Below are 114,105 nucleotides of genomic sequence, written 5' to 3'. Positions count from 1 at the left end.
CTTCTATCTGTTCCCCCGCATTGACATGCTCTCCGAAAAGCTGCGGCTAGGAGAGGAGAATGCGCTCGCGCTCGATGCCTACCGCTTCGACGACCTTGAGCTTCTCTATGACATCGCCGCGCCTGTTCCTCTTGGGGAGGCCGCCTGATGCCTGCTGTTCGACCGAACAAGATCGAAATGATCCCTATCTCCCGGATCACGGTTCTGAACCCTCGCGCACGCAACAAGCGCCAGCATCGGGAGATCGTGAACAACATCGAAGCCATCGGCTTGAAGAGGCCGATCACGGTGAGCCGCCGCGATGGCGCAGGCGGGCCGAGATATGATCTCGTCTGTGGTGAGGGCCGGTTGGAAGCCTTCCAGATGCTTGGTCAGACCGAGATTCCGGCCGTGGTGATCGAGGCCAGCGAAAGCGAGTGCCTCGTCATGAGCCTGGTCGAGAATATCGCCCGGCGCACGCCGCGGCCCATCGACCTCATGAAGGAGATCGGCGCGCTACGATCCCGTGGCTTCAACGATGCTGCCATCGCGGAGAAGATCGGTGTCGGGGCATCCTGGGTGAACATGATTGCGTCGCTACTCGAGCGTGGCGAGGAACGGCTGGTGTCCGCCGTCGAAACCGGGCTCATTCCGATCACCTTGGCAATGGAGATTTCCAAAGCCGAAACGGAAGAGGCTCAGAACCTGCTCCTCGACGCCTATGAGACCGGCAAGCTTCGGGGCAAGAAACTCGCCGCGGTTCGTCGTCTGCTGGAAATGCGGATGCGCAGCCAGCGCAAGGGTGGATTGCCTGTCGGGCGGTTGGGCCGAAAGGGCACCGGCGTCCGTCGGATGACGGCCGCCGATCTCATGCAGGTCTATCAGCGGGAGGCGGAAAAGCAGCGTCTGCTGGTCAAGAAGTCGGACTTCACCCAGACCCGGCTGCTGTTCGTCGTCGAGGCGCTGAAGGATCTGCTCGGCAATGACGGTTTCATCAATCTGTTGAGGGCGGAGGGGCTGGCGACCATGCCACGCGCGCTCAAGGTCCGTGTGTCGGGAGACGATCATGACTGAAGAACCGAAGGATCGGGATGACGGCCGTATCCATTTTGGCTTCGACCGCGATTTTCTGACGATCCCCGTTGCGGCGATCGTTCCGCTGAAGACGTTGCCGGCCGGCGCCAGGGAGAGCCGATCCTATTCGCAGGTGCTGAGTTCGATCAAAGCGATCGGCCTGATCGAAGCGCCCGTCGTCATGGCAGACGAAAAGAATGCCGGAACCTGGTTTCTCCTCGATGGTCATCTGCGGCTTGAGGCGCTGAAGGAACTCGGCATCTCCGAGGTCGAGTGCCTGCTTGCGGCTGACGACGACACCTACACCTACAACAAGCGCGTCAATCGCATCCCGCCGATCCAGGAGCATCGGATGATCGTGCGGGCAATGGACCGCGGCGTGTCATCGACCGACATTGCCACCGCATTGAACCTTCAGGTTGAGTCCGTGCTGCGGCGTTTCCGGCTCCTGGAAGGGATCAGCCCCGAGGCGGCCGAGATGCTGAAGGATACGCCCTGTTCGATGAAGGTGTTCGACATCCTGCGCCAGATGACGTCGGTCAGGCAGATCGAAGCCGCAGACCTGATGATCGGTCAGAACAACTTCACGGTCATGTTTGCGCGCGCGCTGCGTGCGGCGACGTCCGAGAACCAACTCGCCGCCACCCGCAAAGGAAAAGGGGGAGGCAAGCCAACGCCCTCGGGCCAGCAGATCGCCCGCATGGAACGCGAGTTGGCGGCGCTCCAGACCCAGGTGAAGTCGGTCGAGGAAACCTACGGCATCGACAATCTGCATCTGACCGTCGCCCGCGGCTATGTCGCCAAGCTGCTGGCGAACAACCGCGTGGTTCGCTGGCTGGCGACCCATCAACAGGACTATCTCAGCGAGTTTCAGAAGATCGCCGAGATCGACACGCTCGGCCCGATCGCGGAAACGCCGGGCGCCTGAGTCAGATATGGGGACCCGGACCCGATAAGCGCGGGGACCATGGGAGAAGCCGCACCGTGGGGCGGATCAAGCATGGTGGTGGGAATGGCGGCGAACCCGCATGAAGCCCACCAGGCTGGTCCACATATAGCCAGCCGCATGAGGGGGCGCTTGCCCCGCATGAGCAGGACGTGCGTGCCGGACGCGCCGGCCGGCACGCACGTTATTCATCGCGGTGCTTCTGTCGTGAGAATGCCGACAGATTGAGGGTCAATGCTTGCAGCGACCGCGTCGTTTCCACGTCGTGATGGGTCAGGAGATCGACAAGATCCTCCTGGTCTGGCTGCCCCAAAGCAAGGCGATAGAGCAGCCTCTGCGTCCTCAACTTTGCGAATCGATCAATATCGCGACTTTGGGGAAGCGCGAACAAATGTCGCTTCAGTTCCGCACCTTCCATCGCCCACCAAGGGCTGAGGCCGGTTTTGTCGTCCGCGAACGCCTTGTCGGCGTCGCGTGCGATGATGTCCCACGGCGACGATGCTTGGCCGCGTGCCTGCGCCAACGCTTGTTCACCCAGTTTTCGGGCGAGCGGTTGTCGGACAGTCAGTCCGCCGAAGCGCTGGACGCGGCCTTCTCGTTGCTCCAGGTCAACCGGGCTGGAACAAAGATCCCAGTGGCCCAGCCGATCGCACCAGCTATGGAAGTCGAGACCTTCCTGTCCGACAGAGGTCGTTGCCAGGACATGGGGCCAGAACGGCGTATTGAACGCGCTGCGGATTTCCTCAGAGCGCGCCGGTGGCGGTTCATTGACATCATGATCCTGCCGATGCGTCTCTGTCTCAGTGCCCCCAAACGGCACCGCAGCGTGACAGCGGATACGGATTTTGTCCTTTTTCTTCGCGCCCTTGAACCCGAAAGTGCCTACGTTCGCTGCCAGCGCCGCCGACAGATCCTCGATCAGTCCATCAGGATTGACCTTGGATTTGCGCAGCCAGAAATGTTCGTCGAGGACGGCTTCCAGGCAGCCATCAACGCACGCAGTCTGATATTTCTGTGTGGCGTCCTCACCGGGCAAGATCGACCAGAAAACGGGGCGATCCAGATAGGTGCGCAGCCTCGTCCAGCAGAAGCGCACAAGCCGCGCGAAATGCTGCTCCTGGTAATCGAAAAGCTCAGGAAGGTGGCGATAGAGTGCTCGGCCCGTCACGACGCCAGGGGCGCCGAGAGCCATATCCACCAGAGCGTCCAGCTCCCACCGGCTTAGCCAGGTGATCGCCTCGGCCTCTTGGCGCTGCTTGAGCAAGGTTTGAAGTGTTGCATCCTTCGGGGCGACCCGACCCCAGTTCTTCTGGACCGCCGCGAACTCCCGAGCCAGCGGCGCCTTTTGCGCGTGCTCAATGGCCGCGAGGATCGCCCACGCCGGTTTGCGCCGTCGGTTGCTTCGCGCATTCGGAGCCTCCGGCGCGATGGACGGGGGCAGCGCCTGAATGATTTGCTGCCGCGCCCTGGCCCGGATCTGCTTGATCGCAGCCTTGCCCTTCATATCTAGGGGATCGACAGCGCGGATCAGGAAAGGGCTCGGGTGAAACAGGGCGAGCGTGGGGCCTTGGTTCGGCTTCGGGTTCAGGTGGCGTTTCTTCCACGCGGCAGCGTAGGGAAGATTGCTTTTCGCCACGCATTTGCGCTCGACCTCAAGGCTGACAAGGGCTGCCAGGCTTTGCGGTGTGGCCCTGAACCGGCTGAAGATCAGCATCTTGGGCGATTGCGTTACCTTTGCCCATGGGCCGGAAGGCGCCCACCAAGTCAGCGACGGCAACACCCACGGGAGGGCAAGGGCCTCCGTTGGCACAAGGCCGTTGAGGGCACGGAGCTTGGCGCTTCCCCAACCCTCTTTGGGCGGCTTGAAGCAATTGGTGACTCCGAGCCGGGGGACGCTGCGCGTAGCCGGAAAATCTATGTCGCGAGAAATCTGGTATCGGTCCCCCAACGCTTGCGCAGGGAGTGGCACTGACAGCCAGTAGGCGATCGCGCTGCCTGCGAGCTTGGGCGACACATGGTCGGTGAAATGGCGATAGACGTCGAGATCGTGGGGCTCGATCCTTACGGACGGTGGCGCAGGCTCTCCGGCATGGTCGGAAACCGGACGCTCGGTCCGCGACATGAGTGGTGTGAGAAGCGCCTCGAGATGGTGCTTGAGCGCTTGCGCCTCTTCAATCGCCGCCGTGCGGCTATCGGGCGGCAGGTGGCCGATCAAATGCAACAGATCGCCAAAACGACGAAATTGGGATTCGGCTTCGGCGCGTACAGCCGACCCGCCCAGAAATTCGATAATCTCGAAAAATTCGACATGGGGGGCAGCCCCAGAGCCGCTTTCCCAGCGCTCGGCATAGAAACGGTAGGGTGTGGCGGACAGGAGGAGGATCGGCGGGGGCGTCCCGGCATCTGTTCCTGCCAGCAGTTGACGCGCCAGGGGATTATCGGCGCCTGCATTGAGCAGTTCGCGATAGCATTGGAACTCGTCGAAAATTACGAGATCGGGCGGGGCGGAATCTAGAGCGGCTTGAGCGAGCGCCTTCCGCATCCGGCCCAAGCTCTGACCATGTTTGCTCGTATCGATCGCGTGCAGAATGTTTTCGCGGGCCGGCTTGCCAAATTCCGCGCGCAACGCTCGGCCATAGGCCGCCTTGAAGAGGGCGGAGACATTGTCGAATTTGCCCTGAGCCTCTTCGCACGCCCATCGCCAGCCGGACGTTGCGCCATATTCGACATAGCCTTCAGGAAAGGCGGCGGTCAGGCCGGGGTATAGTTCGTCCAACAGGAGCTTGATGAACGCGCGCTCGACTGCCTTTCCGCCGTAGAGGCGCTGCGAGCTGGAGAATGATGTGGTCGGTGTAAAGGCATAAAGCCGCAGCTTTCCCTTGCGCTTTTCCTCGAACGGAATGAGACCGACGCGGTCGATGATGGAGAGTGCGTCCTTGGCTTCGTCCTTCTCGAGGAAGCGCAGCAGTTCGACCTTGTTCTGGTCCGCGACTTTGAGCCCGCTCGTAATATAATAGACGGTAAACTTGCGCGCTTTGCTCGCCAGCGCCGCAAGCGTGTCTCGGGCGACGACGGTTTTCCCGAGGCCGACTTCGTCCGCGACAAGGAACCGGCGCAGTGGGTTGCCTCCCGACAGGGCGACAGTTGCAGCCTTGACCGTCGCGGCCTGGAAGGGTTTCGATCTTGCGCTCATGAGGCAAGCCGGGTGCGCGCGATGGCCCAGATCTGAGCGAGTTCGTTCAAGTCAGCTCTCTCCGCTTCGCTCAGATTTTCGCCGTGGGCGAGAAGCGCATCCACATAGGGCGCAAAATGGCGATCGACCCGGCCGAAGGCTTTTCGGTCGCGTGCCCAAGCCGTGAGAATATCCTCCAATGTGAGGCGGTCATAACCCAGGCTTTGGGGGTGGTTGCCCCGCGATCCGACATCTTCATCCCATGCACCGCCACCGACCGGAAGCATGTCGCCGCCGAGCATCGCACGCATCCAGTCATGAAACGCGCGAAGTCCCATGTGGCTGGCCAGCGCGGCTAGATCCCGCTGCTCTTCGAGAGGCGGATCGACGGTGACGCGCTGCATCCATCGTAAAGCGCCGTCTGGGCCGCTTATCCGGACCTGAATGAAGGCAGACTGGAGTGACAACGGGATCGATCCAAGACCGAGGCTGAAGGCATCGGTCGGCCAAGGCAGCAGGTCGCCATTTGCAGATCCGGCGTGCAGCACATGGTCGGGGTAGGCGAGCGAAGGAACCGCCCGCGCGTCGAGAGAGAAGCATTCCCCGTCGCGGCGTAGAACCGGGTCCCAGGAGGCCATGAGCACCTTGCGCGACTCTTCCAGAGCATCGGCTGCACTTGTGCTGCGCAGGTCCGTGGCGGCGAGTTCCTCTATGGTGACAGGCGTCGCTTTACCGACCAGGAACGCCAGGCCGGAAGCGAACGCTTCGTCCGCCTCGAGTTCGACCATGATTTCCGAGTTGCGCCCCGACCACGCCCTTTCGGTCGCATTGGCGCTCCCGACCCTCAAGATGGTCTTCTCGCCTGAGTGGAAGCAGAAGATCTTCGCATGGAGCGCAAGGGGCGCCGGCTCCACATCATCTTCGGCCACAGGTTCGGTGCCGGGCAGAGCGAGCGTGGACTCGTCAGCAAGCACGTCGGGCGCCGCATAGGCCAGGATTTTCGAGAAACCCGTCAGCGAGGTTCTGGATCGGCTGGCTATTTCGGCAAGAGCCGGCATCGACGAAATCAGCGTCCTGGAACCAGCCGCCCCCCAGTTGCCCGCCTTTTTCAGAAAGTCGGGCGACAGGAACGGGCTGATGATCGTTATGCCATCGACCGCGCCGGATGGCGGCCCCGCTGGCAAGGGAACACCTTCATCCAGCCCATTGAGGAGGCCGCGTAGGCGAAAACCGTCTGGCGCATCCCACCAGATCGCCTCCAGTTGCTCCGAGATGTCATCGGCATCCTCGCGCGATGCGCAGCGTGCGAGAGTGCTCCCGAGAGCACCGACACCAGGGAGCCGAACCCGTCCCTTCGCGCGCTTTTCGCTGCCGTCCAGCAAAATGCCGGCGTCGAGATCCTGAGATCGCGTGAGGTTCCGGCTGCCAATCCAGAGCTTCCAGTGGGTTTTCCCTTTGGGGCAGTTATAGGCAACCAAAGCAATCTTCGGATGCCAGCTACGCTCGTGTTCATCGTAGGGTTGCTCAACGATGAACTGATCGAGGATGCCCGCGATCCGGGGGAGAGCAACCGGGCGCGCGATCCGCCCGCACTGGATGATGATCTTGACGTGATCGCGCAGCCTGTCGATCGCTTCGGCAAAATCGACGGCCGTTCCACTGCCCTTGTCATTGTTACGACCAATCAGGGCGAGCAACGCTGCGGCGACCGCAGACAGGTCGACCGAGTAGGTCGCGAACAACGCGAGCTTGACCGTCTCCAATCGCCCGGGCCGCAGTTCGTCGAGGTAGGGTTGGCCGTGCCAAGCTTGCCGATCGCTCATGCGGCAGCTTCCAGATCACGCAGGAGCCGTTTCACATTCCCCCAGCGATAATGGAGCGGCTCGGCGCGACCATGGCGCTCGCCTTGCCATTCCATGCGCCGATCGACGCCGAATTGGTTGCTGGCGAGACGCGCGCGATCATCCTTCCTGCTGACCTCCGCCCGCGCATACACGTCGAGCAGCGGCATCGGATCCTTGCTATTTGCCCGAACCCAGGCCGAAGTTTCTTGCAAAACGCCCTCAACCGCAGGCGGGAGGTGCCCGATTTCGGCGAGAAACAGGTCCATATCCAGCCGGGCGGCCATCCCGCCCCATTGCTCGACTGCGTCTTTCAGCGCGGCGCGGTGCAAATTTGGCTGTGGTCGCTTGTCGCGTGTTTCCTTGAGTGTCTCGACCTGAGCCGCATAAATTGCCCTTCCAATCGCGGACAGCGCCGCCGCCTGGCCGGCCCGCTTCAGCATGGCGGCCTCCTTACCGGCAAGTGCGAGAATTTCGCTGTCCCAGCAGTGATCGGCCTCGCCGAGAGGCTTTCCGACCAGCTTCGACAAGAGCGATGGCTCGCCCGGATCAGTCGGCGAGCGAACGGCGCGCAGCTTGGTTGCGAGAAAGATCTGCTCCGACGGCAAAAGGTCGAGTGTAAGCTTTCCTCCGCCATCCCAGTCGCCGGGGGCATCGATCAACCCCGAGATTGGCCAGGCCACTGTCTCGAAGGGCTTCCCGTCATCGTCATGCAGGGCGCGTTTGCCGGAGGCTGCCAGGAGCTTCGCCATATCCGGGCGGCTCCACGGCCGGCCATCGGGGCGGGCGCCGATCAGTCCCCATTTAGCGAGAGCCGTCCAATAGACATAGGCTGGCGGCTGGCTGATCACTCGGGGGAAGACTTCGCCTCCGATCACGCCATCTTTCTCACCGCCCACCCCATCGACATATTTGAGACGGCCGGTCAGCTCATGTTCGAGATCGGAGAAGGCTTGGCCAAAGTCCTTGGGGACAGGGCGCTTCGTCCGAAGGCTTTGGTAAAGCCAGGGGATGAGAAGCGCGTAGCGCAGCCGTGTGTGCAGAACCGACGTGCCGGGGAAGAAGTGGTCGGCATAGCGCTGGTGGACGATGAGGAATCCGACCTCATCGCGCACCCCCGCTGTGCCGCCGAACATCATCTGCTCAGCCTGGCCCAGCGCCTTGCGCGACAAAAAGGTAAACCCAAAAGATGACACGAAGCCTGCCCCCACAGCGTGATAAAAACTTACATCTCAAGAATATTGCCGATGCCCTACGGCATCATTCACTACCAATAATTTTCAACCTCATGGCGCGGGTTTCGAGCAAATAGGTCTCGACTCCGGCAAGCAGGTGCAAGCCTTCTTCACCGATTGCTTGCCGGGATAGTCCAGGTTGCACGATGCGGACGTCGAACTCGAAGCGGTGATCTTGCCACCCGACCTTGAGTTTCTTGATCGCGGCGGCTGAGCCTTGTTCAATCCGAGAGCTGAGAGCACGGTCCCGGCGCATCTTTTCGCGCCTCAACATGTGTTGAAGCATGCGGCCTGGCCGGTCGCGCCACCGAACAGACTTCTGAGCCTGGCCGCAAACCTCGTAGAGGTCACTGAGCCGCGCGCCTGGTGTATCCGCGCCCGAATACTTGCAGTGATACAGGGTCACGGAAACGACGCTGTCGGTTATTCGCAGCGCCACGACATCAGCGATCTCGCCTTTGCCATCATCGTCGAAGATCACATCATAGGGATCGGGGTCCGCCAACAGCGTGTCGATGACGAGACGTTGGACTGAGTCTGGGCGCTTGCTCGTGCCTTGCGACTCGACGCGGATATTGGCCTTCGACCAATCCCAGGCTTCGATCTTGTCGGACGGGTATGGCTCGATCGTTTCGCCTTCGGGCAGGGTGTAGAGATGGCTGTAGATGAGCAGCGAGCCATCGCCGAAGTCGATCTGTGGCGAATCCTCGCCGAAGGATTCCGAAAGCGTCTGCACCTTGCTGCCGATCTTGATCGTCGCCTTGGGGCCGGCGCGCTGGGGGTAGCGGGCATGCCCGTCGCTGAAGACGATCTCGAACTCGGCCGCGTGCTCATCGCTCCGCACGGCGAAGCGCAGCGGTCCCGAACGAGCGTTATCGAGCAACTCGATATCGCATTCCGCGAAGGTTACGGGCTCATCGCCGAACGAGATCTCGATCCGCTCCTCGAACTGCGTGATCAAAGATTCAGGCCAATGGATCGCCACGGGCGGAACAGCCGGGCGCTGGCTGATCTGGTGGGGGCGCATCGCGCTCTTGAAGACGCCGTCGGTCGTGATGCTGGGATCGTTCACCGTGCGGCCGACATCCTGACACCAGTCCACCCAGTCGGTCAGGTCATGGACCTTGGCGCTGGACCAGAACTTGCCCTTCGCCGAGCAGCCGCGTGAGGCCGGCACGCCGTCGAGAAAGCCGGTGGCGAAGATGTTGTTCTTGATCCGCGACTGGGATTTTGCGCTGTCGAGGCCGTCGGCGACGTCCACGCCCATATACATTGAATAGCGGACGCCGCGCCCCTGATGGTGGGTGAGGCCGAGGTTGCGCAGGATGAGCCGCTTGAAACCGTGGAGGCTGCGGAACACTTCCTCGCCTTCCACGCGGCGCGTCGTATCGCCGCAAACCGCCTTTGCCAGGCGGTCGAACGGTCCCTTGGCGGAACTGCTGATATAGAGCAGGCCACTGGCCTGATCCCAGTGGAGCATGTGCAGATCCCAGGTGACGTTCACTGCCTGCTGCGCCGAGGTCCAGCGCGCCTGTTCCTCCGCCCGAGTCACGAAGATCGCGACCCGTTGATGCGGGTTCAGTTTCATGCCGAGATAGACGCCGGGATTGTAGAGTTCCTCCGCGCGGAACGGATCCCAGGCGTCACAGGACGTTCGGTAGAGGACCGCGTTCATTTTCGGCTCGAGGGTCTGGAGCGGAATGTCGCTTAGATCCCCCGAAAAGCCTTTGAACATCTCGGCGCGGCGAACCTGCCGTTCGATCTTTGCCGAACTGAGCGCCTCCACCAGCGCGTTCCAGTCGGCGTCCTCGGCGTAGAGCTTGGCCAGCGCGCGATCGACATCGTCGATGCCGGTATTGGCGATCACCGTCGCATCACCCAGGGTCGGATCCTGGCGGGTGAAGCGGCCGACGAACTGGATCGTCACCGCCGCGCTCTTGTGATGATCGTGCAATGCAGCGATCTTCAGCTCGGGCAGGTCGAAGCCCTCGCCGAGCATATCGACGCATACGATGATCCGGCTCTCAAAGCGGCGTAACGCTGCCAGATTTTCGCGCCGCTCCTTCAGCGATTGCTGGCTGTGGACGATGACAGGCCGGTAGTCCGGATAGGCCGCCGCATAGAGGCTATGCAGGTGTTTGGCGCGTTCGATGGTGCTGCAACGGGCCATCGCCAGATGGTTGAGGCCGGCGTCGAGGTCTGAGGCGAGCACTTCGCCGAGCTTGTCGATGATCGCCTTGTCGGCGTCGGCTTGATCCAGCCCGAATACGGCCTCGAAGCGGATCGGCTTGAAATAGCCTTCCTGCTGCGCCTTCTTCAGCGGGTAGGTGTAGATGAACTCCCCATCGACGCGGCCACCATCCTCACGAAACGGAGTGGCGGTGAACTGGATCACCGGAATGGGCGGCTCGTGCTCGGCGAAGAGCCCGCGAAAGGACTTCCACGTCCGTGCCCCTATGTGATGCGCCTCGTCGATAAAAAGTGCGGAGGCACGGGCCGCCATCCGTTCCTGCACCGGCGCTTCGGCGCGGCCCGCGATCTGCATCGTGGTAACGACGACATTGGCGCTGTCGAAGATTTCATCGACTTCGGCTTCGCTCGCCGGAATGTGCGAGAGCCGCATGACCAACGGAAAGGCTGCGGTCTCATCGAGACATTTCTGCTGCTTCAGGACGCCGAAGGTCTCGAACTTGCCCGCGATCTGCTCGCGTAGAGCATCGGTGGGGACCACCACCAGCAGGCGCTCGAACCGCCGGTTGGCGTTGAGCGCCAGCATAGTCTCGGTCTTGCCCGTACCCGTCGGCATGACGATGGTGGCCGGGTCCGTCGATCGCGTCGCATGGGCAAGAGCGGCATGAAGCGCGCCGATCTGGGGCCGCCGCAAGCCAGGCTGCGCCGGCACACCATCGGCCGCAGCCCGTCCTTCGCGCAAATGAATGGCGTCGATCCAGGAGGCAGAAACCGCCTGGAGCCGCTCGACGCGCGCGGAACGATCCAGCGTGTCGATGCCGATCGGCAAAGCATTCATCCACCGGCCTGCACCCAGTTCGAGTGCTTCGACGATCTGTTCCGGCTCCGTTGCCCCGGACACGAGCAGAATGAGATCGGCCTCCAGCGGCGTGGCCGTCTTTGCGCTGATGACCTTCAGAATTTCGCCGGATTCCAGGGTCGTCTCGTAACCATTGACGCGGCGGATGGCGAAGGGACGGAGCCGGCAACGCACCCGGCGCGCAGGAACGGCCAACTGACGAACCGGGCTCCCCAGCACCTTGCCATCGATGGCAAGCCGAGCCGGCAAGAGCAGTTCGACCTCGGGATTGAAAAGGTCGTCCTGGTTGGGGCCGTTGGAGCGCGTGCGGGAGGCCATCGGGTCGCCTTCCGTCAGGCCGACACGGTCTGCGGCGAAGGCGAGACGGCAATCACCGTTCCTCGCGTCATCAGCACGATCAGTCCGCGCTCCGCGCCCGTCATGTTCAGATAGGCGCGCACCTGCGCATGATAGTGATCGAGCGTCTGAGCGTCGGGGTTCACGTCGCTTTTCCAGTCGACCACCACGACTGGCTGGCCATCTTCTCCAACTGTGAGCGCGTCGGCGATCCCGGCCGTCGCGGTTTCCAAGCCGTCATTCGCCTGGGCGGCATAGACGGGGAATTCGGCCAGGAGACCGGGTCGCAAGGCCGCGATGTCAGGCAGGGCCAGAGTGCGAGCGACACAGGCCGCCAGTTCGTCGGCCGACAGTCCTGTGGCTGGATCGGAGACAGGCGATCGTCCCATCGAGCGGATGAGATCGGCCGCCCGCTCAATCAGTGCCGCCTCGGCTTCCGGGGTTTCCCCGGTCAGCACCTCTTCTATGAGCTTGTGGAGGATCAGCCCGCGCTCCCTGCCTCCTTGCACCGGGGCGACGACTTCCAGTTCGGGGGGCTGGTCGTCAGCCGAGCCGGTCCAGAGGGACGCCTCCTCTTCCCGGAGCACGGCCCCGGCGGCGTTTTCATCGCGGCTGGGTGCAAGCCAGGTCAGCCGCGTCTGGGCAGCAGCGATGATTTCAGCTTCGGCGGCGAAGATCGCGCGTGTCTGGGCGTTGTCCACTCCCGCGCGCGCGGCCGTGAGGCTGGCGGGCAGATGCGCGACATCGAGGCCGGGAAGGTCGCCGAGCGATAGATCGACGAGACCGATCCATGCCGATTTCGACGGCGTGGTGTCGAGACGGGGGAGGACGAGAAGCTCGCGGGCGCGGGTGGCCGCGACATACCAGAGCCGGATGCGTTCGCGGTCCAGCTCTTCCTTTTCCGCCTGGCGCGCCTCGTCATAGCCTTCGGGCGGGACGCCCAGGACCGGGCAATAGAAGGTCTCGGTCTGGCGATCGAGGACGGCGCTTTCGGGCGCCATCACGCCGGTCATGGTGTTGATCGGAATGACGATTGGCCATTCCAGCCCCTTGGCCGCGTGCATGGTGAAGAGCGCAACCGCTTCCTCCTGTGCATCGGGTCGTCCCTCGACGGCGCGGGCCTCGTCGGACCACGCCGTCGCCATGGCCTCGGCAAAGGCACGCAGACCGCGCACGGCGTAGCCGGTCGACAGGCTGAGATAGAGATCGACGTTAGCGAGCGCGCGCTCGGCCTGGCCACGATGCCGTTCGAGGAGAAGCGGACGGATGCGCATCACGTCCACCGCCTGCGAAAGTAATTCGTGCGGGGTCGTGCTGTTGCCGCGCCGGGAGAGCGATTGCAGCCGTTCGATGACCTCGCGCGCGAGCGGGTGTGCGATGACGGCCGGGTCGATGCCGAGATCTAGGCGTGGAATTCGGTCAGGCTGGTCTTCCGAGCGGGGAAGCCCCCAGATGATGTCGAGCAGCTCTTCCTCGGACAGGCCGACCAGAGGCCCGCGCAGCAACGCGCCGAGCGCGAGCGTGTCTCGGCGATCGGCCAGGACGCGGGTCAGCGCGATCAGGTCCTGGACTTCCTGGCGGCGGAACAACCCCTTGCCGGCCTGGGTCGCCACGGGAATGCCGCGCCGCTCCAGAGCTTCCTCATAGCGCCACAGCTCCGCGCCGGTCGGCGCCAGCAAGGCGATGACACCTGGCTGGCAGGGGCGCTCCGCGCCGCTGCGGCGGTCGATGATGGGCTGGCTTTCGATCAGCCGGGCGCAAAGCTCGGCGATGGCGTCGGCTTCGGCGTCGCGTTGCTGTTCGGCGCTGGCCTTGCCGTTTTCGTCGGCCACCGCGATGTCGAGGGCGGCTACGCAAACGTCGCCCCGGTCATCGTGGAACGGGTCGAGCGCGGCGAAACCCGGCTGTCCATCGGCCGAAAGGACTGCCTCGAAGCGCTCGTTGACGAAGGTGAGGATCGAGGCGCAGGAGCGGAAATTGGTCGAGATCGATAGAAGGCTGTCGGCGTCCTGGGCGCGGAAGGCGTCGCGCGCCTGGACATAGGCTCCGACATCGGCGCCTCGAAAGCGATAGATCGCCTGCTTGGGATCGCCCACCAGGAAGAGCGCACCGGGCCGGATTTGGAACCGCGTCCAATCGTCATCGCCATCGACCGGCTCGCCGCACAGACGCCAGAAAATCTCGGTTTGCAGGGGATCTGTGTCCTGGAACTCATCAACGAGGACATGGGCGAAACGCTTTCCCAGCGCCCGGCGCACGGCATCGTGATCGCGCAGCAAGGCGCGCGCGGCGAAAATCAGATCGTCGAAATCGAGCTGGGCGCTGGCGCGCTTGTGGTCGCGATAGCGTTGCAGGATGGGATGCGCCTCGTCGATCAGCGCTGAGAGGGCATGGCCGGCGGCGGCCTGCACAAGCGCGGCCCAGGCATCGCAGCAGGTGGTGTAGTGGATCTCGGCCGCGTCGTTCAGCCGATCGCCGTCGGCCTTGGAAAGACCGGCCTGTTTGGCGGTTGCGGCCCATTTTCCCTTCTTGCGATAGGAAGCGAAGGTGCCGGATTTGGTACAAAGGTCCGGGTGGGGCCGCGAGGTCAGGAGCTGGACTAGGCCCGCAGGCGTCGCCGCGTCGGGCGCGGTCGCCAGGGCTGCGGCCATTCCGGCCAGCCGCTCGACGATCGCCACCGTTTCCGGCTCTGCCGCCGCCGTGCCATCCATGAAGCTGGCAAAATCCGCCGCAGCCTGCCGGAACGCTGTCAGGTGGCCGTCAAGCGGAGAGACGGCCGGGGCCGCCAGCGTGGGACGGCGGCGCAGGTTCTCCGCGATCTTATGGATCAGCGCCACCGTCTCGCCGGGGCTATGCAGCACCATCTCGGCCAGGATGCCGCCTTGTCCGCCAGACAGGCGCTCGCGCAACCAGCCATCGACAATCTCAAGGAAAGTGAGATCGGCCTGGTTGCGATCCATCACGCCGGCGCCGGGGTCGATGTCCGCCTCCGCCGGATAGGGCTTGATGAGGCGCTGGCAAAACCCGTGGATGGTCGAGCAGGTGATTTCGTCGATCGCAGCACTGGCGGCGGTGAGATTGCGGCGATGGGCCTCCGACAGGCCATTGGGCAGCGCCACGCGCAGTTCAGTCGCGATGACGCCGGCCGAAAGGTCGGCGACGAACTCGCGGACACGCGAGAGCAATTCGCTTGCGGCGAGTTCGGTGAAGGTGACGGCGGCGATGGCGCGCGGGGAGACGCCTTCGGCGAGCATGGCGGCGATGCGCCCGGCCATGACGGCAGTCTTGCCTGAACCCGCGCCGGCCTCGACCAGGATGGAGCGATCATGAAGGCTGATCGCATGGCGACGCGCACCGTCGTCGTTCAGCACTTTGGACAGGTTGCTCATCATTCCGCCTCCCAGACCTGAGTGACTTCTCCGAACCGCTCCGCGGCGGCCGGCATCTTGCGTTTGCAGTAGGTGGCGCTGGCGTTGGCCGGCAGGGCGAAGGCGAGGTCGTCGTAGTCGCCGCCGGTATCCGGTCCAGGCAGGGCCGCGCCGCTGGCGAGACTTGCTCGCGCCGCGCGCAGATAGCCGGTGATCTCCGTGAGCACGGCCTCGGGATCGTCGAGCTGGAGATCGACGGGATCGCGCGGATAGAGCAGCGAGGCGCTGATCGTGACGTCATCACCGAGCAGCGCCTTGACCGCGAACGCATAGAGGCAGCGCTGAAGCTCGCGTCCGCCGTTCAATCGGATGTCGCCGCGCGGCGGGCGTCCAGTCTTATAGTCGCGCACGAGGGCGCGTTTGCCATCGCCCGCGATGTCGAGCCGGTCGATGTAGCCGGCGATATTGAAGCCGGCATCGGGAATCGTGACCGGCGCGCTCGCATCCCAGGGCGTTTCCGCATCGGATTTCGGAGGCGAGCCGCCGAAGGGAACCTCGCCGTAGGAACGCGCGCCTGGCAGAAGGTCATCGCCATAGGACAGAGCCCGGCTGGCCAGCGCGCGGGCGTCGTCGAGGGTGCGGCCCCAGATGACCGCTGGCGGAACCGGGCGCTCGCTCTCCCAGTCGGCGGCGACGGCTTGCGCGGCCCGCGCCACGGCGGCTTCGATGGTCTGTGCGTCGGCTGCGGCGAGGCTGCCTCCGGTTTCGAGGTCGCGCAGGGCTTGGTCGAGCACGAGGTGGACAAGATCGCCGATCCCGAGCGCGTCGAGCACGAGCGGTTCGGCGCTGCTCTGGGGTTCGCGCCATCCGAACGCATAGACCCACACGAAGCTGAGAGGATTGCGCAGCAATCGGCGCAGCGAACTCGCGGACTGGGTCCGACCGAGAATGGCGAGGACGAGCGGGTGGTCCGCCCGGATTAGGCCATCGTGGGAGGTGATCTCCACCTGCCGCCAGTCACACCAGCAGCCTTGCGCGCTGACGGCTTGCGGATCGGCGACGAATTCCTCGGGTCGGGCCATCAGGCGGTCGGTCTCGCTGAAGGCGTGCGCTGGCGTCGCGTTGCGGCGCAGATAGGTCTCCTCGCCATGTCCGGCGAGCAGAGGGCTGCGACCCAGGAGGCGCCCGTCGCTGTCGCGCCGTGCGCGCGAGAGGACGACGGTGCCGCCTGTCGTGGTGAGGATCGTCTCGAAATCGCGCCGGTCGGCGAGATTGACCGGCAGCGGATCAAGCACCTGTGTCGGGATGATATGGTCGGGGATCAGCCGGTCTTCGGCGATCCCGCGCGGCCAGCGGGACGAATTGAGGCCAAGCAGCCGAACGAAGCGGCGTGGCGACGCCGCCAGCGCACTGGCCGGCATCCAGGCGATGCACACGCAGGCTTCCAGTCCATCGTCCTGTTTCAGGGTCTCGAGCGTCGCATCGACCGAGGCGGCGGGGCCGGCGAGCAGCGCCTTGCGCCAGATCGCGAGGGCTCGGCCCTTGAGGAAGGCTTCTCCGATCTCGCCGGCGGCCTCTGGTCCTTTCGCCAGCGTCTCGACCGCCAGGCGCAAAGCCGGGGTATGGTCGGCGCCATCGGGCCAGTCCTCTGTCGCCAACCGGCCAAGCAGGCGGTTCCAGGCGCTGGGCGTCGAGAGCGGTGCATCGCTTGGCAGGACACGCAGCCAGCCTTCGGGCAGCGATGCGAAAGGTCCGCTGTCCCGGCAGAGCGCCGCGAGCCGCCGCAACCGCGACTGTGACAGACCGCGGACCACGATGTCGGCCAGCGCCGCCGCAGCCTGACCGTCGCGGGTGCTGACGGTGCGGACGCCGTGGACGAAGTGCAGGTCGATATTGGCGTCAGCGCGCAAAGCCAGGAAATGATCGTCATAGTCGGCTGGCGAGGCGGTCGCGATGGCGATCTCCGAGGGGGCAACGCCCGAAGCGAGCAGGCCTCGCGCCCAGCGCATCGCCTCAATGGCCTCGTGATAGGCCGTCGCCGCGCTGACGGCGTTGATCCCCGGCGCTTGCGCCGGTGCGCGTGAGATCGTGACGCCCGTATCGTCCAGCCATGCGGGAACGCTCCTCGGGCCGGCCGTCCACTGCACGGGGATATGGGCGGTGAGCGCCTGAAGCAGCGGCCGCCAGCACGGCGAGAGTTCGGTGAGCCCGACGATCTCCATCGGACCAAGGACCGCTGGTGCATGGGTGAGGCGCTCAATCGCGGCGGCGGCGATGTCGAGTGGCCGCAGCATACCGGACGGAAGCAGGTCGAGGACGGCCGCCTCCAGTCGTGCGATGGCGGCGAGGCGTGGATGGTCATCGGCCGCACGTGCGGCAAGGTCGATACCTGCGCGCCAGGCTTTGTGCAGCGTGTCAGCCGCTGCATCGATCATGCCGGGCAGCGTCTTGATGCTCTCCAGTTCGCCCATCGGCGTGGCGGACAGGGCCGTCTGGATGGCCGAACGCAGACTCTCGTCATCGATCGGGCGGGCAAAACCGCCGGCCAGCCGGACGGCGGCCTGTTCGAAGGACATGATCTGGAGGCCGTGCCGGCCAGCGCGCCCCGCCGCGAGGCGGCTCTCCCGCATGGCGAGGCGGCCGTGAACGACCAAGGTGGATCGATGCGCGATGGTCATGGCCGTCCTCCTTCCGGGTTTTGCTTGGGGTTGCGCGCCGCGCCAGAGGTCCGATCCATCAAGCTGTGCCGCTGCACGCTTTGCACCGATGGTTGTGACCGATAGACCATTGACGAATCCCCCTTATGGGAATAATAATTACACGGACTACGATGTGTTGTCCATATAGTTTTTATCCTCATTATGGCGAGGCAAGGCACATGGCGGAAGCCGCGACGGCGCTGAAGTGGGGGGTGGGACGCCGACTCGAGTTCATCGAGTTTCGGCTATTCTGGGAGGGCTCGATCAACCGGGCCGACCTTGTCGAGGTGTTCGGCGTGTCGGTTCCGCAGGCCTCCAAGGATTTGACGCTCTATCAGGAGCGGGCCCCCGGCAACATGGAGTACGACACCCGCGCCAAGCGCTACGTTGCCGCCGAAAAATTCGTGCTGCGGTTCCTTGAGCCGGACCCCTACATCTATCTGTCGCAGCTACGCTCGGTTGCCGAGGGGGCTGTGCCCGCGAGCGACTCGTGGATCGCGGCGCTCCCTAGCGCCGATGTGGCGCTGACCCCCAGGCGGGACATCGACATCAAGGTTCTGCGGAAGATTCTCGACGCGAGCCGGGAGGGCGCCTCAGTCGACGTCTTCTACCAGTCGATGAACAAGTTGCGGCCTGAACCCACTTGGCGGCGGATCACGCCGCATGCCTTCGGGTACGATGGTTTCCGCTGGCACGCGCGGGCCTATTGCCACCTTGAACACAAGTTCAAGGATTTCCTGCTGCCGCGCATCCTCGACGTCGGTGTGAAGGGCGAGCCCGGCGAGGCCGGTGATCGGGATTGGCTCTGGAACAATTATTTCGATGTCATCATCGGCCCCCATCCGGGGCTTACGGCGAGCCAGAAGAAGGTCGTCGCCAAGGATTATGGGCTGGACCAGGGAAATGGCGTGCTCTCGGTGCGCTACGCCATGCTCTTTTACGTTTTGAAGCGCCTGGGTTTGCTTGGTGACGCTGCGAAACAGAGCGCCCATACACAGCATATCGTAACAATAAATCGCAAGGAAACTGAAGCGGCGCTTGAGAAGGCGGAGCTTCAGCTATGAAGGACTGGGGGGAGCCGAGCAATGGCGGCAAGGCTTGAGGAGGTAAAGAACGGCGCGTCCGTGCGCGGTGTCGCTTCGGCGCAGCCTGTGCATGTGATTTCGGTCGACTGGATCGGCGACCAGGCGATCAACGTCGTTTTCCGCGATCATAACGGCGCTGTGGCCGAGGCTGTTCTCTACCGCGACGATGAGCACCGTCTCGAGGTCGAGCAGAACGGCCGACCGTGGTCGTTCGATGCCGACGGCGCGTTGCTGCGCCTGGTGACGGAAGCCAACCGCATCAAGCTGGCGCATTATTTCGACCCGTATCTGGCGATTCACACGAGTCTGGTCGATCCGCTGCCGCACCAGATCTCGGCGGTTTATGGCGAGATGCTGCCGCGCCAGCCGCTGCGCTTCCTCCTTGCCGATGATCCCGGCGCCGGCAAGACCATCATGGCCGGGTTGCTGATGAAGGAACTGATCGCCCGCAGCGATCTGGAACGCTGCCTCGTCGTTGCGCCGGGCAGCCTGGTTGAGCAGTGGCAGGACGAACTCGGCCAGAAGTTCAATCTCGAGTTCGACATCCTTTCCCGCGACATGATCGAGAACTCGCGGTCGGGCAATCCATTCAGCGATCGGGATCGGCTTATCGTGCGTCTCGACGTGTTGGCGCGCAACGAGGAGCTTCAGGAGAAGCTCATGAGCGCGCGCGAATGGGACCTGATTATCTGCGACGAAGCCCACCGCATGTCGGCCACCTATTTCGGCGGGGAGGTCAAATATACGCGGCGCTATCAGGTTGGCCAGAAGCTGGGCCAGGTTTGCCGCCATCTGCTGTTGATGTCGGCGACGCCGCACAACGGCAAGGAAGAGGATTTCCAGCTCTTCATGGCGCTCCTCGATGGCGATCGGTTCGAGGGCCGGTTCCGCGACGGTGTCCACTATGCCGACACCGAAGACATGATGCGGCGGTTGACCAAGGAGGAACTGCTCAAGTTCGATGGTCGGCCGCTATTCCCCGAGCGGCGGGCGCGCACGGTCAAGTATCAGCTCTCGGAAGGGGAGGCCGCGCTCTATACCGCTGTCACCGAGTATGTGCGCACCGAGATGAACCGCGTGCAGCGCTTCGCCGAGGGCGATGGGAAGAAGCGCAATAATGTCGGTTTCGCCTTGCAGATCCTTCAGCGGCGTCTCGCCTCGTCGCCGGCCGCCATCTATCAGTCCCTCAAGCGCCGCCGGGAACGGCTGGAAAACGAGCTGGGCGAAGCGCGCCTTGCCGCCAAGGGCCGCAGGGCCGGCGCATCGGAACCCGCGATCAATGCCGACATGCTGCGGAACATCGAGGAGTATGGCCAGGAGGAGATCGACGAGCTTGAGGATCTGATCTCGACGGGCGCGACGACGGCCGAGACGGTCGAGCAACTCGCCCTGGAAGTCGAGACCCTGAAGGGGCTGGAGACGATGGCGCTCGGCGTGCTGCGCTCGGGCGTGGACACGAAATGGAGCCAGCTAAATCGTATTCTCGACGACGATTTGATGATCGACGCGGCCGGCAATCGCCGCAAGCTGATCATCTTCACCGAGCCCAAGGACACGCTGCACTACCTGCTCGACAAGGTGCGGGCGCGGCTCGGCAACCCCGAGGCCGTCGAGGTGATCCACGGCGGCGTGTCGCGCGAAGAGCGGCGAAAGGTCGTCGAGCGCTTCATGCAGGACAAGGACATGCTGGTCCTGATCGCCAACGACGCGGCAGGCGAAGGCGTGAACCTCCAGCGCGGCCATCTCATGGTCAATTACGACCTGCCGTGGAACCCGAACAAGATCGAGCAGCGGTTCGGCCGCATCCACCGCATCGGCCAGATGGAGGTCTGCCACCTCTGGAATCTCGTCGCGGCCGATACGCGCGAAGGCGAGGTTTACGCGCGGCTGCTGGAGAAACTGGAAGCTGCGCGCGAGGCGCTGGGCGGCCGTGTCTATGACGTGCTCGGCGAATTGTTCGACGGCGTGGCGCTGAAGGATCTGTTGTTCGAGGCGATCCAGTATGGCGAGCAGGAGGACGTGAAAGCGCGTCTTTTCCAGCAGGTCGATGGTGCGGTCGATCAGGCGCACTTGCTCGAGCTGCTGCGCCGCCGCGCCCTGACCAACGACACCATGCCGGAAGCGAGGGTCGAGGAATTGCGGCTCGAAATGGAGCGCGCCGAGGCGCTGCGCCTACAGCCCCACCACATCCAGAGCTTCTTCGTCGAAGCGTTCCAGCATCTGGGTGGCAAGATCAAACGCCGGGAGGAAGGGCGTTGGGAGGTCACGCATGTTCCTGTGCGCATCCGCGAGCGGGAACGCCAGATCGGAACCGGTGCCCCCCTCCAGACGCAGTATGAGCGCATCTGCTTCGAGAAGGACAAGATCAACCAGCAGCCGGTCGCCGCCTTCGTTTGTCCCGGCCATCCGCTGCTCGAAGCCGTGATCAGCATGATCCGCGAGCAATATGAGCAGATCATGCGGCAGGGCGCGATCCTGGTCGACGACACGGATGCCGGTGATGCGCTGTCGGCGATTTTCCTGCTGGAACATGTTGTCCAGGACGGCCGCGTCACCAGCGCAGGCAAGCCGCATGTGATCTCGCAGCGGCTCCAGTTCGCTGCGATCGACAAGGCGGGAAACACCGTCAACGCCGGCATCGCGCCGCATTTGAATCTGCGGCCGGCAACGCCGGAAGAGGTCGCCAGCGTGCGGGACCTTCTGGACGAGAGTTGGCTGACCACTGATCTGGAGAAGGCCGCGATCCGGTTTGCGACAGTCGAACTGGCCCAAGGCCATGTCGCCGAGGTCAAGGCGCGGCGTCTGCCCGAGATCGAAAAGGTTGAGCAGGAGGTACGCGCACGCCTCAAGAAGGAGATCAATTACTGGGACTCGCGCGCCTTCGAGCTGAAGGAGGAGGAGCGCGCCGGCAAGAAGACGCGGGTGAACTGGCAGAACGCGCAGCGCCGCGCCGAAGACCTGGCGGATCGGCAAAAGCGACGCATGGACCAGCTTGAGCGGGAGCGTTTCATCTCGTCGCAGCCCCCGCGTGTGCGGGGCGGCATGGTCGTCATCCCCCGGGGGCTACTGCAAAAGCGCCAGGCGCCGAGCATTCCGAACCATTTTGCAGAAGATCCGGCCGCGCGCCGCGAGATCGAGCTTGCGGCGATGACCGCTGTCATGGCGGCCGAACGCGCGCTGGGCAACGAGCCGGCCGACGTCTCCGCCCAGAAGATTGGCTACGACATCGCGTCCCACGATCCGAGGTCGGGGCATCTGCGCTTCATCGAGGTCAAGGGGCGCATCGACGGCGCGGACAGCGTGATGGTCACGCGCCAGGAGGTCATTACTTCGCTGCACGAGCCGGAGAAGTTCATTCTGGCGATCGTCTCCGTCAACGCAGGCTTCGCTCACGCGCCGCGCTATGTGCGCGGCCCGCTCGTGGAACGGGAACCGTCGTTCCTTGAGACTGCGATCCAGTTTGACCTCCGACGCCTGCTGGAGCGGGCGCAAGAGCCGGCATAGGAGGTGACATGACCGGCATCGCGGATTTTTCCATCCTGGCCCCCGTGCCGCTGGAGCACCTTCAATCGGGGGGCGCTATCGCCGACGCCACGGGTTTCGTCGCCTTCGGGTCGCGCAAATGGGAGCTGTTTCGCAAGGTTGATGAACTGCGAGGCGGCGCGCGGGTGCCGGTCCTGATCTATCCGTCACATGAGGATGTGCCCGCCAAGCTGAGCTTCGTCGTGTCCTGGCTGGGATGGTATGCCGGCTGCGAGGAAAGCGGTAACGGCAAGCATTCAAAGGGAATGGTGCATCGGCCGCCGACGACAGGCCAATATGCCGCCGACAATCAGGGCCACTGGGCGGTATTCTGGCATGTTTGCGATCTGCACGAGCTGCCCGCCGGGCAGCGGCTGCCGATCTCCGCGATCCAGACCATCAAGGGCGGCTGGCGCAAGACGGCGCCGCCGCGGGGACCGGAATTGGTCGCTACGCCGTCGACGGTGGAGCTTTCGCTATGAGCGTGAGCCACCAGATCGAAACCGTTGCTGCCGATCCACCCGACTATTTCCGGTCGATCCAGGAGCGTGCGACCAAGCGCTGGGATCAGCTTGAGGCAGACCCGGAGCTGGCTGGCCCTTGGCACCAGCTCTTCAAGCAGGTCCAGAGCCCGCGGCACATCCTGTCCGAGTTGCTCCAGAACGCCGACGACGCCGGCGCCAGCGAAGCGCGGGTGTCAATCGAAGACGACCGCTTTGTGTTCGAGCACAATGGCGAGGACTTCATCGAGGCCCATTTCGCCTCGATTTGCCGCTTCGGCTATTCCAACAAGCGCGCCCTGCACACGATCGGCTTCCGAGGGATCGGATTCAAGAGCACGTTCAGCCTAGGCGATCGGGTTGAACTGTTTACGCCGACGCTGGCGGTGGCCTTCGAGCGCGTGCGGTTCACCCAGCCGCATTGGATCGACAGCCGTCATCCGACAACGGGAACCACGCGCGTCGAAGTGGCGATCGCTAACCCGCTGCTGCGCCGAGAAGTCGAGAAGAACCTCGACGAGTGGCTGAAGAGCCCCGTGTCGTTGCTGTTCTTCAAGAAGATCCGGCGCCTTCAGATCGGCGATAGTGAGGTGCATTGGCAGAGTCTCGGACCCGGCCCCATCGCGGAGAGCGAATGGATGGCCTTGGATCAGAAAGCCGAAGATCCCTTGCTCCTCGTGCGTTCGGGAGAGGAATCCTTTCCGTCGGAAGCGCTCGGCGAGATCCGCCAGGAGCGGATGCTGGGGGCCGAGGATGGTGGTGATTTCCCGCCCTGCCGGGTGGAGATCGTGCTGGGCGCGAAGGGCCGCCTCTATGTCGTGCTGCCGACCGGCGTCGAAACGGCGCTACCTTTTGCCTGCAATGCGCCCTTCATCCAGGATCCGGCACGTCTCAAGATCAAGGATCCGGAGACCTCGCCAACCAATCGCTGGCTCCTGAACCGCGCTGGAGAGTTAGCCGCCAGTGCCATGATGGAGTGGCTGGAGCAGACGAAGACCGGCCCGCAGGACCGGGCGGATGCCTATGGACTGCTGCCGGATGTTGATCGGGAGGCCGCTACGCTCGAAGGGGCATGTGGCGCGATCGTCGAATTAGCGTTCGACGGCGCCGTAGAAGGCAAATCGATCCTCCTGACCGAGGAGGGGAGCCTGGTCGAGGCGAAGGCCGCGATCACCGTCCCACGGCCGATCTTTGACATCTGGCCGGCGGACCAAGCGATGGCGCTGCTCGATACCAAGTCCCGGCCGGCGCTTTGCCAACATGTCTCAGCCAAGAACCGGACCAAGCTCGTCCACTGGGGGTTGATCGAGGAGTTCTCGAAGTCGGACTTGCTTGAGCGTCTGCGCAGCAAGCATCTGCCGAAACCTGCGACCTGGCGCCATCTTCTGAACCTGTGGACCTATATCGCGCCAGAGGTGACGGGCTGGCAGTGCCATGATGCCGACGCCCTGCGGATCGTGCCCGTGCAGGGCAAGGAAGTGCTCTACGCGGCGTCGGAGATCGTCCGGCTCGGTGAAAAGAAGTTACTTCAATCGGAGGAAGATTGGGAGTTCCTTGCCAGCCATCTGATCGTCCTCAACCAGAACTGGACTCGATTCCTCGCCGATCAGCGCCGGGACAAGGCGGAGGGAGGAAGCCGTAACGATCCCGTCGAGGCGGCCTTCGCGGTGCTGGAGGAGATCGGTCTCGACGGGACGAGCGACGTCAACGCGGTGATCGAGCGGGTCGCCGCCGACTATTTCGGTTCCGGTCAGGCGAAACTCGTCGAGTGCGTCCAGCTTGCCCAGATCGCGGCCAAGCTTGGTGTCACGATTGGCGACTCTTTCCGATATGCCTGCGCTGACCGAACACTGCGGGCGATCAGTAACAGCGTGTTGTTCGACGAGAATGGCGCGCTGGAGGAGCTGCTGCCGGAGGCCGTCCGAAAGGCGCAGCTCCTGCATGGTGACTATGTCGCGAGTTTCAAATCCTGCACGCGGGAGGATTGGTTGCGCTGGGTGTCGTCTGGCCGTTCGGGGCTTCAGACGATGGCGCCCCTGGTCCAGAAGCGGCAGAGCCTTTACGGGCGACAGCAACTCACCTCGGAGGCACAGGCGCGCGGCGCCCGCAGCACGCTCTATTATCCCTATGTCACCAACCAGTTCGTCATTGAGGACTGGGATTTCCCTGCGGACTATTGGCGGCATTGGGAGGTGCTGGCGAAGACGGACGCAGGCATCTGGACGAAGATCGTCGGCAAGATCCTGGATCAGCGCGACACGTATTGGTCGCGGGCCGTCAGCGCTCGGCTGTTGCAGGTAGCGACCACCGGGTCCACGCGATCGATTTCATCAGAGCGCCTGCTGACCGACTGGCTGCTGAAGCTGCGGGCCAAGCCCTGCCTTCCGGATACCCGCAACATGGTCCAGCTTCCGGCGGATCTCGTGCGCAGGACGCCGGAAACGGAGGCGTTGATCGATGTGGAGCCTTTCGTGCATGGGCTGCTCGATCGCGAAACCACCCGCCCGCTGCTCGACCTTCTCGGCGTCCGCAGCACGCCGAGCGGTCCCGGGCGTCTGCTCGACCGGCTGCGCGCCCTGGCCAAATCCGACAAGGCTCCGGCCCATGAGGTCGAGAAATGGTATCGCCGCCTCGATCAGATGCTCGACGGATGCTCGACCGCCGACGCACAGAACATCAGAACCGCCTTCAAGACGGAGAAGCTGATCCTCGCCCAGGACGGGACGTGGGTGACGTCCGGCGGTGTCTTCCTAGCGGGGGACGAGGAGGATGTTCCCGGCGCTGCGGTCGTGCGCGCGTCGGTGCTCGATCTCAGCCTGTGGCATCGTGTCGGTGTCGCCGATCGCCCATCGGCGGACCTGGCGCTGCAATGGCTCGGGACACTGGCCTCGGGAAAGGGGCTGTCGGCCGACGACGCCCGGCGGGTTCGCACCCTGCTGGTCCGTTACCCCACGCGCATCTGGGAGGAGTGCGGACACTGGTTGAACCTCGTGGGCGAGTGGGCGCCGGTCGAGACGCTCGCCTATGGCCTGAGCATGCAGACCCTGTTCCGGTGGAGTCACCTGCACGAATGGGTCAAGCGCAAGACTGCCGATTTTCAGCGGCTATCAGGAGAAGTCGTGCAGGCGCCGCCATTCTCGGCATTGCCGGCGCTCTCGGACCTTGTCGAGGAACACTTCAATCAGCCGTCGCTGCTCGCCGGCATGGAAGATCGCCGCGCCTGGCTCACGGCGTTCGGAAATCAACTCGGACGGATTGAGCTTGCCGACGCCGGCGAGACCGAACGTGTGCGGGCGCTGGCGGAGGCGATCGCTGCGACGAGCTGGGTCCAGACCCCCAAGTTGGAGGTCGTTCCCTATCTTGATGGCGTCCCGGCCGGCACCGCGCGGCTTACCGACATCCTATGGCTTGAGCGTAAGCTGTTCGTCAGCCCGCTGTCCAAGGCCAAGCTCGCCAAGCGGGTGCCGGAAGAGATCGGCAGGAACCTGAGTTCGGATATTCGCGCGGCGATGGCCTATGCGTTCGAGCGCTCGCCGGAGGACATCAGGGAATATCTCGAAGAGAATTTCACGCTTAGTCCAGAACACATTGTCGTCGCATCGACGGTGGCGACGCAGCCCGTTGCCGAACCCGGCGATGACGACGGCGTCGATCAGGTTGCCGAAGACGCGCAGAGCGATGCCGAGCTGACAGACGCGGCTGATCTGCTCACGGCGGAAGATGAAGCCACGCCGCAGCCTGTACCCACGCTGCCCACGGGGGAGCCCGACCGTGAACTGATCGAAACGGAGCTGGCGACCAGGCCCCGCGCCGCGCCCAAACCGCCCCGCCCTAGCGTCATGGCGAGATTTGCGGCGACCCAGGGCTATAAGGCCGATGGCGAGGATCGTTTCTTCCATGCGGACGGAAGCTGGATAGGCCGCGCCAATGGCGCGCGCTTTCCATGGGAGCGTCGCTCGGCCGGTGGCGAGATCCTGCGGCATTATTACCCCAAGGACCATTGCCTGGAGCACGAACCGCTCCAGCTCGAAGCCGACGTCTGGGGCCTGTTGGACCAGAAGCCGGAACTCTACTCATTCATTCTCATCAACCCGGAGGGTGGTCCCGTCGAGATGACGGGCGCTCGCCTGCGCACACTGCGCGACGGCGGCGAACTGACCATTCATCCCGCAACCTACAGGCTTGTTTATGACCTCGACGACTAACGCCAAGAAGAAATTGATCGAGGTTGCGATCCCGCTCGAAGCGATCAACGCCGCCTCCGCACGCGAAAAATCGATCCGGCATGGACACCCGTCCACGCTGCATCTGTGGTGGGCGCGACGGCCGCTGGCGGCGTGCCGGGCCGTGTTGTTCGCTCAGCTTGTCGATGATCCATCGAGCGACCTTGAAAGGTTCCCGACGCCCGAGGCGCAGGAGGCCGAGCGCAAGCGGTTGTTCGCCATCATCGAGGACCTGGTGAAGTGGGAGAACTCGACCAACGAGGAGGTGCTGGAACGCGCCCGGGCCGAAATCCGCAAGAGCTGCGGCGGCAAATTGCCGCCGGTCTATGATCCGTTCTCGGGCGGCGGGTCGATCCCGCTGGAAGCGCAACGCCTTGGTCTGCCCGCTTATGGATCAGACCTGAACCCGGTCGCGGTGATGATCGGCAAGGCGATGATCGAGATCCCGCCCAAGTTCAAGGACAAGGAGCCTATCCATCCGGGCGCGAAGGACCGGCAGTTCTATCGCAACGCCGAGGGCCTAGCGGAAGACGTCAAATATTATGGCGAGTGGATGCGCGAGAAGGCGTGGGAGCGCATCGGGCATCTCTATCCGCAGGTGGATCTGTCGAAGGAATATGGGGGCGGAAAGGCGACGGTCATTGCCTGGATCTGGGCGCGCACGGTTCCCAGCCCCGATCCTGCCTTTTCCGGTATCCAGGTTCCGATCGCGTCGAGCTTCCTGCTCAGCACCAAGACCGGCAAGGAGGCTTGGGTGGAGCCGATTGTCGATAAGCAGGCGAAGACCATTTCCTATCGGATCAGGCATGGCGGCACGAAGGCCGAGATCGCGGCTGCCAAAGAAGGAACCAAGGCAGGCCGCGGCGCGAACTTCCGCTGCCTTATGTCCGATACGGCGATCACCCCCGACTATGTGAAAACCAACGGGCGTTCCGGCAAAATGGGTCGGACGCTGATCGCCATCGTCGCCGAGGGCAATCGCAGCCGAGCCTACGTCGCACCCACGGAGGCGCATGAAAGGCTGGCGCTGTCGGCAATGCCGGAGCAGAAGCCTGAAACCAGTCTCCCGAATGATCCCCGCAATTTCTGGACGGTGGACTACGGCCTGACCACCTTCGGCGACTTATTCACCGACCGGCAGTTGGTTGCCCTGAATACTTTTAGCGATCTGGTCCATGAGGCGCGAACACAGATCGAGGCGGACGCATTGAGCGAAGGTCGGGTCGCCGACGGGACCCCGCTGCGTGATGGGGGGGAGGGAGCAAAAGCCTATGCAGAAGCAGTTAGCGTCTATTTAGGCTTTGCGATTGGAAAACTGACGGACATTGCCTCGACGATTTGTACCTGGCACTCGGGTGCGGAGCATCAAAAGATCAGGCAGACATTTGGCCGTCAATCTATTCCAATGACATGGGATTATGCGGAAGGAAACGTGTTCTCTGATTCATCGGGGAATTTCTTGAAGCAAATTGAATTGATTAGTCGTGTGGTTGGCCTGAATTTTGTTCCTGCCGCTTCTGGTGTTGAGGTTCAGCACGATGCTCAGTCGGTGCGCTTCCCAGCCGGCGCCGTAATTTCCAGCGATCCGCCCTACTACGACAACATCGGTTACGCGGATCTCTCTGATTTCTTCTTCTGTTGGCTCAAGCCAGCCATCCGCCCAGTTTACCCAGAATTATTCGGGGTATTGGCAACTCCTAAGACAGAGGAGCTGGTTGCGACGCCGTATCGCCACGGAGGAAAGGATGCGGCCGAGCTGTTCTTCCTTGATGGGATGAGCCGCGCGATTGCCAACATGGCAATGCAATCATCTGATCAGTTTCCTGCCGCAATTTACTATGCCTTCAAGCAAAGTGAGGTCGCGCAGGACGGGATCAGTTCAACGGGGTGGGCAACCTTCCTACAGGCAGTTGTTCAAGCCGGTTATGCCGTTGTCGGTACTTGGCCTCTGCGCACCGAGATGGCTAACCGCATGATCGCGTCTGGAACCAATGCCCTTGCCAACTCGGTCGTTCTCGTTTGTCGGAAGAAGGAAGCCACTGCCGAAACCATTACTCGTGCTGAGTTCATCCGCGCGTTGAAGCGCGAGCTACCGCCATCCATCTCCGAGCTTCAGGCCGCCAACATCGCGCCGGCTGACATGCCGCAATCAGCTATCGGCCCCGGTATGGGTGTGTTCTCGCGCTATAAGGCTGTGCTGGAATCAGACGACAATCCGATGAGCGTGAAGACCGCACTTCAGCTCATCAACAAAGAACTCGACGAGTACCTTGGTGGCATCCAGGGTGAATTCGATGCGGACACGCGGTTCGCCATCACCTGGTTCGAGCAGCACGGGAACGGTAAGGGGGACTATGGTGTCGCCGACAATCTCGCCCGCGCCCGCGGCATCTCGGTCGATAGCGTCAAGCATGCCGGGATCGTCGATAGTGCTGCCGGCAAGGTCCGCATCCTCACGCGCGATGAACTCGATGAGGATTGGGACCCGGAAGACGACCGCCACCTGACGGTCTGGGAGTGCCTCCAGCATCTGGTCCGGCAGCATGAGAGGGATGGTATTTCCCACGACACCGCTGTTCTGCTGAAGAAGATCAGCGCCCAGGCCGAGGCCGTGAAGGATCTCGCTTACTGCCTCTACGACATCAGCTTCAACAAGCGGAAGGATGCGAAGGAAGCCACGGCCTACAACGCCCTGATCGCCGATTGGACCGAGCTGACAAAGGCCGCGGCAGGCATCCACGACACAAGCGGCGATCGTCAGATCCGGCTGGATATTTAAGGGGGAACGGACGTGGCAAAAAGTACGCGCCAGTATGTGTTTGAGGGTATGGAGCTGCTGCCAGCGGCGCTGATCCCCTTCGTCGAAAAGCGGCTCGAAACCTCGCTCAAGGGGCATTGGCAGGTCCAGGTTCTGGAGAAGCTGCCAAGCCTGCGTCCCAACAGCAGCGGCGAAGTTGGCTGGGACCAAGCCGCGTTGTTCAACGCGATGGATCGCTTCTGGAGCGAGGCGTTCAAGGCGGTGCTTGGCCGCGCCGAACGCTCGCTGGTCAATGAGTTGGGCGATGTCCGCAACAAGCTCTCGCACAACGAGACCTTTACCTACGACGACGCCGAACGCGCGCTCGATTCCATGCGGCGTCTGATGGAGGCAATCAGCGCCGGCGAGACAGCCGAGCAGCTCGGCAAGATGCGCGACACCATCCTGCGCACGAAGTTTACCGAGCTTCAGCGCAACGAAGAGCGGCGGAAAACCCAGCGTCTTGAGATTTCGGTCGAGACCGTGGCGGGACTTCTGCCGTGGCGTGAAATCGTCGAGCCACACCAGGATGTCGCCACCGGCGAGTTCCAGCAGGCGGAGTTCGCGGCCGACCTCGCCAAGGTGCATTCGGGGAGCGCGCCGCCGGAATACCGCGATCCGCGTCAGTTCTACAGCCGTACCTATCTGACTGAGGGCTTGAGCACCCTGCTGGTCGGAGCTGCGAAGCGGCTGTCCGGCAGCGGCGGCGATCCCGTGGTCGAACTGCAAACCAACTTTGGTGGCGGCAAGACGCACTCGATGCTGGCCCTCTATCACATGGCGGGGCCGACCCCGGTCCAGGACCTCTCCGGCCTCGATCAACTGCTGGAGAAGCAGGGGCTCAGCGTGCCGAATGCCATCAACCGCGCCGTGCTCGTCGGCACGTCGCGCGGGCCGCAGGACGTCCTCCATGCCGAGGGCGATCGGAAGATTCGCACGACATGGGGCGAACTCGCCTGGCAGCTCGGCGGCGCCGATGCCTACGCGATGGTGGCGGAAAATGACGCCAGCGGCATCGCGCCGGGCTCGAACCTGCTGGAGGCGCTCTTCAAGAAATATGCGCCTTGCCTGATCCTGATCGACGAATGGGTCGCTTACCTGCGTCAGATCTACAAGGTCGAGGGGCTGCCCTCGGGGTCGTTCGATGCCAACCTGTCCTTCGTCCAGTCGCTGACCGAGGCGGTCAAGGCCAGCCCCGGCACACTGCTGGTCGCATCTTTGCCGGCCTCGCAGATCGAGGTTGGTGGAGAAGGCGGTCAGGAAGCGCTGGCGCGTCTCAAGCAGACCTTCAGCCGCGTGGAGTCCTCGTGGCGGCCAGCGAGCCAGGAGGAGAGCTATGAGATCGTCAGGCGGCGGCTGTTCAAGGACATCCCTGGCGACAAGTTCCATCACCGTGACAACACGCTGAAGCAGTTCGCCAAGCTCTACCGCGAGAACGCCAACGATTTCCCGCAAGGCTGCGCGGACGAGGATTACCGGCGCAAGCTGGAGAAGGCGTATCCGATCCACCCCGAGCTGTTCGACCAGCTCTATACGAGCTGGGGTTCGCTCGAAAAGTTCCAGCGCACGCGCGGCGTGCTGCGCCTGATGGCACAGGCCATTCACGAGCTTTGGATGAATGCCGATCCCTCGGTCATGATCATGCCCGGCAGCGTGGCGGTAAGTTCGCCGCGCGTGGAGCCGGAACTGCTCCATTATCTTGACGTGAGTTGGCAGGCGATCATCGCCGGCGATGTCGATGGCACGACGTCCACGCCCTACAAGGTCGATCAGTCGGCGCCCAACCTGAACCGCTATTCGGCGACGCGGCGCGTCGCGCGCGCGATCTTCATGGGCACCGCGCCCACGGCGCAGCAACAGAACACCGGCCTCGACGACAAGCAGATCAACCTCGGCGTCGTACAGCCTGGCGAACGCCCGACGATCTTCGGCGATGCGCTCAGGCGGCTGACCAACCAGGCCAAGTTCATGCACGCCGATCTTGGCCGGTACTGGTACTCGATGTCGGCGAGCCTCAATCGTATCGCGGCAGATAAGGCCGCACAGATCGAGGCAGCGCTGGTCGATGTGACGATCGATGCGGAACTCGGAAAATATGTGAACGGCCTTGCCGATCGCGGGCATTTCGATGCCGTGCAGGTCGCGCCAGCCTCGTCGGCCGAAGTTCCCGATGAAGCCGGCGGTGTTCGCGTCGTCGTGCTGGGTGTCAAATATCCCCACAACGGCCGCGATGGCTCCGACGCGCTGGTCGAGGCCAAGGACATTCTCACGCAGCGCGGCAGCACGCCGCGCGTCTATCGCAACATGCTGGTGTTCATTGCCGCGGAAAGCCGTCAGCTCGATCATCTGAAAGACGCTGTTCGAGCTTCGCTGGCGTGGGGGGAGATCGTCCGCGATACCGAGCGGTTGAACCTTACCCAGAGCGATAGCGCGTTGGCCAAGACGAAACTGGCCGAAGCGAACGAGACGATGAAGACCCGCCTGAAAGAGGCGTGGTGCTATCTCCATTATCCGGCCCAGGAGAGCGCCCAGGCCGATTGGGAGTGGGTGTCGGGCAAGATCCCGGCGCAGGACGGATTGTTGGCGCGGGCCAGCAAGAAGTTGGTGGCCGAGGAGGGCCTGCTCACGGAATTGGGGCCGTCGCGCCTCGACCGTGACCTCCAGAAATATATCTGGAACGACAAGCCGTGGTTGTCGCTGAAAGATCTGCGGGAATATCTCAACCGCTACATCTATCTGCCGCGCATCAAGGATCAGGGTGTCCTGATCAAGGCTGTGCAGGCCGCCGTGAATGGCATGTTGCCTGGCCCCTTCGCCTATGCAGAGCGATGGGACGAGAAGTCGGACACCTATCTGGGGCTGGCGATCGAGCGGGCGGTAAGCGCCGTGGTCGTGATCGACGGCGATAGCGTCATTGTAAGGCCAGAGGTGGCCGAGGCGCATCGTCCGGCCCCCGTGCAGCCTGGGTCCGGCGACGCTGCCCCAGGAACCGGCGACGGCACGCCGGCGCCCGATGGGCAGCCTGCGGATGACGTGCCCTCGGCTCCGCAACCGGAAAAGAAGCCGACGCGCTTCTCCGGCGCCGTGATGATCTCACCGGAGCGTCCGGCCCGAGACATCCATCAGATCGTCGAAGCAATCGTCGAGCAACTCACCACGTTGCCGGGCAGCCAGGTGAAGATCCGGCTCGAGATTGACGCCGAAGTGCCGGACGGTCTCGATCGCGCCAAGGTTCGGACGCTGGTCGAGAATGCCAATACACTTGGATTCATAGAGAAATCCGTAGAGTGATAGCCGGTCGGCGCTCTCTGGTATGGCCGGGGAGCGCCGACGAATTTTGTCGCCACGCTGGGAAATCGCTTTGACAAGCCTCGCAGCGTCTTTGTCAGGCATTCGGGATAAGGGGGCTCCCCGGACGATTTCCAGGTGTGAGTATGAATTTTCGACATCTGCGGTATTTCGTGGCGGCTTCCGAGCATGGGAGTTTCCGCAAGGCGGGCGTAGCGTTGGGCGTACAGGAGTCCACGATCAGCCGCCGGATACGCGACCTGGAAGACGGGCTCGGCTCGGCGCTGTTTCACCGTCACAGCGGCGGTGTATGCCTGACCGTTGCCGGACAGCGGCTTTTGTTGAAAGCCCAAAAGGTTCTTCGATACATCAATGAAGGCGCGGAGATCGTGGACGCGGTGGGGCGCGGCACAGAAGGTCAATTGCGCGTGGGCATCTTCTCGTCCCTGGCCTCGGGGTTCCTGCAAGATCTTCTCCGGACCTTCGCCGCAGAGCACCCTGGCGTGCATGTCGAGGTTGTCGACGGCAATCCCGCGGAGCATGTCGCCGCGATCCGGCAGTTCCGGCTCGACATCGCCTTTCTGACAGGGACGTTGGAGTGGCCTCAATGCGAGACCACCTATCTCTGGTCGGAACGTGTTTTCGTGGTGTTGCCGGAAGCACATGCCCTTGCCCGGAAAGAGGAGGTGAAGTGGCATGATCTGGCGCACGAGACCTTCATCGTCAGCGATGTACCGCCGGGCCAGGAAGTCCATGACTATCTGGTCCAGCGGGTCGCCGATCTCGGCCATCACCCGAAGATTCAGGCGCAGTTTGTCGGGCGCGACAATCTGCTGACGCTCGTCGCGATCGGCAGCGGGCTTACGGTCATGAGCGAGGCGGCGACAGCAGCCCATGTGCCGGGTATCTGCTATCGGCCGATTATCGGCGAAGTCCTTCCCTTCAACGGCGTGTGGTCGCCAAAGAACGACAATCCGGCGCTCAGGCGCTTTGTCAGCATGGCGAAGATGATGGCGCGTCGTCAGGGCGTGGATTTATGAATTGGCATCGCCCGCGGGCTTCGCGCGCCGGGCCTTGGCGAACCCGCGATCGGTGGCGATAAAGCGCTCCAGCATCGGTACAATCAACTGGACGGGATCGCGCACAGGCTGACCGGTCTGCCTTCCCAGCAATTCGGCATATGCCGCGAGATCCCGGTGAAGCGAAGCGGGCAGTTCCAGCGTCGCCTTCACCGGCTTTTCCTCGGTGATCGGGCCGAGCTTCAATTTCGTCATGTCAGCCTCCGTAAGGTTCGAGGACGAGATCGCGGGTGACGATCACGCGGACAGGGAAGCCTGGCCGGATCGTCAGCGTCGGCGCGACGTTGAGCTGGCGCCGAACGATCTGCTGACCAGCATCATTGATCGTGTCCTGGCCGCCATTGCGGATGGCGCGCAGGAGCCGGTCCTGGTCATCAATGGCAAGCTCGGACCCGACTGACAGAAGCGTCGAGAGCCCCGCCGCTTTGGCGAGATCCCACCAATGGTAATCGACGCCGTCTTCCAGACCGGCATAACCCTGGGTATCGGCGCCGGGCTGGCGTTCGAGCACAATGGATCGGCCGTTCGGGAGAATGAGCCTGTTCCAGACGAGAAGCACGCGGCTCTGCCCGTATTGGACGCTATTGTCGTACTGGCCGATGATCCGGGCGCCCTGTGGGATGACGAGGATGCGGCCGGTCGGGCTATCGTAGATGTTCTCCGTCACCTGCGCGGTGACTTGTCCAGGAAGATCGGAGCGGATGCCGGTGATGAGGGCGGCCGAGATGACCGCGCCCGCCTGGAGGACATAGGGCGATGCTGGCGCCATGATGCGGTCGGCCGCAGTGGTGCGGCGGTCGACGGGAGCACTGAGGAATGCGAGTTGTCGATCTTGAGCCGTCTCGGCACCTGGTTGTGTGCCAGCTCCCACGCCGGTAAATCCCGGGACATTCGGGCCAGCGGCCGCCGACGTTGCGGCCGGACCGGCTTGGAAAAACACGCGGCTGGTGCGGGCGGCCTCCAATTCGGCGAGGCGACGTTGCTCCTCTGGATCAGGCCCCGTCGCCGCCATGGCGGGCGGCACGACAGGATGCCCCTGATTTTGCGCGCTGACGATCGGGCGGCCGAGGTCTCCAGGCAGCGCCGGGCCGAGGACCGGGCCGGTGTAATCGCGTGGCAGGCCAGCCAGGCCGTCGGCCGTGGTGCGGTTGTCGGTTGAATAGAGTTCGTCGGCGTTCTTGCCGGGATCGCGGGTCTGGAGCGCGTAGATGAGAGAGCCGCCGATGCCGACGAGGGCAACTGCGGCGACGCCGGCGAGCACTTTGCGCGACAGCCGGGTGACACGCGGAGGTTCCGCCCGCAGACGCATGGATGATGACGTATCGACGGCGGGAGTCGATTGATCTAGCGGTTCGGCATTGTCGTGGTCGGTGTCGCTCATGATGCAGATTTCCCATCAGTTCGCACGATCCTGACGGTCTGCTGCTGCTTGCCGCTGCCGAGGCGCAGTTCGGCGGCTCCGAAGATGCGGTCAACGATCAGGATGTTTTGGTAGATGCGGCTGTTGACGAGCTGCGGCTCGCCGTCGGTGCCGAGGACGAAGATCGGCGGCATCTCGCCTTGAGCGATGCCGCGTGGAAATTCGACATACACACGCCTGCCGTCGTCATAGACGGCGACCGGCCGCCAGGGCGGCGTGTCGCCGGTGAGGCCGTAGCGGTAGTGACGCGCGGCGGCAGCGGGAATGATAGGCGTCGCAGGGACCGTTCCGCGCTGCGATGCCGGTAGCGCGGGATAAGCCCATGCAACGGCCGGCATATAGGGTTTCGCCTCCGCCCTCAGCTCAAGCATGTAGATGCGGCGGTCGGTCGTGATGACCAGGTTCGTGGTGATGTCGGGGCGCGTCGGTTTGACGAGGATGTGGACGCGGCGCGAGAGGCCGGAACCGCTTTCGGTATCACCGATGATCCAGCGGGCGGTGTCACCGGCGGCGATTGGACCTGCGCCGGTCAGGCTTTCGCCCGGCTCGAGCGCGATGTTGGTGATCTGGCCGGGCGCGGCATAGACTTGGTAAAGCGCGCCTTCGCTCCAGGGATAGATCTGGATGGCGTTATAATAGCCCTCGCGTCGCGGTTCGACACGCGCCGCAGCATTGGCGTTTTCCACGCGGCCGCTCGGCGTATTCGCGGCGGTTCCACCATGCGCGACCGTCCAGGCAGGAGGCGTGTGCAGCGGACGCGGCGGCTGTTCCGTGACCGGCGCTGGCACGGCTGGGAGCGGCGGCACGTCACTGTCGTAGCTGATGGTGGGTGGTTTGAAGGTCGCGCAGCCCGCCAGCATCGTTGCCGAGAGCAGCATCATCGCCAAGGCGGACTTACGGAAAGCCGCAGAGCCGGACATGCGCAGAGATGTGCTCATTGGGACATCTCCCGCGACCAGTTGATGGCGTTGATGTAGATGCCGAGCGGATTGGCGCGCAGCCGGTCTGCGTCGCGCGGCGTCTGGATGACGATGGTGAGGATGGCGGTCCATCGCTCTGTGCCCGCGATCTGGCCATTCTCGTAACGCTTCTCGGTCCAGGCCACGCGGAAGGAATCCGCCGATGCGCGGATGACGCTCGAAACTTCGACGGCGATTTGCTGTTTGCCGACCTTGGTGAAGGGATCGTTGGTGCGGGCATAGTCGTTGAGCGCACCGGCGCCGCGATCCGTGGTCCAGTCATAGGCGCGCAGCCAGTTCTGGCGCACGATGATCGGATCGGCCGGGATGCTTCTGACCTGCTCGATGAAGCGGGCAAGATGCCAGGCCACTTGCGGATCGGTCGGCCGGTAGTCGGCCGACGCCGGTGCAACGGACTGCGCCTGGCCGAGTCGATCGACCTGCACGACCCAAGGAACGACGGTGCCGCGCGCCGACTGCCAGACCAGCGCGGCGGCGAAGCCGGCTGACAGGAGCAGCGAGCCGAAGGCCATGATGCGCCAGTTCCTGGCCTGGACGCGGGCCGAACCGATGCGATCGTCCCAGACCTGCGCTGCGCGCTGATAGGGTGTTTCGGGTTCGGGCGATTTCCCATAGTGGGTGGCGGGTCGTTTGAAGAGGCTCATGAGCGGTTACTTTCGGAGAGATTGACGGAAGAGCCGCCGCCATGGCTGTCGCCGGATTTGACGGCGTGCGCTGCGAGGGTGGCTCCGTGGCTGAGGGACTGATGGCGCTTCATGCGCTTGGCCCAGTCGGGCGGACCGTCGCGGGGCGCTGCGGCGGCGGCTTCGCCTGCGGAGCCTGAGCCGGGTATCGTGCTCATGGTCGAGGAGCCGCCCGTCGCCCCGAAGCCTGCCTTCGTACCTTCGGAGAAGCTGGACTTGACGCCTTCGGCGGCGCGCGCCGTCGCGCGTTTCAGGGGCGACACGGCGGCTACTCCGGCCGCGCGGGCGACACCGCCGAGACCAGAGGCGACACCGGCTGCACCGGACTGGCCGAGCGAGCCGACGCTGTAGGCCGCGGCGGCTCCGCCTGCCGCTGCCGCCCCGCCCCGCACGGCGGCCGCACCGCCGGACATCGCAGCCGCTCCTCCCTTCAGGGCAAGGCCTGCCGCGCCACCAGCTGCGAGCGCCGCACCCCCGACGGCAAGCCCGGTGCCAACCGCCGCACCGGCGCCGAGTTGTGGTCCGCCGCTGACAAGACCGGCAGCAATGCCCGGACCGAAGATGCCAAGCCCGAGCAGCGATAGCGCGGCAAGGACAATCGCCATGGCGTCGTCGATTGTGGGCGTTGCGCCGCCGAAGCCTGCCGTAAACTGGCTGAACAGCGTTGAGCCGATGCCGATGATGACGGCGAGCACCAGCACCTTGATGCCGGATGAGACGACATTGCCCAGCACGCGCTCGGCCATGAAGGCGGTTTTGCCGAACAGGCCGAACGGGATGAGGACGAAGCCCGCCAGCGTCGTCAGTTTGAATTCGATCAGGGTAACGAAGAGCTGGATCGCGAGGATGAAGAAGGCGAGCAGCACCAGCGCCCAGGCGAACAGCAGGCAGGCGATCTGGATGAAGTTCTCGAAGAACGCGATCCAGCCCATCAGGTCGGAGATGGATTCGAGCAAGGGGCGCGCGGCGTCGAGCCCTGTCTGCGCGACCTTGCCGGGTCGCATCAGATCCTGTGCGGTGAAGCTGGTGCCGGAAGCCTTGAGGCCGAGGCCCGCGAACGAGTCGAAGACGATCTTGGCGAGGTTGTTCCAGTTGCCGATGAGATAGGCGAAGACGCCGACGAAGAGCGTCTTTTTCACCAGCCGGGCGATGATGTCGTCTTCCGCGCCCCAGCTCCAGAACAGGGCGGCAAGCGTCACATCGATGACGATCAGCGTTGTGGCGATGAACGCGACCTCGCCGCCGAGCAGTCCGAACCCGCTGTTGATGTAGGAGGTGAAGACCCCGAGGAAATTGTCGATGACACCTGCGCCGCCCATGGTTCACCGTCCTTCTGTTGTCGGGACGGCAGGCGCCGGGGGGCGGCCGAGGAAGCGATCGCGGCTCTCGGCCCAGATGCGCATGCAGTCGGTATCGCTCGCCGCTGCCTGGCCAAGTTGCTGGCACCGGCGCTGCCCTTCGCGGAGCGCATCGCGCTTGGGTTCGACAGCGTGGACGCGCCCCATTTCAGGGGCCGCGTCCTTCCGGGTCATCTCGATCGCCGTCGCCGTGATGGCGAGCGATACGAAAACGATGGCGCCCAACCGGGCCAGCATCTTGCCGTCCATGACCGCGATCTCAGTTGCCGTTGCCGAACATCTGCGCGTTGCCGGGCTGATAGCCCGCCCCCGGCGTGAGGAAGCGGCGGCGCTGCTCCCGGCCTTGATCGGCCGCCGCCGCGCGCTCCGCGTCAGTCAGCGCCGTGGCCCGGCCGTTGGCGGAGATCAGCGCGATCAGGTCGGAGAGCTGCTGCGATTGCAGCGCGAGAAGCTGATTGCCGGCCTGTGTCGCCTGCAACGCACCCTGCGCGCCTTGACTCTGGCTGACGAGGTTCGACATCTGCGTGCGATTGCTGTCGATATTGCCGACGACGCCGGCCTGAATGCGCATGGCGTCCTGCAAACCGCCAACGGTGTTCTGCCAGCGCGAGCGAGCGTCGGTGATGAGCTTGGCGTCCGACGACGACAGTGAGACGCTGCCATATTGCTGCTGGAACATCCGATCGACGTTCTGGACGTCGAAGGCGATGTTCTGCGCCTGGCCGAGGAGTTGCTGGGTGCGCTGGACGTTCTGTTGAATCTGCTGGAGCGCCGAGTACGGCAGGTTCGCCAGATTCTTGGCTTGGTTGATGAGGCTCTGCGCCTCGTTCTGAAGCGAGCGGATCTGGTTGTTGATCTGCTCGAGGGAACGCGCCGCCGTCAGGACATTCTGGGCGTAGTTAGTAGGGTCATAGACGATACCGCCGAAGCCGAATTGCGCGTGCGCTGGCGCGGTCAGCACCGGCGATGCGGCGAGCGGTATCGCCAGGATGAAGGCCGCGAGCGACAGCGCGCGCGGGCGTGAACGAAGCGTATTCATGGTCATTACTCCTTCTCGGACTGCTGGGGGGTGAGGTTCGTGAGGTCAGGGATGAGGTCTGCGGCCCACTCGGCGCCGCGCAGGCGCAGCCAGGCGGCGAGAAAGCCCTCGCGGCCATGCTCGGCGACGGTGCGCGCGATCTCGGACTGGTCGGTCTTGGAGGAGGTGGCGGCGAGCGCGAGGCCGACTTCGGAAAGGCCCAGCTCGAACAGGCGATTGCCGCGCCGCGACTGGCAGTAATAGTCGCGCTTGGGCGTGGCCCGCGCGAGGATTTCGATCTGGCGGTCGTTGAGACCGAAGCGCCGATAGATCTCCGTGATCTGCGGCTCGATCGCGCGTTCGTTCGGCAGGAGGAGCCTTGTCGGGCAGCTCTCGATGATGGCCGGGGCGATGTTGCTGTTGTCGATGTCGGACAGCGACTGCGTGGCGAAGATGACGCTGGCGTTTTTCTTGCGCAGCGTCTTCAGCCACTCGCGCAATTGCCCGGAGAAGGCATCGTCGTCGAGTGCGAGCCAGCCCTCGTCGATGATGAGCAGCGTCGGCGAGCCGTCGAGACGGTCGCCGATGCGATGGAAGAGATAGGCGAGGACGGCGGGTGCCGCGCCAGTCCCGACCAGTCCCTCGATCTCGAACGCCTGCACCGATGCCGAGCCGAGATGTTCGGCCTCGGCGTCGAGTAGCCGCCCATAGGGGCCACCCACGCAATACGGTCGCAGCGCCAGCTTCAGGTCGTTCGATTGGAGCAACACCGTGAGGCCGGTGATCGTGCGCTCCTCGACCGGCGCCGATGCCAGCGAGGTTAGCGCCGACCAAAGGTGCTCCTTCACCTCGGGGGTGATCGCGATGCCCTCGCGGATCAGGATGGCGACGATCCAGTCGGCCGCCCAGGCGCGTTCGGGCGTGTCGTGAATGCGCGCGAGCGGTTGCAGCGAGACCGAGGAGTCCACGCCCTCGGTGAGATCGCCGCCGAGATCGTGCCAATCACCACCCATGGCGAGCGCGGCGGCGCGGATTGAACCGCCGAAGTCGAAGGCGAAGACCTGGGCACCAGCGTAGCGCCGGAACTGCAAGGCCATGACGGCGAGGAGCACCGATTTGCCGGCGCCGGTCGGGCCGACGACGAGCGTGTGACCGACATCGCCGACATGGAGAGAAAACCGGAACGGGGTCGAGCCCTCGGTCTTGCCGAACAGCAAGGGGGGCGCTCCGAAATGCTCGTCCCGTTCCGGCCCCGCCCACACCGCCGAGAGCGGGATCATGTGGGCGAGATTCAGCGTCGAGATCGGGGGCTGGCGCACGTTGGCGTAAACATGTCCCGGCAATGAGCCCAGCCAGGCATCGACGGCATTGATCGTTTCAGTCATGGCCGTGAAGTCGCGGCCCTGGATGACTTTCTCGGCGAGGCGAAGCTTCTCGTCGGCAATTCGGGGATCGTTGTCCCATACCGCGATCGTCGCGGTGACATAGGATTGGCCGGCGTAGTCAGCGCCGAGTTCCTGGAGGGCGAGATCGGCGTCCGCCGCTTTGTTCGAGGCGTCGGTATCGACCAGCGCGGACGCCTCGTTGGTCAGCACCTCTTTCAGGATCGCGGCGATGCTTTTGCGCTTGGCGAACCATTGGCGGCGGATTTTGGTCAGCAGCTTGGTCGCGTCGGTCTTGTCGAGCAGGATGGCGCGCGTCGACCAGCGATAGGGAAAGGCGAGCCGATTGAGATCGTCGAGGATGCCGGGTGTGGTTGCGGTCGGGAAACCGACAATGGTGAGAACGCGCAGATGCGCCGTTCCGAGACGCGGCTCCAGGCCGCCGGTGAGCGGTTGGTCGGCGAGCAGCGCGTCGAGATAGACCGGCGTTTCGGGCACACGGACGCGGTGCCGTTTGGTCGAGACGGTCGAATGGAGATAGGTCAGCGTCTCGCTGCTATCGAGCCACTGGCATTCCGGCATAAAGCCGTCGAGCAGCGCCAGCACGCGATCGGTGCGGTCGACAAAGGTGTTCAGGATTTCCTTCGGATCGATGCCAGCGCGTTCGCGGCCTTCATAGAGCCAGGCTTCGGTGCGCGCGGCGTCCTCGGCCGGCGGCAGATAGGTGATGGTGAGATAGTAGCCGGAGACGTAATGCGCGCCGGCCTCCTCGAAATCGGCTTTGCGCTCGGCATCGAGGAGCGCCGCGGCTGCGTCGGGAAACAGGTCTGCCGGATAGATCGACGCCTCGTGCCGTTGCGCTTCGACGAAGATGGCCCAACCTGATCCGAGACGGCGGAAAGCGTTGTTGAGCCGCCCGGCGACGGCGACCAGCTCGGCGGCGACCGCGGAGTCCAGATCAGGGCCGCGGAAGCGGGCTGTGCGCTGAAAGCTGCCATCCTTGTTGAGCACGACGCCCTCGGCGACGAGCGCGACCCAGGGCAGATAGTCAGCGAGGCGGGTTGCGGTGCGGCGATATTCGGCAAGATTCATCATGGCGATGCGCCTCCTCAGACGGACAGATGAGCGGGGATGCGCAGGTGGCGGCGGCCGACCTCGACGAAGAGCGGATCGCGCTTTGCAGCCCACACGGCTGCGATATGGCCAACGGCCCAGATCAGCAGACCCACGAGCCAGAGGCGCAGGCCGAGGCCCACGGCTCCGGCCAGCGTGCCGTTCAGGATGGCGAGCGCGCGCGGTGCGCCGCCGAGCAGAATGTGCTCGGTCAGCGCCCGGTGAACCGGGACGGTGAAACGCGGCACCGCGTCGAGTTGTTCGAACGCCGCCGCCATCAGACGAGCGCCCCGCCGCCGAATGAGAAGAACGACAGGAAGAAGCTCGACGCCGCAAACGCGATGCTGAGGCCGAAGACGATCTGGATCAGCTTCCGGAAGCCGCCGGAGGTGTCACCGAACGCCAGCGCCAGGCCAGTGGCGATGATGATGATGACAGCGACGATCTTGGCCACCGGCCCCTCGATGGATTCGAGGATTTTCTGGAGCGGTGCTTCCCACGGCATGGACGAGCCGGAGGCATGGGCGGCGGGAACCAGGACGAGATTGATGTAGGTGAAGGTGGCGGCCGTCGCGGCATAGCGGCGAACGCGCATGGTGGTGCGGATCATGTTGGCGCTCCTGTGCGGTCAAGGGTTGCGGGGGTGATGGCGTAGTCGCCGTCCGGGCCGAGCCCTTCGACACGGGCGAGTTCGGCGAGCCGGCGCGCGGAGCCGCGACCGGAGAGGACAGCAACGAGATCGATGGTCTCGGCGATCAGGGCGCGCGGGACCGTGACGACGGCCTCCTGGATGAGTTGTTCAAGGCGACGCAGCGCGCCGATGCCGCTCCCGGCGTGGATCGTGCCGATGCCGCCGGGGTGGCCGGTTCCCCATGCCTTGAGGAGATCGAGAGCCTCGGAGCCGCGCACCTCGCCGATGGGAATGCGATCGGGGCGCAGGCGCAGGGAGGATCGGACCAACTCGGAAAGCGTCGCGACGCCATCCTTGGTTCGCATAGCGACGAGGTTGGGCGCGGCGCATTGCAGTTCGCGCGTGTCCTCGATGATGACGACGCGATCGGATGATTTCGCGACCTCGACGAGCAGCGCATTGGTGAGCGTGGTCTTGCCGGTCGAGGTGCCGCCCGCGACGAGAATGTTGGCGCGCGAGTCGACTGCGGCGCGCAGCGTCGCGGCTTGGTCGGCATTCATGATTCCGGCCGCCACATAGTCATCGAGCGTGAAGACCGCGACGGCGGGCTTTCGGATGGCGAAGGCCGGCGCGGCGACGACGGGCGGCAACAGGCCCTCGAACCGCTCGCCGGTCTCGGGTAATTCGGCCGAGACACGTGGACTGCGTGGATGGACTTCGGCGCCGACATGGTGTGCGACGAGGCGGACGATGCGTTCGCCATCGGCGGCGGACAGCCGCTCCCCCGTATCGGCGAGGCCCTCCGACAACCGATCTACCCACAGGCGACCGTCCGGATTCAACATCACCTCGACGACGGAAGGGTCTTCGAGCAGATGGGTGATGGTCGAACCGAGCGCCGTGCGCAGCATCCGCGCGCCACGCGCGAACGCCTCCGGCTTCTGGCTGGTTGTGGTCATTTCTGCCCCGCTTCCTGACGGGGCAAAACAGACGCTCCCCGGATCGGGGTGATTAAAGGAACCCGGAATCGGGCCGGTTCAACAAGTATCGGTCGTCGTAGTAGCGTAGCGTGCAAATACAGGAGAACGGCGGGGGCACGAGATCTCGGCTCAGTACCATCTTAGCCGAGTGATAAGATTCAGCTCTGAATGAGCACCTGCTCGTATCCAGCTTTGATAGATGCTCAATGACAGGGATTGGTGGGAAGGGGACTGGCAGGTTTTGAACCAAATGATGACAAAGCTGACTTTACAGTTTTTCTATATCGTAGACGACGAGATTTAAGCGCCGCTGCTCGTCCTGCGTCCAGCCATGCTAGGCGCTATCGCTTCTAACGCTGCCGAAAGTGTCGAACTCCACGCGATCATGGATGCCGGGATCGGCATCTGAGTTGCAAAGCTCGAAAGCGATGTCGGCATAAAAACCCGTTCCATAACGACGGAAGCAAATATGCCAGCGATGACGGAAAGCCTGATCCATTTTGAATTCAAAATGCCGATCGCTTACGCCTGAAATCAGACCGACAGATCCTCTATTTATACGGTGCATGAGATCCCTGTCATCGAGAAGCACACGCATCTCATTGATGAGGTCGTCGGCTAATGGCACCTCAGTCATGGCCGAAAATTCGGGCCAAAGCTGGCGATAACCAGCCGACACCGTGTTCAGCTTCATGCCGTCCATATCCATCAAGGCGCGAATGGACGATTGTCGCTCGATGAGCAGTCGCTCCAGCGCATATTCGTCGCGCAATGTTCCTGCCATCAGATCAATAATCTGAGACATGCGTTCCTGCGAGGGCACATCCAGCCCCTGCTCCCAGCGCGCTATGGTGGGCTGGGACACGCCAAGCAGAGACGCCAGGCCTGCTTGCTTCATATTGTTCATCCGCCGCCAGCTTCGCAGTTGCCCTCCCAGGGCGTTTGCAGCTGGCCCGACTTGATCTTGATGGGCCTCGGTCAAATAATAATCCTACCCATAGGCAGCAACGAACTACGAAGTGGCATCATTCGGCGTGTCATCTTGAACACAAGGACGGCAGGTGTGTGTTAATTTCCAATGAAACTGCGCCACTTTTATTGCGTATTTTATATACCTAGAGGTATTCGCTCTCCTTTCCTAGCGTTGCGCTGATCGCTGCCAAACGACCCCTGCAAATTCCGGCCGCTATCGCATTCGCGCTCTTGCGCGCGTTACGAAAGGAAAGCTCGCCTTGAAAACCCAAATCCTCACATCCCTTCGGGCTGTCTCGGTTGCTCTTGCATTGTCTGTGGGCGTGACGTCGCTCTGTGTGGCCACCGCGCATGCTCAACAGGCAATCCAGAGCCTGCCTCTGGCCGGCCTCGAATTTGAACTTTTCGACACATGGAGCGTCGAAAAACTCAATTCGATCCTGTCGCAGGATTTCCCAAAATTCGCTGGGATCGACGTTGCCTATACGCCCGCCCAGAATGCGGTTCGCCTCTATCGCGTCAGCTATGACTCGGTCGTGCCTGAACAGGGCAACCGACCCATCCGAACCTCCGGCCTGATTGCTATTCCCGACGTGGCAGCGACAACGCTGCCGCTAGTGTCCTATCAGCACGGCACCGTGTACGGCAAAGAAGAGGTGCCCTCGACCCCCGAGCACTCTCCCGAAACCCAGTTGATGATCGCCCAGTTCGCCGCGCAGGGCTATATCGTTATCGGTGCCGACTATTTCGGCATGGGCACTTCAAGCGAGCCAGAAGGCTACATGGTCAAGGCCAGCCACCAGCAGGCAACCGTTGACATGCTTTTTGCCGCGCAGCCGATCATCAAAGAGCTTGGCTTTGCCACGGATGATCTTTTTCTTGCTGGCTGGTCGCAGGGTGGTTTTGTCACCACGGCCTTGCTTGAAAAGCTTGAGGAAATTGGCGTTCCGGTGGCCGCTGCCGCCACAGCTTCCGCGCCAATCGATCTCGCTGCCGAGATGAACGGCATTCTCTATTTTCCGCGAGAAATCGACGCGGCCTGGATTGGCACAACCTTCATCCTCTCCTCATTCGCCTTCGAGAACTATTATAATGTCCCGGGTCTCGCTGCCTCGCTGATCAAGCCGGAGCATTATGAGGTTGCCCGCGCAGCCTATATGCGAGAGCCTTTCGATGTCGCCGATGTTCCGACAACGCTTGAGGACTTGCTGCGTCCAGAATATTTCGAGCCGAACTACTTCAAAAGCTCGACTTATGGTCGACTGATGGCCGACACACAGGCCTATCGTCGCGTCATCACGGTTCCAATGCGCAACTATTATGGCGATACCGATGAGGCAATCCCGGTCGGCGTTGCACGTCTGGCGATGACCTATCAGCAGAGCCTGGGCTCCGGTAACAACATTGTCGAAGCAATCTCGACAGGCGAAACCGATCATCGCGGCACTTATGCCAAGGCGGTGCCGGAGTGGAAAATCTGGTTCGATACGCTGTCCGAATAGGAACGTCCTGCGCTCATCGCCTCAAAGGTGGTGAGCGCAGAAACTTTCTTCGTAGAAAGTGCCACAAAATTTAAGCGGCTGTGGCTGCTTTTTGGAGTTCAAGGTTCACGTCGGCAGGTCCGAAATGGGGTCGAACCGTGCCTTCGTCCCACCGCCCTTCTAATCAACAGCCCTCAATAGGGCCCAACGATTGTCGGACGTGCGAGGCCAAGCCCACCCAGCTACCATCATCAACCGGGACCTAATCGCGCTTCAATCGTCCGTGCGCGTGGCCTGAAAATTCGCACGCGCATCGAGGATGGCAAGATGATGGTCATCGGCCCAGTCCATCAGGGTCTTGAGCGGGGTCAGGAAAGATTGTCCCATTGCGCTCAGCGCATAGTCTACGCGGGGTGGTGTGGAGGCGTGGACGGTTCTGGTTACGAGTCCGTCCTCCTCAAGTTTCCGTAGTGTACGTGACAGTACTTGTTTTGAAATATCGCCGATGGCGCGGTGCAGGGCGTTGAACCGCATCGACTGTTCTCCAAGATGGGCAAGAACTAACAAACTCCATTGATCGCCGACGCGGTCGAGTACATCGCGCACGACACAAGGCTGGCTGAAATTGGCGCCGCCGGGCGGCAGGATTCCCAAACGAGTGTTCATCGCCGGTATCTACCAATGGTCATTTTCAAGTGACCTGATCATAAAAACATTCCTTCTTGCGAACTGTTTGGTCCGCGCCTAGCTATCGGTAACAAATATAGACCATATCCGCAAATCATACCTAAGCTCCGCATTATGGTCGCAACAGGAAGGATCTTTCAATGACGACAACAAACACCAAAAACATCACCATCATCGGCGGCACTGGCTATGCCGGTTCGGCCATCGCGCGGGAAGCAGTGGCACGTGGACATAAGGTCACCGTGGTCAGCCGCAATGGCACTGCGGAGCCAATCGCAAACGTAAATTATGTCGCTTCGCCGGTTGCGCAGGCGGGCGCTTCTGTTGCCGGTGCCGATGTGGTGGTGGGCGCTCTTTCCCCACGTGCCGAAAATGCTGGCACATTGCGGGCCGCTTATGGCCAACTGGCACGTCAATCGGCCGATGCAGGTGCGCGCCTTGTGCTTGTCGGCGGGTTCTCGTGCCTGCGTCGCACGGCAGGTGGTCCTCGCATTCTCGATAGCGAAGGACTGCCAAGCGAAGTGCCTGCCGAGGTCGTAGCGGAAGCACAGGAAAATCTCGATGTGCTGAACGATTTGCTGGCCGATACTTCCGGTCTCGATTGGCTGTTTGTTTCTCCTGGCCTCGAATTTTCGGCCTGGTCGCCGGGCGAAGACCTCGGGCGCTACCGCATAGGAGATGATGTCGCGCTGTTTGACGAAAGCGGCAAATCGGCGATCAGCGGCGTTGATTATGCGCGTGCCGTGGTCGATGAGATCGAGAACCCCACCCGACATCGTGCCCAGATCGGCGTTGCCTATTGATCAGCGCAGCAGGATAATTGCCCACGCAACGGAGCGATTCCAGCAAACGTGCCCTACATTTGCTGGAATCGCGACCAATCAGAGGCATGAACCTTTCCAACGAACGCACCCGGCGCAACTACATTTTCAGATGTGGCAGTGGGGTAGTGCGCCGACCCGATACGCGAACGCCGTAGGATGGGTGCTTCAAAGGCGAACGGCCGCTTTCAGGTTTTAGCGAACCGGTAACGAACGTCTTCGATGGGGTCGAAAACCGCCTCTCGGGCAATCGGCCAATTTGTGTGCGCGGTGTGATTTATGAATCGCTCATTGCCTCTCTGCCCGGCGACTCGCCGACATCTTCAACGATCTCCTGCCGAAGTTTCGGTCCCTGGGCCAAGCGCCGTCCAAGGGCCGCGATGAACGCCTCGTAGCGCTTCCCGACCATGGCGCGCGCTGCCTGGGCTGCGGGCTCGGGCAGCGCCGGCGTCGTGTTGAGCCAGAACCGGATGAATACGGCCATGGTTTCGACGGAGATCCCGATGTCGCGCTCCATGCGGTTGAGACGGCGATCGATCTGGTCGAGGCGTTTGGCGACCACGGCTTCACGCCGCTCCGCGTCGTCCGGCGACAGGAAGGACGCGATGGCGGCCTCTGCGATCAGGGAGAGCGGTTGTTCGCGTCGGCCTGCATAGTCCGATAGCGTCGCCATGATGTCGGGGGCGAGATAGACGGAAATCGGCACCTTCCTCTTGCGTCCGGGCATGGTGCTACAGCTCCATGCCGTCATTGGGATCGAGCGAGACCTGGCGGGCAACGCCGCGCATGACGCGGGTCAGCCGCTGGTTGCGCGCGGCGTCGTCCTCTGTGTCGTCAGGCAAATCGATCTCAAACTCATTGTCGATCGGCGCCTTCTTTTCGATGGGCTTCACCCGGTTGAGTTCGGGCTGATGCCGACGTTCGGACTCGGTGGAATCCTCTTCACCGTCACCGCTGGTCGTTGGCGCAGCGTTTTCGGTCATGTCCGGGCGCGCGGGGATCGGCAGCTTGCTCCAATCGTCGGGCCGACCTTCAGCAGGCCGCGCCAGCCCCGGCGGTGACATGATGCGTTCCTTGAAGCGGGCATCTTCATAGTAGCGCGCCTTCTTCGCCCGGATCGGCGGCGTCCCGGCGACCATGACGATCTCGTCGGTCGGCGGGAGCTGCATGATCTCGCCTGGTGTCAGGAGCTGTCGCGCGGTCTCCGAGCGCGACACCATCAAATGGCCGAGCCAGGGCGAGAGCCGATGCCCGGCGTAGTTCTTCATCGCCTTCATCTCGGTCGCGGTTCCGAGCGCGTCGCTGACCCGCTTCGCGGTCCTTTCGTCGTTCGTCGCAAAGGAAACGCGCACATGGCAGTTGTCGAGGATCGAGTTGTTCGGGCCGTAAGCCTTCTCGATCTGGTTCAGCGATTGAGCGATCAGAAAGCTCTTGAGGCCGTAGCCCGCCATGAAGGCCAGCGCGGACTCGAAGAAATCGAGGCGGCCGAGGGCGGGAAACTCGTCGAGCATGAGCAGCAGGCGATGCCGCCCGGCCTTCGCTTGCAGATCCTCGGTGAGACGGCGGCCGACCTGATTGAGGATCAGGCGTATCAACGGCTTGGTGCGGTTGATGTCGGACGGCGGCACGACGAGGTAGAGCGTGGTCGGGAGCTTGCCGCCCACCATGTCGCTGATCCGCCAGTCGCAGCGCCGTGTCACCTCGGCGACGACAGGGTCACGGTAGAGGCCGAGAAACGACATGGCGGTGGAGAGCACGCCCGAGCGTTCGTTGTCCGATTTGTTGAGCAGCTCGCGCGCGGCGCTGGCGATGACGGGGTGCGGCCCTGCCTCGCCGAGGTGGCTGGTCTTCATCATCGCGGCAAGCGTCGACTCGATCGGGCGCTTTGGATCTGACAGGAAAGCGGCGACGCCGGCCAATGTCTTGTCGTCTTCGGCGTAGAGGACATGCAGGATGGCGCCGACCAGCAGGGCATGACTGGTCTTCTCCCAATGGTTCCGCTTTTCGAGCGAGCCTTCGGGATCGACCAGGATGTCGGCGATGTTCTGGACGTCGCGGACTTCCCATTCGCCGCGGCGCACCTCGAGCAGCGGATTGTAGGCCGACGATTTGGGGTTGGTCGGGTCGAACAGCAGAACGCGGCCATGCCGGGCGCGAAAACCGGCGGTGAGCTGCCAGTTTTCCCCTTTGATGTCGTGGACGATGGCCGAGCCCGGCCAGGTCAACAGGGAGGGCACGACCAAGCCGACGCCCTTGCCCGATCGGGTCGGGGCGAAGCAAAGCACATGCTCGGGGCCGTCGTGACGGAGATAGTCGCGATCATAGCGGCCAAGCACGACACCGTCGGGACTGAGCAGGCCCGCGGCTTTCACCTCGTCCTTTCCGGCCCAGCGGGCGGAGCCGTAGGTCGCCGCGCTTTTTGCTTCGCGGGCGCGCCAGACCGACATGCCGATGGCGACGGCTATGGCGATGAAGCCGCCCGACGCCGAGATCATCCCGCCCTTGGCGAAGACCTCCGGCGCGTAGGCGTCGTAGAAATACCACCACCAGAAGAACGCCGGCGGATAGTAGATCGGTAGGCCGAACAGGGAGAACCAGGGCGCGCCGAGCTGCGCCTGAAAGCCGAGGCTCCATGCGACATATTGCGTCGCCGCCCAGGTGGTGAGTAGTACGATGAGGAAGACGACGGCGATCTGGCCCCACAGGATTTTGGTCGCGGACATTGCTGCGGTCCTTTCTTCTTAGGTGATTAGAGGCCGAGCCCCCGCTTGCGGCCGAAGCTCCAGTCGACACCGCCGTCGCCGCGGGCGACCCCGGAGACGTGCTTGCCGAGCTGGCTCTCGAGGGACGGCGACCAGGGCACGAGCTGGAAGCCGAGGCCGTCATCGATCATCGCGAAGCGGCCGGATGCGAGCGTCATGCGCTGGCGATAGGTGCCGGCGACATATTCGCCATTGCCGGCCGCTTTGAACGGCTGGCCTGTCTCCTTCGCCAGCCGGTCGGCAACAGCGCCCACCTCGCGGCGGCGAAGCGTCTCGATCAGGTTGCGGCTGAAGATGACGCGGCGGCCTTGCTGCTCGGCGAGACCTTCGTGGACCAGCTGCTCCGCCCGTTGTCGCATCGCGTGCCGCACCTCGGCGCCGAAGCCGCCCTCCGACATGGCGACGGGTTCGCGGGCGATGGACTGCCGGTCGAGCCAGGTCGCGCCCGAGGCGTTCACCTGATGCTGGAGATCGAGATCGGAGCGGACGGCAAGTGCGACGCGGCGTTCGCCGCGAGCATCTTCGAACGTGCGCAGCTCGACGATCGACCCCGGCGCGCTGTCCCCCGCCGCATCGAGATGCGGCAAGCGGATGTGGTGGGTCCGGCCATCGACGCCGTCGACCACGGCGTAGGCCGTTCCCTTCAGCTCGTCATCGAGGCCGCGCTCGACCAGACGGCCGATGACCGGCACATCGAGGCTTTCCCCTGCCAGGACGTAGTTGCCCGAGCCGCGGTCGATACCGCGTTCGGTGAGTGCGCGGTGCATGCGCTTGATGATGTCGCCGCGTTCGCCGAGCTGGCGCAGCGTCACCTCAGCCTGATCGTCGATCATCCACTGGCCAGGTCCGACTTCACTGGCGAGGCCGAGGGCTGCGAGTTTGCGCAAGCGGCCCACCTTCTCGACGGCGTAGGCGTCGGGCTGGCGGCCGACCTCCGGGGCGACATCGATGACGCCGGTCTTTCCAGCGTCGCGGACAAGCTGCCGATCAAGCTGCGTCCAGCGCTCCGCCTCGATCTGGCGTTCGAGCGTGCGGCGAATATCGAGATCCGTACGCGGGCCAAGCTCTTGTGTGATGAGGTCACGCGCGCGATCGCGCATACCCTCCTTGATGTAGTCGCGCGAGATCACGAGGTCCTGGCCGTCGTCGCGGACGCCGCGCACGATCAGATGGACGTGAGGATGCTCGGTGTTCCAGTGATCGACCGCGACCCAATCGAGCCGCGTGTCCAGGTCCCTTTCCATCTGGCCGACAAGATCGCGGGTGAAGGACTTGAGGTCCGACATCTCCACGGCGTCGTCCGGTGAGACGATGAAGCGGAAATGATGGCGATCATCCTCGCATCGCCCGGCGAAGGCGCGGTCATCAGCTTCCTCCGTTCTCGGCCCGAACAGTCGGGCCTTTTCTCCATCACGGGTCACGCCATCGCGGCGGAGATAATCGAGATGCGTGCCGAGCGGCGCGGTGCGGCCGGAGTGCCGCACGACGCGGGCCTTGATGACTGCGCCGCGCGTGCGCGCGGTGATGAAGCGGTTCGCCTGGATGCTGGCGCGCTGGCCTCGGCCGAAGCGCGAGCGATTAGCGGCAACGACGCGCCCGGAGCGCGAGACGCCGCCGCCCGCCTTCTTCGCGGCGGCCAGCGCCTGCGCGACGAAAGGCCGAGCCGACTGTGCGCGGGTCGATCGGATGCGCCCAGGCCGAACACGAAACTCGTGGTCATCGGCCATGACGCGAGACCGCAATGTGCGAAAAATCGCGCTGATACAGGCAATTGGGCGTCAGGCGCACATTGCCGATGAGCACGGCAATGTGCGGAGCGCGCCAAAATATCCTGCAAAAACAACCGCCCGACCGCCGCGCAATGTGCGGCCTTTTATCCTGCCATCGTGCGGTTGTTGTGCCTGCCTCTCCCCCTTGTGCCCTCCATGTCACGCCGGAATGCGACAGAGTGCGAAGGATACTTCCGCAGCTCATCGGGGCGTCCCCCCGTCAGAGCGAGCGACCACGGTCGGGGCGTTCGAGTCTTCGGCGGTATCGGGAGCGCGCCCCGCGACGGAGGAGCGGCTGTCGTTCGACCGCGCGTTTTCCGATGGCGATGTTGCCGAACGATCGTCGGCGGAACGCACGACGAAGAGCGGCGCTTCCCGCCAATCCGGCGGCGGTGGCGGCGCAACCGATGGCGCGCTCGCCGGCGATGTCGCGCCTAGCTGCGGAGCCAGCAGCGCGATGTAGGCGCGCGTTTCGGCGGGCAGGGCGCGGCCGGTCTGGACGTATTCGTCGTAGCGGCCAGGCCCCGCATTGTAGGCGCCGAGCATTGCGGGGATCGTGCGATAGCGGTCGAACATTTCACGCAGGTAGGCAGCGCCTGCGAGGATGTTGTCGCGCGGGTCGTAGGGATCACGCCCGAGCCCATAGCGAACGCGAAGCGCGGCCCAAGTATCGGGCATGACCTGCATCAACCCCAGCGCGCCGGCCGACGATACCGCGCGCACATCGCCGGCGCTTTCGGCGCGTTTGACGGCGACGATCCAGTGTTCGGGAATGCCGAACCGCTGCGAGGCTTCGGTGACGAAGGCCGCGTGCGGATCGCCAGCGACCGTGCGCGCTGCCGACACGGACTGGGCAAGAGCGGCGTCCGTTGCGCCCGCTGCGAGGGCCAGGCCGGAAAGGAGAAGGAAGGCCATGCGCCGGACGGCGTAATGCCGCCCGCGCGCATCCCGATGGCTCATCGTTGGACGGGGACCGGACATCGGTCAGTCCTTCCCGGCGCGGTCGCGCGGGCGCGACCAGTGCAGCGACCAGGCGTTCCCGGCGTCATCGTCGCGGAACAGATTGGCGCGGATCGGCTGCGGCAGCGCAGGATCGTCGATCAGTACGGCAACGTATTCGCCCGCGCGCTCGCCGGTGCGTTTCCAGCCCGCCCCGATTTCGGGGCCGGCTTCGGCTTTGCCATCGTCGCTGGCGTGAACGCGGTAATCGGGCGCGTTCTCGGCATCGGAGGGCTCTGCCGGCACGATGACGACGTCGCGGAAGAGCGTGAACGTCTCCAGCTTGCCGGCGAAGCCCGTGTCCTGGCGCGTGAATTGACCAATCTGAGGCATGATGACTTCCTTTGCGGCGGCGTTGGGAAAGCCATCGGTGGGCGCCGCCCCCGCCGATAGCGAGGTGTTCATCGCGTCGCTGCGCGCCATTCGAAGCGGCCCGTTCCGTCCTCGTCTGTCCACAGGGGGACGGCGCGGCCGATGATCCGGTCAGTGGAGGTCAGGCCGAAATAGCGACCGTCCAGGCTGTCGCGGACCTGCCAGTTCATGAGGAAGACTTCGCCGGTCGGGATACGGCGGCAGCCCTGCCAGACCGGCAGGTCGCGCCCGGCGCGATCACGCGGCAGCGCATCGCCCATGTCGACGCCGTCGATCGTGATGGAGAGGTTCGAGCGGCAAACGGTCTGCCCCGCAACGCCGAGAATGCGCTTCAGCAGCGGGACGCCTTTGGGAAGATAGCCGCGTTCGGCCATGAAGGTCGCGAGCGGCTCGGGCGCATCGACGGCAACGAGATCGGTGACGTCGAACGGGCCATCGACGTCGATCGTGTAGAAGCCGATGGGGGTGCTCGCCGATGCGTTCCACAGGAGCTTGATCGGCATCGGGGTGAGCGCCGGATAGCTGATGCCCGTGGTCGCGAGAGCCATGACGAGGAAGAGACCGGCGCGGGTCACGACCGCGTCCTCCTGCGCAGGAGGAAGGCGCGATGCTGGTCGAGCGTATAGGGGCGCGGCTGATGTCCAGCCGCCATCCGGTTGTGGACGTGCCGCCAGTGTTCTGGCGAAACGGCGTCCGCCTCGATGCCGATCGCTTCGATGGCATCGACGTGGCGCAGCACGTCTTCGACCTTCGGCCATCCGTCGATCCTGAGCAGGATTTCACCGCCCGGCCGGACGAAAGGCAGCGTCTGGTAGGGCTCTCCGGGCTCGACCGCGCGCACGATGTCGATGCGCGAGATGATCGTGCCGAAGTCGTTGGCTGCCCATCGCACGAACGCGAATACGGTGTTCGGACGGAAGGAGATGACACGCCGGCGGCGGTCGAGGATCTGTTCATGCGCCTCACGGCCGAACCTGATCCAGTATTCGATCTTCTTCTCGATCCACGTCAGTTCGACGTGGGTCATGCTGTCATGGGGGAGCGCTGACGGCAGCGGGCCGCCGCGCATGCGGGGAGCCGCAGTGCCGGTCATGTGGGGTCTCCTGGTGTCGAGGGGAATTCACTCGCGAGCAGCTCGCGCAGCATGTCGGCGACGGTGACGCCGCGCCCGAAGGCGGCGATCTTGATCCGTCCGCGCAGTTCAGGCGTCACATCGATGGTGAGCCTGGCGGTGAACGCAGCGACGTCAGCGGCGCGTGGTGCGTTGTCCGCAGCCTTGATCCATTGGTCGGGATCGGCGGGGCGCGAGGCGAAGCCACGACGCGGGGATCGTTCGTTCATTGTGCGCCCCCGTCGATCTGCAGATGCAAGAGTTCGTCGGCGAACGCCGCGATCTCGCGGGTGGCCGATGTCGCATCGGCGAGTTCGGCGACCAGGCGGCCGGTCTGCGCGGCGGCGGCGAAGGCGATACGTTGGCCGATGGTGGTGGCGAGCAACGGTGGATCGTGATCGGCCAGGGTCTCGGCGGTCTCGCGGGCCAGGACGGTGCGCGCACCGCAGCGATTGAGCACGAAGCGGGCGACCAGTTCCGGGCGATAGACGCGGGCTTCGCGGAGCAGCGCCAGCATCTCGGCCGATGCCCAGCCGTCGAGCGGCGACGGCTGCGCCGGGATCAGAACGAGGTCGGCGGCGAGCAGCGCCGAGCGCATGAGGGCTGCGACACGCGGCGGGCCGTCGATGACGACGTGGTCGACATCGCGGGCCAGTTCCGGCGCTTCGCGGTGGAGCGTGTCGCGCGCCAGGCCGACGACGCCGAACCGGCGCGGCAGGCCCTCATGGCTGCGCTGCTCAGACCAGTCGAGGGCCGAGCCCTGTGGGTCCGCGTCGATCAGCGTGACGTGCTGACCGCGCCCGGCGAGTTCGCCGGCAAGGTTGAGCGCCAGCGTCGTCTTGCCGACACCGCCTTTCTGGTTGAGGAACGCGACGATCATCGCGCACCTCCAGGCGGATCGAGGAGCGGAAGCTGATCGGGGGAAGCCGGTTCGCTCTCTTTCCGGCTCGTCTGAGCTGCTGGAGCACCCTTGAGCGGTGATTTGCCGGCGGCGCGGAGGCTCGCTGCGGCGGTGCGGATGAGGTTTTCCACATCACGCGCGCGCTCTTCAAAGTTAGATTCTTGGTTAGATTCTAAGTTAAGGGCGCGAAGCCGCCCACGATTTCCAGACGTTAAGGCCGGACTGGGTTCCTGATGGCACGAGCCTCGGGTTCCCGATGGCACGATAGGTCGGGTTCCCGATAGCACGAGGCCGCCCACAGGTTTTCCACAGGCGGCCAGTGGCTCGAAAGCCAGCAGCGTGCGCCCGCCGATTTCCACCTCGAGCGACAGGACGTAGCCGGGCAGTGGTTGGCGCCGCACGATGTCGCGCAGTTCGAAAGCGAAGCGCTTGAACGGCGACAGGCTGCCGGATTTGACGTGGAGGTGGCGTAGGTCGAAGCGCCAGCCGCCGCGCTGACGGCCGCCGTGTTTGCGCACGATGCGGTAGAGCCAGCGATCAAGGCCGCCGGTGAGATCGAAATAAGCCGGGTCGATGGTGAGGATGAGCGCGTCATCGAGGACGGCCTTGTAGAACCAGTCGGGGACGATCAGCTCGATGCCATCAGGCCGTCCCTGGCGATCCGTGCGCTCCTGCCACTCGTTTATCCACGAGAAGCGGTGACGGCGGCCTTCGGCGGGCTGGCGGATCGACGTCGAGATGGTGGTCGATTGCAGCCGGTCGAGCGCGGCCTTGAGGCGCTGATAGTCGCGCATGGATGTGCCGCGACCAACATAGGTGAGGATCTCATAGGGGGTCGCCGCCATCAGACGCGAGGTGCGCAGGCCCGCGTCGCGGGCCTCGACGATCTGGCTGGCGGCCCAGATCAGGATGTCGGCGTCCCAGATCGTGGCCATGCCATGATCGGGAACGGCCTCTACCCGGATGGAGACGCCGCCCGCCGAAAAGTCGATCGGCGCTATGCGGTGCGATTTCGAGAGGGAGAAGAAGGGATAGGCCATGAGATCCTGCGCGTCTCGTGGCGCGAAGTCGCCGGGAAGCGCGCGAAACAGGTCGAGCTGCCCACGCTCCGAAGGGTCACGACGACGCACCACCATGAAAGGGACCAGCCACGATCAGCGTGCGTATCGGCCGGCGATCTGGCCGGTCGGTAGCGTCTGGCGCTTTGCGGGAAGCACGGAGCCGCGCGGATCGGACGTCGAGGTCACGGCGCCGCGCTCGGCCCAGGTCTCCAGATCGTCGACCGAATAGACGACGCGCCCGCCGAGTTTGTGATAGGCCGGACCAGTGCCGTAGGTGCGATGCTTTTCCAGGGTGCGCGCGGACAGGCTGAGAAATTCAGCGGCTTCCTTGGTCCGCAGGTAGCGTGGCGGGAGCGCGGCGGTATCGGGTCGCATGGGGCGGGCCTCCGTGGGGTTGCTGGGGGCCGCTGGCGATCAGCGGCTGACAGCGACAACGGTGGCGGAGAACCTCTGGCGGGATGGATGGGGGACTTGGGATGGCTAAATTCCCCACCCCTGTTGTTGGCGTAGGCTAGGTGCGCCGACGATGCCGAAGCAGGTGCAGATAGCCGCCATCGATGAGGGCCAATCCGGCTTCGGCGAAGGCGATCACGGCGTCCCGCAGCGGCGAGGTCTTCCAAGGGTCGGTATCGATCCGCGCCGCGCCATAGATTGCGATGGCGATGTCGCGATAGGTCGCGCCGTTCATGCGGCCGTCAGCAGCACGAAGTTTGAGGCGAAAGCGGCGGCGCTGCTCGGCGGTCATGCGCGTGTCGCGCAATGGCGGACGTTGGAGCCAGGCGCGCGCGAGGCGTGTCAGCGCATCAATGCGATCGAGGATGTCGTCATCAATGGGGACGACCGCCGCAAGCTGGTCGTGTGCGGATATGCCGGGTAGGAAGAGTAGCTGGAGGTCGTGCTTGGGAAGGCCGGCATAGGCCTCCTTCAGGGCCATCACGTCCCGCAGCGAACCTGTCGGCGAGGCTGTTTGAGCTGGACGGCAGAAAGGTCGGCCGTGCTGTCAGAAGGAGGACGGCGGGATCGCTCTGCGGCGACCACACCACCTGTTGCTGTAGGGCAGAACGACCTGGTCTTGCAGGGAAATCGCAACCCCCAGCGCTGCTGCCTGTCGTCAGGCAGCGGCTGAGCCTCGGCGCCAGCATCGACCAGACTGGCGTAATCGTCCTGATAAGGGCGGTATCTGCGAAGGCATTCCCAGGCGAGACCTTCGATCGGCAGTGTATCGAAGAAATCGTAGCTGCGGTCGTCTCGCCAGTTCGATGTATCGGGCCTCATCGCATCAACTCTCCCGCGTGCTGCGCGTAAGTCGAGCGTGTGATTTTTCGCGGCGCGACGAGGGTGTTGGAAGCCCGGAGGAGGGCATTGCGTGATGTCGAAAGGGCATCACACAGGTTCGCAAGCCTCTCAGCGGTGAGCCGGTCGCAGGAGGTGCCGATAGCCGGTGTGTGTCATCCAGCGGGCGCGTTCGAGATGGCTGTCATGGATGCGGCGGCAGCGTTCGGGTTCACGGGCGGGATCGAGGTCGAACAGCACCCGCACGGCTTCCTCCCAATGCGCGCCGTCAGCGGCCGCATCCAGCAAGCGCATGTATAGTTTGGCGTGCGACTTGTCGTAATCGGTGAGATCTTGCCCCGATGGCGCGAGGTCCTGGAATGGTGCGGTCATGGTGCAGACTCGGCGAATATGCGGTGCCTGTCTATTATCCATGTTTGATCCGAAATGGAGGCAGTGCGAATGATGAGGAATCTGGCTGCCCACAGGTCAGCGTAAGCCTGTAGATCGGTTCGGCTTGTTTCCGCGATCATCGACAAGCAGCACTCCTTGCCCTCGGTCGGTCGACAGGAAGACGATGCCGGCAGCTTCCAAGGCCCTGCGTGCCTGATCGCGCGTCGTCTCGTACACATCGAGCCCGCTTTCGGATTCGAGGCGCTTGAGCGCGGTCAGCGATAGGCGGGCCTTGTCAGCGAGCGTCTCCTGTGTCCAACCCAGCAACGCGCGTGCGGCCCGTGATTGTCGGGCGGTGATCATGCATGATCACCTCCCATCGCAACCGGCGCGCGCTCCAGAACTACGGCTATTTTAGTCGTATTGGCCCGTTTCTGCCAGCTCAAAGAGGTTGCCGAAGGGCCGTGTCGTGCTGGCGTCGATTTGCTGATTCGGGCAATCGAGGCGTTGTCGTCAGTGAAGCGAAGGTTCTGCGGGCTGGCTTTTGCAGTAAAGCTGGAGGGCCGCCTTCGGTGTGACCCGACTATTTGGGGCACTCATCTGCGATCGGGTGCGATTTGAGCAGGAAGGCGGCCCCGACCTTTCGGCCGGGGCCTTGTGACGCCGCCTCAGTCTGCGCGGCGGCCGTTGGGGCGGGACCAGATCAGCGAGTAACCTTCACCGTCCTCGTCATCGAAGAGGTTGGCGTAGATCGGAGCGTTGAAGCTCGGATCGTCGAGCTTGAGGCCCAGATAGTCGCGGCCCTCGTTGGAGCGCTTGGACCAGGCGGCGCCGATCTCGGCGCGGCCGACCAGGACCCGGTGGCTGGGGGCGTTCTCGCCGCTGGCGCGCAGGTCGGGGACGATGCGCACGCCCTTGGCCTGGACGCTGAGGGTGACGATTTCGCCGCCGAATTCGTTCGAGCCGGTCTTCTTGAAGGTGCCGATAGTCGCCATTGTAAGTCTCCGTTTTCCGTTTCGAGCCCGCACCATTGCGGCCTCGATGGCGATCGACCGGACGGAGGCGAGCGACGACACATCGCTTGCGACCGCAGCAAAGCGGAGGATGGCGCAGGCGCGACTTTGTTGTTTCGCGAGGAATGACGGCGTAGCCGGCAGGGGAAGAAAGTCGGGGCCAGCCGTTGTGGCTTAGGCGCTCGAGGCAAAGCCGTCCTTCTGCCAGATCAGGCCATTGAAGAGGCCGTTTTGGCGCGGGTGCTGGACGGATCGACGGCGGAGACGGCGGCGACCTTCGCATTGGCCCGGGAAGTCCGATCGGCGATCACAGGCGTAGACCTCCCTCGAACAGGCCTGCGCTGCGTATTTCGCCATTCCGCCAGCTCTGACGAAACGCCTCGACGCTGAGGGTCTGCCGGCCACGGTGTCGTTGCCGCCCCGACGCGCTCCATCGTTCCGGGACAGGTGGGCGCAGCCGATGCTTCGCGATGCCGCTTCCCCATCGGGCGACCAGATGGCGTGGGGGACAAAGGCATGTGCCGCTGGATCCCGCCGTGATGGGCGCTGCGGGTTTAGGCGTGGGACACATGCCCGGCAGACGGGTCGGAGGCCGCCATTCCAGTGATGCGCACGAAGGCGACGATGCCGACCGCGATCGCTCCGATGACAGAGAACACGGTCTGCCATGTCTCCGATGGCATGGTGTGTTTCACGATGCCATGGGTGGCATGGAATCCGGCGACGACGGCCGGGGCGACGAAGGCTGCGGCGATGAGCAGGCGTGCCCACGTCGGACGGACGGTGGCGAGCAGGAATTGGCCGATGCCGAAGGTCAGGCCGGCGGCGACAAAGCCGACGACAATCGCGCCGAGCCAGCCCGCGCCGGTGCCATAGGCCCATGTGCCGGCAGTCACGCCCGCGAAGAACGGAAGAGCGAACACCGCAAGCGTGAAGAGGAGCCAGCAGAGGAAACCGATGGCGGCGATGCTGAGGAGAATGCCGATGAAGATCATGGTGGTGTCTTTCGTCAAATGTCAGACGGACGCGCCTCCACCACCACCACGGCGCACATGCGAGATTAGCAGAATTCGAGCCGCGGGGGAGCAGAAGCGTGAAGCGTCCGCCGACTTCGCGACCCGGTTCGCCTCATGAGGCGAAGGGGTCGATTTCGCCGACGATGGCGTTTTCATCGCCATCATATTCCGACGTCGGGGTGACGGAGAGCGTGCCGTCTCCGGCACGATAGATGACGATGGCCGCCATCAGGGTGGTAGCGAGGCTGAAGGCGAAAGCGTGAGCGGTTTGGAAGGACATCGACCTGGCTCCTGTTTGAGCGGAGGTCCATCCCCCGCTGACAGGCGCCCGAAGAGTTCGGCCGGTGGCCGCAATCACCGTGCAGGCGAAGCCGGAGCGGCGGCACGCTATGCGTAGTCCGACCCTTTACGGGTTGATGGCGTCAGGCCATCGGCTGAACCCAAGGATCAGCGTCTTGAAGCGGGGGTGATCGTCCGATCAGGAGACCGGGTTGTCTGCTTGCCGCGAGGGCTGTTGCCGCCGGCTCGGCTGGCCTCACCTGCGCTGCCGGTGGCCGGATGTCAGCGCCCGGCCTTCCAGGGATCAATGACCGTGACATTCGCGGCCTCGAATGCGCTGTTGTCGCGCGTGGCGACGGCAAAGCCTTTGGCGGCTGCGATCGCCGCGATATAGCCGTCGGGAGTAGGGAAGCCTTTCCCGGCCGTTCGGGCTTTGACGGCGAGATCCGCATAGCGGCGCGCAGCATCGACATCGAACGGGAGGACGCGGTCTGCGAACAGTTCCATCACCCCATCCAGGGCTTCGGTGAGACGCTCCTTGCGCTTGCCCTCGGGGAGCGCGCCGATGCCGAACATCAGCTCGGCGATGGTGACGCTGGAGAGAAAGAGCGTTTCCGCCGCCTGCTCGTCGAGCCATGCGCGCACGGCCTCGTCGGGAGCGGGCTTCATCGCCTCCGATACGACATTGGTGTCGAGGAGGATCATTCGAAGCTCATCGGCTTGGCGGGCGTCTTGTCACGAGCCTGGTCGAGGGCGTCCACATCTTCATTGGTCAAGCCGAGACGGCGGCTGCGTTCCGCGAGCGCCGTGCCGAGCCGGAGGCGCGTATCGGGGCGGACAGCCATTTCGAGGATGTCGCGCATTTCCGCTTCGGCGCTGCGGCCGTGCTGCGCCGCCCGCACCTTGAGGGCGCGGTGCGTCGCGTCGGACAGATTCCTGATCGTAACTGCGGGCATGATAGCGCCTCCTGCAAGTTTGATAGCGGTGATAGCACAATATAAGAATTGCTATCATTTTTCAAGGCGGCTGGTCCCGGCGGCGCTTACGCGCCGCTCGAGCCGAACCGATAGACCGGGATACCCATCTTGCGCGCCTTGTCGGCCAGGTTGTCCTGAATGCCGGTGCCGGGGAAGATCACGACCCCGATCGGCACGATGCCGAGCATCTGGTCATTGCGTTTGAAGGGTGCCGCCTTGGCGTGCTTCGTCCAGTCCGGCTTGAAGGCGACCTGCGGCACCTTGCGGCTGTCGGCCCAGCGGGAAGCGATCTTTTCGGCGCCTTTCGGCGAGCCGCCATGCAGCAGCACCATGTCGGGGTGCTTGGTATGGATCTGATCGAGCTTGGCCCAGATCTGCTTGTGGTCGGCGGTGTCGCCGCCCGAGAAGGCGATCTTCGGGCCGGCGGGTACGAGTACCTCGGTATCCGCGCGCCTCCTGGCGGCGAGGAAATCCCGGCTGTCAATCAGCGACGCGGTGAGGTGGCGATGGTTGACCCGTGATCCGGTGCGTTGCGACCAGGGTGAGCCGGTAGCGACGAGGTAGCGTCCAGCGGCGGCTTCGCGGAAGGTTTCCATGCCGTCGCGGCGGTCGATCAGGTTCATGCCGATGTCGATGAGGCGCTCGAGCTGGAGGGACTTCACCTCGGAGCCATCCTGTTCGCGCTGAAGCTGCCTTTGCGCCTGCTCGTTGTCGTCGAGCTTCTGTTCGATGCGGTCCACGGCACGGTGGAACATATTGACGGTCGACCAGAGGAGATCGGGGAGATCGAAGTCGAGGCTGGTGTCGGTGATCGTGGCGACCAGGGCGTCGAAGATGTCGGCGACGGCGCCTTCGATGATGCGGTCTTCCGGTGGCGGGCGCTGGTCCAACTCGTCTTCGGAGGGGCGATAGCCGTGGAGCTGCAAGTCCTGGATCAGATGATCGGTCGGGGATGACTCGTGGTGTGGTTCGTAGTCGTCGTGCTCGCTCATGGGATGCTCCGTCGGCAAGGACCGCGACCGTCGCGGCCTTCATGGCGACGAAGCCGTCGGGCGGGACGGACCTGCACCCGGAGCGAAGCGTAGGGCCGAAGCGCCAGCGGAGGATGGCGAAGGCCGGCGATTTTGTTTCGCGATGGAAAGGCGCGGGTTCGGGGTCCCCGCGCGGCCTGCCGCGTGGGGTGGACATGCGCCGCCGGAAAATCGTCGGCCGCAGCCATTGCCTTGTCCGGCCCGGCTGATGGCCGATCGCCCTCTCGAAGGCCGAGGCGCGGTCCTTTTGCCGTCACTGGCGCATCGTTGCGGGCATGGCGGCTGTAGCCGCTCCCCAATCCTTTCCGGCTAAGCGGCCAGGTTCATGAAGCGTGCGACGTCGTCTGAAGCGAGCTGCCCTCGAACGCCTCCCCGAAGCGCATCGATACCGAGCCGCCGCAGATCCTCGTTGAAGTCCCCGAATGCCGGCGACAATGGGATGGCCTCGATTCCCTCGGCGTTCGCCCGTTCGATCAGTATGTCCCGCGCGCCGTCACCGGCCGGATCGTCGTCTCGGACGATATAGAGCCGCCGCAAAGTCGCCGGGAACAGGATGGCGGCCAGATGTGCTGCCGAGAGCGCCGGCGCCATCGCCATGTCGGGCAGGACCTGCCGGAGCGACAGCATGGTCTCGATACCTTCGCCTGCCGCCATCACGCTGCCGGGCGCACCGATGCGGACGGCATTGCCGAGGAGATCGCCCATCGCCTTGCGCGGTGTGTCGATGGGGGCTTTGTCGGAGCCGTCAGGCGCAAGCCAGGTGCGGTGCGCGCCGGTGATCTTGCCAGCGAGGTCGGTGACGGCGGCGATCATGGCGGGCCAGGTCTCGGTCGGGCCATCGTCGGGCTTGTAGTAGCAGCGGGGGTGGAAGCGCAGGTTTGCGGTTCCGTGCAAAAGCGTAATGCCGCGTCCGCGCAGATAGGTCTGCACAATGGTCCCGGTGATCGGTTGCGTCATGGCGATGAGACGGCGTGCCGCCTCGGGCGACCCCGATGGCGCTGGCGCCAGTCTGCGGCGTGATGCCGGTTCGGGTTCGGGATGCGGCAGGCTGAGGAAGGTACGCGCCTCTTGAGCAACGTCTGCGAAGTCGATGAGGTCGAGCGATTCCCGGATGATGTCGAGAAGGTCGCCATGTTCGCCGGTGGCGGCGTCGGTCCATTTGCCCGCTGGTCCCTTCGGTGTGTCACGCAGGCGCACGAACATGGAGCGGCCTGCGGCATTACGAGCATCGCCAACCTGCCAGTAATTGCCCTGCCGGTGGCCGTTGGAGAGATAGTGGCGGCAGACCGCCTCGGCCTGTCGGCCGAGACGGTGTGCCAGTTCAGAAGCGTCCCGCCGAGCCATCACGCTGCCTCACGCTCGCTGATCCGCTCGACCGGATAGGTGGCGAGCAGCTTGCCGATGATGGCGGGACCAGAGGCATCGACCGGAACGAAGAAGCGCAGCTTCCACGAGATGATCTCGCTGAAGAGGCCATAGGCGCGCAGGCGATCCCGCATGGTGTCGGTGAAGCCGGACAGTTCGATTCGGTTCGCGCCCATGACGCGCGCGCGGCGAAGCTGGAGCCCGCTGGCCAGGTCGAGGATGGTGCGACCATCCACCAGAGCGGCATAGGCATCATCGCTGCTGAGATTGGCCGTTCCCGTCGAGGCGGCATTCATGGCCCAGGCGGGCGAAACCCGCCGCCCGATGATGCGTTCGCCATCATCGGTCTGGAGCCGATAAACGCGCGTCGACTCGTTCGGCAGGCGCTTCCACACCGGCAGGAGCAAACCGCTGACCATGTGGATGGCGCCATCGGTATAGGCCGGCACTTCGGCGACTTCACGTTGCCAGACCGCTGCAAAGCTGTCGCGAGTGGCTTCCTGCCAATGGCTGTCTTCCATCATGGCGAGGCTTGCGTGGTGCTGTTCCATCGGCCGGATCAGGCGGACACGGCGCTCGATCTCGCCATCGTCGAGCATGATGGACGGCGCCGGCACCTGGACAGCAGCGCGTCCCGACCGCGCGTTGATGAGCAGCCGGGCATGCGGATCGTCGAGCCAGTCGAGCGCCATATCGAGCGTGGTTGGCTGGTTTCGACGACGCTCGGTGATGGTGAGCAGCCGCGTCTGTGCGCCCGTTGCCGGATGGGTGTAGATGGTCGTGCGCTCAGCGACGATGAAACTCTCCGCCGTCAGCGTTTCCAGCCCGACATCATAAACGCCGCTGGCGATGGCTCCGGCCACCTTGGCGTCGAGCAATTGCTCGAAGGCGGTGAAGAGGATGCCCTGAAGCTCGATGGTCAGCGCCAGCAGGCGGTTGAGGAACGTGGTGATCGGCGGCAACTCGTCCTTGATGCCGTTGTCATCGGTCAATTTCAGGCCGGTCGCGGACTCGAAGCGACCCAGCGAGCAACCCTCGACCTTGCCGCGAACGATCAGGAGATAGAGCTGCCGCAGCGCATCGCGGGCGTAGCTCGATTCCAGATTGTCCTCGGGCCGGAACAGACCCTGGCCTCCGGTCTGGCGCTGACCGCGCGTGATCGCGCCCAGCGTATCGAGCCGACGTGCGATCGTGGACAGGAAGCGTTTCTCGGCTTTGACGTTCGTGGCGATCGGGCGGAACAGCGGCGGTTGCGCCTGGTTGGTGCGATTGGTGCGGCCCAGACCCTGGATGGCGGCGTCGGCCTTCCATCCGGGTTCGAGCAGATAATGCACGCGCAGACGCTGGTTCTTTGCTGACAGTTCGGCGTGATAGCTGCGGCCGGTCCCGCCGGCGTCGCTGAACACGAGAATGCGCTTCAGGTCGTCCATGAACGCAGCCGTCTCGGCAAGGTTGGCGGATGGCGCGCGGTTTTCGACGGCGAAGCGTTCGCCTTTGCGGACGATGCGCCGGGAGCGGCCCGTCACCTCGGAGACCATATCTGTGCCGAAGCGCTGCACGATCTGGTCGAGCGCCCCCGGAACGGGCGGCAAAGACGCAAGACGTTCGATCAGCTCGTCACGGCGCAGGGCAGCTTCGCGGCTCTCGACGGGGTGGCCGTCGCGATAGACCGGGCGCGAGGACAGATTGCCCTCGCCATCTGTGAACGGCTCGTAGAGCTGGACCGGAAAGGAATGGGCCAGATAGTCCAGAACATATTCGCGCGGCGTGATGTCGACGCGAATATCGTTCCATTCCTCTGTCGGGACTTCCGCCAGCCGGCGCTCCATCAGCGCTTCGCCGGTCGATACGATCTGGACGACAGCGGCGTGGCCATCATTCAGGTCACGTTCGATGGACCGGATGAGCGTGGGCGTTTTCATCGACGTGAGCAGATGGCCGAAGAAACGCTGCTTGGCGGACTCGAAGGCCGAGCGGGCGGCGGATTTGGCCTGCCGGTTCAGTGTGGCTCCCCCGCTATCTGGGCTGCCGGTGATGTTGGCCGCCTGCATCGCGGCGTCGAGATGATTGTGGATTACGGCGAAGGCGCTGGCGTAGGCATCGTAGATACGTCGCTGCTCGTCGGTCAGGGCGTGCTCGATCAGCTCATATTCGACGCCATCGTAGGAGAGCGAGCGGGCGGTATAGAGGCCCAGCGCACGCAGATCGCGGGCGAGCACTTCCATGGCCGCGACACCGCCGTCTTCGATCGCCTCGACAAATTCGGCACGGGTGGCGAAGGGGAAATCCTCACCGCCCCACAGGCCGAGCCGCTGGGCATAGGCGAGATTGTGAACGGTGGTCGCGCCGGTAGCCGACACATAGACGACGCGCGCGTTGGCCAGGGCGTGCTGAAGCCGAAGGCCCGCGCGTCCCTGCTGCGAGGCGGCAACGTCGCCGCGTTCTCCCTTGCCGCCGGCGGCATTGGCCATGGCGTGGCTCTCGTCGAAAATGATCACTCCATCGAAATCGGAGCCCAACCATTCGACGATCTGCCGGACGCGGGAAACCTTCTCACCACGGTCGTCGGACCGTAGCGTGGCATAGGTTGCAAACAGGACGCCTTCCGACAGCGTGATCGGCCGCCCTTGCGGGAAGCGCGACAGCGGCGTGACCAGCAGGCGCTCCATGCCGAGCGCGGACCAATCGCGCTGCGCGTCCTCGATCAGCTTGTCGGATTTGGAGATCCAGACTGCCTTGCGGCGACCGCGCAGCCAGTTGTCGAGGATGATGCCGGCAGATTGACGACCTTTGCCGGCCCCGGTGCCGTCGCCGAGCATGAAGCCGCGCCGAAAGCGCACGGCGTTTTCGGCATCGGGCTTGGCCGCCTGCACGAGATCGCAGGTCGCATCGACGGTCCAGGAGCCAGCGAGGAAGTCCGAATGGGCTTCGCCGGCATAGATGACGGTTTCGAGCTGGGCGTCCGACAGGAGATCGGTGATGTTCGCGGGCAGCATCGGCCGATAGGCGGGCTTGGGCGGTGCAACGCTCGCCATGGCCGCCGACTGCACGAGCTTGGTGGGGTGCGCCTGAGAACTGGCAATACGGATCGACTGCAATCCGTATTCTTCATAGATCGCATCCGTGAGGTGGGCGCCTTCCGGCGGCGTCCAGTCCATCGTGTCGTAGGTGAGTTCAACGCCCTGCGGGTCCATGGTGGAGCGTGCGGCCGGACGCTCCGTGGCGGTGCGCGCGAGATTACCCCGCACGGTGCGGGGCGCCGAACCCGACACGGGCGGCGCGATGTCGGGCAGAGCGACCGGCAGGCGCGGTGGAATCTGCGCTTCGATCCATGCGAGCAGTGTGGCGACGTCGGGCGCGAGGCCAGCGGACAGGGGAAACGCGGCCGGGTCTTCGGCCGGCAGCTTGTCGATGACGGTGAGCCGCGTTTCGATGCTCGTGCCATGCTTGGCATAGACCGAGCCGTGGATCGCCGCGGTGAAGACGACGCGGCCACGCTCCTGAAGCCGAACGAAGGTGTCGCGCCAGGCCGGTTGCTCGGGGCCGAAGTTCGCGCCGGTGATCGTCACCAGACGCCCGCCATCGGCAAGCCGCGCCAGGGCCGAAGCAACATGACGCGCAGCGGCGTCGGCGACCCGACCGGAGACGTTCGCCATCACCGAGAAGGGCGGGTTCATCACGATTACGGAAGGAACGGCGCACGCCGGAAGGTGGTCGTCGATCTGGGCGGCGTCACACCGCGTGACGGCAAGGGCTGGAAAGAGCTGGCCAAGTAGATCGGCGCGGGTTTCCGCCAGTTCGTTGAGGAGCAGCGAGCCGCCGCTGATCTCGGCGAGGATGGCGAGAAGACCCGTGCCTGCCGACGGCTCCAGCACAATGTCGTGCGGTGTGATCGCGGCGGCCGCGATAGCGGCGAGGCCGAGCGGGACCGGCGTCGAGAATTGCTGAAGCGCCTGGGCTTCCTCGGAGCGACGGGTGTGCGTCGGCAGAAGGCCGGTGATTTTCGACAGGGCGGAAAGCCGTGCAGCCGGAGTGCCGGCTTTACGGAAAAGCGCCCGTCCGTATTTGCGCAGGAACAGGACGGTCGCGCCTTCACAGGCTTCGTAGGCCGTCTTCCAGTCCCAGGCGCCGCTCGTGTCGGAAGCGTCGAAGGCCGTTTCCATGGCGATGCGGAGATCGGCGTTGTCGATCCGCTGGCCGCGTTCGAGCAGGGTGAGGAGTTGATGGGCGGCGACGATGATGGCGGACGCGCGGGCTACGGGCGCAGCCGGAATGGCCACGGGCGACATGATGTTCATGGATCGGAACCTCGGGAGAGCGGGAACGGGAAGCCCGGACGGCGCTCTCTCTCGACCGCACGGACTCAAACCCGTCCCGGCGGCCCTCTCACTCTCGAACACGTCGCTGCCGACATGAAAGAAGCGCCTCGGCCGAGCGGCAGAGGCGCTTTGAGGGGTCAGGCCCAGTGTCCATCGGTGATCTCGCGGGCGACGAGCCTGCGCGCCTTGCGGATCAGGTCATCGCCGCTGGTGTCGATGTGCCCGAAGAACCGGGCGCGCGCGCCGTTCGCGGTCCAATCGGCATAGGCGCAATATTCGCGAGCCTCGGCCCGGAAGGCCCGCATGTCGCTGGCCCAATGGGGCTTGGGTTCCACGACGACGGTGACGCCGTCTCTGGTTTCCAGCCAGGGGAGAGACCGCTCGGCGGGCGGACGCTCGTAATCGGCGGCGAAGATGGCGTCGACGTCCATCATGACGCTTCTCCGGGCGTGCCCGGATGCATGAAGCCGCCAGGATCGCCGGGGTCGGGCGGCAGATAGGCGTCATAGGGATCGCCGTCGGCGAGGTGGCCGAAAGGCGTGAAGACGAAATCACCACCGTCTCGTCCCACCGCGCAGATGACGTAACGCGGAGAGCCGGTCACGGCATCGAGGCATTCCATGAGCGCAAGGTTGCCGTCACCGGCAGCGCGCAGCAGCGTCTGAAAATTGCTCTGGGCATAGGAAGGGATGCTCATAGCGGGCCTCCCTCGTTGGAGAGGGTCTGGTCGAGCCAGCCATCGGTGTAGATCCAGCCCACGGTCTCTCCGGTGGCGAGATCGAGAACATGCGCACCGCCGCCGAAGCCATCGAGCCGGCGCTTCGAGCAGGTGTTGGCATATTGGAAACCCCAGCGACCGGTCAGACCGAACTCTGCGGCGCAGCGCTTCACGAACTGGATCAGGCGCTCGGGATCGCTGGTGACGTCGTCGTGCATCCAGAGCTGCGTGCCGCCATGCTCGGGCTGGATCGAGAGGAGGAAGCCCTCGGAAGGCGGTTCTTCCGATGCGCCGGCCTCGGAGAGGCAGTTGTAGAGGTCGAGCGCGCGGGCGGCGTTCTCGGGCGTGCCGACATCGAGCAGGCACGAGAAATGGGTGAAATAGTCGGCCATGACAGGCTCCTGAGACGAGAATGCCCGGCCCGCGCGGTACAGCCGCGCAGGCTGTCGAGCGTGGGACCGGGCAGTGTGGAAGATCGGGGTGAGATGCGCGGGACGAACGGCGCCGCCCCGCGCGATCCGCGCTATTCGGCGGCGACGGCGTGCTGGACTTCATCCTCGTCGGTGTCTTCGTCCTCGCCGTCCTCGGTGAGGAAGTCCGGCAAGGCGGTGTCTGCCTCGGTATCGGCCTGATCGTCGGGACCAGACTGATCGCCATTGATGGACGCGAGGCGCAGCGGCTCGGGCAGCCAGCCGCTGTCGGCCAGAAGGCGCTCGGCTTCCTTGGCCATGTCGCCCTTCTTCATGTGGTCGATGAGCTGCGCAGCCCGCTCGCCGGCGCCTTCGCGGACGGCCTCGAGAATGCGGGGCTTGGTCACGCGGCCGAGATAGTTGCTGACCGTGGGCTTCCAGCCTGCGGCCACCATGTCCATGCCCGTAGCCCGTGCGAGCCGGTCGGCCTGCGCCAGACGCACGTCGAGGCCATGCTGGCTGACGCCCGAGCCGGAATAGGGGTTCGGACGTTCGAATAGCGCATTGACGCCGTAGCTGACGCAAAGCGCCAGAAGCTCCAGGCGCGTGCCGTCATCGAGATCTGTCAGCCATGCCCAGAGCGCCTGATCGTCAGCGGGGATGTGGTCCCCCCAGCGTTCGTGGCGATCGTTGACCGCCTGCGCCGATGGGCTGTCCTTCAATTCCTCGGACTGCGCCGAGAAGAAGATGTGGCGGACATTGGCCTCGAGGCAACCGGACGCGTTGGTGTGGATGAAGGTGTCGCTCAGAAGCTTGTGCAGCAACATGGTCATGGCGACGTGCGGATGTTCCGCCAGCGTGTTACGCAGCGCCAGGGTGCGATGGGCGGTCAGCTCGATCACGAGACGCTCGGGCAAGGGCTTGATGCCGTCCTCCTCATCGTCTCCGGGCTCGGCGGGCTTGCCACCGATGGTGATGACCGCGCGTTGGACGGCCGGCGTATCGGGCTGGTCGCCCCCGGACGCCTCGCCATCGGGCTCGGCCTGGGGCTCATCCTCAGCGCGGACATAGCCGCGGTCGATCGACAGCGAGCCGTCGGCGTCGAGGCTGACGAAGGCGCCGGCGATTGCGATGTCGGCCTGATTGTAGCTGACCGAACGGTTCTCGAAGGCCTCAAGGGCCTGCTCGATCTCGCCGAGACGTTGATCGATCGCGTCGGGCAGCTCGTCGGCCTCGGAATATTCCGCTTCGATCCGGTCATATTCCTCGCGCAGCGCTTCGCGGGTCGCACGCTCCTCGTCGGTCAGATCGACCGCAATGGCGGAGAGTTCACGCAGGCCGTGGTCGTGGCCATAGGGGAAGCTCACCGCGACCTCGATCCACTTCCAGCCTTCCTCGGCGATCTGATCGGCGGTGGTTTTCAGCTTTTCGGCCACTAGGCGGTCGAGCAGGGTCGGGTCTTGCAGCCAACCGCCGTCGTCGGACTGGAACAGATCGCGCAGCACGACGCCGCCTGCGGCCTCATAAGCCTCGATGCCGATGAAGACGGCCCGTTTGTCCGAGGCGCGTATCGCGGTCTCGGTCAGCATCCGCCGGATCTGATAGGGCTCCTTCTGCCAGCTATCCTTGATCGCGTCCCAGACCTGCTCCTGACGGGCATGGTCGGGGCTGACGGTGAAGGCCATGAGCTGTTCGAGCGTCATGCCGTCATCGGCATAGATTTCGAGCAGGGTCGGCGAGACGGAGGTGAGGCGCAGGCGCTGCTTCACCACGGTGACGCTGACGAAGAAGGCGGCGGCGATGGCCTCCTCGGTCATGCCCTTGTCGCGCATCGCCTGAAAAGCGCGGAACTGGTCGAGCGGATGGAGCGGTGCGCGTTCCATGTTCTCGACCAGCGACACTTCGTCGACGAGGATGTCGCTGTTGGCGTCGCCGATGACGCAGGGCACCGTCGCCGTCTTGGCCAAACGCTTCTGCTTCACGAGCAGTTCGAGTGCGCGATAGCGGCGACCGCCGGCAGGCACTTCGAACATTCCGGTCTCCGCGCCATCGGCGTCGAGGACGGGACGGACATGGAGGCTCTGGATGAGGCCGCGCCGGGCGATGGACTCGGCCATTTCCTCGATCGAGACGCCGGCCTTGACGCGGCGGACGTTGGACTGGCTCAGCACCAGCTTGTTGAAGGGGATGTCGCGCGCCGACGACAGGGTGATCTTCTGGATGGCACTCGCCATGTTCGTTACTCCGCGACGGGCGGCCGGGAGACTCTCTCTCGACCTCCAACCCGTCACGAAGCGAAGCGCCGCCCTCTCGCTCTAAGAAGGGCAGCGCCGCAGAAGCGGAAAGGCGTGAAGCCGGAGACCTGCTTTCCCGCCTTTCCGGTATTCATATTCGATCACGCCGCCTGCCGTTCGTCGCCGGCCATGGTGTCGTCCTGGCCGAGATCGGCGTCGGGCAGGAAGCCGAGCAGCCAATCGGCCGCCTTGCTCGCCTGGGAGGCGGCGCGGACGATGGCGCGATTGTCCTCGCGCAGCACCTCCAGCCAGGCGCCGATATAGTCGGCATGGCGGACGGTGGGCACGATGCCGAGAGACGCGCAGCAGAAGGCCGCGTTGATCTCGGCCACCAGCTCCTCGAAGGCGTATTTCTTCGTGCCGAAACCGCCGGTCAGGTCGCGACCGAGCCGGGAGGCATGGCCGCTGGCGTGCCCGAGTTCGTGCAGGGCCGTGCGGTGCCAGTTGATCGGCTCGAAATAGGCCTGCGGCGGCGGCACCTGCACATAGTCGTGCGCCGGCACATAGAAGGCGCGATCGCCGCCGATGCGGAAATCGATGCCCGTCGCTTCGATCAGAGCCTCGACGCGCGGCTCGATGAGGCCAGGCGGCGGCGGTGGAGCGATGGCGGCGATGTTGTCCGGCAGGCCGTCGCATTGCGCGGCGTTGAAGACGGTGAAGCGCTTGAGGAAGGGAATCGCGGCGGCGTCCTCGCCGGTCTCGTGGGCTCGGCGCTTCTCGTCCTCCGGCGTGAAGCGGTCGGCATAGACGACGGTCGTGCCGTGCTCGCCCTTGCGGACATTGCCGCCCAGCGACAGCGCCTGGCGGAAGGTGAGCCAACTCTGGCCGGGGAAGCCGTGCTGGATCACCGCCCCCCAGAGGATGAGCACGTTGATGCCGGAATAGTGCCGTCCGGTCGCAGCGTTGCGGGGCATGGCGAGCGGCGCCTTGGCCGCGGCCGATCCCCATGGCTGGACCCAGGGCGCGCGGCCCGCCTCAAGCTCAGCGATGATCTTGTCGGTGATGTCGTCATAGAGGCTCGCTCGGCCTGAACTGGCGCGGGCGCCGTGGTTTTTCCTGAACATCGCGGTTCTCCGCGACGGGCGCCGGAGACCTCTTCTCCAGCCCTCAACCCGTCACGGGAAACCCCGTCCGCACTCTCACTCTATGGGGGGCGTTGCGGGGATCTCCCCGCAGAAGGGGTCGGGCGAGACCCAAGGCTCGACCGCAGGGGAAGGCTTTCCCCCTTGTCCCAGCTTTCCGTCCCGGACGTGTTTCCTTGAAAACTGTCAGAAAACTGCGTATGTTCCTGACAGGAGAAAGACGATGACACGGCTGACCGAACAGATTCTGTCGCATATGGCGGGTTTGCCCGAGGGCGCTTCTGTGTCCGCTAAGGGGCTGCTCCATCTCGGCAATCGCGCCGCGGTGGACCAGGCCTTGTCGCGTCTGGCCGAGCGCGAACAACTCATCCGGGCTGGGCGCGGTGTCTATCTCCGCCCCGTCGCCAGTCGATTTGGGACGCGCGCGCCGTCGGTGGAACAGGCTGTGGAAGCCCTTGCCAGCCAGCGTGGCGAGACCATCGTCTCGAACGGTGCGGCGGCCGCAAACGCCCTTGGCCTGACAACGCAGGTGCCGGTTCGCTCGGTCTATCTGACCTCCGGGCGCAGCCGGAAGATGAATCTCGGCAAGCAGGTCGTGGAATTGCGCCATGCCCCGCGCTGGCAACTGGCTCTGGCCAACCGGCCGGCGGGAGAGGCCGTCCGGGCCTTGGCTTGGCTCGGCCCGGAGAAAGCCGAAACTGCGCTCAGGACATTGAAGCGAAAGCTGCCGCCTGGCGCCTTTGGCGAATTGGTGGCGGCCGCGCCGCAGCTTCCGACATGGTTGGCGCAGAGTGTCGGGAAGGCGGCCTATGGCTGAAACCTTCCTGCTCCTCTCGGCTCAGGATCGCCGCGACGCCCTTGGCGTCGCGGCGGATCGTTCGGGGCGGCCCGCGCATCTGCTCGAAAAGGACGTCTGGGTGGTGTGGGCGTTGAGCACGCTCTACACGGCGCCGCTTGGTGAACATCTGGTGTTCAAGGGCGGCACATCGCTGTCGAAAGCCTATCAAGTCATCCATCGGTTTTCGGAGGATGTGGATTTGACTTACGACATTCGGGCCATCGCGCCCGACCTGGTCGGGGACAATGGCGAGGGCCTGCCGAAAACGCGAAGCGAGGAAAAGCGCTGGTCCAGCGAGGTTCGTCGCCGGCTACCGGAATGGGTTGGCGCTGTCGTGCAGCCGGTGATCTCCGACGCCCTGGCAACGGAAGGTATGGCTGCGGCGATCCGCGTCGAAGGTGATCGGCTCTTTATCGACTACGAACCGACCGCAGTCGGATCGGGTTATGTCGCCCCCAGCGTCATGCTGGAGTTCGGCGCGCGGTCGACGGGCGAGCCGGCCAGTCTGCGCGATGTTGTCTGCGATGCCTCTGGCCTGATCGATGGCCTGATATTCCCGACAGCGCGTCCGCGCGTCATGCACGCCGAGCGGACGTTCTGGGAGAAGGCGACCGCCATCCATGTCTTCTGCCACCAGGACCGGCTGCGCGGGGACCGCTTCGCCCGGCACTGGCATGATGTCGCCCGGCTCGATGAAGCCGGTCTTGCGGAAACGGCCTTCGCAGATCGCGAACTGGCGAGCGCGGTTGCTCGCCACAAGTCGATGTTCTTTGCGGAGAAGGCCGCTGATCGCTCGCCAATCGATTATGCCGCGGCCGTCAACGGCGGCTTGCAACTCGTCCCTGTCGGCGATGGCGCGAAGGCGCTGGAGGAAGACTACATTCGTATGGTCGAGGATGGACTGCTCTTCGATGACGCAGAGCCGTTCGACGCGCTGATGGCGCGATGTATAGATATAGCTATGCGGGCTAACCGAATGGGAGCCTAAAGGGGGGCGGGCGTTGAAGATATTCTCGGTAGTGATCGAAAATTTTCGCGGCATCCAGTCGGCCAAACTGGTGCTGCCTGATCACGCCGTACTGATCGGCGACAACAATACCGGCAAATCGTCTGTATTCGAAGCGATCGATCTCGCCTTGGGGCCGGATCGGCTGAGCCGGCGACCACCCGTGGATGAGCATGATTTCTATCAGGGGCGCTATCTTCCCATCCCAAACCCCGATGCTCCCGAGGGCGCAGAGCCAGCTCCAGCTCCGAAAATCACGGTCGAGGTGACGATCACCAATCTGTCGCCCGAGCAGGAGGCGCGATTTGGAGCCAACGTCGAGTGGCTGAATACTGCAACCGGAGACTTCTATCAGGAAGCGAACCCGGCCGGGGTCGATGTTGCCGAGATCAAGGCGGCGCTGCGCGTCACATTCGTCGGTCAATACGATCCTGATGAGGATGACTTCGTCGGCAACAGCTATTTCACGCGCAGCCTTTCGGAGGATGACACGCCGGCATCGTTCTCGAAGAAAGACAAGCAGCACTGCGGATTTCTTTTTCTGCGGTCGTTGAGGACGGGGTCTCGGGCGCTCAGCTTGGAACACGGCAGCCTGCTGGACATCATCCTCCGGCTGAAGGAAATCCGGCCGCAGATGTGGGAAGGGACGATCGGAACGCTCGCAGCCTTCGATGTCGCCAGCGACCCGGCCATCGGCATCTCGGGCGTGCTTGAGAGCATCGACAAGGCGCTGAAGAAATATGTTCCGCGCGAATGGGGTGTGAAGCCGCATCTGAAGGTGTCGAACCTGACGCGCGAGCATTTGCGCAAGGTGATTACCGCGTTCATCGCCACGGGCGCGGGGGATCATGCCGCTCCCTTCTTCCGGCAGGGAACGGGGACGATCAACATGCTGGTGCTCGCAATGCTGTCACAGATCGCCGAGGACAAGCAGAATGTCATCTTCGCTATGGAGGAAGCTGAAACAGCTATTCCGCCATACGCGCAGAAGCGGATTGTCCATGAACTGCGCAAGCTATCGGCGCAGTCGCTCTTCACGTCGCACTCGCCGTATGTGCTCGAAGAGTTCAGCCTTGACGAAACCGTCATCCTCTCGCGATCAGACAATGGCCAGTTAATCCAATCCAAGATCGATTTGCCGGAGAGCATAAAACACAAGCGCTACCGGCAGGATTTCCGAACTCGGTTTTGCGAGGGGCTCCTTTCGCGCCGTGTTCTCATCGCTGAAGGTGCGACAGAGGCGGCTTCTTTCCCGGTCGTTGCGCGGCGTTTGGCGGAGCTTAATCCGGCCACCTATGTGTCTTTGGAGGCCTTGGGCGTCTGCGTAATCGATGCCGGAAGCGAGACGCAGATCGCCGACCTTGGGGCTCTATATAAAAGCCTCGGGAAGCGGACCTTTGCGTTGTGCGACAAGCAGTCCGATGCGGCCAAGGCTGCCATCGAGGCCCAGGTGGAATGCCTGTTCATGCACGACGAGAAGGGCATTGAAGATTTGATCCTCAACAACACCACGCAGGATGCTTTGGAGCGATTTGCCGATCAACTCGATTGGCCGCAGCATCTGCTGAACCAATATCCGAATCCTAAAGCACAAGCGGCGGCGGCGCTTGGATCTTATTTCAAGTGGTCAAAAGGCAATTGGGGAATAGCCGAGTTCTTGGCTCAGTGCTCTGAAGCCGAAATTCCGCAGTGGCTGCGCGATGCCTGCGCCACCTTGAAAGCACTGTGCGATCCGCCTCCACAGCTAGCAGAAGCAGACGTCGAAGGCGAAGACGATTTTGCCGATCTGTTAGGATAGGCGATTGTACGATGGTCGACCTAACCGAAACGCAGAAGGAAATTCTCCAGGCTGAGGGGCATCAGCTCGTCACCGGCGGTCCCGGTTCGGGGAAAACCACCGTTTCCATCCTCAAGGCGGCGAAGATCGCGCACGAGGATTTGAAGCCTGGTCAGCACATCCTTTTCCTCAGTTTCGCTCGGGCCACCGTTTCCCGCGTTCTTGAGGCGATCGACGAAGAAAGCGCGATTACGCGGGAGGAAAGGCGGCGGATCGAGGTTGATACCTATCACTCCTTTTTTTGGCGTATCCTCAAAACGCATGGCTATCTCGTCGGCTTCCCACGGCGGATGACGATCCTCACGCCTCCGAATGAGGCGATCGCGTTGTCTTCGGTGCGAAGCGGCTACAAGGCAGCCAAGAAGCTGTCGGACGCAGAAAAGGCTGAGAAGCGCGCAAAGGAGGAAGCTGAACGCATTCGTCTGGCGACCGAAGAGGGAAAGGTCTGTTTCGATCTATTCGCAGGCCGCGTAGCGACATTGCTACATGGCTCAGAAAAGGTTCGATCACTCATCTCCACGATGTACCCGTACATCGTCTTGGATGAGTTTCAGGATACCAGTGCCGATCAATGGCGGGTGGTCCAAGCTCTGGGCGCCAGCAGCACGCTGATTGCTCTTGCTGACCCGGAACAACGCATCTTCGATTTCATCGGCGCCGATCCTGAGAGGCTGAACCACTTCACGGCGGCTTTTGCGCCAACGGTTCACGATCTCGCCGGTGACAACCATCGGAGTAAGGGAACCGAGATTGCCCTATTCGGGAACGACATCCTGACGGGGAAATTTCGTCAGAACGACTACAAGGGGATCGATTGCGCGCTGTTCGAGTCGAACCCCAACCAGGCTTATGCCTCATTGGTCGGTCAGGTGTTGCAAGCTCGGAAGCGGTTGATCGAGACTGGTCGGAGCGATTGGTCGTTGGCGGTTCTCGTGCCGACCAAGAAAATGACCCGGATGGTATCGGATATTCTGCGCGAGCCATTTGGCAATATCCCACCGATTTCCCACACCGCCGCCGTCGATATGGAAGGCCCGATCTTGGCTGCCGAGATTATCGCCTTCCTGCTCCAGCAACGCGGGCATGAGAGATGCTTCGACGAATTTGTCGAGCTGATGTGCAGCTATTTTCACGGTCGAGGTGGCACGGCGCCGACCAAGGGCGACATGGACGAGGCGATGCGGTTCCGGAAGGCGCTGTCCAAGTGGAACGAGTGTCTAGCGAAAGGACGGGCAACGCCTGGTAACAGCGTCTTGCAAGGAACCTATGCTGTGCATCAGGCGATCGCCGCACTGACATTCACGGGTGATCCGGATGTAGATTGGATCTCGGTACGCGACGTACTGGATGGTGGGGCCTGTGAGCGGCTGAAAAACGTCGCAAAGGACGTCCGTAATGTCCGTCTGCTTGAGCGCGGTACACAGCTCCGTCAGGGGTTGGCGCAGGACTGGCGTGACGTCGGCTCCTACGGCAACGCCCTTGCGATCACCCGCCAGTCATTTGTTCAGGAGCATTTCGCAACAGCCCACAAGCCTGAATCTGGCGTCGTGGTGATGAACATGCACAAGGCGAAGGGAAAGCAATTCGACGAGGTTGTGATCTTTGAAGGATGGCCAAAACGGTTCAAGGGCGAAGTCGTGGCCAATCCTGATCGGATCGTCTCCGGTAATGTCCATATCGGGGTGATGGCTCAGGCGCGTCAGAATTTTCGGGTCAGCGTCACGCGCGCAAAGGTACGCACGACGATCATGACACCAAGGGATGACGTCTGTGTTTTGCTCAGACCCGAACCGGCGTGATCGAAGCCTCTGGGTATGAAGTGCAAGATGACCACAACTTCTAACCACCTGGAGTCCATGGCGCAGACGCTAGAGGCCACCGGGGATTATCGCATCCTCCGGCGCCTCAAGCTGCGCCCTCGCATCACTCCGCCACCGGGCACGCCGGTGCGCCTCGGCTTGATGGTCGATGTGGAGACGACGGGGCTCGATCCTCAGCGCGACGAGATCATCGAACTCGCCATGACGCCGTTTACCTACGGTCTGGATGGCGCGGTGTTCAGCGTGGAGGAAAGCTTCCAGGGCCTGCGTCAGCCGAGCGAGCCGATCTCGCCGGAAATCACCGCAATCACTGGAATCACGAGCGAAATGGTGGCCGGCAAGGTTATCGATTTTGCCGAGGTCGCCAGATTCGCGGCGCCGGCCTCACTCGTCATCGCGCATAACGCGGCGTTCGACCGCCGCTTTCTTGAGCGTTTCAGCGATGTGTTTTCGACGAAGCCGTGGGCCTGTTCGTTCAGCCAGATCGATTGGGCAGCAGAAGGATTCGAGGGCGCAAAGCTGGGCTATCTCGCTCAGGCCGCTGGCTTCTTCTATGACCGCCACAGGGCGATGAACGACTGCCTCGCGGCGATTGAGCTGCTGGCGATGCGGCTGCCCCGATCCGGCGTTACGGGTCTTAGTCTTCTCCTGGACGGCGCCCGTACCGCCGCTTGGCGCATCTGGGCGGAGAACTCGCCCTTCGACCTCAAGGATGTTCTCAAGGCGCGGGGATACCGCTGGAACGGCGATCCCGGCCCGCAGCCGCGCGCTTGGTACATCGACGTTCCCGAAGTGCAATTCGAGGCCGAACTGCGGTTCTTGAGAACGGAGATCTACCGGTATGAGGCTGATCTGCCGATCCGGCGGATCGACGCCTATGATCGGTTCTCAGACCGTATTTGAGCGCGGCCAAAGGTCAGGCTAACGCTTGCCCCGGCCGTACCCGTTGCCGCCCTCGACGCTCCCCGCCGCTTTCAACATATCTCCGATGGAGCGCCCTCCGATCCGGCAGGTGGCGACCACACGGTCGTAGGACTGGTGGTTCGCGACGCACTCTGCGTTCCGCCCCATGGCGACCCTTTCGAGCGCGGCCTTGGCGGCGGGGCCGGTGGGGGAGTGGAGTTCGGGTGCGTAGAAATCCTCCAGCCGGATTTCCACCCAGTTGGCCACCCCTTGGCCCACCGCTACGCACATGGAGTCGCCGTCGCCGACGTAGACCACCGTGCCGGAGAAGTGTGCGCCACGGTGGAGATAGGACGGCATCGGGCCGCGGTCGGGAATCGCCTTGCAGGGATCGGCTCTGGCTGCTGTTGCCATGGTCAGAGCCCCCAACAACGCTAGGCCGATTGTGATCCGCATGGTCGTGTTCTCACTTCCTTTTTGCGCACGACCGTGCGGTGACAGTCGGCGGCTTTGATGATAGGACTACGTCGTGAAATCGGTGGCATGCACGGATCGAGTCGAATTGTTTCCTGCATGCCGTGCTTGACGATAGTTCCCGAAAGTACGGTTTTTCGGGGTTTCTCGAAAAATCCAACAATATCAAGAGCCAGCCATTTTGCCGGAACGGCTGACGGTATATTGCTGTGAAAAATATTTTTTATGACGCCATTTCAATGCGTTATGCTGACCATCAATAATCGAGTGGGAATGAGCTCCGTCTCGACGTTCGCCGGCGCCTCTGGCGAACATCTTTTCATCCGGGCGCATGTGGGCGCAGCGGGGCCACACACGCGGCGTCCCCTTTAAGGGAGGGGCGCTCTGAGCTGATCCTGCGGTCGGCGCATCCCGCCGAGGCCTATATCGGATGGGTCTCCGGACCGGCGCGGGATCGTAGGCTCGTCGGGGGAGGGGCGTGGCTTCCGCGCGACCTCCACCTCCCCCAAACGCCGTTTAGCGCGCGAAGGTTAGGCGGCTTTCTCGGCGGGGTTTTCCTCGCGCTCCGGCGCGGCGTCGGGCTTCAGCACCACCATGGGCGTGCGCGCCGTCTCGTCGACGCGCACGCTGAAGATGTCCGGCCGCGCGTAGTGTCCGACCGGATCGAAGTCGAGCTTCGCGCCGATGATGTCGTCGATGTCGACGTCGGCCGTCAGCATGCCTTCCTCGTCCACCAGCGGGCCGGCCAGCACGTCGCCGAGCGGCCCCACGATGACCGAGCGGCCGTGCATCATCCAGGCGTCGGGCTCGGCCTCGATGCGGCTGGCGTAGTCCTCGGGGAAGTCCGAGCGGCGCATCACCTGGCACGCGCCGATCACGAAGCAGCGGCCCTCCATCGCCACGTGGCGCATGGTCGAGATCCAGCTCTCGCGGTCGTCCGCGGTCGGCGCGGCCCAGATCTGGACGCCCTTGGCGTAATAGGCCGCGCGCATCAGCGGCATGTAATGCTCCCAGCACACCGCGCCGCCGACGCGCCCGAAGGGCGTGTCCATGGTGGTGAGCGTCGATCCGTCGCCAAACCCCCAGACGAGGCGCTCGGAGCCGGTCGGCATCACCTTGCGGTGCTTGCCGATCTCGCCGGTCGGCGAGAGATAGAGCACGGTGCAATAGAGCGTGCCGCCGTCGCGCTCGATCACGCCGACCACGGCGTGGATGTCGAGCCGGGCGCAGGCCTGCGAGAGCGCGGTCGTTTCGGGGCCCGGCACGGTGATCGCGCCCTTGACGTAGCGGGCGAAGTCCGCGCGGCCCTCGGGCGTGCGGCGGCCGATGCTGCAGCCGAAGTCGAGCCCTTTCGGATAGCCGCCGATGAAGGCCTCCGGGAACACCGCGAGCGAGACGCCCTTCGCGGCGGCCTCGGTCAGAAGTCCGATCGTACGCGCCGTGGCGGCCGCGGCGTCGAAGGGAACGGTGGACGCCTGAACGGCCGCGACCTTCACCTTGGTCATGATTTTTGTGTCTCTCGGATGGAAAGGGACAGGTCGGACGCGGCCCCGGACCAGACGGGCCGGGACAGGTCGAAGACGTCGCGCGTCCGCAGATAGGCGGTCGGTCCGTGCATGCGGGCCACGAGGTCGAGCGCCGCGTGGTCGACGCGCGGCCGCGCCGGATCGCCCGTCAGGACGCGGGTCGCGAAATGGGCGCGCAGCACCTCGCCGACGAGGAGCCACTGGCCGGGGCCGGTCTCGTGCTCGTGGATCAGCCGGCATTCGAACGCCACCGGCGACGCGGCGATGCGCGGCGGCCGCACGGCGACGCTCGCGATCGTCCGGAGCCCGGCGAGGTCGAGCTCGTCCACGTCGGGCGGCGCGTCGACGCTGGTGGCGTTCATCGCCTCGGCGAGCGCGAACGGCGCGAGGTTCACCACGAACTCGCCGGTCGCGAGGATGTTGGCCGCCGTGTCCTTGGGCCGTCCGGGGCGCGCGAGCACGCCGAGCGCGACCACCGGGCGCTCCGAGCCGAACACGTTGAAGAACGAGTAGGGCGCGGCGTTGACGGTCCCGTCCGCGGCTTGCGTGACCACCCAGGCGATCGGCCGGGGCAGGATCGCCGCGGTCAGCAGCCGGTATCGGTCCTCCGCCGGCATCGCCGAGAAATCGAAGGTCCGCGTGGCGTCCGGCGCCTCGCTGGAGGGCGCCGGATCGGGCGGAGGTGCGGTCGGTGCGCTCATTGCGTGTTCGGTCCGGCGAGGGCCCGCGCCCTCGCCGGAACTCGCCTCCGCTCAGCCGAGGATCTTCACGGACGCCGGATCGAAGTTCGCCGCGGCCAGCGCCGCGTCCACCTTGGCCGCGATCGTGGTGTCGACGAACTTCGCCACATCGGGAAGACGCGGCAGCAGCTTGGCCTCGACGCCCCATTTGGCGAGCGTTCCCATCCGGGCGATCTGGTCCGGCGAGAGCGCCGCCTTGATGTCGGTCACGGCCTTGGCGCTCCAGGCGGGGTCGTAGCTCGAGGCCTTCTGGAGCACCGGCTCGGGAATGTTCTTCGCAGGCTCCAGCGAGCGGAACCAGCCGTTGACCAGATCGTGGTTCTGGCTGGCGAAGAACAGCGCCTCGGAGCTTGCGCGCAAGTAGCGCTCCACCACCTCGGGGCGGTCCTTGAAGAAGCGGTTGTTCGCGGTCAGCACGATCACCGGCGTGAGGTTCTGCGAGACCACCTTCGCGTGGCCGGAGTTTTCGAAGAAGCTGACGAACGGGTCGTAGGTGAAGAAGGCGTCGATGCGCTGGGCGCCGACGGCGTCCGCGAGTTCGGCCGGGCCGACGTTCACGAAGGTCATGTCGGTTCCGGGCTTCAGCCCCGCGCCGATCACCGCCTCCTGCGCGTTCTGGAACGCGGTGATGCCGAAGGTGCCGTAAACCTGCTTGCCCCTGAGGCCGGCGAGGTCCGTGATCCCGGACGTCTTGGTCGCGAGCACGGCGGAGCGGAACCTAGCCTGCGACGCGATGGTGGTGACCGGCGCGCCGACCGCCATGGTGGTGACGGCGGCGAAGTCCGACAGCGTGCCCACGTCGGCGGCGTTCGAGACGATCGCCTCGTTCACGGCCGGCGAGGCGTTGAGCTGGATCATCTCCATCTTGAGCCCGTTCCGGGCGGCGATGTCGGTGCGCTTCAGCACATGCGCGATCTGGGCCGAGACGGTGGTGGTGTTGAACCAGCCCATCCGGACCACGTCGGTCGAGCCTTGAGCCCGGACGAGCGCGGGCATGCCGAGCGCGGCGGAGCCGACGAGGCCGGCCGACAGCTGGCCGAAGCGACGGCGAGACAGCATCACGGTCACTTTATTCCCCCTTTTGCCATTCAGGCTTCAGCGTCTCCCACAGCGCGTTCACGGTGGAGACGAACCACGGATCGGAGCGCATTTCGGCGGTGCGGGGCCGGGGCAGCGGCACGAGGACCTCCTCGCGCACGCGGCCCGGACGCGGGCTCATCACCACCACGCGGTCGGCCAGGAACACCGCCTCGTCGATGCCGTGGGTCACGAACACCACGGTCTTCTTCGTCTCCGACGAGATGCGGGCGATCTCCTCCTGCAGCAACACGCGCGTCTGGGCGTCGAGCGCGCCGAACGGCTCGTCCATGAGCAGGATGTCGGGATCGGGCGCGAGCGCGCGGGCGATCGCCGCGCGCTGCTTCATGCCGCCGGAGATCTGGTGCGGGAACTTGTCCTCGAAGCCGGTCAGCCGGACCGTGTCGATCAGCCCGCGCGCGATCTCGGCCCGCCGCGCTTTCGGCAACCCCTTGGCCTTCAGGCCGAACTCGACGTTCTGCTGGACGGTCATCCAGCCGAACAGCGCGTAGTCCTGGAACACGACGGTGCGGGACGGATCGGGCTTCACGATCGGGCGGCCGTTCTGGAGCAGCTGTCCGCTCGACGCCGACTGGAAGCCGGCGATGATGTTGAGCAGGGTCGACTTGCCGCAGCCGGACGGGCCGAGCAGCGACACGAACTCGCCGCGCCGGATGCTGAGGGTGACGCCGTCGAGCGCGATCACCGGGTGGTCGGAGCCGGCCCCGTAGACCTTGCCGACGTTGCGGATGTCGATCTGGGTCTCCGTGGGCTCCGCGTCGGGCCCGGCGGGCGGCGTCAGAAGGGCGGTGCGTGCTGCTGCGGCCATGGTCTCGCGGTCCCTGTTCAGTTGCGCTCGGAGGGGGCCCAGGCGTTCACCCGGCGCTCGATCGTTTCGAGGACCGCCGACATCGCGAAGCCCACCAGGCCGATCGCCACCATGCCGGCCACGACGTTGTTGATCTGGAACAGCATGCGGGACTGCTGGATCAGGTAGCCGAGCCCGGTCTGGGCGGCGATCAGCTCGGCCGTCACCACGCACATCCAGCCGACGCCGAGCGCGATCCGGAGGCCCGGCAGAATGATCGGCAGCGAGGCGGGGATCAGCACGTCGGTGAAGAGCTGCCAGGGCGTGGCGCCGAGGCAGAGCGCGGCGTTCATCTGGTTGCGGTCGAGGCCCCGCACGGCCGTGTAGGTGGCCACGAAGGCCGGGAACACCGCGCCCAGGAAGACGAGGAAGTAGGAGGCCGAGTCGCCGAGGCCGAACCAGAGGATGGTGATCGGGATCCAGGCGAGCGGCGGGATCGGGCGAAGCGCCTCGACCACCGGCCGGACGAAATCGGCGACCGCGCGCCACCAGCCGCAGACGAGACCGAGGCTTATGCCGACGACGCAGGCGATGACGAAGCCGATCGCGACCCGCTGCAGGCTGGCGCCGAGATGGATCCAGAGCGAGCCGTCGAGCGCCATCTCCCAGAGCGCGCCCGCGACGGCGACCGGCGACGGCAGCAGAAAGCCGTCGATGATCCCGAGGCTGGTCAGCGCCTGCCAGAACGCGAAGAACGCCGCGAGGCCGAGCCCCGCGCGCACGGACCGGTCGGCGAGCAGGAGCGGGAGCAGGCGTCGTTTCGAGCGGCCGGGGGAAGCGGACGGCGCCGCGATCTCCGCCTTCAGTTCCATGAGCATGTCCGATCCCACTGGTCCGCGCCGTTCGCCCGAGAGGCGCAGCGCATGTGGCTGATGCTCAAGTCATGAAAGTGTCGGTCAAAACCGTCAATCTCAAAATGACGCCATGACTGGCTAGTCCGTAATCATGATGTTGTAAATTGAGTGGTTATGGGCGGCGGGTCTGCTCAAAATTTCATCCCATGGCGTGAGTTGTGTCGGAGTAATCCGACAGATGGACGCGCGCGGTGATATCGGACATGTTGCGCCGCGGTCGACAGAGCGGGGACGCGGGTGGATCTTGAGGAAAAGCTGGCCCGGATCGGCGTGTCGGGCACGCTCTACAAGCTGTACGTGGCCGCCATCGGCCTAGGCGGAGGCTCGGTCTCGGAGGTCGCGGCGCGCGCCGGCATGGCGCGCACCACGGCGCATGACGGGCTCGCCAAGCTGGAGGCGGAGGGGCTGATCCGCTTCGTCGACCACGGCAAGCGGCGCTTCGTCGTCGCGCAGGATCCCGGCATCCTGCTGGAGCGGGCGGAGGCCCGCCGGCAGATGCTCGAGGACGTCATGCCGACGCTCCGCTCGATGTACCACCATGAGAACGGCCAGCCGAACGTCCGCTTCCATCCGGGCCCGGAGGGCATCCGGACCGCGCTCTGGGACACGCTGGCGGGCGAGCAGAAGGAGCTCCGCGCGACGCTGTCGATGCGCGAGCTGATGGCGGAGCCCGGGCTCGAGGAGATGGAGCGCTTCCTGAAGGAGCGCGCCCGCCGCGGCATCTGGCTGCGCGTCATCCGCTCGGTGGAGCGGGACATCGTGCCGATCTGGCCGTCGAGCGTGGAGGAGAAGCGCGAGCTGCGCTACGCGCCCGCCGCCCACAAGCTGGCGATGACCTGCTTCATCTACGGCGCCAAGGTCTGCGTGATCTCCTCGGCGCGGGAGAGCTACGGCCTCATCCTCGAGAGCGCCGAGTTCGCGGCGTTCCAGGCCGCGATGTTCGACGCCATGTGGAGCATCAGCACGCCCGCGGCCGGGTAACCGACGGCCGTCCTCGTCGACCCGCCGTTCCCTTGGCCTCGCCGCGTCACGCCAGCAGGGAGGCGGCGGCGGTCTGGGCGATGGCCTCGTCGGCCTCCACCGTCGCGCCTGCGACGCCGATCGCGCCGATCACCGCGCCGGCTTTGTCGCGCAGCACCACGCCGCCGCCGAAGCTGATGAGGCCGCCATGGGTGTGCTCGAGGGTGTAGATCGCGCCGCCGGGCTGGGCCGCCTGTCCGAGCCGGAGGCTGTCGGTCTGGAACAGCGCGGCGGTGCGCGCCTTCTTCTGGCTGACCTCGATCGGACCGAGAGCCACGCCGTCCAGCCGGGCGAAGGCCACGGGATAGGCGGCCGCGTCGAGGATCCAGACGGCGACGGAGAAGCCGCCCTTCTCGGCCTCGGCCCCGGCGACGGCGATGAGCGATTGGGCGGTCGCGATGTTCATGCGTGCGTCCTCGATCCGAAAGAAAGCAAGCCGGAACACTATTCGGGACGCGCCGGAACGGAACACGCGATGTCCGGAAACGCGAAATGTTCAGCGATGCTGAACGCGCCGTCACCGCGTCTGTTCGGCTTCTTTCATCATCATCCAGGCGATGTCGGTGAGCGTGTCGCGCGGCAGGCGGGCGGAGGGCCCGCTGAGGCCGAGGGCGGCGCGAACCTCGCCGTTCTCCCGCCAGGGCACGGCGACGCAGTGACGTCCCGGCTGATGGGTTTCGAGGTCGAGCGCGAAGCCGACGCGCTCGACCTGCGCGATCTGCGCCCGGATGTCGGGCCCGAGCGCCTCGGCGCGGGTGGCGAGCACGCGCGCGCCGAGGCCTGGCATGAAGGCGAGAAAGACGAGGCCGATCGCCGAGCCTTCCAGGCGCTCGCGCTGGCCGATCGGGCAAGCGGCGCGCAAGGGCCGCCCGGCTTCGATCACGTCCAGATAACAGGTCTCGTCCCCGCTCGGCGCGGCGAGATGGACCGTCTCGCCGGTCCGTCGCGCGATCGCCTCCAGCGCCGGACGCAGGCGCGCGCGGAGAGCGCCGTCGTCGCCGGCGATGCGGGCGAGGTTCAGGATGCGCCCGCCCAGATGATAGCGCGCGTCGCCGACGCGGCGGCGGACATAGCCCAGCCCGTCCAGCGTCTTGAGGATGTTGTGCGCGGTCGTCTTGCCGAGGCCCGCCTGCTCGGCGACCTGCTTGAGCGAGGCCGCGCCGCCCTCGCGGGCGATGATCTCCAGGATGGCGACGGCGCGTTCGATCGACTGGATCACGGCGCGTGTCTTCCCCCGATGGCGTCGGCCAGGAAGTCGACGAAGGCCCGGATGCGGGCGGCGAGATGCTCGTGGCCCACATAGACCGCGTGGATGAGTTCGATGTCGTCGGCGTTGTGGTCTTCCAGCAGCGCCACGAGCCGGCCTTCCGCGATGTCCTTCGCCACATGGAACCCGCCGAGCCGGGCGATCCCCACGCCGTCGAGCGCGAACCGACGCAGGATCACGCCGCTGTCGCCGTGGGCGTTGCCGGTGACGACGCGGGTGGACGGCTCGCCGGTCTTCGGATCGCGGAACGGCCATTCGTCGAGGCTGCGCCGGAAGTTGAAGCGCAGGCAGTTGTGGCCGTCGAGGTCCTGCGGCCGCGTCGGGACGCCGTGCGCCTCCAGATAGGCCGGCGACGCCACGATGACGCGGCGGCTTTCCAGCAGCTTGCGCGCCTTGAGCGCGGAATCCCGTAACGGGCCGGAGCGGATCGCCACGTCGGTGCGCTCGTCCACCAGATCGATCACCGTGTCGGTCAGGGACACGTCGAGCTCGACCTGCGGATAAAGCGTCAGGAAACGCGGCGCCAGCGGCAGCAGGCAGCATTCGCCGAAGGCGACTGACGCGCTGATGCGGAGCTTGCCGCGCGGGGCGACGTCCGCGCCGGTGGCGATCAGCCGTTCGGTCTCGTCGATGTCGGCGAGGATGCGCCGCGCCCGCTCCAGATAGAGCGCGCCCTCCGCCGTAAGCTGGAGCGTGCGGGTGGAACGGACGAACAGCGGCGTGCCAAGCCGGTCCTCGATGCGGGTGACCAGCTTGCTGACGGCGGAGGGCGACAGGTGGAGCTTGCGGCCCGCCGCCGAGAAACTCGCGCTTTCGGCGGCGGCGACGAACACGCCCATCTCGCCGGAACGGCTGTCCATCCTGCGTCCTTTGAATTTGGTTCAAAGGCATTTTTACATAATGCCATGTTCATTCTCAAGTCGCGCCGCGGCATCCTGCATGTCCGATCGGGCCGCGCCGCGCGGCCGAAGGATCTCCACGCCATCCGCCTCGCATCCGGCGGTGGGAGGACGACGCATGCCCCTCGCGCTCTACGCTCTGACGATCGCCGCCTATGCGATCGGCGTCACCGAATTCGTGATCGTCGGCCTGCTGCCGACCGTGGCCGGCGATCTGGGCGTCAGCCTGCCGCAGGCCGGCCTGATCGTGTCGGTGTATGCGCTCGGCGTCACCTTCGGGGCTCCGATCCTCACGGCGCTGACGGGGCGTGTCGAGCGCAAGCCGCTGCTGCTCGGCCTGATGCTGCTGTTCATCGTCGGCAACACGCTGGCGGCGCTGAGCCCCACCTATGCGGTCCTGCTCGTCGCCCGCGTGCTGTCGGCCTTCGCCCATGGCGTCTTCTTCGCCGTCGGCGCGACCATCGCCGCCGATCTGGCGCCGGAGGACCGCCGCGCCTCGGCCATCGCCATGATGTTCATGGGGCTGACGGTCGCCATCGTCACCGGCGTTCCGCTCGGCGCCTTCGTCGGCCAGACCTTCGGCTGGCGCGTCACCTTCTGGGGCGTCGCGGGGCTTGGCGTGGTGGCCTTTATCGGCATCGCCGCGCTGCTGCCGAAGACCCTCCGCAAGGCGCCGCCGGCCTCGCTGCTCGATCAGGCCCGCGTGCTCGGCTCGGGGCGGCTGCTGCTGGTCTTCGCCATGACCGCGCTCGGCTATGGCGGCACGTTCGTCGCCTTCACCTATCTCGCCACGATCCTCGAAGACATCACCGGCTTCGCCGCCGGCCATGTCAGCCTGATCCTGATCCTCTACGGCGCGGCCATCGCGGCCGGCAATCTTCTGGGCGGGCGCATCGCCGACCGCGATCCGGTCCGGACGCTGACCTGGCTGTTCGCCGCGCAGGCGGCGGTGCTGGTGGCCTTCACCTTCACGGCGGGCGCGGCCGTTCCCGCGCTGGTCACGCTCGCCGCGCTCGGCTTCCTGTCCTTCGCCAACGTGCCGGGGCTCCAGCTCTATGTCGTCCAGCTCGCGAAGCGCCATCGACCCGGCGCGGTGGATGTGGCCTCGGCGCTGAACATCGCGGCGTTCAACCTCGGCATCGCGCTCGGCGCATGGATCGGCGGCCTCGTCGTCGGCTCCAGCCTCGGCCTCGGCGCGACGCCCTGGGTCGGCGGGATCATGGTCGCGGGCGCGCTCGTGCTGACGCGCCTGAGCGGGGCGCTCGACGGCCGCGCGGCCGCGGCCGAACTGCGCGCCGCGTGACGACCTGACGCTCGGGATCGAGCCGCCGCCCGACGCCGGCGGACCAGCCTCTGACCGCGATTTCCCGCCCGCTTTCGGCGCGACGGCGACGTCCCGCCCCAGCCTTCAACAAGGACCATGTCGATGAGTGACCTGTTCGCCCCGTTCGCGCGCGGCGGTCTTTCGCTGCGCAACCGCGTCGCCATGGCGCCGATGACCCGTTCGCGCAATCCAGACGGCGTCCCCAACGACCTCAACGCGCTCTACTACGCCCAGCGCGCGGAGGCGGGCCTCATCGTCACCGAAGGCGTGTCCATCTCCGCGACGGCCGAAGGCTTCCTGTTCATCCCCGGCCTGTACACGCCCAAGCAGACGGCGGGCTGGCGCAGGGTCATGGACGCCGTCCACGCTAAGGGCGGGACCATCTTCGCCCAGCTCTGGCATGTCGGCCGCGTCAGCCACGTGTCGAACCAGCCCGGTGGTCTCGCCCCCGTCAGCTCCACCGGCCGGATCGCGAGGAACGCGCAGGCCTGGGGGCGGACCGCCGACGGCCGGCCCGGCCCGGTCGACGTCTCACCGCCGCGCGCGCTCACGACCGGCGAGGTCTACGGCGTCATCGCCGACTTCGCGGACGCCGCCGCCAACGCCGTCTCGGCCGGGTTCGACGGCGTCGAGCTGCATGGCGCGAACGGCTACCTGATCGAGCAGTTCCTCAATCCGACCGTCAACGACCGCGCCGACGCGTTCCGGGGCGACACGCTGGAGGGCCGCGTCCGCTTTGCCCTCGCCGCGATCGACGCCGTCATCGCCCGCATCGGAGCGCGGAGGACGGCCATTCGCCTGTCCCCTTACGGCCGCCTGTTCGACATGGCGCATTACCCGGAGATGGACGAGACCTATCTCCATCTCGCGAGCGAGCTCTCGAAGCGTGATCTCGCCTATGTCCACCTGATGGACCAGACCTCGCGCGGCGCTTCGGGGTTTCCGGCCGAGTTCCTCGCGGCGTTCCGCGCGCGCTACGACGGCGTCCTGATCCTGGCGGGCGGCATGACCCGCGAGAGCGCCGAACGGCTCATCGCCGAGAACCTGATCGACATCGCCGCCTTCGGCGAGCCCTTCATCGCCAATCCCGATCTCGTCGCCCGCCTGCGCAACCGATGGCCGCTCGCGCGCGCCGAGCGCGACGCCCACTACGGCGGCGACGCCCGCGGCTACACCGACTTTCCCGACTTCGACCCCGGGGAAGCCGTCGCGAGCCCGAGAGGCCGATGAGCGCGTCCCGCCGCGCCGCGCTCCTGTCCATGATGGTCGGGGCGTTCGCCATCGGCTCCACCGAATATGCGAGCGTCGGGGTGCTTCCCGAGATCGCGGAGGATTTCGGGGTCAGCCTGTCCCGGGCGGGACTGGTCGTCAGCGGCTACGCGCTCGGGGTCAGCTTCGGCTCGCCGGTCCTCGCAGCCCTCACGGGAGGCCTGTCGCGCAGGACGCTGATGCTGGCCGTGATGGCGCTGTTCGTGGTCGCCAACGCCGCCGCCGCGGCGAGCGCGAGCTACGAGGCCCTCATCGTCGCGCGCGTGATCTCGGCCCTGCCGCACGGCGTGTTCTTCGGCGTCGGCGCGGCCATCGCCGCGAGCTTCGTGCCGGAGGACCGGAGAGTCTCGGCGGTCGCGATCGTGTTCGGCGGCCTGACGGCCGCGGTCGCGGCCGGGGCGCCGATCGCGACCGTCATCGGCCAGCGGTTCGGCTGGCCGACGACCTATTGGTTCGTCGCCGCCATCGGCCTCGTCTCCCTGATCGCCATGGCCGCGACGCTGCCCCGCAAGATCGACGTCGCGCCGGCCGGAAGCCTTGCCGAACAGGCGAGGGCGCTCGGCAGCGGACGCCTGCTGATCGCCTTCGGCATGAACTTCTGCGCCTGGGGCGGCGCCTTCGTCGCCTTCGCCTATCTCCCCAGCATCCTCGCGGAGATCACCGGCTTCGGCCCCGGCGGCGTGGCGTGGATGCTGGCGCTCTACGGGGCCTCGGTTGTCGTGGGCAATGTCCTCGGCGGGCGGGTCTCCGACCGGAGGCTCGTGTCCACGCTGGCGCTGATGCTCGGCGCGCAGGCGCTGGCGCTGCTGGTCTTCACCTTCACCGCGCCGTCGACGATCGGCGCGGTCCTGACGCTCGGCGCGCTCGGCGCCCTCATGTTCTGCAACGTTCCGGGTCTCGCGCTCTACGTGGTGCGGCTCGCCCTGCGTCATCGGCCCGGAAGCGTGGACCTCGCGTCGACCCTCAACGTGTCGGCGGCGAACGCCGGCATCGCGGTCGGCGCGATCATCGGCGGGCTGGTGGCGGACTCAGCGCTTGGCCTCGGCGCGACGCCGTGGGTCGGCGCGCTCATGGTCGCGGTCGGCCTGCTGCTGACCGTGTGGAGCGGCTGGCTCGACCGGCGCGACGAGGCCTCCTGTCCGGGCGGCCGCTCCTAGAGGCGCTCGGGCGCGATCTTGCCTTCAGCCTCGCCGCCTCCAACCCGTGATCCTCGGCGCTTAACGCGTGGGGCGAGGCTCATGTGGAGCGCTCCGGCGGCGCGGATGTGCGCGGGGCCGCCGAAAGGGCGTGAAGCCGTGCGCGCGTGCGGCCCAGGCCGCCACGAACGCGGCGACGAGCAGCGCCAGCGCGCACCACGGGAAGGCGGCGACGCCGACCGTCTCGAGCAGCAGGCCGCCCCCGACGCCGCCGCCCGCGATGGCGATGTTCCAGACGGTGACGATCATGGACTGCGCCACGTCGGTCGCCTCGCCCGACGTCTTGGCCGACGCGGTCTGGAACAACGTGGCCGCGCCGCCGAAGGCGAACCCCCACAGCGCGACGGACGCGTAGACGACGGCGGGCGAGCCGCCCGCGATCCCGAGCGCCAGCGCGGACAGGCCGAACAGCGCGATGCTCGCCAGCGCCAGCTCGCGCAGCCAGCGGTCGATCAGCGCGCCGACGATCCAGAGGCCGGGTAGCGCCGCCGCGCCGAACACCAGCAGCGCCGCGTCGACGCGCCCGGCCATGCCGGCGGGAGCGAGGAAGGGCGCGATGTAGGTGTAGAGAATGTTGTGGGCGAGCACATAGGCGAACGTCACGAACAGCACCGGCCGGACGCCCGGCAGGGTGAAGACCGTCCGAAGCGAAAAGCCCTCGCCGCGTTTCTGGCCGGGGAAGTCGGGCGCCTTGGCGAGGACCCAAAAGACGAGGATGACGGTCAGCGCGCTCATCAGGCCGAAGGTGACGCGCCAGCCGAGCGTCGCGCCGAGGAAGGCGCCGGCCGGGACGCCGAGCGAGAGCGCGAACGGCGCGCCCGCCATGGCGATGGCGATGGCGCGGCCCTTCAGCGGTCCGGGCGCCATGCGCGCGGCATAGCCGGCGACCAGCGCCCACAGCAGGCCTGCGAACACGCCCGCGAAGAAGCGGGCGACGAGCGTGATCGCGTAGGTGTCGGAGACGGCCGTCACCGTGTTGACGACGGCGAAGCCGCCGATGGCGATCAGCAGCAGCGGCCGCCGCCGCCATGTTTGCGTGGCGGCGGTGAGCGGAATGGCCGCGACGAGAGAGCCGACCGCGTAGACGGTGACGAGCTGGCCGACCAGCGCCTCGGAGACTGCGAGGCCCTCGGCCATCTGCGGCAGGAGACCCGCCGGCAGCGCCTCGGTCATGACGGTGATGAAGGCCGCCATGGCGAGCGCCAGCAGCGCGGCGAGGGGAAGCCGGTCGCCCCGTTCGAGGGAGGGCGTGTCGTCGCGTGTCGTCGTCGTGGTGGTGGTCATGGGTCCGCCCTGATCTTTGTCTGGCACGGCCGTGACCGGTGGACTGGACCATCCGGAACGGCCCGCGCGATCCGCCGGTCACGGCGGTGTCCGAAGGCTAGGCGGGCTTTGCTTTTTGGATAACAGAGCTACAGTTCCAAAGACTCATGACGGAACTGTCAGCAATGGACCCGCCGCGGATGGACAGGCTCGGATCGCTCAACGCCTTCGTTCAGGCGGCGGAGACGCGCAGCTTCACTGCCGCCGGGCAAAAGCTCGGCGTGTCGTCGTCGGCGATCAGCAAGGCGGTGGCTCGGCTGGAGCAGCGGCTCGGCGTGCGCTTGTTCCATCGCTCGACGCGCGTCGTCACGCTGACGCCGGAGGGCGCGCTGTTCCTCGAACGCTGCCGGCGCGTCTTCTGCGAGATCGAGGCGGCGGAGCTGGAGCTGTCGCAGACCCGCGACGCGCCGCGCGGCCGGTTGCGGGTGAGCCTGCCGCTGGTCGGCATGCTGATGATGCCGACGCTCGCCGGCTTCATGCGGGCGTGGCCCGAGATCGAACTCGATCTGGATTTCAGCGATCGGCTGGTGGACGTGATCGCGGAAGGCTTCGACGCCGTGGTGCGCACGGGCGAGGTCAGCGACTCGCGGCTGATGACCCGCAGGCTCGGCGCGTTCCGCTACAAGCTGGTGGGCTCGCCGGCATACTTCGCGGAGCACGGCGCGCCGGAGACGCCGGCCGATCTGGCGGCCCATCGCGGCCTGCGCCATCTCTATCCGAGCACCTGCCGGATCGAGGACTGGCCGCTGCACGGCGAGGGCGGCTCCGCGCCCGCCGACATCCCCACCGCCGCCGTCGCCAGCGTCATGGAGCCGCTGATCTATCTGGCCGAACAGGGGCTCGGCCTCGTCTGCCTGCCGGATTTCGCGATCCGCGATCAGCTGGAGCGGGGAACGCTGGCGAGCGTGCTCGACGATGCGGTCCGGCACTCGGTCACGTTCCGCATCCTCTGGCCGTCCAGCCGCCACCTCTCGCCCAAGCTCCGCGCCTTCGTGGACTTCATGGGGGAGAACGCCTTCACGCCCCCGTAGACCGATAGGCGCCGTTCGATGCGGCGGCGGAGGCCGCTGTCCACCGGCCGCCTGTTCCGCCCACGCGCGGCGTCACCGGTCGGGTTCGCCCTGTTCGCCCATGCGGGTCGGCAGGTGGCGGGCGAGATGGTCCAGCACCGCCGTCACACGGGCCGGCCGCGGCCCGGACGACGGCGTGACGAGGTAGAGCCCGGCAGTCGCCATCCTCCAGTGCGGCAAGACCTTCACCAGGCGGCCGGTCGCAAGATCATCCAGGATCATGAATTCGGGCATGTGCGCCATGGCTCGACCTGCATGCAGCAGGGGGAGCATGGCGTCGCCGCTGTTGGTCGTGAGGATCGCGGGCACGTCGATCCGCACCTCCTCGCCGGTCTCGCTCACCAGTTTCCAGCGTTCGGCGGCGGAGAGCAGCGAATAGGACAGGCACGCATGCGCGCTGATGTCGTGCGGCGTCGCCGGCGCGCCATGGCGCGCGAGATAGGCGGGAGAGGCGACCAGGAAGCTGCGCAGATCGAACAGCCTGCGTGCGAGAAGCGTGGAGTCGCGGGGCCAGCCGATGCGCACCGCGACGTCGAAGCCCGACGCCACGAGGTCGGTCAGGGCGTCGTCGAGCTGAAGGTCGACGGTGACGTTGGGAAGCGCGTCATAGAGCCCGGGCAGCAGCGGCGCGATGTGGAGGACGCCGAACGACACCGGGGCCGAGATGCGCACCAGCCCCCGCGGCTGCGCCGATCCGGAGCGCGCCACGTCGTCCAGCGCTTCGGCGGCGCCCAGCAGCGACGACGCCTGCTCGACGAGCTCCAGCCCGGTCGGGGTGAGCGAGAGCGTCCGCGTGCTGCGGTGGATCAAGGCCGCTCCGAGGCTCTCCTCCAGGCGACTGACGGCTTTGGACACCGTCGCGGGCGACAGGTTCAGCTCGGCGGCGGCCGCCGAAAACGAACGCAGTCGCGCCACGCGGGAGAAGATCGCCCAGGCCTCGAAGTCCGGCACTCTGCTCATAATGGAAACTCAGTTTTCGCCTTGTTTCGATTGTTGAGCCTATTGGCTCGCTTATTCTTGACGAAAGTTCAAGGCGCGCGTGGCCCCGGCGAGGGCGCCGCCGCCCGCGCAGACGGGGATCAACGGATGCCGCAACCCTTCACCGGCCTGCATGGCGCGACGTCCCGCCGCCGCTTCCTCGGAGGCGCGCTGGCGTCCGTCGCGGCGATGGGCGTCTTCCCGGCGCTGTCGACCGGAGCGGCGGGCGCGCCGCCGCCGCCCGACGGGATCGGGACCGCCGGCCGCCGGACGCTGATCAAGGGCGGCCATGTCCTCAGTCAGGACGCGCAGATCGGCGATCTGACCGGCGACGTGCTGATCGAGGGCCGAAGGATCGTCGCGATCGCCCGTTCGATCGACGCGCCGGACGCCGCCGTGATCGACGCGATGGGTCGGATCGTGACGCCGGGCTTCATCGACACCCACCACCACCAGTTCGAAACCGCGCTGCGTTCGTTCCTGCCCAACGGCGTTCTGTTCGCGGACCCGGCCCGCGAGGGCGAGCCGACCTACGAAGCCGACATCCTGCACAGCTTCTCGAAGGTCTATCGCCCCGAAGACATCCACATCGCCCAGCTTTTCGCGGGGCTGAGCCAGCTCGACGCCGGCGTGACGACGGTGCTCGACGTGTCGCAGGTTCATCGGTCGCCCGCCCATTCGGACGCGCTGATCGAGGGGCTCGCCGCCGCCGGCCGCCGCGCGGTGTTCGGCTACTTCGAGTCCTACGGCGACAATTCGGCCTATCCGACGGACGCGCGCCGCCTGCGCGACGCCTTCTTCGCCTCCGACGACCAGCTCCTGACCATGCTGATGGGCGGCGAGATATACGTGTCCGGGATCGATCCGCTGGATCTGTGGAAGATCGGCCGCGACCTCGACCTTCCGATCGGCCTGCATGCGGTGGGCTATCCCCCGGTGCGCGAGGTCTTCGAAAAACTCATTCCGCACTTCACCGACCGGCACCTGTTCATCCACATGACCGAGATGCCCGACACGGTGTGGAGGGGCGTGAGGGACGCCGGCGCGCATGTCTCGCTCTCGGTGCCGATCGAGATGCAGATGCGCCACGGCATGCCGCCGATCCAGAAGGCGATCGACATGGGCCTGGCGCCGTCGCTCTCGTCGGACGTCGAGGTCACGATGACCGCCGACTTCTTCACGCAGATGCGGTCGACCATCACGCTGCAGCGGGCGCTCGCCAACCAGCTGACGTTCGACGCCGACGCGACCGACGTTCCCCGGCTGCTCACGGCGAAGGACGTTCTGGGCTTCGCCACCATCAACGGCGCCAAGGCCCTCGGTCTGGACCGCAAGACGGGGTCGCTGACCCCCGGCAAGGAGGCGGACGTCATCCTGCTCGACGCCACGGCGCTGAACGTGGCGCCGCTCAACAACGCGCCCGGGGCGGTCGTGACGCTGATGGAGCGATCGAACGTCGAAACCGTACTCGTCGCCGGTCAGGTCCGAAAGTGGAAGGGCGCGCTGCTGGGACACGACATCCCCGCGCTGCGCGACCGGATCACGGCGTCGCGCGATCACCTGTTCGGCGCGGTCGGTCGCGAGATCCCGCTCTACCGCTAGCGTCCACGGCGTAAGGCCGGACGCCGCCGAACCTCTTCGCAACAGATCAGGGTGCGCCATGCCGACGGCTGGGAACGGTCCGGCTTTTCCCGACGGCGTTCGGACGAGATCCCGGCGGATCGCGCGGGTCGCGCTCCTGGCGTCCGGCATGCTCGCCGCCGTTCCGGCCGTGGCTCAGGACGCGCCGGCGAAGGCGTTCGAGCGCCCGGGCTTTCAGCCGAACCGCTGGCAGGAGGACTGGTCGCCGCTCGCGGACGAGGCGTTGCGGACGCAGCCGTTCGACCGCTTCAAGTACATCCCGCTCAGCCCCGCCGATCCGCACAGCTACATCTCCTTCGGCGGCTCCGTGCGCGCCATCGTCGAGACCAGCGACGCGCCGCTGTTCGGGGTCTCGCCGTCCAATCCGCGCGACACCTACGGGCTGACGCGCTCGCAGCTCCACGCCGACGTCCGCTTCAACGCGAACTGGCGGCTGTTCGCCCAGATCTAGGACGTGCGCGCCATCAACAAGACGCTGGTGGCGCCGAACGACGCCAACAGGCTCGACCTGCGCATGGCCTTTCTCGGCCACGAGCGGCGGTTGGGCGACGGGACCTTCTCGGCGCGGATCGGCCGGCAGGAGCTCGATTTCGATCTGCAGCGCTTCCTGTCGTCGCGCGACGGCCCCAACGTCCGGCAGGCCTTCGACGGGCTCTGGATGCAATGGGACACGGGCGGCTGGCGCGTCATGGCGCTGGCGAGCCGCCCGGTCGAATACGGCGACGATCGCGCGTTCGACGACCGCTCGGACGACGACATCCGTTTTTCGGGCGTCCGCGTCGAGCGCCAGCTCTCCGCAACCTCGGAACTGACGTCCTACTACGCGCTCTATCAGCGCGAGGACGCCCTCTTCCTGTCCGCGACCGGCGACGAGACCCGGCACGTGTTCGACGTCCGTCTGGCCGGGACGCGCGCGGGCTTCGATTGGGACGTGGAGGCCATGGGGCAGCTCGGCGGCGTCGGGTCGGCGGACGTCGTGACGTGGGCGTTCGGATCGAGGACCGGCTACACGTTCCGGGACGCCCTCTGGTCCCCGAGGGCGGGGCTGGACTTCGACGTCGCATCGGGAGACCGCCGGCCCGGCGACGACCGGCTGGAGACCTTCAATCCGCTGTTTCCCAACGGCTGGTACTTCTCCCTCGGCGGACATACCGGATACGCCAACCTGATCCACCTGAAGCCGTCGCTCACGCTGAAGCCGGCGCCGAAGCTGACCGTCGTGACGGCGGTCGGGATGTTGTGGCGCCAGACCACCCGCGACGCGGTCTACACGCTGCCGAGCGTTCCCGTGGCCGGCACGGCCGGCGGGGGATCGTCCTGGACGGGCGCCTACTCCCAGTTGCGGATCGAATACGCGTTCACGCGCCATCTGACCGGAAACGTGGAGGCCGTGAACTACAGGGTCGGCTCGACGCTGCGGAGCGTGGGCGGTCGTGACAGCCGATATGCGCGCGCGGAGCTGAGATTCCTATGGTGATCGTCGGTCGCGGCCCCCTCGTGAGACAGGACGATCCGTCCTCCCGGCCTCCGCGTCGCCGTGCGGGCCGCGCCTTATCCTTCGCCGCCCCACAGCTCCGCGTCGCGCTTGAAATAGGCGATCAGCATCTCGGTCAGCACCCGCACCTTGCGCGAGGGGTGCGGGCCGGGCGGGCGCACCACATAGGCGGCGCCGGCGGGCGCGGGGTGGCGGCGCATGATCGGGACCAGCGCGCCGGCGGCGACGTAGTCGTGGGTGATGCAGTCCGGCAGCCAGGCGACGCCGAGGCCGGCCGCCGCCGCCGCCGCGAGCGCGATCGCGCTGTCGGCCTTGAACCTCCCCTGCGGCTGCACGGTGACGATGCGGTCGCCGTCCATGAAGCGCCAGGTCTCGGTTCCCTGCATGAGCGCCTGATGGGCGGGAAGCTCGTCCAGCGTCTCGGGCGCGCCGTGAACGGCGATGTAGTCCGGGCTCGCCACCAGCCGGCCGTGGATCGGCCCCACGCGCTTCGCGATCAGGTTGGAGTTCGCGAGATAGGCGCCCCGGATCGCGCAGTCGAACCCGTCCGCCACCAGATCGACGAAGCGGTCGCTGAAGACGGTGTGGATGTGAAGCTCCGGGTGCTGGCGGGCCATGTCCGCGAGCACGGGGGCGAAATGCGTCGGGCCGAAGGTCAGCGGCATGGCGACCCGCAGGCGGCCGCGCAGCTCGCCGTCGGGCGTGATCGTCTCCCGCGCGACGTCGATCTCGGCGAAGGCGCGGGCCGCGTGGTCCCGGAAGGTGACGCCCGCCTCGGTCAGCGCGGCGCCGCGGGTGGTGCGCGCCAGAAGCTGCACGCCGAGCTCCGCCTCGATCCGGAGAAGCCGCCGGCTGACGATCGACTTGGCGACGCCGAGCCGGCGCGCGGCGGCCGACACGCCGCCGGCGTCGGCGACCGTGACGAAGGTCCGCAGGTCTTCGGTGTCCACGGCGGCGTTCCTCGTATGGCGACACAGCGTGCCCGATTATGGCGCTATCTCGGCAGAAACCGGAACGCCAAAGTGCGACCCGCAAGCGACGCCAGACGGGCGCGCCTCCGCACACCAGCGCCGTTCCGGACGGCAGCAAAGGAAGCCGCGATGACACTTCGCAACGGCCTTGCGTCGCTTCTCCGCCCCGAGGACTCGGTCCTCGTCCTGATCGACCATCAGCCCTACCAGCTCGCGAACCTGAACAGCCACGAGCCGCAGATGGTCATCAACAACACGGCGGGTCTGGCGAAGGCGGCCAAGGCCTTCGGCGTGCCCACCATCCTGACCTCGGTGGTGGCCGCGCGGGGCGGGCTTCTGTTCCCACAGATCACCGAGGTGTTCCCCGACCAGGAGGTGATCGACCGCACCTTCGTGAACACCTGGGAGGACCCGGCGGTGGTGGACGTGGTGAAGGCCACCGGCCGCAAGCAGCTCATCATCGCCGGGCTCTGGACCGAGGTCTGCGTCGCCATGCCGGTGATCCACGCGCTCGGCGACGGCTGGGACGTGACGGTGGTCACCGACGCCTCCGGCGGCGTCTCGGTGGAGTCCCACGAGGTGGCGATCCAGCGCATGATCGCGGCCGGCGCCAATGTGATGACCTGGATCGCGGTGGCGGCCGAATGGCAGCGCGACTGGGCCCGGGTCGAGACCGCGCTCAAGCTGACGGAGCTGTTCGCCCAGCACGGCGGCGGCAGCGGCATCGCCTATCTGTGGGAGCAGCAGCTTCTCAACACGCCCGTGCCGCCCAGGGCGTGATCCGAACCCGCCGGCGCGGCGGGACGCGGGGCGTCGCGGCGGGTTTCCCCCGGTCCGCCCGACGCGACCGCGCGATCCCGCCGCGCCGTCGGACAATCCTTCGCGGAGCCCTTCGATGCCGTTTCCTCCCGCGTCGCATCCGTCGCTCACCCGGCGCGACGCCCTAATTTCAGCTTCGGCGCTTGCTGTGAGCGCCGCATGTCCGTTCGGCGCCGCATGGGCGGCGTCGCCCGTCTCCCTTGATTTTCCAGAAGGAACCAGCGCCATGAGCTTCGTCACCACCGACGACGGCGTGCGCATTTTCTACAAGGACTGGGGTCCGAAGGACGCCCGGCCGATCGTGTTCCACCATGGCTGGCCGCTCAGCTCCGACGACTGGGACGCGCAGCTGCTGTTCTTCCTGTCGAAGGGCTATCGCGTGGTGGCCCATGACCGGCGCGGCCACGGGCGCTCGGATCAGGTGGCCGAGGGCCACGACATCGACCATTACGCGGCCGACGCCTTCGCGGTCGTCACGGCGCTCGACCTCAAGAACGCGGTCCACATCGGCCATTCCACCGGCGGCGGCGAAGTGGCGCGCTATGTGGCGCGGCACGGCGAGCCCGCGGGCCGGGTGGCGAAGGCGGTCCTCGTCGCCGCCATTCCGCCGCTGATGCTGAAGACCCCCGACAACCCCGAGGGCACGCCGAAGGAGGTGTTCGACGGCTTCCGCTCGGCGCTGGCGGGCAACCGCGCGCAGTTCTTCCGCGACGTTCCGGCGGGCCCGTTCTACGGCTTCAACCGTCCGGGCGCGACCGTGCACGAGGGCGTGATCCAGAACTGGTGGCGGCAGGGCCTGATGGGGAGCGCCAAGGCGCATTACGACGGCGTGAAGGCCTTCTCGGAGACCGACCAGACCGAGGACCTCAAGGCCATCTCCGTGCCGACGCTGGTGCTGCACGGCGAGGACGACCAGGTGGTGCCGATCGCCGCCTCCGCCCTGAAGGCCGTGAAGCTGCTGCGGAACGGGTCGCTGAAGACCTATCCGGGCTTCTCCCACGGCATGCTGACGGTGAACGCCGACGTGCTGAACGCCGACCTGCTGGCCTTCGTCGAAAGCTGACCGGGCCGTCGGGCGGCCGGGCGACCCCCGGAGACGTCGGCGCAAAGAGTGCAGTCATGAAAGCCGCGTTTCACGATCGTCCCGGCCCGCCGGACGTGCTCCGCTACGGGGACGTGCCCGATCCGGTCTGCCCGCGCGACGGCGTGCTGATCCGGGTCGAGGCCGTCGCCATCGAGGGCGGCGACCTCATCAACCGCGCGTCCGCGCCGCCGCCCCATCCGTTGTTCGTGGGCGGCTACGCGGCCGCGGGCGAGGTCGTCGCGGTCGGCGAGGCGGTGTCGGATCGCCATGTGGGCCAGACGGTGACGAGCTTCGATCTCGCCGGCTCGCACGCCGAACTGCGCGCCGTCGCCGCCGGCCAGACCTGGCCCACGCCCCATGGGCTGTCCATGGCCGCCGCCGCGGCGCTGCCGATCGCCTTCGGGACCGCGCATCAGTGCCTGTTCACGCGCGGTGGCCTGAAGGCGGGCGAAACCGTGCTGATTCAGGCGGGCGCAGGCGGCGTCGGCCTCGCCGCCATCCAGCTCGCCCACCGGGCCGGCGCCACCGTGCTCGCGACGGTTTCGGGGCGGGAGAGGGCGGAGCGTCTCGCGGCGCTCGGGCTCGACCACGCCATCGACCACCGCGCCGCCGACGTGGTCGCGGAGGTGATGCGGCTGACGGACGGGCGCGGCGCGGATCTTGTGGTCGACCCCGTGGGCGCCACCTTAGGAACCTCGCTCGCGGCGCTCCGGCCGGAAGGCCGGCTCGTCTTCGTCGGCAACGCCGGCGGCGGCGGGCTCGACCTCGATCTCTGGCCCGCGCTGCAGGCGAACCAGTCCCTGTTCGGCGTCTACATGGGAACGCAACTGGCGACGCCGGAGGTTCACCGCGCGGTCGCCGACCTGCTGGAACGGGCCGCGTCCGGCGAGCTGACGGTGGTCGTGGACCGGACCTTCCCGCTTTCGGCGGCCGCCGAGGCCCACGCCCACGCCGAGGGCGGCGACGTGCTCGGGCGGGTCGTGCTCGTTCCCTGATCCGCCCGCCGGAACCCCTGCGACAATTGAAAGGACACGCACATGGACAAGCCAGAATTCTTCATCACGCCGGGCTACGGCGAGCGTCTCTACGACCTGCTGCACTATTCGCAGGCGGTGAAGATCGGAAACCGCGTGGAGATCTCGGGGCAGGGCGGCTGGGACGACGCGCTGACCATTCCCGAGGATCTGGAGCAGGAGATCGTGCGGGCGTTCCGCAACGTGGGACGCACGCTCGCCGCCGCCGGCGCGGGCTGGGAGCACGTGGTCCACGTCAACTCCTACCATGTGGGTGGTTTTCCGCCGATCGTGAACGAAACCATCTCGCGCTTCTACCGCGAGCTGATGCCCGATCATGGGCCGATCTGGACGCAGACGGGCGTCACGGAGCTCGGCCTGCCGACCATGCGGATCGAGGTCCGCGTCACGGCCATCCTCGTCTGACCCCCGAGAAAGGAGAGCCATGATGACGGTGCGCGCCTTCACCCTCGCCGACGCCACGCTGGAGCGCTCGCCCGGCCAGGACGCGGACGTGTTCGTGGGAAATCTGGTGGACGAGCGCGACGGCGCGCCGGTCACCATCGGCTACGGGCGCTACGGACCGGGCGTGAGCCTCGCCGAGACCATGGCGGTCGACGACGTGATGATCGTGCTCGAAGGGCGGCTGACGGTGGAGAGCGACGCGGTCGCATTGGACGCCGGCCCCGGCGCCGTCGTGCACATGCCAAAGGGCGTGGCCGTCACCATCCGCGCCGGCGATGAGGGCGCGGTGACGGCCTATGTCACCTATCCCCACTGGCGGCCCGCCCACGCGTGACGAACCCGCGCGTCATGATGCACGCGGGGGGCCTCCCTCTTAACGTCATGCCCGCGCCTTCGCGCGTGTATCCATGACTTGCCTTGGGCTCAGGCGTCGATGTCCAAGTCGTGGATGCCCGAGACATGCTCGGGCATGACGGTTGAGGCTGTTTTACGCGGGCGCTTTCATGCCGCCCGGGACTATCCGCGGCGCATGACCCCCCGCACGTCATGCCCGCGCCTTCGCGCGGGTATCCACGAATTCTCGCCGGGCGCGAGCGTCGACGTCCAAGTCGTGGATGCCCGAGGCAGGCTCGGGCATGACGGTTGAGGCGGTTTTACGCGGGCGCTTTCATGCCGCCCGGGACTATCCGCAGCGCGTCACCCTCTCCACGTCATGCCCGCGCCTTCGCGCGGATATCCATGACTTGCCTTTGGCTCAAGCGTCGACGTCCAATTCGTGGATGCCCGAGACAGGCTCGGGCATGACGGTTGAGGCGGTTTTACGCGGGCGCTTTCATGCCGCCCGGGACTATCCGCGGCGCGTCATCCTCTCCACGTCATGCCCGCGCCTTCGCGCGGGCAGCCACGACTTGCCTCAGGCGCAAACGTCGGCGTCCAAGTCGTGGCTGCCCGAGGCAGGCTCGGGCATGACGGGTGGAAGCGGGGTTACTCTGGATTTGTGTCCCGGAGTCCTCGTGCGCGCGTCATGCGGTGCGCCCTGCGGCGGGGCCTGCCATGATCGACGCGTCGCCTCGGCACGATGGAAGGGTAAGGCCATGCGCGTGACGACCGTCGCCATCGCCGGGTTCGGGAGCGTCGGGCGCGCCGCGGCGGGCCTGCTCCTCGCCCGCCGCGAGCGCTTTCGCCTCCTCTACGGAACGGAGGTCCGCCTCGTCGCGGTCTGCGGCTCCCGGTCCGGACTGTTCGACGCCGGCGGACTGGAGGGCGACCGGCTGGAGACGCTGGAGCCCGGCCTGTCGGGCCCCGGTGTCCTGCTCGCGAGCGGGCCCGACCTCCTGATCGAGGCCGGCCCGACCGACTACCGCGACGGGGAGCCCAGCCTGTCCTATCTCCGGGCGGGCCTCTCCGCGGGCTGCGACGCGGTGGTGATCTCCAAGGGCGCGCTGGCCCGCCACGGACGGGAGTTGCGCGCGCTGGCGGCCGCCTCCAACGCGCGGCTCAAGGTCAGCGGCGCGGCGGCGGCGGCGCTGCCCGCGCTCGATCTTCTCCAGCACAGCCTGCTCGGCTCGACCGTGACGCGGCTCGAGGGCGTGCTCAACGCCACCACCAACTTTCTGCTCGACGCCATGATGACGCGCGGGATCGGCTTCGACGCGGCGCTGAAGGAGGCGCAGGCCGGCGGCTTCGCGGAGGCCGACCCGCGCAACGACACCGAAGGCTGGGACACCGCGGCGAAGCTGCTGATCCTCGCCACCTTCGGGCTGGGTCTCGATCTCGACCTGGACGACATCGACGTGACCGGCGTCCAGGTCGTGACCGCCGACCACATCGCGGCGTGGCGGGCGGAGGGCCGCGTTCCCAAGCTGATCGGAAGCCTCGGCTTCGGCGATGACGGCCCGCGGGCGGAGGTCGCCGTCCGCGCGCTGCCGCTGGACGATCCGCTGGCGCGGGTCGGCGGCAAGACCAAGGCGGTCCGCGTCACCACCGACGCCATGGGCGAAACGCTCGCGATCGGCGGCGGCCGCGAGCCGCTCGCCACCGCCGCCGCGGCGCTGAAGGACGTGGAGCATATCCTGAAAGAGCGCGCCGCCGCCTGACGGCGCTGGGGCGCGCGGGTCATGACGGGCTCCGCCGTCACGGTGGACGCGGGGCTCGACGCGTGACGGCCCGAACCGTGCTCACGCCTGCGCCGCGGCCAGCTCCGTCGCAAGCTCGGCCATCAGGGTCCGCAGCCAGCGATGGGCGGGATCGCGCCGGTAGCGCACGTGCCAGCCCATCTCGACCGGGAACGTGCCGAGATCGACCGGCGCGGGCAGCACTTTCAGCCGTGGGTCCCGCTCCAGCACGCGGCAGATCAGCTTCGGCAGCGTGGCGCAGTAGTCGGTCACGGCCAGCATCTCAGGCACGGCCATGAAATGGGTGACGGAGACCGCCACCTCGCGCTTCAGCTTTTGGCGCTCCAGCGTCTGGTGCAGGCCGACGCGCAGGCGGCCCGGCGGCACCACGTTCACATGCTTCAGCCGCTCGTAGGTCGCGCGGGTCAGCGTCGCTTGAGCGTCCGGATGGTCCGCCCGCAGCACGCAGGCGAGCCCGTCGTCGATGAGGTGTTGGATCACCAGATTGTCCGGCGGATCGACGAGGCGGCCGAACACCATGGCCGTGTCGCCCGAGACGACGCCGGTCTCGGCCACATCGGTGCTGAAGGGCGTCAGCCGGACGCGAACGCCGGGCGCGAGATCCCTCAGCCGGCTCACCAGCGGCGGCATCAGCACCAGCTCGGCGTAGCTGTTGGGGGCGAACGTGAACAGGCGCTCGGCGGCGGCGGGGTCGAACGCCTGATGCTCCAGCACCAGCGCGTCGAGCTGCGCCAGCGCCGCTTCCACCGTCGGGGCGATCTCCTCCGCGAGCCGGGTCGGCTTCACGCCGTAGCGCTCGCGGATGAACAGCGGGTCGCGCAGCGTGTCCCGCAGCCGGTTAAGCGCGTTCGACAGCGCCGGCTGGGTGATGCCGAGCCTGAGCGCCGCCCGCGTGACGCTGCGCTCCTCCATCAGGGCGAGGAACACCGGCAGCAGGTTCAGGTCGTATTTCATCGAGATATAATGCGAGGCCAATATCTGAAATCAAAGATGTAAATTTCTTGAATGACTTGGAAGCCGCCATAGTCGGGCTCTAACAGGCGGCCGGCTCCCCTGGCCGCCGCTGATCGAAGCGCCGATCGCGGCGCGCAAGGCATGGAGAGGTCCGATGAAGGTTCTGGTGGTTCTCACCTCGCACGACACGCTCGGCGACACGGGCAAGAAGACCGGGTTCTGGCTGGAGGAGCTGGCCGCGCCCTATTACGCCTTCCTCGACGCGGGCGCCGAGATCACGCTGGCCTCGCCCAAAGGCGGCCAGCCGCCGCTCGATCCGAAGAGCGACGAGCCCGCGTCCCAGACCGACCACACCCGGCGCTTCAACGCCGACGCGGCGGCGAAGGCCCAGCTCGCGGCGACGGTTCGCCTCGACAGCGTGGACCAGAGCGATTTCGACGCCGTGTTCTACCCCGGCGGGCACGGCCCGCTGTGGGATCTGGCGGAGGACGAGAGCTCGATCCGGCTGATCGAAGCCTTCGTCGCCGCCGGCAAGACGGTCGGCTTCGTCTGCCACGCGCCGGGCGTGCTGCGCCGGGTGAAGAACCCGGACGGGACCCCGTTCGTGAACGGCCGCTACGTGACCGGCTTCACCAACAGCGAGGAGGCGGCGGTCGGGCTCGAAAAAGTGGTGCCGTTCCTGGTGGAGGATGAGCTTCTCGGCCTCGGCGCCATCTTCTCCCGGGTGAAGGACTGGGGCTCCCACACGGTGGTGGACGGCCCGCTCGTCACCGGCCAGAACCCGGCCTCCTCGGAGGAGGCGGCGCAGGCGCTGATCGCGGCGCTCGGTCAGGCCGGCCGCGTCACCGCCTGACGCCCCGGCTCGCGGGAGCCGGCGCGGCGCGCGTCAATAAAGCGGGCGGGCGGCCATCTCGCATCCGAGCAGCAGCAGCGCGATCAGGAAGCCCCGTCGGAAGGCGGCGGGGCTGATCCGGTCGCGCACCCGCTGGCCCGCCCACATGCCGCCGAGCGCGGGAAGAACGGCGAGGGCGGAAAGCAGCGCCTCGTCGGCCCGGAACGCGCCGTGGGCGCCGAGGCCGAACGCGAGCGCGACGGTCGACGCCGTGAAGGACAGGCCGAGCGCCTGCACCAGATCGTTCTTCGGCAGATTGAGCGCCTGCAGATAGGGGACGGCGGGAATGACGAACACGCCGGTTGCGCCCGTCACGAGCCCGGTCGCGCCGCCGACGAGCGGCGACAGCGCGCGCTCCATCCGGGGCGGAACGCGACACTGGCGGCCGAACAGCGTGACGCCGGCGTAGAGCGCGAGCGCGATTCCGAGCAGGCCAGTCGTCGTCTCCGCGTCGCCGCGCGCGATCCACGCGGCGCCGAGCACGGTCCCAAGCGCGATCGCGAGCAGCATCGGCCACAGCCGCGCCGCCAGCGCGCCCAGTCGCGGGCCCGCCATCAGCTGCCAGACATTGGTGACGAAGGACGGTGCGATCAGCAGGCTCGCGGCCGCGAGCGGCGACATGACCGCGCCGAGCAGGCCCATGGCCACGGTGGGCAGGCCCATGCCCGTGACGCCCTTCACGAGCCCGGCGGCGAAGAAGGTGACGAAGACCCAGAGGAGAGTGACAAGCGAGACGTCCGACATGGGGGCCGAGCCTAGCGGCCCGCCCATGGTCCACAATGCGGAACCAGCCGGGCCAGACTTCGGCTGGTCCGAAGCCTCGCCGCGCGCTAGCCTTGCGCTCCATGCGCTTCGACGTGACCGATCTCCGACTGTTCGTGGCCGTCGTCGACGCCGGCAGCATCACCCATGGCGCGGCGGAGGCCGGGCTGTCGCTCGCCGCCGCGAGCGAGCGCCTGCGGGAGATGGAGGCGGCGGGCGGCGTCCGGCTGCTCGACCGGGGCCGGCGCGGCGTCACGCCGACCGAGGCGGGCGAGGCGCTCGCCCACCACGCCCGCGCGATCCTGCGCCAGATGACGCAGATGCGCGGCGAGCTCGGCCGTTACGCCAAGGGCCAGCGCGCGAGCGTGCGCGTTCTCGCCAACACCGTCGCCCTGACGGAGATCCTGCCCGGCCGGCTCGCGCCGTGGATGGCCGCGCACGCGCATGTGGACGTGGAGCTGAAGGAGCGGCAGAGCGTCGACATCGCCCGCTCCATCGCGTCCGGCTTCGCCGAGATCGGCGTGCTGTCCTGCGTCGCCGGGACGGAGGGGCTCGTGCTGCGGCCGTTCGCGCGCGACCGGCTGGTGGCGGTGGTGGGCCCCCACCATCCGCTGGCGGAGCGGGCGGCGGTGCGTTTCGCCGATCTGCTCGACGAACCGTTCATCGGCCTCGCCGAGGGCGCGCTGTGGCGGCATGTGGAGGCGCAGGCGGCGGCGCTCGGCGCGAAGCTCAAGCTGCGGGTGGCGCTGCGGGATTTCGACGGCGTCTGCCGCATGGCGGGGGCGGGCGCAGGCGTCGGCGTCGTGCCCGAGACCGCGGCCCGGCGCCTGCGGCGGTCGACCGGGATCGCCGTCGTCCGGCTCGAGGACGCATGGACCATGCGCCGCTCCGCGGTCTGCGTCAGGGACGAGGCGGCGCTGACGCCGGCGGCCCGGAGCCTGTTCGAGCATCTGACGGCGCAGGGCCGCTAGCCCCGCCGGATCAGGCGAGACCTTCCTGCGCCAGCGTGCGGCGGACGGCGGGGCGGGCCAGCGTCTTGTCCATCAGCCGCGCCCAGGTCGGCCAGTCCGCCGCCATAGCGAGGCCGATGCGCCGGCCCCAGAGCCAGAACACCACCAGATAGGCGTCGGCCACCGTGTAGCGGCCGGGGACCGCCCAGTCGCGTCCGTCGGACAGCACGCGCTCGATGTGGTCGTAAGCCGCGCGGATGTTGGCGAGCCCCTTGGCCTTCACCGCCTCGTGCAGCGCGGGATCGTCCACGAAGCGGTGCGGGCGCCAGAGCTGGCTGTAGCCGACGCCGTGGAGATCGATCGCGATCCAGCTGAGCCATTCGAGGCAGCGGGCCTCGCCGGCCGCATCGGGCGGCAGCAGCTCCGCCTCGGGATGGCTGCGGGCGAGAAACAGCAGGATGGCGATCGTTTCGGTCAGCAGGTCCGGCGCGCCGCCGGCGCCGCCCGGCACGCCCGTGAGCGCCGGTACGCGGCCCTTGGGGTTGAGCGCCAGATAGTCCGCGGCGCCCGTGCCTTCGCCGTTTTTGGCCGAGCGGATCTCCGCCTCATAGGGCGCGCCGATCTCCTCCAGCACGATGTGGGTGGCGAGCGAGCAGGAGCCCGGCGAATGGTAGAAGCGATGCATGGAGCGTCTTCCGGGTTACGAGGGGAGGACGCGCTCCGGCCAGGGGTTGCGGCCGTCGCGCAGCCAGAGGAGCGCGTCGCGCCAGAAGCCCGGCGCGTGGCTGTCGTGGAACAGGCTGAAATGGCCGATGGCGTCGCGGCCGTAATCGGCGGGCTCGAGCAGAACCGCCGTCCGTTCCGCGCCGGCGTAACAGTCGAGCGTGCGCCGCACGGCCGCCGGCGTGCCGAACTCGTCGTCGGAGACGGAGACCGCGAGGATCGGCGCCGTGACGGACGCCATGCGGGCGAGCGCGTCCGCGCGTTCGGCCGGCGGATGGCTGCGCTCGAACCGGGGGCCGCGGAAGCTCCACTCATAGGCCACGCCGGCGGGCAGGTCCTCCAGCCAGCCGAGCCGCCGGCCGGGGAAGTACCCGCACGCAAAAGTCAGCGCCGGCATCGCCATATGCCAGCGCAACAGCAGGGCGAGCCGGCGCCGGGCGGCGTAATCGCCCCACCAGGCGTATTGCGCGCCGACGGTGAGCATGCGCGCGATCCGCGGCGCGCTCGCGGCGAGGCCCGGCAGGAAGCCGCCGATGCTGTGGCCAACCACCAGCAGCCGGTCGCTCCGCCCCCGCTCCGCGACGAAGCCGATCGCGGCCTCCATGTCGCGCTCGCCCCAATGGCGCCAGCGGTAGCCGCTACCCCTCAGGCGCGCGGGCCGCGACAGGCCGACGCCGCGGTAGTCGTAGGTGAGGACGTCGAAGCCGTTCGCGGCGAGAAAGCGGGCGAAGCGGTGGTAGTAGCGGGCGAGGACGCCGGTGGCGGGATTGACGATGACCACGCCCAGCGGCGCGTCGCCCTCCGCCCGCCAGAGATGGCCACCGAGCCGCACGCCGTCGCCGCAGACGATCTCGACCGCTTGGGCCTCGATGGGCGGGGTCCCGGCGCTGTCCGGGGTCGGCGAGGGATCGCGCATGTCCGAAACGTGTCAGGTCGAAGGAGAGGGGACGGCCCCCATATCACCCCGGCCGCCGGGCTTCTATTCCGGCGTCCAGGTTTTGGCCTCGGAGCCGGCCGGGTAGTAATAGCCGTTCGGGATCGACTGAAGCTCGATCAGGCCGCCCCAGGGCGGGCGCACATAGACGCTGCCGTTGCCGTCCGTGTCCTCGTGGCGGGAGTTGTCATGGACCTCCGATAGCGGCTCCGCCCCGGCGGCGACGATGCGCGCCAGCGCGCCGTGGATGTCGTCGCAATAGACGGAGATGTGGTTCCAGCCGCGATCCTCGAGCCCGAGCGGACGGGCGGGATCGGCGGTCTCCACCTCGAAAATCTCGATGTTTGGCCCCTGTCCGATCCGCATCAGGCGCTGGCGCACCACGCGGGCGCCCTTCGACAGGCCGAGCTGGCGCTCCACCTCGGCCCCCTCGCGCGGTTCGTCCTCGCGGGTCAGCCCGTCGTAGCACCACTGCGCCCCGAGGCCCTTGGCGAGGAAGTCGCTGGCCGTGTCGAGATCGTCGACGGTCAGTCCGATGTGGTTGACGCCTCTGGGAAGCGGTCCGTACGCGTCGCGCGCCATGTCTGTCAGCCCTCTCCGTCGCGCCTTTTCCGATGGGCGCTTAGACGAAAGTGGAAGCCGATCGCGCCGGGACAAGCGCCGGGCGCCCTGAAAAGCCGTGAGGCTATGGGGCCGTCCGCTCATCGCTCCAGATCAGCCGGGGCGGCCGCATGCGCGCCGGCGCCGCGAGGGCGAGCGCGTGGGAGGGCGTCGGGCGCAGGCGCCAGAACCGCCAGCGGGCGGGGTCGTCCGGACAGCGGTCGGTGACGTGGAGGGCGGGGGCGGCGCCCGCGAGATCGAAGGCGAAGCTGTCGAGCGGCAGCGACAGGCCGAGCCCTCGCGCCTTGGCGTAGGCCTCCTTCAGCGTCCAAAGGGCGAAGAAGGTTTCCAGCCGGTCGGCGGGCGCGGTCGCGGCGAAGGCCGCGGCCTCGGGCGGCGCGAACACGGCCGGCGCGAGAGCCTCCGTGTCGAGGACGCGGCTCACGTTCTCCACGTCGACGCCCACCTCCCGCTCGCGCGAGACGGCGAGCGCCACCAGCCCGTCGGTGTGGGAGAGGTTGAACTCCAGTCCCGCGCCCACCGGCTCCGCCACATGGGGCCGGCCATGGGCCCCGGCCGCGAAGCGCCACGCCTCGGGCGGGGCGGCGTGGTAGCGCGACAGCGTCCGGCGCAGCAGGAGGCGGGCGGCGAGGAACTGCGCCCGCGCGCCGGGCGCGACGAAGCGGCGCCAGCGCTCGCGCTCGTCGTCGCTGAGGAGGTGGAGATCGGCCTCGTCCTCCGAGCCGGGCGCGGACGGGACCGCGAGCCACAGGTCGATCCTGTCGTCCGCCAGCGCGGCCGCGGACAGGTCGTCGGGGTGTGGCGGGATCATCGAGGTGGCGGGCGCCAGTGTCAGATCAGCTCGTCTTCCGGCATGGGCTCGTCGGCCCTCATCGGCAGGCGGACGAGGACCACCGTGCCGGCGCCGACCGAGGAGCGGATGCGCATGGCGCCGCCGTGGAGCTCCGCGAGCGAGCGGGAGATGGCGAGGCCGAGGCCCGAGCCCTTGTGGCTCTTCGAGAACTGGCTCTCCACCTGCTCGAACGGGCGGCCGAGCTTGGGCAGCGCCTCCTTCGGGATGCCGATGCCAGTGTCCTCGATGTAGAGGTTCATGGCGCCGCCGACCGCGCGGGTGCGCACGGTGATGCGGCCGCCGGCGGGGGTGAACTTCACCGCGTTTGAGAGCAGGTTGAGCAGGATCTGCTTCAGCGCCCGGCGGTCCACCTCCACGGTGACGCCGGTGGCGGCCTCGGCCCGCAGCGCGATCGACTTCTCCTCGGCCCGGGGCGTGATGACGCGCATGGCGTCCAGCACCACCTTGTCGATGTCGATGGTCTGGCGGGAGATGCCGAAGCGGCCGGCCTCGATCTTCGACATGTCGAGCACGTCGTTGATGACGTCGAGCAGATGCTGGCCGCTCTCACGGATGTCGCGGCAGTATTCGTAGTATTTCTCGGAGCCGAGATCGCCGAACATGCCGGACTCCATGATCTCCGAGAAGCCGATGATGGCGTTCAGCGGCGTGCGGAGCTCGTGGGAAATGTTGGCGAGGAAGTCGGACTTGGCCTTGGAGGCGCTTTCGGCCTCGCTCTTCTGCTCGGCGTATTTCTCGGCAAGATCGGCGAGCTGCTGGGCCTGCACCTCCAGCGTCTGGCGGGATTTGCGCAGGTCCGCCACGTTGGCGATCAGCGCGCGCTCGCTCTCCATCAGCCGCTCTTCCTGCCGCTTGAGCGAGGTGATGTCGGTGCCGACCGAGACGAAGCCGCCGTCCTTGGTGCGGCGCTCGTTGATGTGGAGCCAGCGCCCGTCCTCGATCTGGGCGTCGTAGGTGCGGGCGCCTTCCTCGACGCGGCCCTCGGGCTTCACCGGGGTCACGATCACCGGCTGGCGGCCCGCGGCGATGATGTCGTCGCGCCGGGCGCCGGGGAACACGGAGCCCTCGTTCAGCTCGTAGAGGTGCTGGAACTTGGAGTTGCACATCACGAGGCGGTTGTCGCTGTCCCACAGCACGAAGGCCTCGGAGATGGTCTCGATGGCGTCGCGCAGGCGCATGTCGGCGGTGGCGGTGCGCTCGGCCAGGGTGCGCTGCTCGGTGACGTCGACGCAGATGCCGATCAGCCGCGGCCCGTCCTCGCCGGCGTTGCGCACCAGCTCGCCGCGGGCGCGCAGCCACATCCACTCGCCGCGGGCGTCGCGGATGCGGAACATGCGGTCGATGGTGGTGGTGGCGCCGCGGGCGATCTCGTCGGCGAGGGCGTAGAAGTCGCTGTCGTCCGGGTGGATCAGGGCGTTGAACTCGCCGAAGGAGATCAGCGCGTCCCGGGCCGGATAGCCCATCAGCTCGAACAGCGAGCGCGACCAGAAGATGCGGCCTCGGGCCACGTCCCAGTCGAACAGGCCGCAGCGGCCGCGGGCGAGCGCCGTGTCCACCCGCTGGCGCATGTCGTCATTGGCGCCGGCGGCGCTGCGGGCGCGGGCCGCCTGCCAGTGGAAGGCGAGGCCGAGCAGCGCGAGCGCGACCGCGCTGGCGCCGAGCAGGGTGATGCTGGTGCGGGCGCCCGCGCGCCAACCATCCAGCGCGGAATCGACGCTCTGCACCAGCGCAACCTGCGCGGCGCGGCCCTGGGCAAGGCCCCGCACGGTCGCGAGCGCCGTCTCGCCGCTCGGCAGGGTCAGCGTCATCACGCCGGCGCGCTCGCCGAAGGTGGTCAGCGGCTGGGCGGCGCCGAGCAGGGTCACCAGATCGTCGGGCAGGGCGCCTTCGGGCGCGCCGAGCGCCGCGATCACCCGGCCGCCTTCGTCGGCCACATAGGCGCGGCGGCCGCGCTCGGCGATCTGGCGGGGGAGGGCGGCGGTCATGGCCTCGGCCATGGCGGCGTCGCCGCGGCCGGACAGACGAGGCATGTCGTGAGCGGCGACGGCGGCCAGAAGTTCCAGCTCGTCCGAGGCGGAGCGCAGGGCGGAGGAGCGCACCTCGATCGTCTGCAGCGCGGCCGCGGCGCCGATCAGCAGCAGAAACAGTCCGATCATCGCCGGAACGAGCCGTCGCAGCACAGGCTCGATCTGAGCGGCCTGCGCGGCGTCGATCTTCAAGACTTGAAGAAATCTCGTAACGCCAAGACTACGCACAGGCGTTTCTGCCACGTCGGCGCGCGCCATCGCAGAGTCCTTCCGGTCGAATTGTAGTGAAGTCGAACCGGAGATGAGCCGCACGAACCGAATCGACTTCGCTATTAGAATCAATGCGGAGCGTGTCTGTCCAGCACGAATTAACCGGCGATTAATTACTTCCGGGGCCCGTCCGCGAAACGTGAGTCCGCAGAGTCACTTGGGGCCGAGGGCTCTCTGGATAAGTTCGGGGACGACGCAAAGGCCGCGTGTGGGAGCGGCCCCGGAACCGGCGCCGAGGCGGCCCGGACGCCCCCCGCGCCGGGCGATGACGCACGGGCGCGGGGGGGGCGTGGTTCGTGAGGCGAGGTGGGGCGCCCCTCAGCCCAGCGCGCGGCGGACGATGT

At 65.9% G+C, this 114,105-nt stretch carries 97 protein-coding genes and 1 pseudogene (1 of these 98 only partly in view); 32 read left to right on the top strand and 66 right to left on the bottom strand.

The window, feature by feature from the left end; genetic code table 11:
* The 3 genes in view from ACFQ4O_RS00490 to ACFQ4O_RS00480 are tightly spaced (each overlapping or abutting the next) and all read left to right on the top strand, a layout consistent with a single transcriptional unit that may run on beyond the window.
* Nucleotides 1-148, top strand: partial view of a recombinase family protein gene (locus ACFQ4O_RS00490; RefSeq protein WP_378773618.1) — the 3' portion only. The gene continues 1,346 nt to the left of window position 1, outside the view; the window shows 148 of its 1,494 coding nt (coding positions 1,347-1,494); its start codon lies beyond the left edge, outside the window; the stop codon is at nt 146-148.
* Entirely contained in the window at nt 148-1,053 is a 906-nt protein-coding gene (locus ACFQ4O_RS00485) for a plasmid partitioning protein RepB C-terminal domain-containing protein (RefSeq protein ID WP_288804243.1), read from the top strand. Before ACFQ4O_RS00490 ends, ACFQ4O_RS00485 begins: the two co-directional genes overlap by 1 nt.
* Nucleotides 1,046-1,981, top strand: coding sequence for a plasmid partitioning protein RepB C-terminal domain-containing protein (locus ACFQ4O_RS00480; protein ID WP_378773617.1), 936 nt, complete (start codon nt 1,046-1,048; stop codon nt 1,979-1,981). The genes ACFQ4O_RS00485 and ACFQ4O_RS00480 overlap by 8 nt, the downstream gene beginning before the upstream one ends.
* Before the next feature lie 202 nt (nt 1,982-2,183).
* On the opposite strand, the gene ACFQ4O_RS00475 is transcribed toward ACFQ4O_RS00480, so the two are convergent.
* From ACFQ4O_RS00475 to ACFQ4O_RS00450, 6 genes are all read right to left on the bottom strand, one after another.
* On the bottom strand, nt 2,184-5,192 hold the full coding sequence (locus ACFQ4O_RS00475) for a helicase (RefSeq protein ID WP_378773615.1): 3,009 nt from the start codon (nt 5,190-5,192) through the stop codon (nt 2,184-2,186).
* The gene (locus ACFQ4O_RS00470) at nt 5,189-6,994 is read right to left on the bottom strand and encodes a phospholipase D family protein (RefSeq protein WP_378773614.1); all 1,806 of its coding nucleotides are present in this window, start codon (nt 6,992-6,994) and stop codon (nt 5,189-5,191) included. The genes ACFQ4O_RS00475 and ACFQ4O_RS00470 overlap by 4 nt, the downstream gene beginning before the upstream one ends.
* Nucleotides 6,991-8,184, bottom strand: coding sequence for a DUF6361 family protein (locus tag ACFQ4O_RS00465; protein WP_378773612.1), 1,194 nt, complete (start codon nt 8,182-8,184; stop codon nt 6,991-6,993). Before ACFQ4O_RS00465 ends, ACFQ4O_RS00470 begins: the two co-directional genes overlap by 4 nt.
* Before the next feature lie 88 nt (nt 8,185-8,272).
* On the bottom strand, nt 8,273-11,614 hold the full coding sequence (locus ACFQ4O_RS00460) for a DEAD/DEAH box helicase (RefSeq protein ID WP_378773610.1): 3,342 nt from the start codon (nt 11,612-11,614) through the stop codon (nt 8,273-8,275).
* Nucleotides 11,615-11,628: 14 nt separating this feature from the next.
* The gene (locus ACFQ4O_RS00455; RefSeq protein ID WP_378773609.1) at nt 11,629-15,021 is read right to left on the bottom strand and encodes a UvrD-helicase domain-containing protein; all 3,393 of its coding nucleotides are present in this window, start codon (nt 15,019-15,021) and stop codon (nt 11,629-11,631) included.
* Complete coding sequence (locus tag ACFQ4O_RS00450) at nt 15,021-17,678, bottom strand: PD-(D/E)XK nuclease family protein (protein ID WP_378773607.1); 2,658 nt, start codon at nt 17,676-17,678, stop codon at nt 15,021-15,023. Before ACFQ4O_RS00450 ends, ACFQ4O_RS00455 begins: the two co-directional genes overlap by 1 nt.
* A 200-nt stretch (nt 17,679-17,878) precedes the next feature.
* Here ACFQ4O_RS00450 and ACFQ4O_RS00445 point away from each other — a divergent pair, with 200 nt between their 5' ends.
* The 7 genes from ACFQ4O_RS00445 (at nt 17,879) to ACFQ4O_RS00415 (ending at nt 34,154) form a co-directional block, all read left to right on the top strand.
* A complete protein-coding gene (locus ACFQ4O_RS00445) occupies nt 17,879-18,763 on the top strand; it encodes a WYL domain-containing protein (protein WP_378773606.1) in 885 nt (294 codons plus the stop codon).
* 21 nt (nt 18,764-18,784) lie between these two features.
* Entirely contained in the window at nt 18,785-22,288 is a 3,504-nt protein-coding gene (locus ACFQ4O_RS00440; protein ID WP_378773604.1) for a helicase-related protein, read from the top strand.
* A gap of 8 nt (nt 22,289-22,296) precedes the next feature.
* Nucleotides 22,297-22,788: a hypothetical protein gene (locus ACFQ4O_RS00435; RefSeq protein ID WP_045811405.1), complete on the top strand. Its 492-nt coding sequence runs from the start codon at nt 22,297-22,299 to the stop codon at nt 22,786-22,788.
* Complete coding sequence (locus ACFQ4O_RS00430; RefSeq protein WP_378773603.1) at nt 22,785-27,011, top strand: sacsin N-terminal ATP-binding-like domain-containing protein; 4,227 nt, start codon at nt 22,785-22,787, stop codon at nt 27,009-27,011. Before ACFQ4O_RS00435 ends, ACFQ4O_RS00430 begins: the two co-directional genes overlap by 4 nt.
* Entirely contained in the window at nt 26,995-29,808 is a 2,814-nt protein-coding gene (locus ACFQ4O_RS00425) for a DUF1156 domain-containing protein (RefSeq protein WP_378773602.1), read from the top strand. Before ACFQ4O_RS00430 ends, ACFQ4O_RS00425 begins: the two co-directional genes overlap by 17 nt.
* Before the next feature lie 48 nt (nt 29,809-29,856).
* Nucleotides 29,857-33,117 carry a DUF499 domain-containing protein gene (locus tag ACFQ4O_RS00420; protein ID WP_378773601.1) on the top strand — a complete coding sequence of 1,087 codons (3,261 nt, stop codon included), beginning with the start codon at nt 29,857-29,859 and terminating at the stop codon, nt 33,115-33,117.
* A gap of 143 nt (nt 33,118-33,260) precedes the next feature.
* Nucleotides 33,261-34,154, top strand: coding sequence for a LysR family transcriptional regulator (locus ACFQ4O_RS00415; protein ID WP_378773599.1), 894 nt, complete (start codon nt 33,261-33,263; stop codon nt 34,152-34,154).
* On the opposite strand, the gene ACFQ4O_RS00410 is transcribed toward ACFQ4O_RS00415, so the two are convergent.
* The 12 genes from ACFQ4O_RS00410 to ACFQ4O_RS00355 all read right to left on the bottom strand — a co-directional run bounded on the left by ACFQ4O_RS00410 (nt 34,149) and on the right by ACFQ4O_RS00355 (nt 44,740).
* Nucleotides 34,149-34,388: a DUF2274 domain-containing protein gene (locus tag ACFQ4O_RS00410; RefSeq protein ID WP_378773597.1), complete on the bottom strand. Its 240-nt coding sequence runs from the start codon at nt 34,386-34,388 to the stop codon at nt 34,149-34,151. The two genes, ACFQ4O_RS00415 and ACFQ4O_RS00410, sit on opposite strands and share 6 nt — an antisense overlap.
* Before the next feature lies 1 nt (nt 34,389).
* Nucleotides 34,390-35,574, bottom strand: coding sequence for a TrbI/VirB10 family protein (locus ACFQ4O_RS00405; protein WP_378773596.1), 1,185 nt, complete (start codon nt 35,572-35,574; stop codon nt 34,390-34,392).
* Entirely contained in the window at nt 35,571-36,551 is a 981-nt protein-coding gene (trbG, locus tag ACFQ4O_RS00400; protein ID WP_378773594.1) for a P-type conjugative transfer protein TrbG, read from the bottom strand. The genes ACFQ4O_RS00405 and trbG overlap by 4 nt, the downstream gene beginning before the upstream one ends.
* Nucleotides 36,548-37,237, bottom strand: coding sequence for a conjugal transfer protein TrbF (gene trbF, locus ACFQ4O_RS00395; RefSeq protein ID WP_378773593.1), 690 nt, complete (start codon nt 37,235-37,237; stop codon nt 36,548-36,550). Before trbF ends, trbG begins: the two co-directional genes overlap by 4 nt.
* Nucleotides 37,234-38,595, bottom strand: coding sequence for a P-type conjugative transfer protein TrbL (gene trbL / locus ACFQ4O_RS00390; RefSeq protein WP_378773591.1), 1,362 nt, complete (start codon nt 38,593-38,595; stop codon nt 37,234-37,236). Before trbL ends, trbF begins: the two co-directional genes overlap by 4 nt.
* A gap of 3 nt (nt 38,596-38,598) precedes the next feature.
* Nucleotides 38,599-38,883, bottom strand: coding sequence for a putative entry exclusion protein TrbK-alt (gene trbK-alt / locus ACFQ4O_RS00385; RefSeq protein ID WP_378773590.1), 285 nt, complete (start codon nt 38,881-38,883; stop codon nt 38,599-38,601).
* 10 nt (nt 38,884-38,893) lie between these two features.
* Nucleotides 38,894-39,673 carry a P-type conjugative transfer protein TrbJ gene (trbJ, locus tag ACFQ4O_RS00380; RefSeq protein ID WP_047167729.1) on the bottom strand — a complete coding sequence of 260 codons (780 nt, stop codon included), beginning with the start codon at nt 39,671-39,673 and terminating at the stop codon, nt 38,894-38,896.
* A 5-nt stretch (nt 39,674-39,678) separates the two neighbouring features.
* A complete protein-coding gene (gene trbE / locus ACFQ4O_RS00375; RefSeq protein WP_378773588.1) occupies nt 39,679-42,129 on the bottom strand; it encodes a conjugal transfer protein TrbE in 2,451 nt (816 codons plus the stop codon).
* A 14-nt stretch (nt 42,130-42,143) separates the two neighbouring features.
* Complete coding sequence (locus ACFQ4O_RS00370; RefSeq protein WP_378773586.1) at nt 42,144-42,425, bottom strand: VirB3 family type IV secretion system protein; 282 nt, start codon at nt 42,423-42,425, stop codon at nt 42,144-42,146.
* Entirely contained in the window at nt 42,425-42,757 is a 333-nt protein-coding gene (locus ACFQ4O_RS00365) for a TrbC/VirB2 family protein (protein WP_378773584.1), read from the bottom strand. Before ACFQ4O_RS00365 ends, ACFQ4O_RS00370 begins: the two co-directional genes overlap by 1 nt.
* The gene (gene trbB / locus ACFQ4O_RS00360; RefSeq protein WP_378773582.1) at nt 42,754-43,737 is read right to left on the bottom strand and encodes a P-type conjugative transfer ATPase TrbB; all 984 of its coding nucleotides are present in this window, start codon (nt 43,735-43,737) and stop codon (nt 42,754-42,756) included. The genes ACFQ4O_RS00365 and trbB overlap by 4 nt, the downstream gene beginning before the upstream one ends.
* A 355-nt stretch (nt 43,738-44,092) precedes the next feature.
* Nucleotides 44,093-44,740: a helix-turn-helix domain-containing protein gene (locus ACFQ4O_RS00355; protein ID WP_378773581.1), complete on the bottom strand. Its 648-nt coding sequence runs from the start codon at nt 44,738-44,740 to the stop codon at nt 44,093-44,095.
* Between the two features lie 250 nt (nt 44,741-44,990).
* On the opposite strand from ACFQ4O_RS00355, the gene ACFQ4O_RS00350 reads away from it, so the two are divergent.
* The gene (locus ACFQ4O_RS00350) at nt 44,991-46,232 is read left to right on the top strand and encodes an alpha/beta hydrolase family protein (RefSeq protein ID WP_378773580.1); all 1,242 of its coding nucleotides are present in this window, start codon (nt 44,991-44,993) and stop codon (nt 46,230-46,232) included.
* A 252-nt stretch (nt 46,233-46,484) separates the two neighbouring features.
* Here ACFQ4O_RS00350 and ACFQ4O_RS00345 read toward each other — a convergent pair whose 3' ends face one another.
* Entirely contained in the window at nt 46,485-46,877 is a 393-nt protein-coding gene (locus ACFQ4O_RS00345; RefSeq protein ID WP_378773579.1) for a winged helix-turn-helix transcriptional regulator, read from the bottom strand.
* A gap of 161 nt (nt 46,878-47,038) precedes the next feature.
* Here ACFQ4O_RS00345 and ACFQ4O_RS00340 point away from each other — a divergent pair, with 161 nt between their 5' ends.
* Complete coding sequence (locus ACFQ4O_RS00340; protein ID WP_378773577.1) at nt 47,039-47,701, top strand: NAD(P)-dependent oxidoreductase; 663 nt, start codon at nt 47,039-47,041, stop codon at nt 47,699-47,701.
* Between the two features lie 295 nt (nt 47,702-47,996).
* Here the strand turns inward: ACFQ4O_RS00340 and ACFQ4O_RS00335 are convergent, their stop codons facing one another.
* From ACFQ4O_RS00335 to ACFQ4O_RS00200, 28 genes are all read right to left on the bottom strand, one after another.
* Nucleotides 47,997-48,446 (bottom strand): CopG family transcriptional regulator, encoded by a 450-nt coding sequence (locus tag ACFQ4O_RS00335; protein ID WP_378773576.1) that lies wholly within the window; start codon nt 48,444-48,446, stop codon nt 47,997-47,999.
* 4 nt (nt 48,447-48,450) lie between these two features.
* Nucleotides 48,451-50,442 carry a conjugal transfer protein TraG gene (locus ACFQ4O_RS00330; RefSeq protein ID WP_378773575.1) on the bottom strand — a complete coding sequence of 664 codons (1,992 nt, stop codon included), beginning with the start codon at nt 50,440-50,442 and terminating at the stop codon, nt 48,451-48,453.
* A 26-nt stretch (nt 50,443-50,468) separates the two neighbouring features.
* On the bottom strand, nt 50,469-52,208 hold the full coding sequence (locus tag ACFQ4O_RS00325) for a relaxase/mobilization nuclease domain-containing protein (protein WP_378773573.1): 1,740 nt from the start codon (nt 52,206-52,208) through the stop codon (nt 50,469-50,471).
* Between the two features lie 243 nt (nt 52,209-52,451).
* Nucleotides 52,452-53,231 (bottom strand): lytic transglycosylase domain-containing protein, encoded by a 780-nt coding sequence (locus ACFQ4O_RS00320; protein WP_378773572.1) that lies wholly within the window; start codon nt 53,229-53,231, stop codon nt 52,452-52,454.
* Nucleotides 53,232-53,234: 3 nt separating this feature from the next.
* A complete protein-coding gene (locus tag ACFQ4O_RS00315) occupies nt 53,235-53,582 on the bottom strand; it encodes a DUF736 domain-containing protein (protein WP_045811420.1) in 348 nt (115 codons plus the stop codon).
* 68 nt (nt 53,583-53,650) lie between these two features.
* Entirely contained in the window at nt 53,651-54,196 is a 546-nt protein-coding gene (locus ACFQ4O_RS00310) for a S26 family signal peptidase (RefSeq protein ID WP_378773571.1), read from the bottom strand.
* A complete protein-coding gene (locus ACFQ4O_RS00305) occupies nt 54,193-54,714 on the bottom strand; it encodes a DUF2840 domain-containing protein (RefSeq protein ID WP_378773569.1) in 522 nt (173 codons plus the stop codon). Before ACFQ4O_RS00305 ends, ACFQ4O_RS00310 begins: the two co-directional genes overlap by 4 nt.
* Entirely contained in the window at nt 54,711-54,962 is a 252-nt protein-coding gene (locus tag ACFQ4O_RS00300; RefSeq protein ID WP_378773567.1) for a hypothetical protein, read from the bottom strand. Before ACFQ4O_RS00300 ends, ACFQ4O_RS00305 begins: the two co-directional genes overlap by 4 nt.
* Nucleotides 54,959-55,612 (bottom strand): ParA family partition ATPase, encoded by a 654-nt coding sequence (gene parA / locus ACFQ4O_RS00295; protein WP_378773566.1) that lies wholly within the window; start codon nt 55,610-55,612, stop codon nt 54,959-54,961. Before parA ends, ACFQ4O_RS00300 begins: the two co-directional genes overlap by 4 nt.
* On the bottom strand, nt 55,609-56,769 hold the full coding sequence (locus ACFQ4O_RS00290) for a replication initiator protein A (protein ID WP_378773565.1): 1,161 nt from the start codon (nt 56,767-56,769) through the stop codon (nt 55,609-55,611). The genes parA and ACFQ4O_RS00290 overlap by 4 nt, the downstream gene beginning before the upstream one ends.
* An 18-nt stretch (nt 56,770-56,787) precedes the next feature.
* A complete protein-coding gene (locus ACFQ4O_RS00285; protein WP_012110094.1) occupies nt 56,788-57,069 on the bottom strand; it encodes a helix-turn-helix transcriptional regulator in 282 nt (93 codons plus the stop codon).
* Between the two features lie 136 nt (nt 57,070-57,205).
* On the bottom strand, nt 57,206-57,628 hold the full coding sequence (locus ACFQ4O_RS00280; RefSeq protein ID WP_378773564.1) for a DUF2285 domain-containing protein: 423 nt from the start codon (nt 57,626-57,628) through the stop codon (nt 57,206-57,208).
* Nucleotides 57,628-57,969 (bottom strand): transcriptional regulator domain-containing protein, encoded by a 342-nt coding sequence (locus ACFQ4O_RS00275; protein ID WP_378773563.1) that lies wholly within the window; start codon nt 57,967-57,969, stop codon nt 57,628-57,630. The genes ACFQ4O_RS00280 and ACFQ4O_RS00275 overlap by 1 nt, the downstream gene beginning before the upstream one ends.
* 129 nt (nt 57,970-58,098) lie before the next feature.
* Nucleotides 58,099-58,359: a DNA -binding domain-containing protein gene (locus ACFQ4O_RS00270; protein ID WP_047167743.1), complete on the bottom strand. Its 261-nt coding sequence runs from the start codon at nt 58,357-58,359 to the stop codon at nt 58,099-58,101.
* 96 nt (nt 58,360-58,455) lie between these two features.
* Nucleotides 58,456-58,722, bottom strand: coding sequence for a helix-turn-helix transcriptional regulator (locus ACFQ4O_RS00265; RefSeq protein ID WP_045811379.1), 267 nt, complete (start codon nt 58,720-58,722; stop codon nt 58,456-58,458).
* Between the two features lie 305 nt (nt 58,723-59,027).
* Nucleotides 59,028-59,354, bottom strand: coding sequence for a DUF736 domain-containing protein (locus tag ACFQ4O_RS00260; protein ID WP_041535876.1), 327 nt, complete (start codon nt 59,352-59,354; stop codon nt 59,028-59,030).
* A 572-nt stretch (nt 59,355-59,926) separates the two neighbouring features.
* Nucleotides 59,927-60,367, bottom strand: a complete 441-nt coding sequence (locus ACFQ4O_RS00255) for a hypothetical protein (RefSeq protein WP_061929712.1) — start codon at nt 60,365-60,367, stop codon at nt 59,927-59,929.
* A 133-nt stretch (nt 60,368-60,500) separates the two neighbouring features.
* Nucleotides 60,501-60,668: a hypothetical protein gene (locus ACFQ4O_RS00250; protein ID WP_168168942.1), complete on the bottom strand. Its 168-nt coding sequence runs from the start codon at nt 60,666-60,668 to the stop codon at nt 60,501-60,503.
* Between the two features lie 281 nt (nt 60,669-60,949).
* Complete coding sequence (locus ACFQ4O_RS00245; RefSeq protein ID WP_378773561.1) at nt 60,950-61,372, bottom strand: type II toxin-antitoxin system VapC family toxin; 423 nt, start codon at nt 61,370-61,372, stop codon at nt 60,950-60,952.
* The gene (locus tag ACFQ4O_RS00240) at nt 61,369-61,623 is read right to left on the bottom strand and encodes a FitA-like ribbon-helix-helix domain-containing protein (RefSeq protein WP_378773560.1); all 255 of its coding nucleotides are present in this window, start codon (nt 61,621-61,623) and stop codon (nt 61,369-61,371) included. The genes ACFQ4O_RS00245 and ACFQ4O_RS00240 overlap by 4 nt, the downstream gene beginning before the upstream one ends.
* A gap of 86 nt (nt 61,624-61,709) precedes the next feature.
* Complete coding sequence (locus ACFQ4O_RS00235) at nt 61,710-62,636, bottom strand: DUF2493 domain-containing protein (RefSeq protein ID WP_378773558.1); 927 nt, start codon at nt 62,634-62,636, stop codon at nt 61,710-61,712.
* Between the two features lie 348 nt (nt 62,637-62,984).
* Nucleotides 62,985-64,019, bottom strand: a complete 1,035-nt coding sequence (locus ACFQ4O_RS00230) for a DUF7146 domain-containing protein (RefSeq protein ID WP_378773557.1) — start codon at nt 64,017-64,019, stop codon at nt 62,985-62,987.
* The gene (locus tag ACFQ4O_RS00225; protein WP_378773555.1) at nt 64,019-68,338 is read right to left on the bottom strand and encodes a strawberry notch-like NTP hydrolase domain-containing protein; all 4,320 of its coding nucleotides are present in this window, start codon (nt 68,336-68,338) and stop codon (nt 64,019-64,021) included. The genes ACFQ4O_RS00230 and ACFQ4O_RS00225 overlap by 1 nt, the downstream gene beginning before the upstream one ends.
* A gap of 158 nt (nt 68,339-68,496) precedes the next feature.
* Nucleotides 68,497-68,793: a hypothetical protein gene (locus ACFQ4O_RS00220; RefSeq protein WP_378773554.1), complete on the bottom strand. Its 297-nt coding sequence runs from the start codon at nt 68,791-68,793 to the stop codon at nt 68,497-68,499.
* Nucleotides 68,790-69,056 carry a DUF6117 family protein gene (locus tag ACFQ4O_RS00215; RefSeq protein WP_378773552.1) on the bottom strand — a complete coding sequence of 89 codons (267 nt, stop codon included), beginning with the start codon at nt 69,054-69,056 and terminating at the stop codon, nt 68,790-68,792. Before ACFQ4O_RS00215 ends, ACFQ4O_RS00220 begins: the two co-directional genes overlap by 4 nt.
* The gene (locus ACFQ4O_RS00210; protein ID WP_378773551.1) at nt 69,053-69,469 is read right to left on the bottom strand and encodes a hypothetical protein; all 417 of its coding nucleotides are present in this window, start codon (nt 69,467-69,469) and stop codon (nt 69,053-69,055) included. The genes ACFQ4O_RS00215 and ACFQ4O_RS00210 overlap by 4 nt, the downstream gene beginning before the upstream one ends.
* 131 nt (nt 69,470-69,600) lie before the next feature.
* The gene (locus ACFQ4O_RS00205) at nt 69,601-71,721 is read right to left on the bottom strand and encodes a ParB/RepB/Spo0J family partition protein (protein ID WP_378773550.1); all 2,121 of its coding nucleotides are present in this window, start codon (nt 71,719-71,721) and stop codon (nt 69,601-69,603) included.
* A gap of 161 nt (nt 71,722-71,882) precedes the next feature.
* On the bottom strand, nt 71,883-72,845 hold the full coding sequence (locus ACFQ4O_RS00200) for an ArdC family protein (protein ID WP_378773548.1): 963 nt from the start codon (nt 72,843-72,845) through the stop codon (nt 71,883-71,885).
* 241 nt (nt 72,846-73,086) lie between these two features.
* Here ACFQ4O_RS00200 and ACFQ4O_RS00195 point away from each other — a divergent pair, with 241 nt between their 5' ends.
* The 5 genes from ACFQ4O_RS00195 to ACFQ4O_RS00175 are packed head-to-tail and all read left to right on the top strand — an operon-like array spanning nt 73,087 to nt 79,267.
* The gene (locus tag ACFQ4O_RS00195; RefSeq protein WP_047820979.1) at nt 73,087-73,680 is read left to right on the top strand and encodes a DUF6088 family protein; all 594 of its coding nucleotides are present in this window, start codon (nt 73,087-73,089) and stop codon (nt 73,678-73,680) included.
* Complete coding sequence (locus ACFQ4O_RS00190) at nt 73,673-74,689, top strand: nucleotidyl transferase AbiEii/AbiGii toxin family protein (RefSeq protein ID WP_378773546.1); 1,017 nt, start codon at nt 73,673-73,675, stop codon at nt 74,687-74,689. The genes ACFQ4O_RS00195 and ACFQ4O_RS00190 overlap by 8 nt, the downstream gene beginning before the upstream one ends.
* A gap of 13 nt (nt 74,690-74,702) precedes the next feature.
* Nucleotides 74,703-76,505 carry an ATP-dependent nuclease gene (locus ACFQ4O_RS00185; protein ID WP_378773545.1) on the top strand — a complete coding sequence of 601 codons (1,803 nt, stop codon included), beginning with the start codon at nt 74,703-74,705 and terminating at the stop codon, nt 76,503-76,505.
* An 11-nt stretch (nt 76,506-76,516) separates the two neighbouring features.
* On the top strand, nt 76,517-78,343 hold the full coding sequence (locus ACFQ4O_RS00180) for a UvrD-helicase domain-containing protein (RefSeq protein WP_378773544.1): 1,827 nt from the start codon (nt 76,517-76,519) through the stop codon (nt 78,341-78,343).
* A 27-nt stretch (nt 78,344-78,370) separates the two neighbouring features.
* Nucleotides 78,371-79,267: a 3'-5' exonuclease gene (locus tag ACFQ4O_RS00175; protein ID WP_378773542.1), complete on the top strand. Its 897-nt coding sequence runs from the start codon at nt 78,371-78,373 to the stop codon at nt 79,265-79,267.
* Nucleotides 79,268-79,285: 18 nt separating this feature from the next.
* Here ACFQ4O_RS00175 and ACFQ4O_RS00170 read toward each other — a convergent pair whose 3' ends face one another.
* From ACFQ4O_RS00170 to ACFQ4O_RS00145, 6 genes are all read right to left on the bottom strand, one after another.
* A complete protein-coding gene (locus ACFQ4O_RS00170) occupies nt 79,286-79,723 on the bottom strand; it encodes a thermonuclease family protein (RefSeq protein ID WP_378773541.1) in 438 nt (145 codons plus the stop codon).
* Nucleotides 79,724-80,271: 548 nt separating this feature from the next.
* Nucleotides 80,272-81,246 (bottom strand): carbon-nitrogen hydrolase family protein, encoded by a 975-nt coding sequence (locus ACFQ4O_RS00165; RefSeq protein ID WP_378773539.1) that lies wholly within the window; start codon nt 81,244-81,246, stop codon nt 80,272-80,274.
* Nucleotides 81,243-81,884: a flavin reductase family protein gene (locus tag ACFQ4O_RS00160; RefSeq protein ID WP_378773641.1), complete on the bottom strand. Its 642-nt coding sequence runs from the start codon at nt 81,882-81,884 to the stop codon at nt 81,243-81,245. The genes ACFQ4O_RS00165 and ACFQ4O_RS00160 overlap by 4 nt, the downstream gene beginning before the upstream one ends.
* Nucleotides 81,885-82,019: 135 nt before the next feature.
* Nucleotides 82,020-83,066, bottom strand: a complete 1,047-nt coding sequence (locus tag ACFQ4O_RS00155) for an ABC transporter substrate-binding protein (protein ID WP_378773538.1) — start codon at nt 83,064-83,066, stop codon at nt 82,020-82,022.
* A gap of 10 nt (nt 83,067-83,076) precedes the next feature.
* On the bottom strand, nt 83,077-83,913 hold the full coding sequence (locus tag ACFQ4O_RS00150) for an ABC transporter ATP-binding protein (protein WP_378773536.1): 837 nt from the start codon (nt 83,911-83,913) through the stop codon (nt 83,077-83,079).
* A 17-nt stretch (nt 83,914-83,930) separates the two neighbouring features.
* Nucleotides 83,931-84,770 carry an ABC transporter permease gene (locus ACFQ4O_RS00145; protein WP_378773534.1) on the bottom strand — a complete coding sequence of 280 codons (840 nt, stop codon included), beginning with the start codon at nt 84,768-84,770 and terminating at the stop codon, nt 83,931-83,933.
* A gap of 273 nt (nt 84,771-85,043) precedes the next feature.
* Between ACFQ4O_RS00145 and ACFQ4O_RS00140 the strand changes: the two genes are divergently transcribed.
* A complete protein-coding gene (locus tag ACFQ4O_RS00140) occupies nt 85,044-85,787 on the top strand; it encodes a TrmB family transcriptional regulator (protein ID WP_378773533.1) in 744 nt (247 codons plus the stop codon).
* A gap of 46 nt (nt 85,788-85,833) precedes the next feature.
* On the opposite strand, the gene ACFQ4O_RS00135 is transcribed toward ACFQ4O_RS00140, so the two are convergent.
* The 3 genes from ACFQ4O_RS00135 to ACFQ4O_RS00125 form a co-directional block, all read right to left on the bottom strand.
* The gene (locus tag ACFQ4O_RS00135) at nt 85,834-86,232 is read right to left on the bottom strand and encodes a GlcG/HbpS family heme-binding protein (protein WP_378773532.1); all 399 of its coding nucleotides are present in this window, start codon (nt 86,230-86,232) and stop codon (nt 85,834-85,836) included.
* Between the two features lie 111 nt (nt 86,233-86,343).
* Nucleotides 86,344-87,045, bottom strand: a complete 702-nt coding sequence (locus ACFQ4O_RS00130) for an IclR family transcriptional regulator (RefSeq protein ID WP_378773531.1) — start codon at nt 87,043-87,045, stop codon at nt 86,344-86,346.
* On the bottom strand, nt 87,042-87,953 hold the full coding sequence (locus ACFQ4O_RS00125) for a LysR substrate-binding domain-containing protein (protein WP_378773530.1): 912 nt from the start codon (nt 87,951-87,953) through the stop codon (nt 87,042-87,044). Before ACFQ4O_RS00125 ends, ACFQ4O_RS00130 begins: the two co-directional genes overlap by 4 nt.
* 157 nt (nt 87,954-88,110) lie before the next feature.
* Here ACFQ4O_RS00125 and ACFQ4O_RS00120 point away from each other — a divergent pair, with 157 nt between their 5' ends.
* From ACFQ4O_RS00120 to ACFQ4O_RS00110, 3 genes are all read left to right on the top strand, one after another.
* Nucleotides 88,111-89,295 carry an MFS transporter gene (locus ACFQ4O_RS00120; protein WP_378773529.1) on the top strand — a complete coding sequence of 395 codons (1,185 nt, stop codon included), beginning with the start codon at nt 88,111-88,113 and terminating at the stop codon, nt 89,293-89,295.
* A gap of 123 nt (nt 89,296-89,418) precedes the next feature.
* Nucleotides 89,419-90,546, top strand: coding sequence for an alkene reductase (locus tag ACFQ4O_RS00115; protein ID WP_378773528.1), 1,128 nt, complete (start codon nt 89,419-89,421; stop codon nt 90,544-90,546).
* Nucleotides 90,543-91,742, top strand: a complete 1,200-nt coding sequence (locus ACFQ4O_RS00110) for an MFS transporter (protein WP_378773527.1) — start codon at nt 90,543-90,545, stop codon at nt 91,740-91,742. Before ACFQ4O_RS00115 ends, ACFQ4O_RS00110 begins: the two co-directional genes overlap by 4 nt.
* A 60-nt stretch (nt 91,743-91,802) precedes the next feature.
* Here the strand turns inward: ACFQ4O_RS00110 and ACFQ4O_RS00105 are convergent, their stop codons facing one another.
* Complete coding sequence (locus ACFQ4O_RS00105; protein ID WP_378773525.1) at nt 91,803-93,065, bottom strand: MFS transporter; 1,263 nt, start codon at nt 93,063-93,065, stop codon at nt 91,803-91,805.
* Nucleotides 93,066-93,244: 179 nt separating this feature from the next.
* Between ACFQ4O_RS00105 and ACFQ4O_RS00100 the strand changes: the two genes are divergently transcribed.
* Nucleotides 93,245-94,135: a LysR family transcriptional regulator gene (locus ACFQ4O_RS00100; protein ID WP_378773523.1), complete on the top strand. Its 891-nt coding sequence runs from the start codon at nt 93,245-93,247 to the stop codon at nt 94,133-94,135.
* Nucleotides 94,136-94,207: 72 nt separating this feature from the next.
* Here ACFQ4O_RS00100 and ACFQ4O_RS00095 read toward each other — a convergent pair whose 3' ends face one another.
* Nucleotides 94,208-95,134 carry a LysR family transcriptional regulator gene (locus tag ACFQ4O_RS00095; protein ID WP_378773522.1) on the bottom strand — a complete coding sequence of 309 codons (927 nt, stop codon included), beginning with the start codon at nt 95,132-95,134 and terminating at the stop codon, nt 94,208-94,210.
* A 126-nt stretch (nt 95,135-95,260) separates the two neighbouring features.
* Between ACFQ4O_RS00095 and ACFQ4O_RS00090 the strand changes: the two genes are divergently transcribed.
* Together ACFQ4O_RS00090 and ACFQ4O_RS00085 are read left to right on the top strand one after the other, a co-directional pair.
* Entirely contained in the window at nt 95,261-96,754 is a 1,494-nt protein-coding gene (locus ACFQ4O_RS00090) for an amidohydrolase family protein (protein ID WP_378773520.1), read from the top strand.
* Between the two features lie 58 nt (nt 96,755-96,812).
* Nucleotides 96,813-98,270: pseudogene (locus tag ACFQ4O_RS00085) on the top strand (alginate export family protein).
* 74 nt (nt 98,271-98,344) lie between these two features.
* Here the strand turns inward: ACFQ4O_RS00085 and ACFQ4O_RS00080 are convergent.
* Nucleotides 98,345-99,238, bottom strand: coding sequence for a LysR family transcriptional regulator (locus tag ACFQ4O_RS00080; protein ID WP_378773518.1), 894 nt, complete (start codon nt 99,236-99,238; stop codon nt 98,345-98,347).
* A gap of 150 nt (nt 99,239-99,388) precedes the next feature.
* Here ACFQ4O_RS00080 and ACFQ4O_RS00075 point away from each other — a divergent pair, with 150 nt between their 5' ends.
* The 6 genes from ACFQ4O_RS00075 to ACFQ4O_RS00050 all read left to right on the top strand — a co-directional run bounded on the left by ACFQ4O_RS00075 (nt 99,389) and on the right by ACFQ4O_RS00050 (nt 104,736).
* Nucleotides 99,389-100,039, top strand: a complete 651-nt coding sequence (locus ACFQ4O_RS00075; RefSeq protein ID WP_378773516.1) for a hydrolase — start codon at nt 99,389-99,391, stop codon at nt 100,037-100,039.
* 265 nt (nt 100,040-100,304) lie between these two features.
* Entirely contained in the window at nt 100,305-101,141 is an 837-nt protein-coding gene (locus tag ACFQ4O_RS00070) for an alpha/beta fold hydrolase (protein ID WP_378773515.1), read from the top strand.
* 56 nt (nt 101,142-101,197) lie between these two features.
* Nucleotides 101,198-102,157, top strand: a complete 960-nt coding sequence (locus tag ACFQ4O_RS00065; protein WP_378773513.1) for a quinone oxidoreductase family protein — start codon at nt 101,198-101,200, stop codon at nt 102,155-102,157.
* Between the two features lie 42 nt (nt 102,158-102,199).
* Entirely contained in the window at nt 102,200-102,601 is a 402-nt protein-coding gene (locus ACFQ4O_RS00060; protein ID WP_378773512.1) for a RidA family protein, read from the top strand.
* A 22-nt stretch (nt 102,602-102,623) separates the two neighbouring features.
* A complete protein-coding gene (locus ACFQ4O_RS00055) occupies nt 102,624-102,974 on the top strand; it encodes an ethanolamine utilization protein (protein ID WP_378773639.1) in 351 nt (116 codons plus the stop codon).
* A 760-nt stretch (nt 102,975-103,734) separates the two neighbouring features.
* Complete coding sequence (locus ACFQ4O_RS00050) at nt 103,735-104,736, top strand: homoserine dehydrogenase (RefSeq protein ID WP_378773511.1); 1,002 nt, start codon at nt 103,735-103,737, stop codon at nt 104,734-104,736.
* Nucleotides 104,737-104,817: 81 nt separating this feature from the next.
* Here the strand turns inward: ACFQ4O_RS00050 and ACFQ4O_RS00045 are convergent, their stop codons facing one another.
* Complete coding sequence (locus ACFQ4O_RS00045) at nt 104,818-105,729, bottom strand: LysR family transcriptional regulator (RefSeq protein WP_378773638.1); 912 nt, start codon at nt 105,727-105,729, stop codon at nt 104,818-104,820.
* 154 nt (nt 105,730-105,883) lie between these two features.
* Between ACFQ4O_RS00045 and ACFQ4O_RS00040 the strand changes: the two genes are divergently transcribed.
* Nucleotides 105,884-106,582: a type 1 glutamine amidotransferase domain-containing protein gene (locus tag ACFQ4O_RS00040; RefSeq protein ID WP_378773510.1), complete on the top strand. Its 699-nt coding sequence runs from the start codon at nt 105,884-105,886 to the stop codon at nt 106,580-106,582.
* Nucleotides 106,583-106,615: 33 nt separating this feature from the next.
* Here the strand turns inward: ACFQ4O_RS00040 and ACFQ4O_RS00035 are convergent, their stop codons facing one another.
* The gene (locus tag ACFQ4O_RS00035; RefSeq protein WP_378773509.1) at nt 106,616-107,365 is read right to left on the bottom strand and encodes a sulfite exporter TauE/SafE family protein; all 750 of its coding nucleotides are present in this window, start codon (nt 107,363-107,365) and stop codon (nt 106,616-106,618) included.
* A gap of 101 nt (nt 107,366-107,466) precedes the next feature.
* Between ACFQ4O_RS00035 and ACFQ4O_RS00030 the strand changes: the two genes are divergently transcribed.
* Nucleotides 107,467-108,354 (top strand): LysR family transcriptional regulator, encoded by an 888-nt coding sequence (locus ACFQ4O_RS00030; RefSeq protein ID WP_378773508.1) that lies wholly within the window; start codon nt 107,467-107,469, stop codon nt 108,352-108,354.
* 10 nt (nt 108,355-108,364) lie between these two features.
* Here the strand turns inward: ACFQ4O_RS00030 and ACFQ4O_RS00025 are convergent, their stop codons facing one another.
* The 5 genes from ACFQ4O_RS00025 to ACFQ4O_RS00005 all read right to left on the bottom strand — a co-directional run bounded on the left by ACFQ4O_RS00025 (nt 108,365) and on the right by ACFQ4O_RS00005 (nt 113,683).
* Entirely contained in the window at nt 108,365-109,018 is a 654-nt protein-coding gene (locus tag ACFQ4O_RS00025; protein WP_378773507.1) for a glutathione S-transferase family protein, read from the bottom strand.
* Nucleotides 109,019-109,033: 15 nt separating this feature from the next.
* Nucleotides 109,034-109,972: an alpha/beta hydrolase family protein gene (locus tag ACFQ4O_RS00020; protein ID WP_378773506.1), complete on the bottom strand. Its 939-nt coding sequence runs from the start codon at nt 109,970-109,972 to the stop codon at nt 109,034-109,036.
* A gap of 63 nt (nt 109,973-110,035) precedes the next feature.
* Nucleotides 110,036-110,572, bottom strand: a complete 537-nt coding sequence (locus ACFQ4O_RS00015; RefSeq protein WP_378773505.1) for a VOC family protein — start codon at nt 110,570-110,572, stop codon at nt 110,036-110,038.
* 103 nt (nt 110,573-110,675) lie between these two features.
* On the bottom strand, nt 110,676-111,422 hold the full coding sequence (locus tag ACFQ4O_RS00010) for a 4'-phosphopantetheinyl transferase family protein (protein WP_378773504.1): 747 nt from the start codon (nt 111,420-111,422) through the stop codon (nt 110,676-110,678).
* Between the two features lie 20 nt (nt 111,423-111,442).
* On the bottom strand, nt 111,443-113,683 hold the full coding sequence (locus ACFQ4O_RS00005) for a PAS domain-containing sensor histidine kinase (protein WP_378773502.1): 2,241 nt from the start codon (nt 113,681-113,683) through the stop codon (nt 111,443-111,445).
* Between the last annotated feature and the right edge of the window lie 422 nt (nt 113,684-114,105).

Source organism: Methylopila musalis (assembly GCF_042679725.1).
Classification (GTDB): Bacteria; Pseudomonadota; Alphaproteobacteria; order Rhizobiales; family Methylopilaceae; genus Methylopila; species Methylopila musalis.
This window is presented reverse-complemented; position numbering and strand designations above follow the sequence as displayed.

Bases quoted from the DNA above. Each gene is read 5' to 3' on its own strand.
- ACFQ4O_RS00325 (WP_378773573.1), bottom strand. From the start codon at position 52,208: ATGGCCGATGACCACGAGTTTCGTGTTCGGCCTGGGCGCATCCGATCG.
- ACFQ4O_RS00195 (WP_047820979.1), top strand. From the start codon at position 73,087: ATGACACGGCTGACCGAACAGATTCTGTCGCATATGGCGGGTTTGCCC.
- ACFQ4O_RS00225 (WP_378773555.1), bottom strand. From the start codon at position 68,338: ATGAACATCATGTCGCCCGTGGCCATTCCGGCTGCGCCCGTAGCCCGC.
- ACFQ4O_RS00265 (WP_045811379.1), bottom strand. From the start codon at position 58,722: ATGATCACCGCCCGACAATCACGGGCCGCACGCGCGTTGCTGGGTTGG.
- parA (WP_378773566.1), bottom strand. From the start codon at position 55,612: ATGATCGTCGCGTTCCTCAACCAGAAAGGCGGTGTCGGCAAGACGACG.
- ACFQ4O_RS00275 (WP_378773563.1), bottom strand. From the start codon at position 57,969: ATGAGGCCCGATACATCGAACTGGCGAGACGACCGCAGCTACGATTTC.
- ACFQ4O_RS00030 (WP_378773508.1), top strand. From the start codon at position 107,467: ATGCGCTTCGACGTGACCGATCTCCGACTGTTCGTGGCCGTCGTCGAC.
- trbG (WP_378773594.1), bottom strand. From the start codon at position 36,551: ATGAGCACATCTCTGCGCATGTCCGGCTCTGCGGCTTTCCGTAAGTCC.
- ACFQ4O_RS00025 (WP_378773507.1), bottom strand. From the start codon at position 109,018: ATGCATCGCTTCTACCATTCGCCGGGCTCCTGCTCGCTCGCCACCCAC.
- ACFQ4O_RS00370 (WP_378773586.1), bottom strand. From the start codon at position 42,425: ATGGCGGCGGCGTTCGAACAACTCGACGCGGTGCCGCGTTTCACCGTC.
- ACFQ4O_RS00125 (WP_378773530.1), bottom strand. From the start codon at position 87,953: ATGGACAGCCGTTCCGGCGAGATGGGCGTGTTCGTCGCCGCCGCCGAA.
- ACFQ4O_RS00150 (WP_378773536.1), bottom strand. From the start codon at position 83,913: ATGGCCGCAGCAGCACGCACCGCCCTTCTGACGCCGCCCGCCGGGCCC.
- ACFQ4O_RS00285 (WP_012110094.1), bottom strand. From the start codon at position 57,069: ATGCGACCCGATACCGCCGCGCTCCCGCCACGCTACCTGCGGACCAAG.
- ACFQ4O_RS00110 (WP_378773527.1), top strand. From the start codon at position 90,543: ATGAGCGCGTCCCGCCGCGCCGCGCTCCTGTCCATGATGGTCGGGGCG.
- ACFQ4O_RS00090 (WP_378773520.1), top strand. From the start codon at position 95,261: ATGCCGCAACCCTTCACCGGCCTGCATGGCGCGACGTCCCGCCGCCGC.
- ACFQ4O_RS00215 (WP_378773552.1), bottom strand. From the start codon at position 69,056: ATGAGCATCCCTTCCTATGCCCAGAGCAATTTTCAGACGCTGCTGCGC.
- ACFQ4O_RS00120 (WP_378773529.1), top strand. From the start codon at position 88,111: ATGCCCCTCGCGCTCTACGCTCTGACGATCGCCGCCTATGCGATCGGC.
- ACFQ4O_RS00365 (WP_378773584.1), bottom strand. From the start codon at position 42,757: ATGATCCGCACCACCATGCGCGTTCGCCGCTATGCCGCGACGGCCGCC.
- ACFQ4O_RS00170 (WP_378773541.1), bottom strand. From the start codon at position 79,723: ATGCGGATCACAATCGGCCTAGCGTTGTTGGGGGCTCTGACCATGGCA.
- ACFQ4O_RS00255 (WP_061929712.1), bottom strand. From the start codon at position 60,367: ATGATCTTCATCGGCATTCTCCTCAGCATCGCCGCCATCGGTTTCCTC.
- ACFQ4O_RS00050 (WP_378773511.1), top strand. From the start codon at position 103,735: ATGCGCGTGACGACCGTCGCCATCGCCGGGTTCGGGAGCGTCGGGCGC.
- ACFQ4O_RS00270 (WP_047167743.1), bottom strand. From the start codon at position 58,359: ATGACCGCACCATTCCAGGACCTCGCGCCATCGGGGCAAGATCTCACC.
- ACFQ4O_RS00470 (WP_378773614.1), bottom strand. From the start codon at position 6,994: ATGAGCGATCGGCAAGCTTGGCACGGCCAACCCTACCTCGACGAACTG.
- ACFQ4O_RS00010 (WP_378773504.1), bottom strand. From the start codon at position 111,422: ATGATCCCGCCACACCCCGACGACCTGTCCGCGGCCGCGCTGGCGGAC.
- ACFQ4O_RS00410 (WP_378773597.1), bottom strand. From the start codon at position 34,388: ATGACGAAATTGAAGCTCGGCCCGATCACCGAGGAAAAGCCGGTGAAG.
- ACFQ4O_RS00260 (WP_041535876.1), bottom strand. From the start codon at position 59,354: ATGGCGACTATCGGCACCTTCAAGAAGACCGGCTCGAACGAATTCGGC.
- ACFQ4O_RS00435 (WP_045811405.1), top strand. From the start codon at position 22,297: ATGACCGGCATCGCGGATTTTTCCATCCTGGCCCCCGTGCCGCTGGAG.
- ACFQ4O_RS00105 (WP_378773525.1), bottom strand. From the start codon at position 93,065: ATGACCACCACCACGACGACGACACGCGACGACACGCCCTCCCTCGAA.
- ACFQ4O_RS00190 (WP_378773546.1), top strand. From the start codon at position 73,673: ATGGCTGAAACCTTCCTGCTCCTCTCGGCTCAGGATCGCCGCGACGCC.
- ACFQ4O_RS00330 (WP_378773575.1), bottom strand. From the start codon at position 50,442: ATGTCCGCGACCAAAATCCTGTGGGGCCAGATCGCCGTCGTCTTCCTC.
- ACFQ4O_RS00070 (WP_378773515.1), top strand. From the start codon at position 100,305: ATGAGCTTCGTCACCACCGACGACGGCGTGCGCATTTTCTACAAGGAC.
- ACFQ4O_RS00040 (WP_378773510.1), top strand. From the start codon at position 105,884: ATGAAGGTTCTGGTGGTTCTCACCTCGCACGACACGCTCGGCGACACG.
- ACFQ4O_RS00280 (WP_378773564.1), bottom strand. From the start codon at position 57,628: ATGGCCCTGAAGGAGGCCTATGCCGGCCTTCCCAAGCACGACCTCCAG.
- ACFQ4O_RS00300 (WP_378773567.1), bottom strand. From the start codon at position 54,962: ATGAACGAACGATCCCCGCGTCGTGGCTTCGCCTCGCGCCCCGCCGAT.
- ACFQ4O_RS00035 (WP_378773509.1), bottom strand. From the start codon at position 107,365: ATGTCGGACGTCTCGCTTGTCACTCTCCTCTGGGTCTTCGTCACCTTC.
- ACFQ4O_RS00095 (WP_378773522.1), bottom strand. From the start codon at position 95,134: ATGAGCAGAGTGCCGGACTTCGAGGCCTGGGCGATCTTCTCCCGCGTG.
- ACFQ4O_RS00415 (WP_378773599.1), top strand. From the start codon at position 33,261: ATGAATTTTCGACATCTGCGGTATTTCGTGGCGGCTTCCGAGCATGGG.
- ACFQ4O_RS00455 (WP_378773609.1), bottom strand. From the start codon at position 15,021: ATGAGCAACCTGTCCAAAGTGCTGAACGACGACGGTGCGCGTCGCCAT.
- ACFQ4O_RS00065 (WP_378773513.1), top strand. From the start codon at position 101,198: ATGAAAGCCGCGTTTCACGATCGTCCCGGCCCGCCGGACGTGCTCCGC.
- ACFQ4O_RS00210 (WP_378773551.1), bottom strand. From the start codon at position 69,469: ATGGCCGACTATTTCACCCATTTCTCGTGCCTGCTCGATGTCGGCACG.
- ACFQ4O_RS00160 (WP_378773641.1), bottom strand. From the start codon at position 81,884: ATGCCGGCGGAGGACCGATACCGGCTGCTGACCGCGGCGATCCTGCCC.
- ACFQ4O_RS00075 (WP_378773516.1), top strand. From the start codon at position 99,389: ATGACACTTCGCAACGGCCTTGCGTCGCTTCTCCGCCCCGAGGACTCG.
- trbL (WP_378773591.1), bottom strand. From the start codon at position 38,595: ATGGGCGGCGCAGGTGTCATCGACAATTTCCTCGGGGTCTTCACCTCC.
- ACFQ4O_RS00305 (WP_378773569.1), bottom strand. From the start codon at position 54,714: ATGACCGGCACTGCGGCTCCCCGCATGCGCGGCGGCCCGCTGCCGTCA.
- ACFQ4O_RS00480 (WP_378773617.1), top strand. From the start codon at position 1,046: ATGACTGAAGAACCGAAGGATCGGGATGACGGCCGTATCCATTTTGGC.
- ACFQ4O_RS00425 (WP_378773602.1), top strand. From the start codon at position 26,995: ATGACCTCGACGACTAACGCCAAGAAGAAATTGATCGAGGTTGCGATC.
- ACFQ4O_RS00235 (WP_378773558.1), bottom strand. From the start codon at position 62,636: ATGAGCGAGCACGACGACTACGAACCACACCACGAGTCATCCCCGACC.
- ACFQ4O_RS00180 (WP_378773544.1), top strand. From the start codon at position 76,517: ATGGTCGACCTAACCGAAACGCAGAAGGAAATTCTCCAGGCTGAGGGG.
- ACFQ4O_RS00420 (WP_378773601.1), top strand. From the start codon at position 29,857: ATGGAGCTGCTGCCAGCGGCGCTGATCCCCTTCGTCGAAAAGCGGCTC.
- ACFQ4O_RS00060 (WP_378773512.1), top strand. From the start codon at position 102,200: ATGGACAAGCCAGAATTCTTCATCACGCCGGGCTACGGCGAGCGTCTC.
- ACFQ4O_RS00205 (WP_378773550.1), bottom strand. From the start codon at position 71,721: ATGGCGAGTGCCATCCAGAAGATCACCCTGTCGTCGGCGCGCGACATC.
- ACFQ4O_RS00475 (WP_378773615.1), bottom strand. From the start codon at position 5,192: ATGAGCGCAAGATCGAAACCCTTCCAGGCCGCGACGGTCAAGGCTGCA.
- ACFQ4O_RS00230 (WP_378773557.1), bottom strand. From the start codon at position 64,019: ATGGCTCGGCGGGACGCTTCTGAACTGGCACACCGTCTCGGCCGACAG.
- ACFQ4O_RS00430 (WP_378773603.1), top strand. From the start codon at position 22,785: ATGAGCGTGAGCCACCAGATCGAAACCGTTGCTGCCGATCCACCCGAC.
- ACFQ4O_RS00320 (WP_378773572.1), bottom strand. From the start codon at position 53,231: ATGTCCGGTCCCCGTCCAACGATGAGCCATCGGGATGCGCGCGGGCGG.
- ACFQ4O_RS00100 (WP_378773523.1), top strand. From the start codon at position 93,245: ATGGACAGGCTCGGATCGCTCAACGCCTTCGTTCAGGCGGCGGAGACG.
- trbK-alt (WP_378773590.1), bottom strand. From the start codon at position 38,883: ATGGACGGCAAGATGCTGGCCCGGTTGGGCGCCATCGTTTTCGTATCG.
- ACFQ4O_RS00045 (WP_378773638.1), bottom strand. From the start codon at position 105,729: ATGAAATACGACCTGAACCTGCTGCCGGTGTTCCTCGCCCTGATGGAG.
- ACFQ4O_RS00055 (WP_378773639.1), top strand. From the start codon at position 102,624: ATGACGGTGCGCGCCTTCACCCTCGCCGACGCCACGCTGGAGCGCTCG.
- ACFQ4O_RS00315 (WP_045811420.1), bottom strand. From the start codon at position 53,582: ATGCCTCAGATTGGTCAATTCACGCGCCAGGACACGGGCTTCGCCGGC.
- ACFQ4O_RS00200 (WP_378773548.1), bottom strand. From the start codon at position 72,845: ATGTTCAGGAAAAACCACGGCGCCCGCGCCAGTTCAGGCCGAGCGAGC.
- ACFQ4O_RS00250 (WP_168168942.1), bottom strand. From the start codon at position 60,668: ATGTCCTTCCAAACCGCTCACGCTTTCGCCTTCAGCCTCGCTACCACC.
- trbJ (WP_047167729.1), bottom strand. From the start codon at position 39,673: ATGAATACGCTTCGTTCACGCCCGCGCGCGCTGTCGCTCGCGGCCTTC.
- ACFQ4O_RS00245 (WP_378773561.1), bottom strand. From the start codon at position 61,372: ATGATCCTCCTCGACACCAATGTCGTATCGGAGGCGATGAAGCCCGCT.
- ACFQ4O_RS00175 (WP_378773542.1), top strand. From the start codon at position 78,371: ATGACCACAACTTCTAACCACCTGGAGTCCATGGCGCAGACGCTAGAG.
- ACFQ4O_RS00155 (WP_378773538.1), bottom strand. From the start codon at position 83,066: ATGCTGTCTCGCCGTCGCTTCGGCCAGCTGTCGGCCGGCCTCGTCGGC.
- ACFQ4O_RS00485 (WP_288804243.1), top strand. From the start codon at position 148: ATGCCTGCTGTTCGACCGAACAAGATCGAAATGATCCCTATCTCCCGG.
- trbE (WP_378773588.1), bottom strand. From the start codon at position 42,129: ATGATGAATCTTGCCGAATATCGCCGCACCGCAACCCGCCTCGCTGAC.
- ACFQ4O_RS00115 (WP_378773528.1), top strand. From the start codon at position 89,419: ATGAGTGACCTGTTCGCCCCGTTCGCGCGCGGCGGTCTTTCGCTGCGC.
- ACFQ4O_RS00335 (WP_378773576.1), bottom strand. From the start codon at position 48,446: ATGCCCGGACGCAAGAGGAAGGTGCCGATTTCCGTCTATCTCGCCCCC.
- ACFQ4O_RS00145 (WP_378773534.1), bottom strand. From the start codon at position 84,770: ATGCTCATGGAACTGAAGGCGGAGATCGCGGCGCCGTCCGCTTCCCCC.
- ACFQ4O_RS00460 (WP_378773610.1), bottom strand. From the start codon at position 11,614: ATGGCCTCCCGCACGCGCTCCAACGGCCCCAACCAGGACGACCTTTTC.
- ACFQ4O_RS00240 (WP_378773560.1), bottom strand. From the start codon at position 61,623: ATGCCCGCAGTTACGATCAGGAATCTGTCCGACGCGACGCACCGCGCC.
- ACFQ4O_RS00165 (WP_378773539.1), bottom strand. From the start codon at position 81,246: ATGACCAAGGTGAAGGTCGCGGCCGTTCAGGCGTCCACCGTTCCCTTC.
- trbF (WP_378773593.1), bottom strand. From the start codon at position 37,237: ATGAGCCTCTTCAAACGACCCGCCACCCACTATGGGAAATCGCCCGAA.
- ACFQ4O_RS00220 (WP_378773554.1), bottom strand. From the start codon at position 68,793: ATGATGGACGTCGACGCCATCTTCGCCGCCGATTACGAGCGTCCGCCC.
- ACFQ4O_RS00405 (WP_378773596.1), bottom strand. From the start codon at position 35,574: ATGAGCGACACCGACCACGACAATGCCGAACCGCTAGATCAATCGACT.
- ACFQ4O_RS00020 (WP_378773506.1), bottom strand. From the start codon at position 109,972: ATGCGCGATCCCTCGCCGACCCCGGACAGCGCCGGGACCCCGCCCATC.
- ACFQ4O_RS00450 (WP_378773607.1), bottom strand. From the start codon at position 17,678: ATGACCATCGCGCATCGATCCACCTTGGTCGTTCACGGCCGCCTCGCC.
- ACFQ4O_RS00345 (WP_378773579.1), bottom strand. From the start codon at position 46,877: ATGAACACTCGTTTGGGAATCCTGCCGCCCGGCGGCGCCAATTTCAGC.
- ACFQ4O_RS00440 (WP_378773604.1), top strand. From the start codon at position 18,785: ATGGCGGCAAGGCTTGAGGAGGTAAAGAACGGCGCGTCCGTGCGCGGT.
- ACFQ4O_RS00340 (WP_378773577.1), top strand. From the start codon at position 47,039: ATGACGACAACAAACACCAAAAACATCACCATCATCGGCGGCACTGGC.
- ACFQ4O_RS00445 (WP_378773606.1), top strand. From the start codon at position 17,879: ATGGCGGAAGCCGCGACGGCGCTGAAGTGGGGGGTGGGACGCCGACTC.
- trbB (WP_378773582.1), bottom strand. From the start codon at position 43,737: ATGACCACAACCAGCCAGAAGCCGGAGGCGTTCGCGCGTGGCGCGCGG.
- ACFQ4O_RS00290 (WP_378773565.1), bottom strand. From the start codon at position 56,769: ATGGTGGTGCGTCGTCGTGACCCTTCGGAGCGTGGGCAGCTCGACCTG.
- ACFQ4O_RS00135 (WP_378773532.1), bottom strand. From the start codon at position 86,232: ATGAACATCGCGACCGCCCAATCGCTCATCGCCGTCGCCGGGGCCGAG.
- ACFQ4O_RS00015 (WP_378773505.1), bottom strand. From the start codon at position 110,572: ATGGCGCGCGACGCGTACGGACCGCTTCCCAGAGGCGTCAACCACATC.